The 113,609-nt window shown below is 58.8% G+C and carries 112 protein-coding genes, 6 tRNA genes, 3 rRNA genes and 2 pseudogenes (2 of these 123 running past the window's edge); 34 read left to right on the forward strand and 89 right to left on the reverse strand.

All coding sequences use genetic code 11. The annotated features are described in order from the left end of the window. The 8 genes from PverR02_RS27990 to PverR02_RS28030 form a co-directional block, all read left to right on the forward strand. Nucleotides 1-974: the 3' portion of an ethanolamine ammonia-lyase subunit EutB gene (locus PverR02_RS27990; protein ID WP_017848363.1), read on the forward strand. Its footprint begins 421 nt before the window's first position; only the last 974 of its 1,395 coding nucleotides appear in the window; the start codon falls outside the window, past its left edge; the stop codon is at nucleotides 972-974. Further along, a complete protein-coding gene (eutC, locus tag PverR02_RS27995; protein ID WP_079444783.1) occupies nucleotides 971-1,804 on the forward strand; it encodes an ethanolamine ammonia-lyase subunit EutC in 834 nt (277 codons plus the stop codon). The genes PverR02_RS27990 and eutC overlap by 4 nt, the downstream gene beginning before the upstream one ends. Before the next feature lie 92 nt (nucleotides 1,805-1,896). Then, on the forward strand, nucleotides 1,897-2,355 hold the full coding sequence (locus PverR02_RS28000; RefSeq protein ID WP_017848365.1) for a GNAT family N-acetyltransferase: 459 nt from the start codon (nucleotides 1,897-1,899) through the stop codon (nucleotides 2,353-2,355). A 309-nt stretch (nucleotides 2,356-2,664) separates the two neighbouring features. After that, complete coding sequence (locus tag PverR02_RS28005) at nucleotides 2,665-3,321, forward strand: DedA family protein (RefSeq protein WP_079444784.1); 657 nt, start codon at nucleotides 2,665-2,667, stop codon at nucleotides 3,319-3,321. Between the two features lie 6 nt (nucleotides 3,322-3,327). After that, the gene (locus PverR02_RS28010; RefSeq protein ID WP_079444785.1) at nucleotides 3,328-4,143 is read left to right on the forward strand and encodes a M90 family metallopeptidase; all 816 of its coding nucleotides are present in this window, start codon (nucleotides 3,328-3,330) and stop codon (nucleotides 4,141-4,143) included. Between the two features lie 107 nt (nucleotides 4,144-4,250). Further along, nucleotides 4,251-4,778 (forward strand): inorganic diphosphatase, encoded by a 528-nt coding sequence (gene ppa / locus PverR02_RS28015; RefSeq protein WP_003176323.1) that lies wholly within the window; start codon nucleotides 4,251-4,253, stop codon nucleotides 4,776-4,778. Between the two features lie 214 nt (nucleotides 4,779-4,992). Beyond that, complete coding sequence (locus PverR02_RS28020) at nucleotides 4,993-5,766, forward strand: LexA family transcriptional regulator (RefSeq protein WP_079444786.1); 774 nt, start codon at nucleotides 4,993-4,995, stop codon at nucleotides 5,764-5,766. A gap of 359 nt (nucleotides 5,767-6,125) precedes the next feature. Then, entirely contained in the window at nucleotides 6,126-7,367 is a 1,242-nt protein-coding gene (locus tag PverR02_RS28030; protein WP_079445046.1) for a tyrosine-type recombinase/integrase, read from the forward strand. Nucleotides 7,368-8,607: 1,240 nt separating this feature from the next. On the opposite strand, the gene PverR02_RS28045 is transcribed toward PverR02_RS28030, so the two are convergent. The 11 genes and pseudogenes from PverR02_RS28045 to PverR02_RS28095 form a co-directional block, all read right to left on the reverse strand. Then, the gene (locus PverR02_RS28045; RefSeq protein WP_079444788.1) at nucleotides 8,608-10,962 is read right to left on the reverse strand and encodes a TonB-dependent siderophore receptor; all 2,355 of its coding nucleotides are present in this window, start codon (nucleotides 10,960-10,962) and stop codon (nucleotides 8,608-8,610) included. A 101-nt stretch (nucleotides 10,963-11,063) separates the two neighbouring features. After that, nucleotides 11,064-12,002, reverse strand: a complete 939-nt coding sequence (locus PverR02_RS28050) for a FecR domain-containing protein (protein WP_227778746.1) — start codon at nucleotides 12,000-12,002, stop codon at nucleotides 11,064-11,066. Continuing rightward, nucleotides 12,002-12,466 carry a sigma factor-like helix-turn-helix DNA-binding protein gene (locus PverR02_RS28055; protein ID WP_261753767.1) on the reverse strand — a complete coding sequence of 155 codons (465 nt, stop codon included), beginning with the start codon at nucleotides 12,464-12,466 and terminating at the stop codon, nucleotides 12,002-12,004. Before PverR02_RS28055 ends, PverR02_RS28050 begins: the two co-directional genes overlap by 1 nt. Nucleotides 12,467-12,849: 383 nt before the next feature. Continuing rightward, nucleotides 12,850-13,231, reverse strand: a pseudogene (locus PverR02_RS28060) (transposase); the annotation flags it as partial. Between the two features lie 367 nt (nucleotides 13,232-13,598). Beyond that, complete coding sequence (locus PverR02_RS28065) at nucleotides 13,599-14,732, reverse strand: ABC transporter permease (RefSeq protein ID WP_079444791.1); 1,134 nt, start codon at nucleotides 14,730-14,732, stop codon at nucleotides 13,599-13,601. A gap of 1 nt (nucleotide 14,733) precedes the next feature. Continuing rightward, complete coding sequence (rbbA, locus tag PverR02_RS28070; protein ID WP_057005493.1) at nucleotides 14,734-17,469, reverse strand: ribosome-associated ATPase/putative transporter RbbA; 2,736 nt, start codon at nucleotides 17,467-17,469, stop codon at nucleotides 14,734-14,736. Next, nucleotides 17,466-18,539, reverse strand: a complete 1,074-nt coding sequence (locus tag PverR02_RS28075; RefSeq protein WP_046381912.1) for an HlyD family secretion protein — start codon at nucleotides 18,537-18,539, stop codon at nucleotides 17,466-17,468. Before PverR02_RS28075 ends, rbbA begins: the two co-directional genes overlap by 4 nt. 7 nt (nucleotides 18,540-18,546) lie before the next feature. Continuing rightward, nucleotides 18,547-20,019, reverse strand: coding sequence for an efflux transporter outer membrane subunit (locus PverR02_RS28080; protein WP_079444792.1), 1,473 nt, complete (start codon nucleotides 20,017-20,019; stop codon nucleotides 18,547-18,549). 342 nt (nucleotides 20,020-20,361) lie between these two features. Further along, entirely contained in the window at nucleotides 20,362-21,213 is an 852-nt protein-coding gene (locus PverR02_RS28085; RefSeq protein ID WP_079444793.1) for a MipA/OmpV family protein, read from the reverse strand. A gap of 147 nt (nucleotides 21,214-21,360) precedes the next feature. Continuing rightward, a complete protein-coding gene (locus PverR02_RS28090; RefSeq protein ID WP_046381910.1) occupies nucleotides 21,361-22,536 on the reverse strand; it encodes a sensor histidine kinase in 1,176 nt (391 codons plus the stop codon). Further along, the gene (locus tag PverR02_RS28095; protein ID WP_046381909.1) at nucleotides 22,533-23,231 is read right to left on the reverse strand and encodes a response regulator; all 699 of its coding nucleotides are present in this window, start codon (nucleotides 23,229-23,231) and stop codon (nucleotides 22,533-22,535) included. Before PverR02_RS28095 ends, PverR02_RS28090 begins: the two co-directional genes overlap by 4 nt. A gap of 202 nt (nucleotides 23,232-23,433) precedes the next feature. On the opposite strand from PverR02_RS28095, the gene PverR02_RS28100 reads away from it, so the two are divergent. From PverR02_RS28100 to ycaC, 4 genes are all read left to right on the forward strand, one after another. Then, complete coding sequence (locus tag PverR02_RS28100) at nucleotides 23,434-24,699, forward strand: aminotransferase class I/II-fold pyridoxal phosphate-dependent enzyme (protein WP_046381908.1); 1,266 nt, start codon at nucleotides 23,434-23,436, stop codon at nucleotides 24,697-24,699. A 15-nt stretch (nucleotides 24,700-24,714) separates the two neighbouring features. Further along, nucleotides 24,715-25,839, forward strand: a complete 1,125-nt coding sequence (locus tag PverR02_RS28105) for a GNAT family N-acetyltransferase (RefSeq protein WP_079444794.1) — start codon at nucleotides 24,715-24,717, stop codon at nucleotides 25,837-25,839. After that, nucleotides 25,836-27,056 (forward strand): MFS transporter, encoded by a 1,221-nt coding sequence (locus tag PverR02_RS28110; RefSeq protein WP_079444795.1) that lies wholly within the window; start codon nucleotides 25,836-25,838, stop codon nucleotides 27,054-27,056. The genes PverR02_RS28105 and PverR02_RS28110 overlap by 4 nt, the downstream gene beginning before the upstream one ends. Before the next feature lie 247 nt (nucleotides 27,057-27,303). After that, nucleotides 27,304-27,936 carry an isochorismate family cysteine hydrolase YcaC gene (gene ycaC, locus PverR02_RS28115; RefSeq protein WP_046381905.1) on the forward strand — a complete coding sequence of 211 codons (633 nt, stop codon included), beginning with the start codon at nucleotides 27,304-27,306 and terminating at the stop codon, nucleotides 27,934-27,936. An 88-nt stretch (nucleotides 27,937-28,024) separates the two neighbouring features. Here the strand turns inward: ycaC and PverR02_RS28120 are convergent, their stop codons facing one another. From PverR02_RS28120 to PverR02_RS28140, 5 genes are all read right to left on the reverse strand, one after another. Further along, nucleotides 28,025-28,612, reverse strand: a complete 588-nt coding sequence (locus PverR02_RS28120; RefSeq protein WP_146181398.1) for a hypothetical protein — start codon at nucleotides 28,610-28,612, stop codon at nucleotides 28,025-28,027. Nucleotides 28,613-28,813: 201 nt separating this feature from the next. Further along, complete coding sequence (locus PverR02_RS28125; protein ID WP_079444796.1) at nucleotides 28,814-29,041, reverse strand: GTPase; 228 nt, start codon at nucleotides 29,039-29,041, stop codon at nucleotides 28,814-28,816. 41 nt (nucleotides 29,042-29,082) lie between these two features. Beyond that, complete coding sequence (locus PverR02_RS28130; RefSeq protein WP_079444797.1) at nucleotides 29,083-30,210, reverse strand: GTPase; 1,128 nt, start codon at nucleotides 30,208-30,210, stop codon at nucleotides 29,083-29,085. A gap of 94 nt (nucleotides 30,211-30,304) precedes the next feature. Next, nucleotides 30,305-31,435, reverse strand: coding sequence for a GTPase (locus PverR02_RS28135; RefSeq protein ID WP_079444798.1), 1,131 nt, complete (start codon nucleotides 31,433-31,435; stop codon nucleotides 30,305-30,307). Nucleotides 31,436-31,642: 207 nt separating this feature from the next. After that, on the reverse strand, nucleotides 31,643-31,903 hold the full coding sequence (locus tag PverR02_RS28140) for a hypothetical protein (RefSeq protein WP_046381900.1): 261 nt from the start codon (nucleotides 31,901-31,903) through the stop codon (nucleotides 31,643-31,645). Nucleotides 31,904-32,022: 119 nt separating this feature from the next. Here PverR02_RS28140 and PverR02_RS28145 point away from each other — a divergent pair. The 9 genes and pseudogenes from PverR02_RS28145 to PverR02_RS28185 all read left to right on the forward strand — a co-directional run. Further along, nucleotides 32,023-32,289: pseudogene (locus tag PverR02_RS28145) on the forward strand (WYL domain-containing protein); the annotation flags it as partial. A gap of 123 nt (nucleotides 32,290-32,412) precedes the next feature. Then, nucleotides 32,413-33,057 carry an NAD(P)H-dependent oxidoreductase gene (locus PverR02_RS28150; protein ID WP_046381898.1) on the forward strand — a complete coding sequence of 215 codons (645 nt, stop codon included), beginning with the start codon at nucleotides 32,413-32,415 and terminating at the stop codon, nucleotides 33,055-33,057. Beyond that, nucleotides 32,996-33,367 (forward strand): MerR family transcriptional regulator, encoded by a 372-nt coding sequence (locus PverR02_RS28155; RefSeq protein WP_079444800.1) that lies wholly within the window; start codon nucleotides 32,996-32,998, stop codon nucleotides 33,365-33,367. Before PverR02_RS28150 ends, PverR02_RS28155 begins: the two co-directional genes overlap by 62 nt. Before the next feature lie 120 nt (nucleotides 33,368-33,487). Then, the gene (locus PverR02_RS28160) at nucleotides 33,488-34,456 is read left to right on the forward strand and encodes a Rossmann-fold NAD(P)-binding domain-containing protein (protein ID WP_017849567.1); all 969 of its coding nucleotides are present in this window, start codon (nucleotides 33,488-33,490) and stop codon (nucleotides 34,454-34,456) included. 58 nt (nucleotides 34,457-34,514) lie between these two features. Then, nucleotides 34,515-35,126, forward strand: coding sequence for a helix-turn-helix transcriptional regulator (locus PverR02_RS28165; protein ID WP_017849568.1), 612 nt, complete (start codon nucleotides 34,515-34,517; stop codon nucleotides 35,124-35,126). A 99-nt stretch (nucleotides 35,127-35,225) separates the two neighbouring features. Then, nucleotides 35,226-35,468: an exodeoxyribonuclease VII small subunit gene (locus tag PverR02_RS28170; RefSeq protein WP_003176346.1), complete on the forward strand. Its 243-nt coding sequence runs from the start codon at nucleotides 35,226-35,228 to the stop codon at nucleotides 35,466-35,468. After that, entirely contained in the window at nucleotides 35,465-36,352 is an 888-nt protein-coding gene (gene ispA, locus PverR02_RS28175; protein WP_017849569.1) for a (2E,6E)-farnesyl diphosphate synthase, read from the forward strand. Before PverR02_RS28170 ends, ispA begins: the two co-directional genes overlap by 4 nt. Nucleotides 36,353-36,462: 110 nt before the next feature. Continuing rightward, nucleotides 36,463-38,361, forward strand: coding sequence for a 1-deoxy-D-xylulose-5-phosphate synthase (gene dxs / locus PverR02_RS28180; protein WP_017849570.1), 1,899 nt, complete (start codon nucleotides 36,463-36,465; stop codon nucleotides 38,359-38,361). Nucleotides 38,362-38,494: 133 nt separating this feature from the next. Continuing rightward, entirely contained in the window at nucleotides 38,495-40,387 is a 1,893-nt protein-coding gene (locus PverR02_RS28185) for a TonB-dependent receptor domain-containing protein (protein WP_079444801.1), read from the forward strand. A 28-nt stretch (nucleotides 40,388-40,415) separates the two neighbouring features. Here the strand turns inward: PverR02_RS28185 and PverR02_RS28190 are convergent, their stop codons facing one another. From PverR02_RS28190 to nrdR, 10 genes are all read right to left on the reverse strand, one after another. Next, nucleotides 40,416-41,216, reverse strand: a complete 801-nt coding sequence (locus tag PverR02_RS28190; RefSeq protein ID WP_046381894.1) for a cobalamin-binding protein — start codon at nucleotides 41,214-41,216, stop codon at nucleotides 40,416-40,418. Continuing rightward, on the reverse strand, nucleotides 41,213-41,632 hold the full coding sequence (locus tag PverR02_RS28195) for a nuclear fragile X mental retardation-interacting protein 1 (protein ID WP_026140360.1): 420 nt from the start codon (nucleotides 41,630-41,632) through the stop codon (nucleotides 41,213-41,215). The genes PverR02_RS28190 and PverR02_RS28195 overlap by 4 nt, the downstream gene beginning before the upstream one ends. After that, on the reverse strand, nucleotides 41,629-42,246 hold the full coding sequence (ribA, locus tag PverR02_RS28200; RefSeq protein ID WP_017849574.1) for a GTP cyclohydrolase II: 618 nt from the start codon (nucleotides 42,244-42,246) through the stop codon (nucleotides 41,629-41,631). The genes PverR02_RS28195 and ribA overlap by 4 nt, the downstream gene beginning before the upstream one ends. 142 nt (nucleotides 42,247-42,388) lie before the next feature. After that, nucleotides 42,389-43,354, reverse strand: coding sequence for a thiamine-phosphate kinase (thiL, locus tag PverR02_RS28205; protein WP_079444802.1), 966 nt, complete (start codon nucleotides 43,352-43,354; stop codon nucleotides 42,389-42,391). Between the two features lie 18 nt (nucleotides 43,355-43,372). Beyond that, the gene (nusB, locus tag PverR02_RS28210) at nucleotides 43,373-43,873 is read right to left on the reverse strand and encodes a transcription antitermination factor NusB (protein WP_017849576.1); all 501 of its coding nucleotides are present in this window, start codon (nucleotides 43,871-43,873) and stop codon (nucleotides 43,373-43,375) included. Next, nucleotides 43,870-44,346, reverse strand: a complete 477-nt coding sequence (gene ribH, locus PverR02_RS28215) for a 6,7-dimethyl-8-ribityllumazine synthase (RefSeq protein WP_017849577.1) — start codon at nucleotides 44,344-44,346, stop codon at nucleotides 43,870-43,872. Before ribH ends, nusB begins: the two co-directional genes overlap by 4 nt. A gap of 88 nt (nucleotides 44,347-44,434) precedes the next feature. Further along, the gene (ribBA, locus tag PverR02_RS28220; RefSeq protein ID WP_046381892.1) at nucleotides 44,435-45,526 is read right to left on the reverse strand and encodes a bifunctional 3,4-dihydroxy-2-butanone-4-phosphate synthase/GTP cyclohydrolase II; all 1,092 of its coding nucleotides are present in this window, start codon (nucleotides 45,524-45,526) and stop codon (nucleotides 44,435-44,437) included. A gap of 15 nt (nucleotides 45,527-45,541) precedes the next feature. After that, complete coding sequence (locus PverR02_RS28225) at nucleotides 45,542-46,219, reverse strand: riboflavin synthase (RefSeq protein ID WP_017849579.1); 678 nt, start codon at nucleotides 46,217-46,219, stop codon at nucleotides 45,542-45,544. A 47-nt stretch (nucleotides 46,220-46,266) separates the two neighbouring features. Further along, entirely contained in the window at nucleotides 46,267-47,403 is a 1,137-nt protein-coding gene (gene ribD / locus PverR02_RS28230; RefSeq protein ID WP_046381891.1) for a bifunctional diaminohydroxyphosphoribosylaminopyrimidine deaminase/5-amino-6-(5-phosphoribosylamino)uracil reductase RibD, read from the reverse strand. After that, nucleotides 47,400-47,864, reverse strand: coding sequence for a transcriptional regulator NrdR (gene nrdR, locus PverR02_RS28235; protein WP_026140361.1), 465 nt, complete (start codon nucleotides 47,862-47,864; stop codon nucleotides 47,400-47,402). The genes ribD and nrdR overlap by 4 nt, the downstream gene beginning before the upstream one ends. Before the next feature lie 139 nt (nucleotides 47,865-48,003). Between nrdR and PverR02_RS28240 the strand changes: the two genes are divergently transcribed. The 3 genes from PverR02_RS28240 to trxA are packed head-to-tail and all read left to right on the forward strand — an operon-like array spanning nucleotide 48,004 to nucleotide 50,023. Next, entirely contained in the window at nucleotides 48,004-48,459 is a 456-nt protein-coding gene (locus PverR02_RS28240) for a YbaY family lipoprotein (RefSeq protein ID WP_017849582.1), read from the forward strand. Next, nucleotides 48,456-49,118 (forward strand): class I SAM-dependent methyltransferase, encoded by a 663-nt coding sequence (locus PverR02_RS28245; RefSeq protein ID WP_079444803.1) that lies wholly within the window; start codon nucleotides 48,456-48,458, stop codon nucleotides 49,116-49,118. The genes PverR02_RS28240 and PverR02_RS28245 overlap by 4 nt, the downstream gene beginning before the upstream one ends. A 32-nt stretch (nucleotides 49,119-49,150) precedes the next feature. Further along, nucleotides 49,151-50,023, forward strand: coding sequence for a thioredoxin (gene trxA, locus PverR02_RS28250; protein WP_057005478.1), 873 nt, complete (start codon nucleotides 49,151-49,153; stop codon nucleotides 50,021-50,023). Between the two features lie 101 nt (nucleotides 50,024-50,124). On the opposite strand, the gene PverR02_RS28255 is transcribed toward trxA, so the two are convergent. Further along, entirely contained in the window at nucleotides 50,125-50,475 is a 351-nt protein-coding gene (locus PverR02_RS28255) for a hypothetical protein (protein ID WP_017849585.1), read from the reverse strand. A gap of 132 nt (nucleotides 50,476-50,607) precedes the next feature. Here PverR02_RS28255 and PverR02_RS28260 point away from each other — a divergent pair, with 132 nt between their 5' ends. The 5 genes from PverR02_RS28260 to PverR02_RS28280 all read left to right on the forward strand — a co-directional run bounded on the left by PverR02_RS28260 (nucleotide 50,608) and on the right by PverR02_RS28280 (nucleotide 54,526). Further along, the gene (locus tag PverR02_RS28260) at nucleotides 50,608-51,213 is read left to right on the forward strand and encodes a DUF2796 domain-containing protein (RefSeq protein ID WP_079444804.1); all 606 of its coding nucleotides are present in this window, start codon (nucleotides 50,608-50,610) and stop codon (nucleotides 51,211-51,213) included. 6 nt (nucleotides 51,214-51,219) lie between these two features. Continuing rightward, nucleotides 51,220-51,930: an ABC transporter ATP-binding protein gene (locus PverR02_RS28265; protein ID WP_046381886.1), complete on the forward strand. Its 711-nt coding sequence runs from the start codon at nucleotides 51,220-51,222 to the stop codon at nucleotides 51,928-51,930. A gap of 1 nt (nucleotide 51,931) precedes the next feature. Then, on the forward strand, nucleotides 51,932-53,197 hold the full coding sequence (locus PverR02_RS28270; RefSeq protein ID WP_026140362.1) for an ABC transporter permease: 1,266 nt from the start codon (nucleotides 51,932-51,934) through the stop codon (nucleotides 53,195-53,197). Nucleotides 53,198-53,208: 11 nt separating this feature from the next. Next, nucleotides 53,209-53,730, forward strand: coding sequence for a DUF3299 domain-containing protein (locus PverR02_RS28275; RefSeq protein ID WP_046482555.1), 522 nt, complete (start codon nucleotides 53,209-53,211; stop codon nucleotides 53,728-53,730). 94 nt (nucleotides 53,731-53,824) lie between these two features. Next, the gene (locus PverR02_RS28280) at nucleotides 53,825-54,526 is read left to right on the forward strand and encodes an OmpW/AlkL family protein (protein ID WP_079444805.1); all 702 of its coding nucleotides are present in this window, start codon (nucleotides 53,825-53,827) and stop codon (nucleotides 54,524-54,526) included. Nucleotides 54,527-54,662: 136 nt separating this feature from the next. Here the strand turns inward: PverR02_RS28280 and PverR02_RS28285 are convergent, their stop codons facing one another. After that, nucleotides 54,663-55,547 carry a sugar nucleotide-binding protein gene (locus PverR02_RS28285; RefSeq protein ID WP_026140363.1) on the reverse strand — a complete coding sequence of 295 codons (885 nt, stop codon included), beginning with the start codon at nucleotides 55,545-55,547 and terminating at the stop codon, nucleotides 54,663-54,665. Nucleotides 55,548-55,713: 166 nt separating this feature from the next. Here PverR02_RS28285 and PverR02_RS28290 point away from each other — a divergent pair, with 166 nt between their 5' ends. Beyond that, entirely contained in the window at nucleotides 55,714-59,961 is a 4,248-nt protein-coding gene (locus PverR02_RS28290; protein WP_079444806.1) for a DEAD/DEAH box helicase, read from the forward strand. A 78-nt stretch (nucleotides 59,962-60,039) separates the two neighbouring features. Here PverR02_RS28290 and PverR02_RS28295 read toward each other — a convergent pair whose 3' ends face one another. Beyond that, nucleotides 60,040-61,011 (reverse strand): GlxA family transcriptional regulator, encoded by a 972-nt coding sequence (locus tag PverR02_RS28295; RefSeq protein ID WP_046482562.1) that lies wholly within the window; start codon nucleotides 61,009-61,011, stop codon nucleotides 60,040-60,042. A gap of 97 nt (nucleotides 61,012-61,108) precedes the next feature. Between PverR02_RS28295 and PverR02_RS28300 the strand changes: the two genes are divergently transcribed. Next, on the forward strand, nucleotides 61,109-61,672 hold the full coding sequence (locus tag PverR02_RS28300) for a cysteine hydrolase family protein (RefSeq protein ID WP_079444807.1): 564 nt from the start codon (nucleotides 61,109-61,111) through the stop codon (nucleotides 61,670-61,672). A 21-nt stretch (nucleotides 61,673-61,693) separates the two neighbouring features. On the opposite strand, the gene tam is transcribed toward PverR02_RS28300, so the two are convergent. The 3 genes from tam to PverR02_RS28315 all read right to left on the reverse strand — a co-directional run bounded on the left by tam (nucleotide 61,694) and on the right by PverR02_RS28315 (nucleotide 64,549). Further along, on the reverse strand, nucleotides 61,694-62,455 hold the full coding sequence (gene tam, locus PverR02_RS28305; protein WP_046381880.1) for a trans-aconitate 2-methyltransferase: 762 nt from the start codon (nucleotides 62,453-62,455) through the stop codon (nucleotides 61,694-61,696). Nucleotides 62,456-62,629: 174 nt separating this feature from the next. After that, a complete protein-coding gene (locus PverR02_RS28310; protein WP_017849542.1) occupies nucleotides 62,630-63,145 on the reverse strand; it encodes a single-stranded DNA-binding protein in 516 nt (171 codons plus the stop codon). 9 nt (nucleotides 63,146-63,154) lie between these two features. Then, nucleotides 63,155-64,549 carry an MFS transporter gene (locus PverR02_RS28315; protein WP_017849543.1) on the reverse strand — a complete coding sequence of 465 codons (1,395 nt, stop codon included), beginning with the start codon at nucleotides 64,547-64,549 and terminating at the stop codon, nucleotides 63,155-63,157. Between the two features lie 178 nt (nucleotides 64,550-64,727). On the opposite strand from PverR02_RS28315, the gene uvrA reads away from it, so the two are divergent. After that, on the forward strand, nucleotides 64,728-67,562 hold the full coding sequence (uvrA, locus tag PverR02_RS28320; RefSeq protein WP_046381878.1) for an excinuclease ABC subunit UvrA: 2,835 nt from the start codon (nucleotides 64,728-64,730) through the stop codon (nucleotides 67,560-67,562). 66 nt (nucleotides 67,563-67,628) lie between these two features. Here uvrA and bfr read toward each other — a convergent pair whose 3' ends face one another. The 55 genes from bfr to tyrS form a co-directional block, all read right to left on the reverse strand. Continuing rightward, entirely contained in the window at nucleotides 67,629-68,093 is a 465-nt protein-coding gene (gene bfr, locus PverR02_RS28325; RefSeq protein WP_017848805.1) for a bacterioferritin, read from the reverse strand. 155 nt (nucleotides 68,094-68,248) lie between these two features. Next, nucleotides 68,249-69,697 (reverse strand): catalase, encoded by a 1,449-nt coding sequence (locus tag PverR02_RS28330; RefSeq protein ID WP_079444808.1) that lies wholly within the window; start codon nucleotides 69,695-69,697, stop codon nucleotides 68,249-68,251. 239 nt (nucleotides 69,698-69,936) lie between these two features. After that, nucleotides 69,937-70,323, reverse strand: coding sequence for a 50S ribosomal protein L17 (gene rplQ / locus PverR02_RS28335; RefSeq protein ID WP_003176402.1), 387 nt, complete (start codon nucleotides 70,321-70,323; stop codon nucleotides 69,937-69,939). A gap of 41 nt (nucleotides 70,324-70,364) precedes the next feature. Next, nucleotides 70,365-71,366: a DNA-directed RNA polymerase subunit alpha gene (locus tag PverR02_RS28340; RefSeq protein ID WP_003176403.1), complete on the reverse strand. Its 1,002-nt coding sequence runs from the start codon at nucleotides 71,364-71,366 to the stop codon at nucleotides 70,365-70,367. A 22-nt stretch (nucleotides 71,367-71,388) separates the two neighbouring features. Further along, complete coding sequence (gene rpsD / locus PverR02_RS28345) at nucleotides 71,389-72,009, reverse strand: 30S ribosomal protein S4 (RefSeq protein WP_003176404.1); 621 nt, start codon at nucleotides 72,007-72,009, stop codon at nucleotides 71,389-71,391. An 18-nt stretch (nucleotides 72,010-72,027) separates the two neighbouring features. Continuing rightward, nucleotides 72,028-72,417 carry a 30S ribosomal protein S11 gene (gene rpsK, locus PverR02_RS28350; RefSeq protein WP_002555466.1) on the reverse strand — a complete coding sequence of 130 codons (390 nt, stop codon included), beginning with the start codon at nucleotides 72,415-72,417 and terminating at the stop codon, nucleotides 72,028-72,030. A gap of 30 nt (nucleotides 72,418-72,447) precedes the next feature. Next, the gene (gene rpsM, locus PverR02_RS28355) at nucleotides 72,448-72,804 is read right to left on the reverse strand and encodes a 30S ribosomal protein S13 (RefSeq protein ID WP_017848803.1); all 357 of its coding nucleotides are present in this window, start codon (nucleotides 72,802-72,804) and stop codon (nucleotides 72,448-72,450) included. A gap of 129 nt (nucleotides 72,805-72,933) precedes the next feature. After that, the gene (rpmJ, locus tag PverR02_RS28360; protein WP_002555468.1) at nucleotides 72,934-73,050 is read right to left on the reverse strand and encodes a 50S ribosomal protein L36; all 117 of its coding nucleotides are present in this window, start codon (nucleotides 73,048-73,050) and stop codon (nucleotides 72,934-72,936) included. Between the two features lie 27 nt (nucleotides 73,051-73,077). Beyond that, nucleotides 73,078-74,406 carry a preprotein translocase subunit SecY gene (gene secY, locus PverR02_RS28365; RefSeq protein ID WP_003176406.1) on the reverse strand — a complete coding sequence of 443 codons (1,329 nt, stop codon included), beginning with the start codon at nucleotides 74,404-74,406 and terminating at the stop codon, nucleotides 73,078-73,080. Continuing rightward, a complete protein-coding gene (gene rplO / locus PverR02_RS28370; protein ID WP_003176407.1) occupies nucleotides 74,407-74,844 on the reverse strand; it encodes a 50S ribosomal protein L15 in 438 nt (145 codons plus the stop codon). 3 nt (nucleotides 74,845-74,847) lie between these two features. Further along, nucleotides 74,848-75,024: a 50S ribosomal protein L30 gene (gene rpmD, locus PverR02_RS28375; RefSeq protein ID WP_003176408.1), complete on the reverse strand. Its 177-nt coding sequence runs from the start codon at nucleotides 75,022-75,024 to the stop codon at nucleotides 74,848-74,850. A 2-nt stretch (nucleotides 75,025-75,026) separates the two neighbouring features. Continuing rightward, complete coding sequence (gene rpsE, locus PverR02_RS28380; protein WP_003186035.1) at nucleotides 75,027-75,527, reverse strand: 30S ribosomal protein S5; 501 nt, start codon at nucleotides 75,525-75,527, stop codon at nucleotides 75,027-75,029. Between the two features lie 3 nt (nucleotides 75,528-75,530). Further along, nucleotides 75,531-75,881, reverse strand: coding sequence for a 50S ribosomal protein L18 (gene rplR / locus PverR02_RS28385; protein WP_003186037.1), 351 nt, complete (start codon nucleotides 75,879-75,881; stop codon nucleotides 75,531-75,533). A 10-nt stretch (nucleotides 75,882-75,891) separates the two neighbouring features. Then, nucleotides 75,892-76,425 carry a 50S ribosomal protein L6 gene (rplF, locus tag PverR02_RS28390; RefSeq protein WP_003176412.1) on the reverse strand — a complete coding sequence of 178 codons (534 nt, stop codon included), beginning with the start codon at nucleotides 76,423-76,425 and terminating at the stop codon, nucleotides 75,892-75,894. A 12-nt stretch (nucleotides 76,426-76,437) separates the two neighbouring features. Further along, complete coding sequence (gene rpsH, locus PverR02_RS28395; RefSeq protein ID WP_017848802.1) at nucleotides 76,438-76,830, reverse strand: 30S ribosomal protein S8; 393 nt, start codon at nucleotides 76,828-76,830, stop codon at nucleotides 76,438-76,440. A 207-nt stretch (nucleotides 76,831-77,037) separates the two neighbouring features. Continuing rightward, a complete protein-coding gene (rpsN, locus tag PverR02_RS28400; protein WP_003176414.1) occupies nucleotides 77,038-77,343 on the reverse strand; it encodes a 30S ribosomal protein S14 in 306 nt (101 codons plus the stop codon). Nucleotides 77,344-77,356: 13 nt separating this feature from the next. Then, nucleotides 77,357-77,896 carry a 50S ribosomal protein L5 gene (gene rplE, locus PverR02_RS28405; protein WP_003194642.1) on the reverse strand — a complete coding sequence of 180 codons (540 nt, stop codon included), beginning with the start codon at nucleotides 77,894-77,896 and terminating at the stop codon, nucleotides 77,357-77,359. A 22-nt stretch (nucleotides 77,897-77,918) separates the two neighbouring features. Then, on the reverse strand, nucleotides 77,919-78,233 hold the full coding sequence (gene rplX / locus PverR02_RS28410) for a 50S ribosomal protein L24 (RefSeq protein WP_007896770.1): 315 nt from the start codon (nucleotides 78,231-78,233) through the stop codon (nucleotides 77,919-77,921). Nucleotides 78,234-78,244: 11 nt separating this feature from the next. Next, complete coding sequence (gene rplN / locus PverR02_RS28415; protein WP_002555479.1) at nucleotides 78,245-78,613, reverse strand: 50S ribosomal protein L14; 369 nt, start codon at nucleotides 78,611-78,613, stop codon at nucleotides 78,245-78,247. Between the two features lie 23 nt (nucleotides 78,614-78,636). Then, entirely contained in the window at nucleotides 78,637-78,903 is a 267-nt protein-coding gene (gene rpsQ / locus PverR02_RS28420) for a 30S ribosomal protein S17 (protein ID WP_003176419.1), read from the reverse strand. Between the two features lie 2 nt (nucleotides 78,904-78,905). Beyond that, nucleotides 78,906-79,097 carry a 50S ribosomal protein L29 gene (gene rpmC, locus PverR02_RS28425; RefSeq protein ID WP_002555481.1) on the reverse strand — a complete coding sequence of 64 codons (192 nt, stop codon included), beginning with the start codon at nucleotides 79,095-79,097 and terminating at the stop codon, nucleotides 78,906-78,908. Continuing rightward, complete coding sequence (gene rplP / locus PverR02_RS28430) at nucleotides 79,097-79,510, reverse strand: 50S ribosomal protein L16 (RefSeq protein ID WP_003232424.1); 414 nt, start codon at nucleotides 79,508-79,510, stop codon at nucleotides 79,097-79,099. Before rplP ends, rpmC begins: the two co-directional genes overlap by 1 nt. A 12-nt stretch (nucleotides 79,511-79,522) precedes the next feature. Continuing rightward, complete coding sequence (gene rpsC / locus PverR02_RS28435) at nucleotides 79,523-80,209, reverse strand: 30S ribosomal protein S3 (protein ID WP_003176422.1); 687 nt, start codon at nucleotides 80,207-80,209, stop codon at nucleotides 79,523-79,525. 13 nt (nucleotides 80,210-80,222) lie between these two features. Next, nucleotides 80,223-80,555, reverse strand: a complete 333-nt coding sequence (gene rplV, locus PverR02_RS28440) for a 50S ribosomal protein L22 (RefSeq protein WP_003103908.1) — start codon at nucleotides 80,553-80,555, stop codon at nucleotides 80,223-80,225. Between the two features lie 11 nt (nucleotides 80,556-80,566). Continuing rightward, complete coding sequence (gene rpsS, locus PverR02_RS28445) at nucleotides 80,567-80,842, reverse strand: 30S ribosomal protein S19 (protein ID WP_002555486.1); 276 nt, start codon at nucleotides 80,840-80,842, stop codon at nucleotides 80,567-80,569. Nucleotides 80,843-80,858: 16 nt separating this feature from the next. Next, the gene (rplB, locus tag PverR02_RS28450; RefSeq protein WP_003210080.1) at nucleotides 80,859-81,683 is read right to left on the reverse strand and encodes a 50S ribosomal protein L2; all 825 of its coding nucleotides are present in this window, start codon (nucleotides 81,681-81,683) and stop codon (nucleotides 80,859-80,861) included. Between the two features lie 14 nt (nucleotides 81,684-81,697). Then, entirely contained in the window at nucleotides 81,698-81,997 is a 300-nt protein-coding gene (gene rplW / locus PverR02_RS28455) for a 50S ribosomal protein L23 (RefSeq protein WP_002555488.1), read from the reverse strand. After that, complete coding sequence (gene rplD / locus PverR02_RS28460) at nucleotides 81,994-82,596, reverse strand: 50S ribosomal protein L4 (RefSeq protein ID WP_003210082.1); 603 nt, start codon at nucleotides 82,594-82,596, stop codon at nucleotides 81,994-81,996. Before rplD ends, rplW begins: the two co-directional genes overlap by 4 nt. Before the next feature lie 12 nt (nucleotides 82,597-82,608). After that, entirely contained in the window at nucleotides 82,609-83,244 is a 636-nt protein-coding gene (gene rplC / locus PverR02_RS28465; RefSeq protein WP_007253310.1) for a 50S ribosomal protein L3, read from the reverse strand. 81 nt (nucleotides 83,245-83,325) lie between these two features. Then, entirely contained in the window at nucleotides 83,326-83,637 is a 312-nt protein-coding gene (rpsJ, locus tag PverR02_RS28470; protein WP_003186070.1) for a 30S ribosomal protein S10, read from the reverse strand. 158 nt (nucleotides 83,638-83,795) lie between these two features. Next, on the reverse strand, nucleotides 83,796-84,989 hold the full coding sequence (gene tuf / locus PverR02_RS28475; RefSeq protein ID WP_017848801.1) for an elongation factor Tu: 1,194 nt from the start codon (nucleotides 84,987-84,989) through the stop codon (nucleotides 83,796-83,798). Between the two features lie 30 nt (nucleotides 84,990-85,019). After that, complete coding sequence (fusA, locus tag PverR02_RS28480) at nucleotides 85,020-87,125, reverse strand: elongation factor G (protein WP_017848800.1); 2,106 nt, start codon at nucleotides 87,123-87,125, stop codon at nucleotides 85,020-85,022. Between the two features lie 30 nt (nucleotides 87,126-87,155). Continuing rightward, on the reverse strand, nucleotides 87,156-87,626 hold the full coding sequence (gene rpsG / locus PverR02_RS28485) for a 30S ribosomal protein S7 (RefSeq protein WP_002555493.1): 471 nt from the start codon (nucleotides 87,624-87,626) through the stop codon (nucleotides 87,156-87,158). Nucleotides 87,627-87,744: 118 nt separating this feature from the next. After that, nucleotides 87,745-88,116: a 30S ribosomal protein S12 gene (gene rpsL, locus PverR02_RS28490; protein WP_002555494.1), complete on the reverse strand. Its 372-nt coding sequence runs from the start codon at nucleotides 88,114-88,116 to the stop codon at nucleotides 87,745-87,747. Nucleotides 88,117-88,333: 217 nt separating this feature from the next. After that, nucleotides 88,334-92,533 carry a DNA-directed RNA polymerase subunit beta' gene (gene rpoC, locus PverR02_RS28495; protein WP_017848799.1) on the reverse strand — a complete coding sequence of 1,400 codons (4,200 nt, stop codon included), beginning with the start codon at nucleotides 92,531-92,533 and terminating at the stop codon, nucleotides 88,334-88,336. A 64-nt stretch (nucleotides 92,534-92,597) separates the two neighbouring features. Beyond that, a complete protein-coding gene (rpoB, locus tag PverR02_RS28500) occupies nucleotides 92,598-96,671 on the reverse strand; it encodes a DNA-directed RNA polymerase subunit beta (protein WP_017848798.1) in 4,074 nt (1,357 codons plus the stop codon). A gap of 219 nt (nucleotides 96,672-96,890) precedes the next feature. After that, the gene (gene rplL, locus PverR02_RS28505; protein ID WP_017848797.1) at nucleotides 96,891-97,256 is read right to left on the reverse strand and encodes a 50S ribosomal protein L7/L12; all 366 of its coding nucleotides are present in this window, start codon (nucleotides 97,254-97,256) and stop codon (nucleotides 96,891-96,893) included. 78 nt (nucleotides 97,257-97,334) lie between these two features. Continuing rightward, the gene (gene rplJ / locus PverR02_RS28510; RefSeq protein ID WP_016969477.1) at nucleotides 97,335-97,835 is read right to left on the reverse strand and encodes a 50S ribosomal protein L10; all 501 of its coding nucleotides are present in this window, start codon (nucleotides 97,833-97,835) and stop codon (nucleotides 97,335-97,337) included. A 199-nt stretch (nucleotides 97,836-98,034) separates the two neighbouring features. Next, the gene (gene rplA / locus PverR02_RS28515; RefSeq protein ID WP_003232403.1) at nucleotides 98,035-98,730 is read right to left on the reverse strand and encodes a 50S ribosomal protein L1; all 696 of its coding nucleotides are present in this window, start codon (nucleotides 98,728-98,730) and stop codon (nucleotides 98,035-98,037) included. Then, nucleotides 98,730-99,161 (reverse strand): 50S ribosomal protein L11, encoded by a 432-nt coding sequence (gene rplK, locus PverR02_RS28520; protein ID WP_003176435.1) that lies wholly within the window; start codon nucleotides 99,159-99,161, stop codon nucleotides 98,730-98,732. The genes rplA and rplK overlap by 1 nt, the downstream gene beginning before the upstream one ends. Nucleotides 99,162-99,277: 116 nt before the next feature. Further along, nucleotides 99,278-99,811: a transcription termination/antitermination protein NusG gene (gene nusG, locus PverR02_RS28525; protein WP_003176436.1), complete on the reverse strand. Its 534-nt coding sequence runs from the start codon at nucleotides 99,809-99,811 to the stop codon at nucleotides 99,278-99,280. Nucleotides 99,812-99,820: 9 nt separating this feature from the next. Next, nucleotides 99,821-100,189: a preprotein translocase subunit SecE gene (gene secE / locus PverR02_RS28530; RefSeq protein ID WP_003194658.1), complete on the reverse strand. Its 369-nt coding sequence runs from the start codon at nucleotides 100,187-100,189 to the stop codon at nucleotides 99,821-99,823. Nucleotides 100,190-100,234: 45 nt separating this feature from the next. After that, nucleotides 100,235-100,310 (reverse strand) — tRNA-Trp (locus PverR02_RS28535). A 161-nt stretch (nucleotides 100,311-100,471) separates the two neighbouring features. Then, a tRNA-Thr gene (locus PverR02_RS28540) sits at nucleotides 100,472-100,547 on the reverse strand. Nucleotides 100,548-100,573: 26 nt separating this feature from the next. Further along, nucleotides 100,574-100,647 (reverse strand) — tRNA-Gly (locus PverR02_RS28545). A 24-nt stretch (nucleotides 100,648-100,671) separates the two neighbouring features. Beyond that, nucleotides 100,672-100,756: transfer RNA gene (locus PverR02_RS28550), tRNA-Tyr, on the reverse strand. A gap of 142 nt (nucleotides 100,757-100,898) precedes the next feature. Beyond that, entirely contained in the window at nucleotides 100,899-101,345 is a 447-nt protein-coding gene (locus tag PverR02_RS28555; protein ID WP_079444809.1) for a hypothetical protein, read from the reverse strand. A 7-nt stretch (nucleotides 101,346-101,352) separates the two neighbouring features. Next, on the reverse strand, nucleotides 101,353-102,102 hold the full coding sequence (locus tag PverR02_RS28560; protein ID WP_079444810.1) for a pantothenate kinase: 750 nt from the start codon (nucleotides 102,100-102,102) through the stop codon (nucleotides 101,353-101,355). Beyond that, complete coding sequence (gene birA, locus PverR02_RS28565) at nucleotides 102,092-103,051, reverse strand: bifunctional biotin--[acetyl-CoA-carboxylase] ligase/biotin operon repressor BirA (protein WP_017848794.1); 960 nt, start codon at nucleotides 103,049-103,051, stop codon at nucleotides 102,092-102,094. Before birA ends, PverR02_RS28560 begins: the two co-directional genes overlap by 11 nt. Before the next feature lie 168 nt (nucleotides 103,052-103,219). Beyond that, nucleotides 103,220-103,335: ribosomal RNA gene (gene rrf / locus PverR02_RS28570) — 5S ribosomal RNA — on the reverse strand. A 156-nt stretch (nucleotides 103,336-103,491) separates the two neighbouring features. Beyond that, a 23S ribosomal RNA gene (locus PverR02_RS28575) occupies nucleotides 103,492-106,382 on the reverse strand. A 247-nt stretch (nucleotides 106,383-106,629) separates the two neighbouring features. After that, nucleotides 106,630-106,705 (reverse strand) — tRNA-Ala (locus PverR02_RS28580). A gap of 27 nt (nucleotides 106,706-106,732) precedes the next feature. Beyond that, nucleotides 106,733-106,809: transfer RNA gene (locus tag PverR02_RS28585), tRNA-Ile, on the reverse strand. An 82-nt stretch (nucleotides 106,810-106,891) separates the two neighbouring features. Further along, nucleotides 106,892-108,428 (reverse strand): 16S ribosomal RNA (locus PverR02_RS28590). Together the 16S, 23S and 5S rRNA genes with 2 tRNA genes alongside form the textbook arrangement of a ribosomal RNA operon. 552 nt (nucleotides 108,429-108,980) lie before the next feature. Further along, complete coding sequence (gene tyrS, locus PverR02_RS28600; RefSeq protein WP_017847777.1) at nucleotides 108,981-110,180, reverse strand: tyrosine--tRNA ligase; 1,200 nt, start codon at nucleotides 110,178-110,180, stop codon at nucleotides 108,981-108,983. A 209-nt stretch (nucleotides 110,181-110,389) separates the two neighbouring features. Here tyrS and PverR02_RS28605 point away from each other — a divergent pair, with 209 nt between their 5' ends. Both PverR02_RS28605 and PverR02_RS28610 read left to right on the forward strand, forming a co-directional pair. Beyond that, entirely contained in the window at nucleotides 110,390-111,808 is a 1,419-nt protein-coding gene (locus PverR02_RS28605; protein WP_046381874.1) for a peptidoglycan DD-metalloendopeptidase family protein, read from the forward strand. Nucleotides 111,809-111,811: 3 nt separating this feature from the next. After that, entirely contained in the window at nucleotides 111,812-112,903 is a 1,092-nt protein-coding gene (locus tag PverR02_RS28610) for an anhydro-N-acetylmuramic acid kinase (RefSeq protein WP_026140132.1), read from the forward strand. A 78-nt stretch (nucleotides 112,904-112,981) separates the two neighbouring features. Here the strand turns inward: PverR02_RS28610 and erpA are convergent, their stop codons facing one another. Both erpA and argC read right to left on the reverse strand, forming a co-directional pair. Then, complete coding sequence (gene erpA, locus PverR02_RS28615) at nucleotides 112,982-113,332, reverse strand: iron-sulfur cluster insertion protein ErpA (protein ID WP_007906865.1); 351 nt, start codon at nucleotides 113,330-113,332, stop codon at nucleotides 112,982-112,984. Nucleotides 113,333-113,497: 165 nt separating this feature from the next. Next, nucleotides 113,498-113,609, reverse strand: partial view of an N-acetyl-gamma-glutamyl-phosphate reductase gene (argC, locus tag PverR02_RS28620; protein ID WP_017847781.1) — the end only. 923 nt of this gene lie beyond the right edge of the window; 112 of the gene's 1,035 nt are visible here — the last part of the coding sequence; the start codon falls outside the window, past its right edge; it ends in the stop codon at nucleotides 113,498-113,500.

The raw sequence follows: 113,609 nt of genomic DNA on the forward strand, positions 1-113,609 counted from the left end.
AGATCCGCGTGGTCACCCGGTTTCGCGGCACCATGGGCCTGCGCGGCCGCTTGTCGACCCGCCTGCAACCCAACCACCCCACCGACGAACCGGCGGGCATCGCGGCGAGCATTCTCGACGGCCTGTTGTACGGCAACGGCGACGCCATGATCGGCATCAACCCGGCCACCGACAGCATCGCCTCGATCTGCGCCATGCTGGAGATGCTCGACGCGATCATCCAGCGTTACGAAATCCCCACCCAGGCCTGCGTGCTGACCCACGTCACCACCTCCATCGAAGCCATCAACCGTGGCGTGCCGCTGGATCTGGTGTTCCAGTCGATCGCCGGCACCGAGGCGGCCAACGCCAGTTTCGGCATCAGCCTGAGCGTGCTGCAGGAGGGCTACGAAGCAGGCCTGAGCCTGAACCGTGGCACCCTCGGGCAAAACCTGATGTATTTCGAAACCGGCCAGGGCAGCGCCTTGTCGGCCAACGCGCACTTCGGCGTCGACCAGCAAACCTGTGAAACCCGCGCCTACGCCGTGGCTCGGCACTTCAAGCCGTTCCTGGTGAACACCGTGGTCGGTTTTATCGGCCCCGAGTACCTGTACAACGGCAAACAGATCATCCGCGCCGGCCTCGAAGACCACTTCTGCGGCAAGCTGCTGGGGGTGCCGATGGGTTGCGACATCTGCTACACCAACCACGCCGAAGCCGACCAGGACGACATGGACACCCTGCTGACCCTGCTGGGCGTGGCCGGGATCAACTTCATCATGGGCATTCCCGGTTCCGACGACATCATGCTCAACTACCAGACCACCTCGTTCCACGACGCCCTGTACGCCCGCCAGACATTGGGTTTAAAGCCGGCGCCGGAGTTTGAACAGTGGCTGGCGAACATGGGCATTTTCACGCAAGCCGACGGCAAAGTGCGCTTCGGCAACAGCCTGCCACCGGCGTTTCGCCACGCCTTGGCGCAATTGGGATGAAGGAGCCGCCCGTGCAACCAGACTTACCCGAAAACCCGTGGCTGGAACTGCGTCGCCTGACCCCGGCGCGCATCGCCCTGGGCCGTACTGGCACCAGCATCCCCACCAGCGCACAGTTGGACTTCCAATTCGCCCACGCCCAGGCGCGGGACGCGGTCCACCTGCCCTTCGACCACGTCGGCCTCAGCACTCAGCTCGCCGAACGCGGGCGTGACAGCCTGCTACTGCACAGCGCCGCCGTCGACCGCCACAGCTACCTGCAACGCCCGGACCTGGGGCGGCGTCTGAGCGATGAGTCGGCCCAGGCCCTGCGCGACCATGCGGCGGCTAACCCCGGCGGCGTCGACCTGGCCGTGGTGGTGGCCGATGGTCTGTCGGCGTTGGCGGTGCATAAACACACGTTGCCGTTTCTCACGCGCATGGAGGAACAGACCCACGCCGAAGGCTGGTCCTTGTCACCGGTGATCCTGGTGGAACAGGGCCGCGTCGCGGTGGCCGATGAGATTGGCCAGCTACTCGGCGCCAAGATGGTGGTGATCCTCATCGGTGAACGACCGGGGCTCAGTTCGCCGGACAGCCTGGGCCTGTATTTCACCTACAACCCCAAGGTTGGCCTCACCGACGCGTACCGCAACTGCATCTCCAACGTGCGCCTGGAGGGTTTGAGTTATGGCATGGCGGCCCATCGCCTGCTGTACTTGATGCGGGAGGCCTGCCGTCGGCAGTTGTCGGGGGTCAACCTCAAGGATGAGGCGCAGGTTCAGACCATCGAGTCAGATGACCCGGACTTGGTGAAAGGCAATTTCCTGCTCAGCCCGCCCACCGACTGATCCCCGCACGATTGCGCTTTTTCACGTCTTTAGGCAGCATCGAGTCACGGCCGCTCGCGTGGTCATATACCATCTGGAAGTTGAGGCCTGGCATGCGGATCACTCAAGCGACCCTGGAACACCTGGACCTGTTGACCCCGTTATTCGTCAAATACCGCGAGTTCTACGGGGCGCTGCCGTTCCCGGACTCTTCGCGGGCCTTCCTGGAAAAACGCCTGCGCCGCAAGGAATCGGTGATCTACCTGGCCCTGGCCGATGACGACGACAAACGCTTGCTCGGGTTCTGTCAGCTGTACCCGAGCTTTTCTTCGTTGTCGCTCAAACGGGTGTGGATCCTCAACGACATCTACGTCGCCGAAGACGCGCGCCGGCAACTGGTGGCGGACAACCTGATGCGCGCGGCGAAGAAGATGGCCAAGGAAACCCATGCAGTGCGGCTGCGGGTGTCGACCAGCAGCAACAATAACGTGGCGCAGAAGACGTATGAGTCGATGGGTTTTCGCGAAGACAGCGAGTTCAAGAACTACGTGTTGCCGATCAGCGAAGACTGACCCCATCTCCCAAGCCCCCCAAAATTCCTGTGGGAGGAGCTTGCTCCCGATAGCCGTGGACCCGTCAGACTATTTATAACTGACACGCGCCCATCGGGGGCAAGCCCCCTCCCACATTTGGTTCTGTGGTGCTCTGGGAGCCGAGTGCCATGACATCACCCGCTACAAAACCCACACACTCTTTTCACTTCTCAATCCGTATAATGCCGACCTTTCAGGATTGTAAGAAGCGCGACAAATACTTGTAGCCTTATTACCCGAGCCTCCGCACAGGCCTGCTGAGTCGGGCCATTCACACAGGTGCCATCCATGGATTTCAACCCGCTTGACCTTATCCTGCATCTCGACGTCTACCTCGACCTGCTGGTAAAAAATTACGGTCTGTGGATCTACGCCATTCTGTTCCTTGTAATATTTTGCGAAACCGGCCTGGTGGTCATGCCGTTCCTGCCGGGTGATTCATTACTGTTCATTGCCGGCGCGGTGGCGGCGGGTGGCGGCATGGACCCGGTCTTGCTCGCCGGTCTATTGATGTTGGCGGCGATCCTCGGCGACAGCACCAACTACGTGATCGGGCGAACAGCCGGCGAACGCCTGTTCAGCAACCCGAACTCGAAAATCTTCCGCCGCGACTACCTGCAAAAAACCCACGACTTCTACGACAAGCACGGCGGCAAAACCGTGACCCTGGCGCGCTTCCTGCCGATCCTGCGCACCTTTGCGCCGTTCGTCGCCGGTATCGCGAAAATGCCCTACCCGCGCTTCTTCGGCTTCAGCGTGCTGGGCACCGTCTTCTGGGTCGGCGGCCTGGTAACCCTGGGTTACTTCTTCGGCAACGTGCCGTTCATCAAGAAAAACCTCTCGCTGCTGGTGGTGTTCATCATCCTGCTGTCGCTGGTGCCGATGATCATCAGCGTGTTCCGCAGCCGCTTTGGTCGCACGTCTTCCGAAGCCAAGTCGCAGTAACCTGCGATGTGGTCCCTCAGCGCCTGGCGTCGCCGGCGCCTGTTGGCCAGGCACCCGATTGCCGATGACACCTGGCAGCGGGTGCGCGAGCACCTGACCTTCCTCGACGGCATCAGCGCCGAGCAAGACCAGTGGTTGCGCGAAGCCTGCGTGGTGTTTCTCGCCGAAAAACACCTCACCGCCCTGCCCGGCGTCGAGCTGCACCAGGAACAACGCCTGCTGCTCGCCGCCCAGGCGCAACTGCCACTGATGAACCTCGGCGACCTCGACTGGTATCAGGGCTTCCACGAGATCGTGCTGTACCCCGACGACTTCCTTAGCCCGCAACGTCATCGCGACGCCAGTGGCGTCGAGCACGAGTGGGACGGCGAGCACAGCGGCGAAGCCTGGCAACAAGGCCCGGTGATCCTCGCCTGGCCCGGCGTGCTGGCCAGCGGCAACTGGGAAGGCTACAACCTGGTGATCCACGAACTGGCGCACAAGCTCGACATGCTCAACGGCGACGCCAACGGCCTGCCGCCCCTGCACCACGACATGCGCGTGCAAGACTGGGCCCGCGTGATGCAAGGCGCCTACGATGAGCTTAACCGCCAGTTGGACGCCAACCCCGACGCCGAAACCGCCATCGACCCCTACGCCGCCGAAAACCCGGCGGAATTTTTCGCGGTCACCAGCGAATATTTTTTCAGCGCGCCAGATTTATTGGTGGAAAGTTATCCACAGGTGTACGCCCAACTCAGTCATTTTTACCGCCAGGACCCTCTGGCCCGCCTCGCGCAGCTGCAAGCGCACGACCCGCGTTATCAGCCACAAGACGAATGACTGTACGACGTCTGGTGCATGGCATCGGCGTCAGAATATGCCTATAATCGCCGCCACTTTTAGGCCAATCCGGCCATGTACATGGCCAACTACGGGGGCAACGCCCAATGAGCTACAGCAAGATTCCGGCTGGCAAAGACCTGCCGAACGACATCTACGTCGCCATCGAGATTCCGGCCAACCACGCGCCGATCAAATACGAAATCGACAAAGACAGCGACTGCCTGTTCGTTGACCGGTTCATGGCCACCCCGATGTTCTACCCGGCCAACTACGGTTTCATCCCCAACACCCTGGCTGACGACGGCGACCCCCTCGACGTGCTGGTCGTAACCCCTTACCCGGTTACTCCTGGCTCGGTTATCCGCGCGCGTCCAGTCGGCATCCTGAACATGACCGACGACGGCGGCGGCGATGCCAAAGTCATCGCAGTGCCCCACGACAAGCTGTCCCAGCTGTACGTGGACGTGAAGGAATACACCGATCTGCCGCCACTGCTGCTGGAACAGATCAAGCACTTCTTCGAGAACTACAAAGACCTCGAAAAAGGCAAATGGGTGAAGATCGACGGTTGGGGCAACGCAGATGCCGCCCGCGCCGAGATCATGAAGTCGGTCGCCGCCTACAAAGGCTGATACCGGCTCCTCATTGCCCCGGCAATCAAAAAAGCTCCGATCATTCGGGGCTTTTTTTGTGGAAAAATTTAAACACCAAGTTCAATTATTAACACTCTATGTTGAACTAAGCAGCGCCAACGAAAGATCAGGCTACAACTAAGTAAAAACCTACACCGGCAATTGAACGCATAGTTTATTTGATCTATTTTCCCGGCCAGTAAACTCAGCGTTTATGAATACATCAGGTGATCGCTTAAAAGCGCTATTACGGGAAGTTCATCTTTCCGCTTCCGACTTCGCCAAGAACCGCGGCGTCACGCCTCAGCACGTGAACAACTGGTTCAAACGCGGTGTTCCCATGGGCCGACTCAACGAAATCGCAGAACTGCTGTGCGTCTCCAGCCGCTGGCTGCACGCCGGTGTAGGCCCTAAACACCCACCGGCCAACTTCCTGTTGGACGCTCAAGATGCAAGGAAAGCATTGCCCACCCGCGAAGAAAGCGGCAAATACCTCACAGGCCCCGCCCGTTCCCCGGAAACAATCGATGTGGAGATCACCCTCCATCCGTCCTTCACCTCAACCGAACGTATCCGCCTCTCCCGTCACACCCTCGACACCTTAAACGTAAACCCCGACCGCGCCCTCGGCGCCTACATGGTCGATAACAGCATGGTCGACATCATCCAACAAGGCGCCACCCTCGCCATCGACCGCGGCCGCACCCAAATCGTCGACGGCGAAATCTACGCCGTCGAACACGACGACATGCTGCGCATCAAATACCTCTACAACCGCCCCGGCGGCGGCCTGCGCATGCGCAGCCACAACGCCGGCGAACACCCCGACGAATACCTGACCTTCGATCAACGCTTCGAACAGAACTTCCAGATCGTCGGCTGGGTGTTCTGGTGGTCCACCCTCAACAACCGCCGCCCACCCGTGCCGCTGGATGAACACCTGCTGGGCTGGGAAGGCTCTAAATCGGATACGGAGGTGGGCAACTGAGGTGAATGTGGGTATCATGCGCCGCACATTTGGCAGGGGCTGGTTTTAGGCCATTCACCCTGCCAGGCGATGCGGAAAAACTCCCGCGGATGCCCTGACTATTCAGCCAGACGCGATGTTGGCTGAGCGATTTGAAGGCTGGTGAGGTTTGTCAAAAACAAGCTGAGGCGGTCCCCGAGAAGCCGGCCACAAGCCGGCTTTTTAATGTCTTTTTGAAAGCCACCCTCATCTACTGAAAATCGCGAGAGCCTTGCTAAATCAAGGGATTCAGCCTACTTTTATTCCCGTGACTTCCGTTTTCATCCATCGTCTTCCACAGCCAAGTGGGGGATCAAGTGGGGGACCAGAGGGCCGAAAAGATGGGCAAGCTGACCGCAAAGTATGTCGAAAACGTGACCGAGCCAGGCACCTACGAAGACGGTGAAGGGCTGCGCCTTATCGTCAAAGCTACAGGGCGAAAAAACTGGGTGCTACGGTTTCAGCTACACGGCAAACGTCGGGAGATGGGATTAGGTGGCTACCCCCAGCTCGATCTAAAAATGGCCCGCGCGGCCGCATATGAAAACAAAGTCCAGATCTTCAAAGGCACTGACCCACTCGCAAAACGACAGGCTGAACAAGCTGCTCAACGGGAAGCTGAACGCAGAGAACTGGCGCAGCTGATTACCTTTGAGAAATTGGCCACCGACTATCGAGATGCCCATGGTTCGAGCTGGTCGGAGAAATGGCGTAAGGGCTGGCTGCGGAAACTAGAGCTCTATGCTTTCCCTACAATAGGGAAGCTGTCAGCTGACCAGATCGAGACCAAACATCTGATCAAGGCCCTGCAGCCACTCTGGTCAACCAAGACGCGAACGGCTGACGAAGTACGTGGGCAAATCGAGCAGATTCTGGATGCTGCCAGAGCCAGAGGCCTCAGGACCGGAGAGAATCCGGCTCGCTGGCGCGGCCATCTGGAAAACCTGCTCAGCCGGCAAGAGAAAAAGAAAGCTCGCAAACGCCACCATCATCCTGCACTGAAATGGCAGGATCTGCCAAAACTCATGGAAGCCTTACGTAAAGATCCCTGCCACGCTTCTGTCGCGGCTCAGTTACTGATTCTAACCGGCGCACGCTCGCATATGGTCCGATTCGCACGCTGGGATGAGTTTGACTTGGAATCGGGTCGATGGTCTCTACCTGATGAGCGCATGAAAACCCGACAAGCGTTCGCGATCCCCCTGGCCCCAGAGGTGGTTTCACTTCTGAAGGGCCTTCCGAGAACCAACACCAGAAGTCCCTACGTTTTCCCCGGCCACGGCCAAAGCGGCGTGATGCACGCTAATGGCATTCGTAGTTTGCTACATACACTGGGTTATGAACACATCACTCGTCATGGCTTCCGCTCAACCTTCCGGGACTGGGCAGGTGAAAAGACGCCTTTTCCGAGAGATATCTGCGAGCTCGCGCTGGCCCATGATGAGCGAGGGGAAACGGAAAGCGCATACTCTCGATCAGACTTTTTTGATAAGCGACGGGAGCTGATGAACGCGTGGGCCATCTACGCTACATCCACACCTGAATACGCGGATGAGGCTCAACGCGAAACCCCGGAAGAATGATGACGCGGCGACCGCTGAAAGCGTTGGAAAGTGAGGAGCACGCATCAAGACGACAATCCCGCAACCGAGGCACATCAACATCTGTGTAGGGCCACTAGGTCTCTGGTTACCGCCTTTAAAGCCGGGTCCCTTCAAGCAAGGATGCGTAGCCTCCCTGCTTGAAGGGACCTCACTTAAAAAATCTAAAGCCCACGCAACTGTGTGTGGAAAACCACAGATTTCCACCGGTGGATAATTTCATTCACAGCCGCAGAACTCCCGAAAATGCGCGCCTTGACCCGAATTCTCCACAGGAGTAGAAAATGTTGGGCAAAGAGCTGTCGTTGACAGCAACCCAGGTAGCCAGAACCTTTAAGGCTACGCCACGCCATGGTGGTTCTCCCAAAGTGCGATTAGCGTCCGGCGGCTCGCACGGTCACAGCGATGTGATGGATGCCTACTTTTACCAGTATGCCCAATGCGGCAACTAATACCCCTTTATACCTGCCCTGCAGCAACCTATCCCCTTGGCCATTTCCTTGCGCCAACCTGCGCCCGTCTCTTTCTCCCGGAAAGAGACGGGCGCTCCTACCGCTGCTGCAGCCCAACTCGTAGAAGGCTTTGCGGCATTCCCCCTCGTGACAATCGGCGTGACAAACACCGAAGTCACCAGCAACAGCGATGCAGATGATGGTGCCGCAGCCCAAGGAATGGATTGCACCTGACTGACAGTCAGGCATGCCCCGATCATCGTTTCACTGCCTTCACCCGACTCAGGATCTCGCGGCATTGGTCTCGTCAGCCAGTGCAGCCTCTACCCGCCCACCGGTAACGATGTTCAGGAGGCCAGATCATGAGATGCCCAAGCTCCAGGTCGTAAAGAGCCGCCAGTCCCGCGTTAGTGGACAACCCTCACAGGTCGCAGGGGCCTTGATCCCTGATAACACTCAACATTCGTGGCGGGATGACGTGGGGATGGCTTTAAAAGTTTGGCTTCGAGAGGAGTTTGATCCATGGTACTGGTGGCTAGGTGAGAAGGGCGAAATTTTGGCTATAGTGGGCAACTGAACCGGCGCCGTGCGGCGACGCTACTATTAGTATTCGCTGACCGTGCAATTGCTCACTAATCGATTATGGTGTTCGACCGCTAAGCGAGGTGAGAGAGAACGGCCAATCCGCTCAAACACGCCAACAACTTCCGACCGCTTCGCACTCAGCTTTCACTCTGCGTGCGTAGCGCCTCAAACCGCCCTGTGGGCTATCACCACTTATACGTAATCGAACCAATCAAACTACGCTCATCGCCATACCGGCACGTGGTATTGCAGTACAGATATTTCCTATCAAACAGGTTCTGCGCTTTAGCCTGTAGTTGCCAATTGCTGTCAACATCATAACTAACCAGCGCATCTACCAGCGTATAAGCCGGAATCTTCCCATCATAAACACTTGGTGTAGTCCGCGTAGTCCCTGTGTAACGGGCGCCAGCCCCCACGCGCAGGCGCTCCAGGCCGAGGCTCGCCAGCCGGTAGCTGGCCCACAGGCTCGCGGTGTTGTAGGGCACGCCCTCGATGCGTTTACCTACGTTACTCGCGGTCTGGTCTTCCAGTACGTGGGTATCGGTGTAGGCATAGCCTGCACTGAGTTGAAGGTTCTCGGTGAGGTTGCTCTTGGCTTCGAGCTCCAGGCCTTTGGAGCGGGTCTTGCCGTATTGCACATAGGTGTTGGTGAGGCTGTCGAGGCTCAGTGAGTTGTCCTGGTCGAGCAGATAAACGGCGGCGCTGAGCAGGGTGTCGGTGCCGGGGGGCTGGTAGCGCAGGCCGATTTCGTATTGTTCGCCTTCCAGCGGGGCAAAGGCGTTGCCGTAGGCCGGGTTGCTGACGCTGGCCGGCTGGAATGATTGGCTGTAACTGATGTAGGGCGCCAGGCCGTTGTCCGCGAGGTAGACCAGACCTACACGGCCGGTGGCTTTTTTGTCGTTGCGGGTGGCGCGGGCGTCGGTGGCGAAGGTAGTGGTGACGCTCTCGGCCCAGTCCTGGCGGCCGCCGAGCAGCAGTACCCATTTGTCGTCGAAGGTGATCTGGTCTTGTAGGTAGATGCCGACCTGGCTGCTGTGCAGGTCACTGCCGCTGTCGGCGGCGGTGTTGGCACCGACGCCGGTGTATTCCGGGTTGGCCAGGTTCAGCGACGGCGCCAGTTGGGCCAGGGTCGAGCTGATGAAACGGTGCGAATCGTAGGTCTTGTGGTAGTAATCCACGCCCAGCACCAGGTCGTGCTGCCAGCGCCCTCTGTCGAAGGTGAAGTTGAGGTTGTTGTCGCTGGTCCAGCCGGTGGAACGCTCTTCGCGGGTGCTGTACCGGCGCAGCAACTGGCTGCCGCTGACCGATACGGGAATCAGGTAGTCCCAATTGGTATTCGCCTGGAAGTAACGCAGACTGTGGTTGACGGTGAGATTGTCGTTGAAGCGGTGCTCGAAGAGGTAGCCGAGTGTGTCCATGCGGTTGGTGAAGTGGTCGTAGCCGGGTTCGCCGACGAACTGGTTGCGACCAATCTTGTAGCCGGCCGTGTTGCTGTAGCTGCTGAGTGCATAGCTCATCGGCGGCGAGAAGCCAGTATAGGTGTCCTGGTGACTAGCGAGAACGGTCAGCGAGGTATCGTCGTCGGGTTTCCAAGTCACGGCCGGGGCGATGTAGCGGCGATCATCATCGATGTGGTCGACTTGGGTGCCGCTATCGCGCCAGAGGCCGGTCAGGCGGTAGCTGAACTGGCCCTGGTCATCCAGCGGACCGCCTAAGTCGATGGTGTACTGGCGGCGGTCGTAGTTGCCCAGTTCCAGGCCGATTTCGTGCAGCGGCGTATCGGTAGGACGTTTGCTCACGGTATTGATCATGCCGCCAGGCGATAGCTGGCCATACAGCACGGACGAGGCCCCCTTGAGCACCTCGACGCGCTCCAGGCCATAGGCCTCGACACTGCCGTCGTAGGGGTTCGATTGCAATTTCATGCCATCACGCAGGATACCCCCGGTACCGGCGCCGACGTTGAAGCCGCGCAGGGTGTAGTCGTCGGCGGTGCGGCTGAAACTGGCGGGCTGACTGCTGAACCCGGGGGTGTACTTGAGCGCATCGGAGATGTTGTCGCTTTTGCGCGCATTGAGTTCTTCGCGAGTCACTACCGACACGGATTGTGGGATTTTTACTAGTTCCGTGCGTTTTTTTGTGCCGACCGAGGAACGTTGAGCTACATAGCCGGCATCGGATGTTTCCCCGTCCTGGCGGATTGCGTTGATGGTGGTAGCGTCCAGGGTCAGGCCGTCGCCGGTTCGTTGCACGCTCAAGGCACCGCTTGCGGTAACCAGCACACTCAGACCGGTGCCCGCAAGACTCTGGCGTACAGCTTCACTCGCACTCAGGTGCCCGCGCACTGCTAGCGCCTGGCGACCCGCCACATCCGCTGGAATAAACAGCACCTGCTGGCCACTCACCTGGCCAATGCCGATCAGAGTAGTACCAACGGTGCCGGCGGGCAGGTTGAAGTCATAGGCGGTTTCGGCCGCCTGCAGAGTAAAGCTAGCCAAACAGCCGACAAAAAGCGGCAAAAGGAGGTTGGGATGCATGAGCGGGCTCGCAGAAGTACGGAAACGAGTGCGCGGAATACGCGCGTCTATCAGGTATGTGACGCGAGCCCAGGATATTTTCAGGGGTGTCAGGAAAAAATTCAGACACGCTCGATTCGCGTCCACACGCCCAACCAGGTATCGATGCGCAACGGCAGCACATCCTTGAGCGCGGCCAGCGCGCCACGTGTGTCATCCAGCGTGAACACCCCGGAAATCCGCAACGCCGCCGCCGCTGCAGAAACATGCAGCAGCCCCTGGTGGTACGGCGCAAGATGCTCGATCACTTGACCCAGTGACTGGTCATGCACTTCGAGCAGCCCTCTGGTCCAACTGCGCTCGTCAACATACTGCGAAGGGAGTTCCTGCCAGCGGTTGCCATTGAATGCCAGGCCCTGGCCGGCGGCGATGTGCTGACTATGATGGGGCGTGCGCAACTGCAAGGAACCTTCCAGTGCCCACACTTGGGGCTGACTGGCGTGCATCGCCAGCAGGCACCGTCCACTGTCGAGCCAGGCCTCGCCCCAAGGGCACGCCATCACGAATGGCCGTGCCGGATCGCTGCGCACCTGGGCCTGCACCGCGCCGCGCAATAGTTGGACGTGACGCTGCCTAGGGTTGAAATTCAGATCGACAGAACTCTGCGCATTGAGTTGCAAGGTCGAGCCGTCATCAAGGGTGAACGTACGGCGTTGGGCGGTCGACGTGCGCAGGTCGGCGCGCAAACGTGCGTGCAGCGGTCCACCCGGCATGGTCAACAACTGCCCGCCGACAGCCAGGGCACCCAGGCCGAGAGCGCCACGCAGCATGCGTCGACGACTGTACCCGGCGTCGCACAGTGCATGGATGGCGGCATGCTGCTGCAACAATGGCGTCACGCTACGGTTCAACTGCTGCTGCAGGGTCTGCCAGGCGCGCAGATGACTGGCGTCGGCGGCCAGCCACAGCATCAATTGCTGCTGATCCTGCTCAGAAAACACGCCCGAAGCACGCCGCGCATACCACTCGATCGCCTGTGCCGCCGCCGCGGACACCGTCATCACGGCACGCCCCGATAACACGCCGTCAGTCCCTGCACAACATACTGATGTACCCGCGTCACCGACACCCCCAGCTCCTCGGCGATGCACGCGTAAGTCAGCCCATCGATCTGGCTATATAGAAAAGCCGCGCGCGCCTTGGACGACAAGCCATCCAACAACTGATCAACCGCCATCAACGCCTCCATCACCACCCAGTGTTCCTCGGGCGAAGGCACGGTCAGCTCCGGCAAAGAGGCTAGGGCTTCGAGATAGGCACGTTCGACATCATTGCGCCGCCAGCGGGCAAACATCAGCCGCTTGCCAATGAGGCTCAACAACGCCCGAGGCTCTCGAATGGCATGGGGATCAGGCAGCGCCACAATCTGAGCGAAGGTTTCGGCGGCCATATCGGCGGCATCCTCGCGGCAGTGCAGCCGCAGACGCAGACGTTCGAGCAGCCAGCTATGGTGCTCGCCGAACAAGCGATGGAGCGCCTGCTGGCGGGGATCTTGGTTTGCCGGGAGAGTAGGAAACACAGCGGGTGGTGCCCGTACTAATGAAAACTATTCGCAATGGTGGTGTGATTGGAGCCTGATTGCAAGAGTGACCGGGGATTGCCGGTGGAGGAGCGACTAATAATCGATGTTCGGCCTAGGGTCGAGAGTATGGAAAAACTCGCGGCTGAATTGTCGGCGTATGGCGCCAACCGTTACTGGCGGTGTCGCTGGGAGCGTGTTCTGAAGCACCGTGGCTCCGGAAGTGGCGATGGAATACCTCTGGGGCTCAAGTGTTCTCGGTTACTGCATGGAGAACCGAAAGAAACCAGCTGATCAGGAGCTGTCAGATTTTTTGTGTGCGGGCCGAGTAAAGAACTAATGAAATCAGGAGAAACGTCTGCTCCGTACTGCTCGGAAAGAAACGCGCGGTTTTCTCTGACAGTCTTGCCACCGGCATACATAGCGATGATCTTGTCATCGAAAACTGTGTAACGTCGCTCGTGCCTAGTAATCAGAATGGGTGAAAAAATGCCATCCCGGTCTCGGTGATATCCATTCGCAGCGTGCCATCGCCGGTTAAAACCGTCTTGCCTTGCCATTGCGCTGATTGGTTTCATCCTCTGGGCGCTGCGCGCCCGGTGGATAGCCCAGGTGATGGCCGAGTTCTGCAGCGAACTGCTCAGGCAGCTCTTTCGGGATTTTCGGCAGTTCTCGGATCGCTTGGCACGCGGATTTCTTTTTGGTTGGCATACATGCACCTGTTGCTCAGGTTTTGCCCGAACACAAAATCGCTGCCCTCCACCATTCGGGTTCAGTCTCACGAAAAATCCGTAGGCTGAACCATAAAAAAAGCCGGTCAAATGCCGTGCAATAACCACAAAAAAGTGGGGGAACAAATGGGGGACCAGAGCGCTTCTAAAAATACCTAACTTTTTGTTTTTCAAACATATAGATCAATAAAAAGCTAACCACAAGCCGGCTTTTTAATTGTCCGAAATAAGCCTATCCATTCTGAGAAATCAACTGATAGCGTCTCTATTCAGAGGCCATAAGGTATTTCTCTGTCCAATGGGGTTTAACGCCACCTAACCTCATCCGGCGATGTGATGGGCGAGGATCAGCCTCCATCCATCTGCGCAAGCATCCGGCGAAAACGCTGCAACGAAAGTGCGAACAGCACGCTGCCGATGAGTAGTAGCGCAAGAAGTTGAACCCACACCACGTCCAGCCCCGCGCCGCGGTACAGCACGCCTTCTCCCAACTGCACCAAGTGGGTGGTGGGTGCGGCCAGCATCAGGTACTGCACCAGCGTGGGCATGCTTTCGCGCGGAGTGGCGCCGCCGGAGAGCAGGATCAACGGCAACAGCACCAGCATCAGCAACAGGCCGAACTGCGGCATGCTGCGGGCCACGGTGGCCAGATAGATGCCCAGGGCGGTGTTGGCGAACAAGCTCAGCGCGGCGCCGACCAGAAACAGCCAGATCGAGCCTTCGATGGGTACGGCGAGCAACCCGCGTACCACGAACTGCAACGACAACGCCGCCGCCACCAGCACCACCGTGCCCATCGCCAGGACCTTGGCCAGCATGATCTGCGTGGGGGTGACCGGCATCACCAGCAGGTGTTCGATAGTGCCGTGCTCGCGTTCGCGGATCAGCGCGGCTCCGGTCAAAATGATCGCCAGCATGGTGATGTTGTCGATGATCTGCAGCAGGCTGCTGAACCAAGTCTTGTCCAACGCCGGGTTGAAACGTGCGCGCAGCGCCAGTTCCACCGACGGGGCCGAATTGCCGCGATAACGCTGCACGAAGGTCTTGACCTCATCGGTAACGATCTGCTCGACATAGGCGCTGCCGCTGAAGGCTTGATCCATGCGTGTGGCATCGACGTTGAGCTGCACCTGCGCGGGACGACCCGCCAGAACATCGCTCTGCAGGTTGGGCGGCATGTACAGCACGAAGGTATAGCGGCCAGAGTCCAGACCGGCGTCCATCTCGGCAACACTGATGTGCTCTGGTTGCGTGAACTGAGGCGGGTAGAAAGCGGTGGCGATGCGCTGCGACAGGGGCGAATCATCTTCGTCGACGAAGGCGATCGGTGCGTTGTTCAGGGTATCTGGAATGGCCGAGGCGGCCGTGTAGACCATCGCCGTGAAGCTGAAGACGATCAGCAGCAGCATGACCGGATCGCGCCACAGGCTGCGAAGCTCCTTGACGCCCAGTTGCCAGATATTGGAAAAAGTGCGTTTCATCTCAGCGCTCCTGTTTGTGCAGCATCGCAATCGCCAGACCCATCACCAGCGGTAGGGCCACCAACAAGGCAATGAAGGACTGCTGCAGATCAGCCAGCCCCAAAGCCTTCGCGAATACGCCACGGCTGATGAGAAACATGTGGGTGGCCGGGTAGGCTTCGCCGATCAGCTTGCCGATGCCCTCCAACGAGGAAACGGGTGTAGTCAGCCCGGCGAACTGGGTGGCAGGCACCAGCGTGCCGATCAGCGCAGCGAACATCGCGGCGATCTGACTGCGCGTGACGGCCGATGCGACCAGCCCCATGCCGGTGGAGATCACCAGAAACACCAGGGTGGCCAGCGCCAGGGTGGCAAAGCTGCCCTTCATGGGCACGTCCAGTACGGTCACCGCCAGCACGCTCATCAACAGGAAGTTCAGCATTCCCAGCGCCACATAGGGCAGTTGCTTGCCAAGCAGGAACTCGGTGCGGGTGACAGGGGTGACGTAGAAGTTGATGATCGCGCCCAGTTCCTTCTCGCGCACCACGGCTAGCGCGGTCAGCATCGCCGGCAGCATCAACAGCAGCAATGGCACCACCGCCGGGACGATGGCGGGCAGGCTCTTGATGTCCGGGTTGTAGCGAAAGCGCGTCTGCACTTCGACCGGGTTGGTGTAGGTTTTGCCGTTCAATCGCTGGGATTTTTGCGTCAGCCAGAGCAGGTGCATGCCCTGCACATAGCCTTGCACGGTTTCGGCGCGGCTGGGCATGGCGCCGTTGATCCAGGCACCGACCTGGGCGTTGTGCCCCAGCGTCGCGTCGCGGGCAAAGCCGGACGGGATCTCGATGACCAGACTCAGTTCGCCGGTCTGCATGCGTCGGTCCAGCTCTGCGTAACTGTGCAACGGCGGGCGCTCAAGAAAATACGGCGAACCGGAGAGCGCCAGGGTGTAGTCATGGCTCAGGCCGGTCTGATCACGGTCAAGCACGGCGTAGCGCAGGTCATTGACGTCAGTGCTGATGCCATAGCCGATAACAAACATCAGCAGCAGCGATCCCAGTAGCGCCAGTGTGGCGCGTACCGGATCGCGCCGCAGTTCCAGCGACTCGCGCCAGGCGTAGCTGAGTAGACGCTGCAGGCTGAACGACTGAGCCTGTTCGGCTGCTGTTGCGGCCGTGCCGTGCTGTGTGGGAGCGCTCTCATCCGGCACATGCGCGGCATTGTTATCGGCCTCGATCAGATAACCGATAAAGGCCTCTTCCAGGCTGGCGGCACCGCGTTTTTCCACCAACTGCATTGGCGCATCACTGTCGAGCACCTTGCCCGCATGCATCATCGACATGCGGTCGCAGCGCTCGGCCTCGTTCATGAAGTGGGTGGAGATGAAGATGGTCACGTGGTCGCGCCGCGACAGTTGCACCAACAAGCGCCAGAACTTGTCGCGCGCCACCGGATCGACGCCCGAAGTCGGCTCGTCCAGAATAAGCAGTTCGGGCTTGTGAACCATCGCCACGGCCAGCGATAGGCGCTGGCGCATGCCCATGGGGATGCTCGGCGGCAGGCTATCCATGACGTCCAGCAATTCAAAACGCCCGGCCATTTGCTGCACGCGAGCGTCGATCTCTGTGGCGGGCACATGGAATAGTTTGGCATGCAGGACCAGGTTCTGCTTTACCGTCAATTCGTTATAGAGCGAGAACGATTGCGACATGTAGCCTACGCGACTGCGTGTGGCAAGGTCGTGAGAGTCGATCTCCTTGCCGAACAGCCAGGCACGGCCTTCGCTGGCGGGTAGCAGGCCGGTGAGCATTTTCATCGTAGTGCTCTTGCCGCAGCCGTTGGAGCCGAGAAACCCGAAGATTTCTCCGCGACGGATGCGAAAGCTCACGTGATCCACGGCCGTGAAGTCGCCGAAGCGCATTGTCAGCCCCTGGGCTTGGATGGCGATATCATCCGGGTCGGTCTGCAAGGGAGGAATGACCACGGGCTCGTGGTCTTGCTTTTTCTCGTCCGGCAGCAAACTGATGAAGGCCGATTCCAACGAATCACAATGGGTGCGTGCCAGCAGTTCGGCAGGCGTGCCGGTGGCACGCACCCGACCTTCGTCCATGACTGCCAGCCAGTCAAAGCCTTGTGCTTCATCCATGTAGGCGGTGGCGACGATCACGCTCATGCCGACTCGCTGGCGACGGATACGGGCGATCAGTTCCCAGAACTGCGCGCGCGCCAGCGGATCGACACCCGTAGTGGGTTCGTCGAGGATCAGCAGGTCGGGATCATGGATCAGAGCGCAGCACAGGCTCAGTTTCTGCTTCATGCCTCCCGAAAGCTTCCCGGCGGGTCGCGCAAGAAATGGATACATGCCGGTGCTACGGGTCAAATCGTCGATGCGTCGGCGCCGTTCGCTGGCGTTTTGACTGAACAACCGTGCGATGAACTGCAGGTTTTCTTCCACTGACAGTGTGGGGTACAGGTTCTTGCCCAGGCCTTGGGGCATGTAGGCAATACGCGGGCAGATCTGGTCGCGGTGGGCCTTGCTGGCGATGTCGGCGCCCAGCACCTCTACTGTGCCTTGCTGTACCCGACGCGCGCCGGAGAGCAACGACAGCAGACTGGACTTCCCTACGCCATCCGGGCCGATCAGCCCTACCATGCAACCGCCAGGGATGTCCTGGGTGATGCCCGACAGCGCCTGGGTCTTGCCGTAGTGCAGGCTTACGTCCCGCAGGCGAACCACGGGCTCAGCGAGGCTGTTCATGGCAAGTCCCTAAGCTGTAAGGCTTCAGGCCATTGGGCCTGAGGATCGGTCCTGATCCAGGCAACGCCGGGCAGGCCGGACTTTACATAATCCTGGTACTTGCTCAGCAATGCTTTGTCGATCCGAGCCTTGACCCGGAACATCAGCTTCTGCCGCTCATTGGCAGTCTCCACGAATTTGGGGGTGAACTGGGCCTGGCGCGAGACAAAGGTGACCGTGGCGGGTATCGGCAAGTGCGGCGCGGTGTCCAGCACGACGCGCACTTCACTGCCCAGGGCCACTTGCCCGGCGGCTTCGGTGGGCAAGAAGAAGCTCATGTAGACATCTGACAGGTCGATCAGGTTAAGCACCTTGCCGCCATCGCTGAGCATTTCGCCGGGCTGGGCCAGGCGATACTGCACGCGGCCACTGCGCGGGGCCTTGAGAGTGCTGTCGTCCAACTCGGACTGGATGCGCTCGACCGTGGCCTGCGCTGCCGCGACGGTCGATGTTGCGCCGGTGACTTCGGCGTCGCTGGCTTCGATGGCCGATCTGGCGGCGTTAGCCTGCGCGCGCGCGGCATTGAGCGCAGCGCCGGTATTCGCCACTCTGGCGCGGTCATCGTCCAACTCCTGGCCTGTTGTGGCGCCGTCCTTGACCAATACCTCGGTGCGTACCAGTCGACGCTGGGCGGCATTCAGTTCCGTATGGCGCTGAACCACGACAGCCTCGGCGGCGGCCTGCTCGCTGCGGCGCATGCTCACCTGCGCCTGAGTGGCCTTCACGGCATGTTCTGCCCGCTGCAATTGCGCCTGGGCCTCGCGCATCTGGGCCAGCAGCGAATCGATATGCATGTGTGCCAACACCTGCCCAGCCTGCACCTCGTCACCTTCATCGGCCAGGATCTGCGCGACGCGCCCACTAAATTTGGCGGCCACGTCCACCTCCGTGGCTTCAATGCGTCCATTGCTGACCATCAGACCGTCCGGCACAGCGCGTTGATCGAACCAGTCCCAGCCGATCCAGGTCGCACCGGCAATGGCCGCCACGATGGCAACTGCGGTGATTTTCTTCTTGATGGAGGCGCTCATGGCTGGGTTATTCCTCTGCAATATCTGAAAACAGGGTGGATGACGGCTGGTCGAGTAACGGGGCGTTCGGCACATGCCGTGAGCCGCCACCCAGTGCGGCATACAGCGCCACCCGGTTGCGTAGCAGTGCGTGTTGCGCTTGTACCTCTTGTTGCTGGGCCTGCAGACGATCACGTTCGGCGTCAAGCACCTCCAGGAAACTGGAGCGGCCACGGTCATGACTCAGGAGCGCCAGCCGACTGCGTTCCTCCTGGATCTCGACGGCTTGCTGCTGCACTGATAGTTGCTGTTGCAGCCAGTGCTGGTTGGCCAGGGCATCCGCTACGTCGCGAAAGGCGCTCTGGATGGTTTGCTCGTACTCAACGACGGCAAGGTGTTTGCGCACATTCGCCAAATCCAGGTTGGCCTGGTTCAGTCCGCCATCGAAGACCGGCAACGACAGGCTTGGCGCGAAGTTCCAGGCACGGCTGCTTGCGCTGAATAAGTCACTCAGTTCTGCGCTGGCCAGGCCGCCGAAAGCGGTCAAGCTAATGCGCGGGAAGAAGGCCGCGCGGGCCGCGCCGATATGGGCATTGGCGGCACGCAGGCGATGCTCTGCTGCGACGATGTCCGGGCGGTTGATCAGCAGGTCGGATGGCAGGCCGGCATCCAGGGGCTGGACCAGGGTCTGATCGGCGACAGGCCTGTAGTTGGCATCGACGAGGTCAACCTGTCCGACCAGCAGATTCACGGCATTGTGTTGCAGGTCACGTTGCTGTTGCAGTTGCAGCGTCAATGCCTCGGCCTGGGTCAGCAGCGTCTGCACCTGGGTCAGTTCCAGCTTGGTCACTGACCCCATCTCGAACCGACGTGTGAAGATGCGCAGCGATTCGCTCTGGTTGGCCTGAGCGACATTAGCCAGGTGCAGGCGCTTATCCAGCTCGCGAAGGCTAATCCAGGCGTCGGCCACCTGCGCCACCAGGCTGATCGTCACTGCCTGATGCCCGGCCTGGGTCGCCAGGAATTGCTGCAAGGCTTCTTCGTTCAGGCTGGTGATACGTCCCCAGAAGTCGATCTCCCAACTGCTGATACCCACACCTGCCTTGAATTCGTTGCCCGTCGAGGTCTGACCGATTTCCGTCAGATCTGCAGGCGTGCGCGAGCGTTTCGCATCGACTCCCAGGGCAACCGTGGGCGTCAGGGCGCTGCGCTCGATGCGGTAGGCCGCCTGTGCTTGCCGAACCCGCAAAGCGGCACTGCGCAGGTCGTGGTTGTGAAGCAGCGCCTGGCGGATCAAAGCCTGTAGATGAGGATCGGGAAAATAGCTCTGCCAGGTTTTATCGGCCGCCGAGGTTAGTGCGGCATCCTCGGATTTTTTACCGCTCCCTTGCTGGTAATGCGCAGGCAAGGTGCTGTTGTCGGGGGTTGTATACGGCGGTATTAGCGTAGTGCAGCCTGATAGCAGCACCACCACAAATGCTGCATTGCACTGTCGTGACATGGTGTGAAGTTTCCGATCCAGAGGAGGCATGGAGGGAAGTGTGCTCTTCACGCGTCAATCGTCTTTCAAGGTTTAATCAAGATTTCATCAAGTGCGGCCAAATACCGGTCTGCGGAACAGACGCCCACGGCGCAACCTTGCCTTGAGCGTCTGAGATTATTTTGGAGGCTGTAGCGGTGTCGTCAGCACTGAAATGGGCGGCTCGCTCATGAGCAGCCAAGCGCCCGCCACCAATAACAAGACTGCCGCCACGGTGCAGGCCAACCAAATCAGTTTCCGGCACCCTGGCCTCCGCGCCGGGATGAGCTGTCTACGTAAGCGCACGGTGGATGTCTATTCGCCTCAGAATGAATAGTGCAATGAGGCAAAACTGGTGACGCCGGTTTTTTCTTCCACCACAGGACTTTTGTTCGCCTCTTCGCGGAACTCCATGACATTCAACCCGACCAACATCGCCCAATGCTGATTGAATTTATGTTGCCAGTCCGCTGACAACGAGTAGGCATAGACGCCGGAGTCGGCATCGAAACGAGAGAACCGGGAAGCCTGGGCCTGGGCATCGCTCACCCCGAAGTAGGTGCGGTTGTAGCGCTTATCCCCGGCATGCACGTTCATACCAAGGGTAATCACATCACCTGCCGTTTTCAGTACGGTGCTTTCCAGGCCCAACCGGTAACGATTACCACGCTTATAACCAGCAACGCGCAGCTCTGCTTCACCCTTGATCGACAGCCAGGAGGTCAGATCCTGTGCCAGCTGAAACGTGGCAGTGGTCGCGCCTGTGACTTCACCCATCCCCTGGAGTCGCTTGGAGCCAGGGCGCCAAACGCTGTCTTCATCAGTACGGCCAAAGTCGTAGCCGATTGCCACGCTGGAGTAAAACCCGCTCTGAGTCAGGTATTCCGCGCCAAGGCCGCGCATGGAATCAGCAAAGAAAATGCCGCGATAAATACTCAGTGTCGGCACCAGCATGGCTCGCGATTGTTTTGCGCCCAGATAGCGAGGGGTATAGGCGGCACCCAGTCCCACCGTGACCTCGGTTTTTTCGCCAAACAAGCGGGTGGATACGTCAGCGACTTGCTGCTGGGCCTGGCTTTTCAGCGGAATCAGCAAGCAGAGGCTGCCGGTAATGAAAACCGAGACAGCGCTGGTCATGTGTCGCTTGTGTTTGTATCGAGAAACGGGCTTGCTCATGGCGGTTCATCCTTTGAGGTTCAGTACCCCGGTAGTGAGCCGCCTTCGATTCAAGGTCGCGCCAAGAAACGGTGAAGACTTCGTCAAGGACAACGGACCAGGTTTTGCCTGCGCCCGCTTTCAGGCTGGCGCAGCCTTCGCCTTGAGTCAGCCTGGCAACTCGATATGGATGCGACCGCCGCCCTCGGCACGATTATGGACACTCAGCTTGCCACTATGGGCTTGGCAGATAGCGACTGCCACCGACAGCCCCAGCCCGCTGCCGCCTGCATGGCGAGAGCGCGAATGTTCGGCACGCCAGAAACGGTCGCACGAGCGCTCGATATGCTCCGGTGCGAAGCCCGGGCCAGCATCCTCGACGTCGAGCAGCACCCGGTCTTGCCGCTTGCTGGCCCGCAGCGCCAGATACCCCCCGGATGCTGCGTAGCACAGGGCATTGTCGAGCAGGATCGACAGTACCTGGCCTAAGCGGTCGCGATCGGCGATCAACATCAAACCGTCCGGACAGTCGAGGACGATGTTCACCGGTTGCTGTTGCAAGCGTGGTGCCGCCCAAGCCACTCGCTCTTCCATCAGGGACTTGAGTGCGAAGCTTGAGGGCATCAGCTGCAACTGGTCGGCTGTGGCCAGCGACAATAAGTACAGATCATCAATGAGCCGATTGAGCTGATCAAGCTGTCGCATGATCATGACCAACTGTTGCGGCGAGGCCTCGAATACGCCATCGATCAGCCCCTGTAGCCGCCCCTTGGCAGCGGTGAGGGGCGTGCGCAGCTCGTGGGCGATGGCGGCGCTGGATGCCTGTAATTCCCGCTCCTGCCGCTCCAGGCGCTCAGCCATGTGGTTGAAATCGGCCATCAGGCTATACAGCGCTGCGGGGGCATCGCGCACGTTGCCTGCTCGTGACCGGAAGTCTCCGCCAGCGATGTGCATTGCCGAGATCGCAACGGCGCTGAGTTGGCGCGACAGGCGCAACGAGACCCAGATGCCGCCGCCGATAATCAGGGGGAGCGCAATCAGCGCCAGCCCGCTGAACCACAGCAGATCCGCCCGGAGGACCTCTGGCGTGAAGTAATCGCCATAGAGGTATTGCCCATAGATTTCACGCAGGCGCTCGGCATTGGCGGCATGGTCGACTTCCAGGACCTTGAGTTCCTGGCGCACGGCCTCGGGCAGTGCGTTTCGCAGTTTGGTTTCCCACGAGAAGAAGCGTAACCACATGCCAGCCCCCACCACCAGCATGGCCGCCAGTGCCAGGCCGATCATGCGCAGGCTGATCCAGTACCAGAGTTGGCGGGAGAGTCCGTTCTTTGCCGTGCTCATGCCGGATTGCTGAAGCGATACCCCAGCCCCCGCACCGTCAGAACGACATCGTGAATGCCTACTCGCTCCAGCTTGCGTCGCAGGTTGTACAGGTGGGCATCGACCACTCGCTCCATCGCATCACTTTCGGGCAGGCAGTTGGCGAGCAGCTCGGCACGTGTGTACATGCGCGATGGCGCGGCCATCATCATGGACAGTAGATTGAACTCGGTGCGCGTCAACTCCAGGGGTTGATTGGTGCCATTGATTTCAATGGTCGCCAGTGCCGCATTCAAATCAATGACCAAGTGATTATGCCGTAGCAAGGTCGACTGACCCTGGCCACCCCCACGCCAACGCCGCAGCACCGCATGCACGCGAGCAACCACTTCCCCTGGGTTGTAGGGTTTGACCACATAGTCATCAGCACCGTACAGCAGGGAGTTGATGCGGCTGGGTTCGTGCCCAACAGCGGTCACCATAATGACTGGGGTCGCTGAGTGTTGGCGAATAGCAGTCAAAACCTCGTTGCCGCTGAGTCCCGGCAACATGATGTCCAGCAGCACCAGATCCGGCCGCCAACGCGCGTGGTAGTCCAAGGCTTTATGGCCATCTGCTGCATGTCGCGTCTGGAATCCATCCCGGCCAAGATAGGCCTCCAGTACTTCAGCCCCATCGAAATCATCCTCGACGATCAGTACTCGTCCTAAACTCACAGGTCACTCCTTCATGCGATCTTGATGGCTTGTTGATCGTTACTTGATATTTCGGTGCAACGATAATTGCGCTTCTGAATGCGGCCGTAAATCGTTGAGACGACTAAACGCTACCACTTGAAACAAAATCGACAAGCTTATTTTTTGCAATTTGTCAAGTTCTATCAAGTGTTGGCAATCAGGATGAATGGAGGAGGGACATATGGAAATATCACCAAATGTGGATCGCTGGGGTTTTCAGCGCTTCGTTGAGTCGTCGGTGTCAGAAGGGTTTCTGCGCGAGCCGGTCCTGATGGAAGGAATGTCTGGTTCGCGCATCACGCGCAATGGCCTGCCGTATGTGAATTTTTCGGGGATCAACTACCTCGGCTGGCAACAGGACCCGCAAGTGCTCGATGCGTTCTGTGAGTCGGTCAAGCGCTATGGGCTTTCCACCGGTGGGTCGCGGGCGACGCAGGGTGTCTGCGAGCCACATTTCCGATTGGAAACGTTGCTCAGCGAGCATCATGGCAAAGACAAAACACTCACGTTTGCCTCAGGCATGCTGGCCAACCTTGGCTTCATCAATGCCATGACAGCGAAGTTCAATTTCTCCCCCAGCAGCGGCATTGACAACCGCGATGCCGTGCTGATCTTTGACCGTGATTGCCACTGGAGTCTCTGGAAAGCCGCCGCGCACCTTAAGTACGGCGAATCGCTGCTGTCGTTCAAGCATAACGATGTGGCCGACCTTGAACGTGTTCTGCAAAATATCGGAGATCGAAAGGCCATTGTGGTTTTCGAAAGTGTCTACTCCTCCGACGGGAGCGTGGCGCCTATCGGTACGATCCTGGATCTGTGTGAACGATTCAATGCCCTGAGTTATATCGACGACGCCAATGGTTTCATGGTGTATGGCGAGCCGCAGCGCAATTTCTACGAAGAGTTCCAGCACCTTCGCCGCGCCGATTTCATCATGATCTCATTATCGAAATCAGTAGGCCTGGAAGGCGGTGCGATCAGCGCCAACGCGGAGTACATCGACGCCTTTGAAGTACTGAGTGGAACGTCGATCTTCACAGCCGCCATTCAACCGCCAACGGCAGACGCAGCGGCATCCATCATCGAGCGCCTCAAGCGCGACCCTTCCATCATGGATGACTTCCTGCGCAGAAGCCTGGCGTTTCGCCTGCGATTGCTTGACGGTGGACTGCAGCTCAATAGCACACCGTCTTACATCACCTCCGTGTTGATCGGCAAGGACAGCAAGGCCGAGCAAGTTCGGGAGCAGTTGGAGCAACAAGGCTTCTGCGTGCCGATCTTCCGCTATCCGGCGGTCAAGCCCAATCAGGCACTGATACGGCTGATCTTGCACCGGCACCACACCGACGCGGAAATCGAGAGGTTTGCCCAAAGCCTGGAAAATCTGCTCGGTTGCGATGATTCATCCAGTCGATTGGGCGAGAGCCTGCTAGCGGCAGCGAACTAGGTCAGGAAGTCGCATATGACACGCATGGAACAGGTGGTGCGGGTCGGCTTGCCGGCCAGCACAAATGACACCACTTGGGCGGCGGAACATATTGAAATCAAGGACTCGATTGCGACGATTGACCGAACGTCCTGGAATCAACTGTGCAAGCCTCATCAGTTTTGCAGCCATGAGTATATGGCTGCCCTGGAGGCCAGCGGCCTGGAATGCCAGTACCTTTATGCGCTGGCCATTTCAAACGGTGAACTGGTCGGCGCTGCTGTAGCCACCCTATGGCGGATTCATCTGCCATATGGGATGTCATTGCGCGTCACAACCCTGGGAACGCCGGTCAATACGGGGTTGCCGCTGATGTTAGCGGTGACTGCGAATTCCATAAGCCTGCGATATGGTCTGGTGGCTGCGCTGGAGCGGGCGTCAATCAAGCGCGGCGTCCGACTGTTCGTCGGGCGGGATTTTCCGACAGCCGACTACCTCCACAAGCAGGCGCTCGACAAGCTCTACAGCTGCGCGCATTTGGAGCTGCCCTGGACAGACTTTGAGCAGTATCTGGAGCAGCACCCCAAGCGCAAAAGCATACGCCGTGATCTGCGGTCGCTTGAAAAGGCAGGCTACTGTCTCGACATTCGCGAGGGTCAGGCACTGTCGACTGATGAAGCGCAGCGCTTGCACGCCTTATGGTTACAGCTGTATCGCAAACATCACTCGCCTGACCAGATCATGGTCACCGAAGATTTCTTTCTGCAAATGAGCCAGCTCGACCATGCGGTGTGGTTGCTGCTGCGCAAGGAAGGACGCATTGATGCGTTCGACCTCTGTTTTGTTCTGGGCGACCATCTGGAATCCACCTATTGCGGCGTGGATCTGGAGGCAACGAGTCGCCTGTCCATCCACCGCGCCATGGGCTACCACATCGTTCGCCACGCCATCGGCAAAGGACTGCGCAGCATTAACTTTGGTATTTCCAACGAGCAGGGCAAAGTCGAAATGGGCTGTCGCCTGCAAGCCTGTTACGCCTGGATGCAAGCCAATCCCAAGTGGCTCGGACGACTGCTTCGCATGATCCTGCATCGATTTGTGCTCAAGCACGACCAGGACAAGCTCGCGCAGGAAAACCTGACTGTGGAAGACCAGCGGTGAAGCGGCTGCTACACAAACATGGCGCCGGTCTTTTGCTCTTGACCGGTCTGCAATGGGTGATTTCGGTGGCGGATTGGATGCTGATCGTACTGCTGCAGATCGTGGTATTCGATCTGACCCAGTCGGCGTTCAACATCATGTTGCTGGTCATATGCGAGTTGATCCCGATGCTGCTGTTCGGCGCATGGGCCGGTGCAGTGGCCGATCGCACCGATCTCAAACGGGTACTGGTCTGGGCCTGTGTGGCGCGTCTGTTCATCATCCTGGCACTCTTGCTGCCGGCGATGCGTGGGCAGCTTATCCCGATCCTTGCCATTGCTGCCCTGGCGGCGACATGTAACCGGTTCTTCGTGCCGGGTGCCAGTGCCTTGTTACCCAGCCTGGTTTCGGCAGATAGGCTACCCGCTGCCAACGCCATCATCATGGCCGCGCGCATGTCAGGGATGGCCATCGGTACGCTGTTGGCTGGCGTGCTGGCCAGCCACTACGGGCATGGGGTGGCGGTTGTGGTAATTGGCGTGCTGCTGCTCATCGCCAGTGTCTTGTGTGTGTTGTTGCCCTCGTCCCATGTCAAGCGGGAGCAGGCCGATGAAGTAGGTATCTGGCGCGATTTGCGCACGGCGGTTTCACGCTATGGAGCCAGCCTGATACTGCCCATGACGGCCAGTATGCTGGTGATGCTGGCCCTTGGCAGTTTTGAGATTCTTGCGCTTGTCTATGTGGTCCAGGTGCTGGAGCGTCCACCGGCCGATGTCGGGTTGCTGTTCGGCGCCTATGGTGTCGGCATGCTGGCTGGACTTGCTTTGTCGTCATGGCCCCGTGTCGGGCAGCAATATGGCGCATGGATGTTGATCAGTCTGACCCTGATATGTGCCTCTATTTGGGTTGTATCGAAAGTCGACAGCCTCGGTTTGGCATTGCCGTTGGTGGCTGTGACGGGGCTGGCGGAGGGGCTGGTCATTACCCTGAGCCTGTTGCGCATCTATCAGCAGGTTGCTGGGGATTTCTATGCCCGTGTGATTGCATTGCTGGATACCGGCACAGGCGCGGCCTTTCTTGTTTCGGTCATGCTGACAGGCGTCGTGGCTGATAAGGTACCGGCAAACATCTTGCTGCAAGGGCTCGCCATGACGCTCACCGGCTTGCTGCTGTTGGGGGTCATTGTGATGAAGGTGAGTACAGCCTGGCTTCACCTGAAAAAGGTGGAGCTCGAATAGAACACCGTTAATCACGCAGAGCACTGACGCCCGCTCTTTTGAAGAACACCCTCATACCGCTCCTGGAGTTCTCTAGGAAACATCCCGCAAGTGAAAAGGACCGATACTGCGGGTAGCTCAACCAATTGTCCCTTTTAAGTTGACAGTAAGACGCCTCCCAGCCGATTTATCCCCCACGTCCCGCCCATTAATCTGTGCCCATGTTGAACGCAACGCCCAACCCACTTAAACAAAAAAGGATTCAACCATGAGCACGCCAACCTACAACCGCTTGAACAAAGACGACGCCGTAGTCCTGCTGGTCGACCACCAGACCGGCCTGATCTCCCTGGTGCAGGACTTCTCGCCCAACGAGTTCAAGAACAACGTGCTGGCCCTGGCGGACCTGGCCAAGTTCTTCAACCTGCCGACGATCCTCACCACCAGCTTCGAGCAAGGCCCTAACGGCCCGCTGGTGCCGGAGTTGAAGGAGATGTTCCCGGACGCGCCGTACATCGCTCGCCCTGGTCAGATCAATGCGTGGGACAACGAAGACTTCGTCAAGGCGATCAAGGCCACCGGGCGTAAGCAGATCATCATTGCCGGTGTGGTGACGGACGTGTGCGTGGCGTTCCCGACGTTGTCGGCGCTGGCGGAGGGGTTTGATGTATTTGTGGTGACGGATGCGTCGGGCACCTTCAATACCACGGTGCAGCAGGCGGCGTGGAGCCGGATGACGCAGGCCGGTGCGCAGATGATGAACTGGTTTTCGGTGGCGTGTGAGCTGCATCGCGACTGGCGCAACGATATCGAAGGCCTGGGCAATCTGTTGTCCCAGCGTATTCCGAACTATCGCAACTTGATGAATGGTTATGCGGCGCTGACGGCGCAGCAGAAGTAAGAAAACTGCCGTCAACGATAAGCCTGCTTGAAAAAGCAGGCTTGCTTCGTTAGGTGCTGCGATGGACGTTGCGCCGCCCGCACTTTACTCAGTAGAAATAGTTGGACTCGGCTTTTTTATCGAGCCCCACCAAAACACTTTGAGCAATTCGGCAGGCCGTCGGCGCGGCGTTGGGGCCCCAGTGCTGGCAGTAGTAACGACCTTCGTTCACCGATTTACCCTCCTCGGTGAAGACTTCGATCACTGCATTCCAGAGTGACACCCGTGGGGCGTCACTGGTGGGGTCGAGGCACAGCAGGTGGGTGATTTGCAATTCATCGTCATCGTTTGCCTGGTAACCCTGATAGCCGATAACCAGCAGCCAATGCGCCGCCAGGCCGTCGTCCCAATCGACACAGACGATCGGGATTTTGCGGTTGTCGACGGCGTCGGCAATATTGCGGATGGTCGTCTGTCGTCGCGGCGCTGCATCCAGCACTTCGGTCACAACCCCGGCGTGCTTGAACACATCAACCAGCCAGCTCACATCGAAATCGTCGGTGCCTTCCGACACCAGCGCGCCGAAGGCCAGTAGGCTTTCGCGAAAGCGACCCAGTCGGGTTCGGCCATCGTAACTGTCGAGTGATTGAGCCTGCTCGCGGGACATAACGCCCAATGCGATCAAGGTCATCGCCACGCAGTAAGGTCCACAGGCACCATCCATTTCGCCTTGGCGTAAATGAACATAGTCATGTGCGCGGGGGTGAGCACAGGTCACCGGGCCGTTAGGGGATACCGACAACCAAGGGCTTACAAACATTCGATTCATGCCGCGTCATTCCTTTGCAAAAAAAAAGCAGCCGCCCAGCATGAGCGGCGTCACGATAAGAAGACAGGTTCAACTCAAGCGTTCAGGCTCGACGTAGCTCAACACGGTGGTTTCCCGAGCATCCGACACGGCGAACTGCTCGCGCTCCACGAGGGCGTTGAGCAAGGAGCTCTTGCCATGGTTGTATTTGCCGATCACCGAAACCACCGGCAGCCGTGCGTCAGCCAACAAGTACTGCAAGCGGCTTATCTCGGCCGCGTGGTCTGGCAGCACCGCATAAATCGAATCGAAGCCCATGGTTAATGCTCTTCCTTAAATAGCGCTGATGCAGCCCGTGCTTAGAAAATGCCGAACAGTTTGGGCCTGATGAAGACGCGCCCCGTTAGATGACTGGCGAAGAAGTTGTCGTCCTCGGCATATTTGACGAAGAGCCTGTCGAGTTCTGCGTGGACACGACCAAAACCATCATCCAGCCATTCAATCATGGTCGATTTAAGGGTCAGGATGATTTTTGCCGCCTCATAGAGCGCGCCCACCTTGCGCAGGAAGCTATCGGACTCGAACCCGTCTTCGATCTCTTTGAAGCGGCCCTCCATCTCTCGCTGGAAGTCGTCAAACACACGGGTCACTGCGTTTTCCAGCTCATCGCTGGTCTCCCAGTCCCCCATGAAACCAAAGGATGAGAGGTAGTCATCGAAGCCTTTCAGATCGGAAAACACCTCATCAAAATCGGGCAACTCGATTTCCGTATCCAGATCGAGGTCCGCGATTCTAAAGATGCTGAGGTCTGCCTTTTCGATCTTGGCAACGACCGTATCGCGCATTTGGCGAAGCACACCTTTGAAGTTCAAGCAGCTCATCGCAGCCAGACGCTTGCTGAGAAAGGCATGCGACTGTTCCAGGTAGAGCGAAAGCACTTCATCGCGACCAAAGGCTTGCGTCGACTGACCACCACGCCTACGTACCGATACCGAACACAGCGGCGTCACCGATACACCCGGGCATAGTTGGTGAATTTCTCGCTCGAGGGCCTCGACCTTATCGCCCGCAACGTCGGCATTGGTCAGGATGACTTGCAGGGGAATCCTGGCATCCAGTCCAAGCCGTTTGATCAGATTCACATCCACCGGTTCCAGCCGTGCGGAGCTGGCGTTGATCACATAGAAGGCACCATGAATCCAGGTTTCCGGTTCCATCGGGCGCGCACGATGTTGCTGCATGAAACGGTCGAACTGTTGGAGCCATCGCTCATAGTTGTCAGCTTCCAGGCCAACGCTGTCGAACACATTCAACAGGTGCCCCTGGTGCTCGAAGGTGTGCGACTGAAAATTTTTCTCCCAGGAGGTGACGGGCTTGCCACTTCCCGTCTCAAACAAACCCACCTGGTCAAAAAGATAGTTGCAGAAGCTGCTTTTGCCGACGCCGCTTTTACCCAGCACGATGATGTTGATCGCGAACTGATCCATGTCTCTCTAAACCCTGAACCGCTGAAAGGGGATGAAGGCCTGCCTAGAAACAGATCTGTCTCTCGCCACGGCCTTCAGAGTGCGCCAAGTGGCTTCAAGCTTTTTGATTGCCCCATTTCCCCAGCGCAATCTTGAATGCCTGCATGAACTGCTCGTTAGAAAAGAGGCGAGCCCAGTCCGGTGACTTGCCTGTCTTCAGGTAGCCGTCCACGGCGCGTTCATAGACCTCGACCAGGGCCAAGCCCAGCGCTCCGGTGATCGCCCCGGCAACAGCGGCGTTAATGATCTGCCCAAGCACGGGGATCATCTTGGTCAGGCTGGCTGCCAACTGACGCCCCACCAGGCTGAGGATCTGGCCCTTGAGCAGGCTGACGGCCATTTCACCCATCGAGCCAAACCCGTAGAGCTTGGCCAGCGATGCCGCCATCGCCATCTGCTGAGGCACAATGAGTAACGCGTCCGACATCGGCACCGGGTTAAGTCCGGCGCTGGCGGCGGTGGTGCCGCTGTAGGTCATGATGATGGTCATCGCCTCGCTGCGTTTGGCTGGTAGCGACGCGATCTGGGCAGCCACGAAGGACTGGCGTAGCGCATCGTCCTTGAGTGATGCACTCGACCAGGCGATTAACTTTTCGAGGTCCAGTTTCAGCTCTGGATCGTGGCTGGGGTTATTTGCACAGGTCTCGAAAACCTCACAATGAATACCGTGCTCGCTTAGCACGTTGCGAAACGCCCGGGAAGTCTCACCGTTGCCGTCATCGTCAATGGGTTCGGCATCGCACTGGGTGAGTACCACAGCCACCGGAATATCCAGTTCACCGGTAATCAATCGCAAGTTGTCCAGGTCAAAATCAGTAACCCGGTGGTTGGCTACGCTGAGGCAGTACCAAATGAGATGGATCTGTTCATCCAGCGCCTTGAACTTGCGCTGTTTGATCTCCGGGATGATTTTTTCCCGAAAGTTGCCTGTCGAGGGTTTGCCTTCCGTCACCTCATAACCTTCGGTATCAAAGATGACCAAAGGGATGTTGGCGTCTTCGTAGCGATGACAACCCCGAGTGACAGGCTGCCCGGTACCGACCTTGGCAATCGTTTTGCCGAAGATATGATTGATCAGGCTGCTCTTTCCAACACCGGTGCCGCCAACAATCATCAGGTTCGGGCGTTTGACCGACGCCATTTCCTTATCGAACTGCTCTTCCAGTTGAGCTTCCATACTTGCCATTGTTCTATTCTCCGTCGCTACGCGGCGCTCAAAAGAGGGCGCGCTAAAAAAAAGGTTATCGCCCCGGACCCAAAATCCTAAAGCCTCAATCGCACTTTGCCACTATCCCTGTCAAGCGCAGCGGTTGGGAGGATAGGCTCCAACGGGTATTGTTTTTGACGCTCCTGCTCTCGTCTGAAAAGTGATCAGCGAGACATCCTTCTCTACCTATTCCTCCTGCGCAGTCACCCCCCCTTGCAAAAGCCCGACTTTCCTCTGCAACTGCTTGATATGCGCCTTCTCAGCGCGCAGCGCAGAACGCAACTCCCGGTTCTCAGCCTCATAGATCCGCCCCCAGCGCGCGTTCCGGCGGCAGGTAAGCGCCATTTTCCAGAGTTCACGCAGCCTCAAGTATTGCAGCAGGAGCACCAGCAGGATGCTCCCCAACACTACCAATGCCCCTGTCGACACTGCTTCTGCCATAGTCATGCGTACTTCCTTGCGTGTACTCGATTTGTTTAAACGACAGCCACACGATATGTAGCAATAGACGACAGGTCTAGAATGTAGACTTATACAGGTAAAGTATTCGCACACGTCACGAGGGGATGGAACGCATGCATTCCATTGAACAGGTTTGCTGGGACCTGGCACTTCGCCACTGCTTGATCGAGATTGTCCTCCGGCAGGAGGGCCGGCAGACCACGGGGCACGTGATCCAGAGCGTTGGTAGCAAACGCCGGCAGGCCGCCAACGACATCAATATGCACATCACCGAACATGCGCCTCAAAACCTTACACATGACAAAAAAATAACCGGCTACGTGCCAAGCAAAACGTTCCAGCCGCTGTTCATCGGTGACGAATCTCAAGCACTTGAGACCGGGGTTTTATGAGTAACGGGGCAAAACGTGGGGCAAGCCGCATCGCGCTATTCCCCTTGACTCTCCCCTATACGGCAGCCCCTACCCTGCAACCCCGTTTCAGGACTCATCCCCATGGCTCAGCGCATTCTGGTCATCCTCGGCCATCCCTCCAGCACCAGTTTCTGTTCGGCACTGGCGGACACCTACATCCAATCGGCCAAAAACGCCGACCATGAAGTACGCGTCCTACGGCTGGGCACGCTGGCTTTCGACCCGGTGCTGCATCACGGTTACACCGACATTCAAGCCCTGGAAGCCGATTTGCTCGGTGCCCAGGCAGATATCCTGTGGGCCACCCATTTGGCGTTTGTCTTGCCGATTTGGTGGGGTGGTATTCCGGCGTTGATGAAGGGCTTTATCGATAGAGTTTTCCTACCCGGCTTCGCCTTCAAGTACCGTGCAGGCAAGGCATTTCCTGACAAGCTGCTGCATGGCCGAACCGCGCACTTGCTGGTGACGCTCGATACGCCGCCATGGTATTACCGCTGGTTCTACCGCATGCCGGGCATTCATCAGATGCGCAAGACGACGCTGGCGTTTTGCGGCATAACGGTGACCAAGACCTTGTTGCTCGGGCCGGTGCTGGGTTCCACGCCCGCGCAACGCGCTCGTTGGCTGACGCGGGCCGGCGGATTATTTGGAAAAGGGCGTTTTCATGTTCATCGGCAAAGCGGCGCAACTGTCGGGCACGACCATCAAGGCGATTCGTCACTATGAAGCGATCGGCCTGCTTCCCAGCCCGCAGAGAGCGGGGCGGTATCGGGTCTATTCGGCGCAGAGTATCGAGCTGCTGATGTTGATCAAGTGTGCTCAACAACTGGGTTTCAAGCTCAAGGAGCTACAGGCCATTTTGCACGGGCACCAGGGCGACGCGCTGCCCTGGGCGCGCGCGAGCCAGGCGATTGCCCGCAAGCAGGAGGAGCTGGCGCTGCAGATGGCGGCACTGCAGAAGATGCAGGCCGGGCTGGTCGAGTTTGACGCGATGCTTAAACACTCAAACCAGAATTGTACGATAAGTACAAATTAGACAATAAATATAAATCAGGTTAGTGTCGCGCTTTCGTCCCGTTGATATTCAGGAGCGCGCCATGACCACACTCTCGGACTTCAAGCTTAAAACCTGCGTTCCCCCGCAGGAGCGTGCGTGATGAGCGCGGTGCCACTGGCGGTTTACGAACTCAGTGCATTGCGCGCCACGTTGTCGCGCCAAGACATGCTGCACGCGGTGGAACAGGCATTGATCAGTCACGCCGACGGCCGCATCGTGGCCCCGCCGCCGGGGGTGTTGTTGTTTGAAAACCCGCCGGGGGACTGTCATATCAAGTCCGGCTACGCGAAAGACGGTTCGGTGTTTGTGGTCAAGCTGGCCATGGGCTTTTATGAGAATCCTTCCCGCGGCCTGGAGACCAATAATGGCCTGGTGCTGGTGTTCGATTCTCACACCGGCAAGACCCGCGCCATCCTCAACGACGAAGGCTGGCTGACCAGTTGCCGCACTGCCGCCGCCGGTGCCTTGGCCGCACGGGCCGGGGCGCCCGCACGGGTGAGCGCGCTAGGCATTCTCGGCAGCGGGCATCAGGCGCAACTGCAGGCGCGCTGGACCTGCGAACTGCTCGGAATCGAGCGTGTGGTGATCTGGGGACGCGCTCCCGAGCGGGCACAACACCTCGCCAACGCACTGCAGCAAGCTGGGTTGAAAGCCCAAGCAGCCGACAGCGTTGAGGCTGTTTTCGCACAGTGCAATCTGGTGATTACCTGCACGCCGTCGACCCAGGCAATCGTACCGGCCGACGTGGTGCGTACAGGCACTCATATTGTCGCCCTGGGCGCAGACAGCCCAGGCAAACAGGAGCTGGACCCGTTGCTGCTGCAAAGGGCACGGGTGCTCATGACCGATGACCGGGCCCAATGCCTGGACCATGGCGAAATGAGCCACGCAGTACGGGCCCATTTGATCAGCGACCAGGCCGACGTTTCCCTCGGCCATGTGCTGGCCGGTAAGGCACGCGGGCGTTTCCGCGACGATGACCTGACCATCGCCGACCTGACCGGCCTGGCCGCTCAGGACATCGCACTGGCGACCCTCGCGGTGCAGCGCATGCAGGCCGTGGACTGACAACTGTTCGGACGCCTGCGTACAATCACCGCTCCTTTTTCCAGTGCCCGGTTAACCCATGGTCGATATCGCATTCATCAAGGCAACCGCCGACGGCATCGCCGCCCTGCTCTATCCGGACCTGGAAGCCGTGGTACACGACCTGCACACCGGGCGTATTGCCCACATCGCCAATGGCTTTTCCCGACGTCAGGTCGGGGATGAATCGCTGATCACTGACCTGGCTGAGTTGGCTGCCGGACCCGACACCGTCGGGCCGTATGAAAAGACCGGGATCAACAGCCGTCAGTTGCGTTCGATCTCCCTCGTCGCCCGTGCCGCCAACGGTGAACCCTGCGCCTTGCTGTGCCTGAACTTCGATGTGACCGCCCTGGCCCAAGTGCAGAAACTGATCAGCGGCTTTGCCGTAGGCCAGCAGTCCCAGGGGCGCCCAGAATCGCTGTTCAGCGGCGATTGGCGGGAAAAACTCAATGAGATCATCGAAACCCTCGCCGCCGAAAATCATTTGAAACCCGCCGATTTCGGCCGTAGCGAAATCATCCAGGTGCTGGTGCAGGCGCGGGAGCACGGCCTGCTGGATGTGCGTAACTTTGTCGACTACGTCGGCGACTACTTCAAGATTTCCCGGGCCAGTGTGTATAACTATTTGCGCGCCGCGGCGGCGCAGTAACAGGCGACCGCGCAATCGGCTCAGTCGCCCCGTTCATTTGCCCCCATCCCCCATGTCTGCTAGTGTCGCGCCGGTTTACCGTCTACCGGAATAGCCGCCATGGCCCGCAAAAAAGTTGCACTCGATTTCGAACAATCCCTCGCCGACCTGCAAACCCTGGTCGAGCGTCTGGAGAACGGCGAGTTGTCGCTGGAAGACTCGCTGACGGCGTTTGAACAAGGCATCGGCCTGACCCGCGACTGCCAGAGCGCGTTGGCGCAGGCAGAGCAGAAGGTCCAGGTGTTGCTCGAACGCGACGGGGAGTTGGCCGAAGAACCTTTCGATGCGGAACAACCCGAATGATCGACGCGTATCAGGCCAGTAGCCAAGCCCGGGTCAATGCGGCGCTGGAGCCCTTGTTTGTTGCGCCAAGCCCGGAAATGAAACGGCTCTACGAGGCCATGCGCTACAGCGTGATGAATGGCGGCAAGCGGGTGCGCCCGTTGCTGGCCTATGCGGCCTGCGAAGCCCTCGGCGCGCCTGCCGAACAGGCCAACGGCGCGGCCTGCGCGGTGGAGTTGATTCACGCCTATTCCCTGGTGCATGACGATTTGCCGGCGATGGACGACGATGACCTGCGTCGCGGCCAGCCGACCACCCATAAAGCCTTTGACGAAGCCTGCGCGATCCTCGCCGGCGATGGCCTGCAAAGCCTGGCGTTCAGCGCATTGCTCGACCCGAGTTTGAGCAGCGTGAATGCCGAGATCCGCTTGCGCATGGTCACCACCCTGGCGGTCGCCGCAGGCCCCGCCGGGATGGTCGGTGGCCAGGCCATCGATCTCGGCTCGGTGGGCCAGAAGCTCGATCAACAGGCCCTCGAACACATGCATCGGCACAAGACCGGCGCCCTGATCGAAGCCGCCGTCCACCTGGGCGCCCTGGCCAGTGGGCGTGCCGAAGCCGCGCAATTGGCGGCCTTGCAGGTCTATTCCGGAGCCATCGGCCTGGCGTTCCAGGTGCAGGACGACATTCTCGACGTAGAAAGTGACACCGCCACCCTGGGCAAACGCCAGGGTGCCGATATCGCACGGGACAAACCGACTTATCCTGCGCTGCTCGGGCTGGATGCCGCCAAGGCCTATGCCCTGGAACTGCGCGACCAGGCCCTGGCCGCCCTGCGACCTTTCGACGCAGCGGCCGAGCCCCTGCGAGACCTGGCGCGGTACATCGTCGAACGTCGTCACTGATAACCGCGGCCATTACAGCCACATATCGGTCAAGTTCGGTGCTCTGCGTGGGCAGTTTGCGATGCTTGAGGTAAACTGCCGCCTCTTCTATACCTATAACGATTCGCCTGATGCCCACGACGTTTCAAGAGATTCCCCGCAAACGCCCGTCCACGCCTCTGCTCGACCGTGCTGTCACGCCGGACGGCCTGCGTCGTCTGGGTGAAGCCGAGCTGGTAACCCTGGCCGATGAATTGCGCCTGGAATTGCTCTACACGGTCGGCCAGACCGGTGGGCATTTCGGTGCCGGCCTGGGCGTCATCGAGCTGACCATCGCGCTGCATTACGTGTTCGACACCCCGGACGACCGGCTGGTGTGGGACGTAGGCCATCAGGCGTATCCGCATAAAATCCTCACCGGCCGTCGCGAGCGCATGAGCACCCTGCGCCAGAAGGACGGCATCGCCGCCTTCCCGCGTCGCTCGGAGAGCGAGTACGACACCTTTGGCGTCGGCCACTCCAGCACCTCGATCAGCGCCGCGCTGGGCATGGCGATCGCCTCGCGTCTGCAGGGCAGCGATCGCAAGGCGATTGCGGTGATCGGTGACGGCGCGCTGACCGCCGGCATGGCCTTCGAGGCGCTGAACCATGCGCCGGAAGTGGACGCCAACATGCTGGTGATCCTCAACGACAACGACATGTCGATCTCGCGCAATGTCGGCGGCCTGTCCAACTACCTGGCGAAGATCCTTTCCAGCCGGACCTACGCCAGCATGCGCGAAGGCAGTAAGAAAGTGCTGTCGCGCTTGCCCGGCGCGTGGGAAATTGCCCGCCGCACCGAAGAATATGCCAAAGGCATGCTGGTGCCCGGCACGCTGTTCGAAGAGCTGGGCTGGAACTACATCGGCCCCATCGACGGCCACGACCTGCCGACCCTGATCGCCACGCTGCGCAACATGCGTGACCTCAAAGGCCCGCAGTTCCTGCACATCGTCACCAAGAAAGGCAAAGGCTTCGCCCCGGCGGAAGTCGACCCGATCGGTTACCACGCGATCACCAAGCTCGACCCCCTGGACGCCCCCGCCGCCGCGCCGAAAAAAGCCAGCGGGCCAAAGTACTCCGGTGTGTTCGGCGAATGGCTGTGCGACATGGCCGCCGCCGACCCGCGCCTGGTGGGAATTACCCCGGCGATGAAGGAAGGTTCCGACCTGGTGGCGTTCAGCGAGCGTTTCCCGCTGCGCTACTTCGACGTCGCCATCGCTGAGCAGCACGCGGTGACATTCGCCGCAGGCATGGCCTGCGAAGGCGCCAAGCCGGTGGTGGCGATCTACTCCACCTTCTTGCAGCGCGCTTATGACCAGTTGGTGCATGACGTCGCGGTGCAGCACCTCGACGTACTGTTCGCCATCGACCGCGCCGGACTGGTCGGCGAAGACGGCCCGACCCACGCCGGCAGCTTCGACCTGTCCTACCTGCGTTGCATCCCCGGCATGCTGGTGATGACGCCGAGCGACGAAAACGAACTGCGCAAGATGCTCAGCACCGGCCACCTCTACAACGGCCCGGCCGCCGTGCGCTACCCGCGCGGCACCGGCCCGAACGCGGTGATCGAAAAAGACCTGGCGCCGATCGAAATCGGCAAGGGCGTTGTGCGACGCCAAGGCAGCAAGACCGCGTTCCTGGTGTTCGGCGTGCAACTGGCCGAAGCGCTGAAAGTCGCCGAGAAGATCGACGCCACCGTGGTCGACATGCGTTTCGTCAAACCGCTGGATGAAGCACTGGTGCGCGAGATCGCCGCCGGCCATGAACTGCTGGTGACGGTCGAAGAAAACGCCATCATGGGCGGTGCCGGTGCGGCGGTCAGCGAGTTCCTGGCGCGCGAGAACATCCTCAAGTCGGTGCTGCACCTGGGCTTGCCGGATGTGTACGTCGAACACGCCAAGCCGGCGCAGATGCTCGCCGAGTGCGGGCTCGACGAGGCGGGTATCGAGGCGTCGGTCCGCGAACGCATGACACTCCTGGGTTTATAACCCCCCGAGACTTCTGCAGGAGCGAGCTTGCTCGCGAAAAACGTCAACGATGACGCGTGCACTCTGTATGCACGCGGCGTCCTCAGGTTTTTCGCGAGCAAGCTCGCTCCTACAAAAAGCTATGGACCGCTCTATGAATCACCTGCGCCTTGCCCTGCCCTTGCTGCTTCTGCCAGCCCCCGACCTGCTCGCCGACACCCGCGACGCCGCGCTGAAACTCCCCGACGTGGTCATCAGCGCCAACCGCCAGGTCCAGGCGCGCAACGACAGCAGCGCCGCCAACACCGTCTTCACCCGCGACGACATCGACCGCCTGCAACCGACCAGCCTGACCGACCTGCTCAGCCGCGTGCCCGGCGTGCAAGTGGCGCCCACCGGCGGCCGTGGCAGTTTGCCGGGCATCTACCTGCGCGGCACCAAGTCCGCGCAAAGCCTGGTGCTGGTGGACGGCCAGCGCATCGCCAACGCCACCTCCGGCGACAGCGGCCTGCAATACCTGAATGTGGACCAGATCGAGCGCGTCGAAGTGCTGCGCGGCTCGCGCTCGGTGATCTACGGCAGCGATGCGATTGGCGGGGTGATCCAGGTGTTTACCCGGCGCAACGCCGAACAGGGCCTGCAACCGCGCCTGCGGTTGGGCTTCGGCAGCCACCAGAGCTGGGAGCGTAGCCTCGGGCTGTCCGGCGGCGACGAACACACGCGCTTCAACCTGGGCGCGAGCCTGGATGAAAGCGCCGGCATCAACTCGACACACACCTCGTTTCCCAGCGATGGCGACCATGATGCCTACCGCAACCAGTCCGTCAGCCTGAACCTCAGCCACAGTTTCAGTGACGCGTTGGAAGCCGGTTTCAACCTGTTGGATAGCCGCGGCAAGTCGGAGTACGACAACAGCTTCGGCCGCTACGACGTCGCCACCGGCCAGAGCGTCGGCCAGAAACCCTACACCGACTACGCCGTGAGCAGCGCCAGCGGCTATGCCGACGCCCGCCTCAGCGAACGCTGGCAATCGCGCCTGGAACTGGGCCACAGCGAGAACCGCGACACCAAGCGCGATACCCTCAGCGATGACTTCAGCGTGTTCAACACCTACCGCGACTCGGTCAACTGGCAGAACGACCTGACCCTGAATGAGCGCAACAGCCTGATCCTCGGCGGCGACTGGTACGAAGACCGCTTCCACGGCTCCACCACCTTCACCGAAAACAGCCGCTGGAACCGCGCCGCGTTTGTGCAGCATCGTTTCCGCAGCGAGTGGTTTTCCACCGAACTGGGCCTGCGCCATGACCAGAACCAACAGTTTGGCAGCCAGAACAGCTGGAGCGGCACCCTCACCGTGCCGATCAACCCCGACAACGATGTGCTGCTCAGCTACAGCGAAGGCTTCCGCGCGCCGACCTTCAATGACCTCTATTACCCGGACACGCAGTACAGCAACCCGAATCTTCAGCCCGAGACGTCGAAGAGTTACGAACTGCAATGGCGCAGCCAGCTCGGCGACCACACGCGCCTGGAAACCTCGCTGTACCGCACCGACTTGAGCGACGCGATCATTCTCGACGGCGGCAAACCGCAGAACGTCGCAGCGGCGCGGATCAATGGTTTTGAAGCCGCGCTCAAGCACGAGCTGTTCGGCTGGCAGGGCAACCTGGGCGTTTCGCTGATCGACCCGCGCGACCGCGACAGCGGCCACACCCTCGCCCGCCGTGCGCGGCGCACCCTGAACCTGGACCTGGATCGGCAATTCGATCAACTCGGCGTCGGTGCGAGCTGGCAGGCGATCAGCAGCAGCTACGACGACGAAGCCAATCGCAATCGCCTGGGCGGTTATGCCTTGCTCGGGCTGCGCAGCAGTTGGGCGCTCAGCCGGGAAGTGGCGCTGTCGCTGAAAGTCGATAACGTGCTGGACAAGACTTACGCTCGGGCACGTTACAGCTATGACGATCCGGCGTTCCTGAACAATCAGGACTATCGGGAAGAAGGTCGGGTGTGGAGGGTTGGCGTGACCTGGACGCCGACGCTCTGATAGAAACGTCGGCGTGCCTGCGATTGCGTCAGCGGTTCGGCGCAATCACCTGACACAACCGCGCCAAGGCTTCCAACATCTGCCCGCTCGGCCGTTCCAGGCCTTTGTCCGGCACCAACAGCAAACGCCCCTGCGCCACCGCCGCCAGCTGCGGCCAGGCTTTCCAGGCATCCAACTGCGGTTGATCCGCCGCCAGAATCACCTCGGGGTTGCGCTGCAGCACCGACTCGACGCTGACCTGCGGCGCAGGCAGCGTGAGGTCGTCGAACACATTGCGCGCGCCGCACACACTCAGCGCATCGCTGATGATCTGCCCACCGCCCACGGTGTACAAAGGCGGGCTCCACACTTGGTAAAACACCCGCAAGGGTTCGGCACGCTGATAGCGCTGGCGCAACCCGGCCAGGCGTTGGCGCAACTGCGCAGACAATTGCCGGCCGGCGTCGGCGCGCCCCAGTTGCTCGGCGATGGCCTGGACCTGCTGGGTCAGTTGTTCGAGGTTATGGGGTTCGGCGACGTAGACCGGGATATTCAGGCGCTGCAACTGTTCACGCTGGGCCGGGCCGATGCTGCCGGGCCAGAGCAGGATCAGGTCGGGCTTGAGGCTGAGCAAGCGCTCGATGTTCAATTGCCCATAGCGCCCGACCGACGCGACCTTCGCCAGCGCCGCTGGCCGCTCGCCGCCATCGAGCACGCCCACCAACAGGTCGGCAGCGCCCAGTTCAACCACGATTTCCGACAGCGACGGCGCCAGGCTGACCACCCGCTCGACCGCCAGGGCCTGGGCAGCGAACGCCAGCAGCAGGAGCGCCAGCCAGCGAGGCTTCATCCCAATTGACGCGGGATGCGGTAGAGGTAAAACAACACCAGGGTCGACAACGCCAGCAGGAACAACGGCACCGCTTCCAGGCCGACGAATACCGCCAGCGCACCGATCCAGGCGGGCACGGAGGCAATCAGCAACGCCGTGCGCCGACGGGCGGCGAGGGTGATCCAGGCCGCCGGCTCTTCTGCGGTATCGAGGGCTTTAGAGGTGGCGATCAACGCATGTTTATAGCCATGAAAATAGCGCAGGCTGAGAAACATCGAGGCCACGCCCGCAATGAAGAACGGCATGGCCAGCACCGGCAACAGCGGTTCGGCCTGAGCGAACACCAGGTTGATCACGAACAATGGCAGCAACGCCAGCGCCAGGTACTGCCACCAATTGAAGGACAGTCGCCGTTTCACCTGGCCTCGAGTCACGCGCGGTCGACCTCGCCCTGGTGTTCGTTGCCCATCATGTGGTCGAGCTTGCTGGCTTTGGTCGCCAGGTAGAGCTTGTTGTGCGGGTTGTGCCCGGTGTGCAGCGGCACGCGCTCGGCGACGGTGATGCCCATCTCGGTCAAGGCTTTGACCTTGCGTGGGTTGTTGGTCATCAAGCGCAGGGATTTCACGCCCAGGTGCTCCAGCATCGGCAGGCAGATGCCGTAATCACGCTGGTCGGCGGCAAAGCCCAGGCGCTCGTTGGCTTCAACGGTGTCGGCGCCGCCGTCCTGCAACTCGTAGGCGCGGATTTTGTTCAGCAGGCCAATGCCACGACCTTCCTGGCGCAAGTACAGCAAGATGCCGCGGCCTTCATGGGCAATGGCGCGCATCGCCGCTTCCAGTTGCGAACCACAGTCGCAGCGCTGGCTGAACAGCGCGTCGCCGGTCAGGCACTCGGAGTGGATGCGGCCCAGTACCGGCGCGCCATCGGCGATATCGCCCAGGCTGAGCACGACGTGCTCGCGCCCATTGGCTTCTTCGAGGAAGCCATGCATGGTGAACATGGCAAAAGGGGTAGGCAGCTTGGAAGCAGCGACGAAAACGACGGGCACCGTGTGCTCCTGATTTCAGATTTCACAGAGGCGGGCATTGTAACAGCACGTTCCTACAGACGCTTAAGCTGAATTATCGTTGATAAAGATCAATCGGCTCGATTGGCCTTCGTCTCGGTTCTATGCAGGTCTGAATGCTGACTCAGGGCGTCTCGCGAAAATGTTGATAACCGCGAACGGCCGGGGTGATGTCGCGCCCGTTCGCGTCGAGCAGCGTCACGCCCTGCCCCGCCTCGACCCGGCCGATCACATGCACCGGCCAGCCGCCCGCCAGCAATGGTGCCAGCGCGGCCGGTGGCAGGGTGAACACCAACACATAGTCGTCGCCGCCACTCAAGGCCGCCACCCGCGCCGCGTCATCGCCGACAAACGCGAGCAAGGCCTTGGATAACGGCAGTCGCTGGCGCTCGACCAGCAGGCTGACAGCCGATGCCTTGGCGATATGCCCACAATCGGCCAGGAGCCCGTCGGAAATATCCATTGCAGACGTCGCCTTGCCCCGAAGGGCAACGCCCAGGGCCAACTGCGGTTGCGGCGACCAGTAATGCGCCAGCAGCGGGTCGGCGATGCCGGCCTCGGCGCTGCGCTGGCCCAGCACCAACGGCAGCGCTCCCGCTGCGTTGCCCAATTCCCCGCCCACACACAGCAAGTCACCCGGCCGCGCACCGCTGCGGGTCAACGCTTGCCCGGCCGGCACACGGCCGAACACGGTCATGGTCAGGCTCAGCGGCCCGCGCGTGGTGTCGCCGCCGACCAGGCCCACGCGGCAGCTCTGCGCCATGGCGTTCAAACCCTGGGCATAGCGTTGCAGCCAATCGGCATCGACGGTGGGTGTTGTGAGGGCCAGGGTAAACGCGATGGGGTCGGCGCCCATGGCGGCCAGATCGCTCACCGCCACGGCCAGCGAGCGCTGGCCGAGCAGGAACGGATCACAGGGGTCGGCGAAATGCACGCCAGCCACCAAGGTATCGGTGGAGATTGCCAACTGCTCCCCGGCGGGGAGCGCCAGCAAGGCGCAGTCATCGCCGATCCCCAGGGCAATGCCCTCGCCGCCCTGCGCACAAGGCGCGGCGGCGAAGTATTTGCGGATCAGCTCAAACTCGCCCATCGGGAACTCAAGCGCGGATCAGCGCTTGTGTTCCTTCACTTCGGCTTCGCGCAGGCGCGGGGCCAGCTTGTCGAGCACGCCGTTGACGAACTTGTGACCGTCGGTCGAACCGTAGACTTTCGCCAGTTCGATACCTTCGTTGATCACCACGCGGTACGGCACGTCGACGCGCTTGAGCAGTTCCCAGGTGGACAGGCGCAGTACGGCCAGTTCAACCGGGTCCAGCTCGTCGAGGGTCAGGTCCAGGCACGGTGCCAGCGCGATGTCGATCTCGGTCTTATTGGCCGGGACGCCGTGCAGGATGTCGTGGAAGTAGCTGGCATCGACGTCGCTGAAATCGTTGTCGACGCGAAATTGCGCTTCGATTTCGTTCAGCGAGGTTTTCGCCATGTGCCACTGATACAGCGCCTGGGTCGCAAGCTGACGCGCTTCGCGACGCTTGACGCTCTTGGACGGCTTGCCGGCGTCGGCTGGGCGTGGGTCGCGCGGGTTGAAACGATCGCTCTCGTCGGAAATCACTTGGCCTCCAACTGCGCCAGCAGGCTGACCATTTCCAGGGCGGACAGGGCAGCTTCAGCACCTTTGTTACCGGCCTTGGTGCCGGAACGTTCGATGGCTTGTTCGATCGAATCCACGGTCAGCACGCCGAATGCAACCGGTACGCCGAACTCCATGGACACCTGGGCCAGGCCCTTGGTGCATTCGCCAGCCACGTATTCGAAGTGCGGCGTACCGCCACGAATGACCGCGCCCAGGGCGACGATCGCCGCGTATTCACCCCGTTGCGCAACTTTTTGCGCAACCAGTGGAATTTCGAAGGCGCCAGGGGCACGGATGATGGTGATGTCGCTCTCGCTCACACCGTGGCGAACCAGGGCGTCCACGGCACCGCTTACCAGGCTTTCAACCACGAAGCTGTTGAAGCGGCCAACCACCAGGGCGTAGCGGCCTTTGGGGGCGATGAAGGTACCTTCGATGGTCTTCAGGGTCATTCGACAAATCTCTTAAAGAGCCGGGACGCGAAAAGTGCGTCCCTCAGTGATGATTTAACCGCGAACAAGGGGCGAAAATCGCCAGCCTTTATTCGGAGGGCACGTATTCTACAACTTCCAGGTCGAAACCGGATATCGCATTAAATTTCATCGGTGCGCTCATCAGGCGCATTTTGCGCACGCCGAGGTCGCGCAGGATCTGCGAACCGGCGCCGACGATGCTGTAGGTGGTCGGCGTTTTGACCTGGGTTTGCTCGGCGGACTCACGAATATGCGCGAGCAAGACGTCGCCATCCACCGGGTTGCCCAACAGCAACACCACCCCGCTGCCGGCCTCGGACACCGCGGCCATCGCGGCGCGCAGGCTCCAGCGCCCGGGTTGCTTGACCATCAACAGGTCGCGCAGCGGGTCCATGTTATGCACGCGCACCAGGGTCGGTTCGTCGGCGCAGATGGTGCCCAGGGTCAGCGCCATGTGAACGTCGCCTTCCACCGAATCACGGTAGGTCACCAGGTTGAATTGGCCCAGTTCGCTGTCCAGCGGCTGCTCGGCAATCCGCTGAACGGTACGTTCGTGGATCATCCGGTAGTGAATCAGGTCGGCAATCGTGCCGATCTTGAGGTTGTGTTGGGCGGCAAAGGTTTCGAGTTCGCTACGACGGGCCATGGTGCCGTCGTCGTTCATCACTTCGCAGATCACCCCGCTCGGCTCGAAACCGGCCATGCGCGCCAGGTCGCAGGCGGCTTCGGTGTGGCCGGCGCGGGCCAGGGTGCCGCCCGGCTGGGCCATCAGCGGGAAGATGTGGCCCGGGCTGACGATGTCTTCGGCCTTGGCGTCTTTCGCGGCGGCCGCTTGCACGGTGCGCGCACGGTCGGCGGCGGAGATCCCGGTGGTCACGCCGGTGGTGGCCTCGATCGATACGGTGAACTTGGTGCCGAACCCGGAACCGTTGCGCGGCGCCATCAGCGGCAGCTTGAGCAACTCGCAGCGTTCGCGGCTCATGGGCATGCAGATCAACCCACGGGCATGCTTGGCCATGAAGTTGATGTGCTCCGGCTTGCACGCCTCGGCGGCCATGATGATGTCGCCTTCGTTCTCACGGTCTTCGTCATCCATCAGGATGACCATCTTGCCTTGGCGGATATCTTCAACCAGTTCTTCGATGCTATTGAGCGCCACAGGGCACCCCCTTGGTCAGGATTTCAGGTAGCCGTTAGCGGCCAGAAAACTTTCGGTGATGTTACTGGCAGGCTTTTGTCGAGAGTCAGACTCTGCGGCCTTATCGCCCATAAGCAGGCGCTCCAGGTAACGGGCAAGCAAGTCGACTTCCAGGTTCACCCGGCGACCTGGCTGGTACGACGCCATGATGGTTTCGCTCAGGGTGTGGGGAATGATGGTCAGTGCGAATTCGGCGCCATCCACGGCGTTCACGGTCAGGCTGGTGCCATCGACGGTGATCGAGCCTTTGTGGGCGATGTATTTGGCCAACTCCTTGGGCGCGCGGATGCGGAACTCCACGGCGCGGGCGTTTTCGCTGCGCGCCACTACTTCGCCGACGCCGTCGACATGGCCGCTGACCAGATGACCGCCCAGGCGCGTGGTCGGGGTCAGGGCTTTTTCCAGGTTGACCGGGCTGCCGGCCTTGAGGTCGCTCATCGCCGTGCAGTCCAGGGTTTCCCGGCTGACATCGGCGGCAAAGCCGTTGCCCGGCAAGTCGACGACGGTCAGGCACACGCCGCTGACGGCGATGCTGTCGCCCAGCTTGACGTCGCCCAGGTCGAGCTTGCCGGTGTCAACCAGCAGGCGCACGTCGCCGCCCTTGGGGGTCATGGCACGGATGCTGCCGATGGATTCGATAATGCCGGTGAACATGGCCTTCTCCTGGAAAACGGTGCGGGCGTTTGAGCGCCCGGTCAGAATTATACGCTCGCTGCTGGCACAGGGATGGCAGTGACTCGCCAGTCATCGCCCACAGCGCGCATTTCAGTGATCTTGAGTTGGGGCGCGTCGGCCAGTTTCTCAAGCGGCCAGTCCAGCAAAGGCCGGGCTGCGGAGCCGAGGAACTTGCCGGCGACGAAAATCACGTATTCGTCCACCAGGCCCTGCTGGGCGAACGCGCCCGCCAGGCTTGGCCCGGCTTCCACCAGCACGTCGTTGACGCCACGGGCCGCCAACGCCACCAGCGCCGAGCGCAGGTCGACCTGGCCATCGACACCGGGCACCACCAGGCACTCGGGGCCACGGGGGAACTGGTTTTCCGCAGTGACACAGGTGATGACCAGCGCCGGGCCGGCCTTGAAGAACGGCGCATTGAGCGGCACCCGCAGGCGGCCGTCGATCAATACGCGCAGCGGCGGACGCGACATGGCCAGCGCGGTGGTTTCTGCGTCCAGGCCGAGTTCGGCGGCGCGCACGGTCAGGCGCGCACCATCGGCCAGCACGGTGTCGGCGCCGGTCAGCACTACGCTGGCCTCGGCGCGCAGGCGCTGCACGGCGGCGCGGGCGGCGGGGCCGGTGATCCATTGGCTCTCGCCGCTGGCCATCGCGGTGCGGCCGTCCAGGCTCATCGCCAGCTTGACCCGCACAAACGGCAGGCCGTGTTCCATGCGCTTGAGGAAACCTTTATTGAGCGCCCGCGCTTCCACTTCGAGCACACCGCTGCGCACTTCGATGCCGGCCTGGGCCAAGCGCTGCATACCGCGCCCGGCGACGTCCGGGTTGGGGTCCTGCATCGCCGCGACCACCCGCGCCACCCCGGCACTCACCAGCGCATCGGCGCACGGCGGGGTATGGCCGTAATGGCTGCAGGGTTCCAGGGTGACGTAGGCCGTGGCGCCACGGGCTTTGTCAGCGGCCGCGCGCAAGGCATGCACTTCTGCATGGGGCTCGCCGGTACGTACATGCCAACCTTCGCCGACGATCTGCCCATCGCGCACAATCACGCAACCCACACGCGGGTTGGGATGGGTGGTGTACAGGCCGTTGCGCGCCAGTTCGAGGGCGCGGGCCATGTAATGGGCGTCGAGGATGGCCTGTTCAGCAGACGGTGGGTTCATTTTTTGATCGGCTCACGGGCCAGGCGGTCGATCTCTTCGCGGAACTCATTGAGGTCCTGGAAACGTCGATACACCGAAGCGAAACGGATATAGGCGACTTCGTCGAGCTTTTGCAGCTCGCCCATCACCAGCTCTCCAACCACCAGGGACTTGACCTCGCGCTCGCCGGTCGCGCGCAACTTGTGCTTGATATGCGCCAGCGCCGCCTCCAGCCGCTCGACACTCACCGGGCGTTTTTCCAGGGCGCGCTGCATACCGGCGCGCAATTTGTCTTCGTCGAAAGGCTGGCGGCTGCCGTCGGATTTGATCAGGCGCGGCAATACCAGTTCGGCGGTTTCGAAGGTGGTGAAACGTTCACCGCAGGCCAGGCATTCGCGCCGGCGACGCACTTGATCGCCCTCGGCGACCAGACGCGAGTCAATGACCTTGGTGTCGTTGGCACCGCAGAAGGGACAGTGCATGGTGGCAGGCAACAAAAAAAGGGAGGGCCATGGTAGCGCATCCCCGTGGCAAGACAAGCCATAGCCTTTACGGTATATAGGCTGACGATTATGTTTCCTGTTTTTTAAGCCACGGATTTTGTCCTTTCTGGAGCCGTACATGCAGTTACGACCACTCGTTTTACTCACCTTGTTCGGTTTTCTGGTCGCCTGCAGCAGCGAAGCCCCAAAACCTTCGACGCCGCAGCCTCAGCCGGCGCAAGAGAAAAAAGTCCCCGGCATCGAAGACCTCGGCCCGCTGCCGGCCTACCAGCGTGAGATCAACGGCAGCCTGACCAACGTGCCCGCCGGCGCCGAAGTCGAAATGGCGCTGTTGGTGATCGACGACCGCAGCCGCCCGCAACAACTGCTCGCCAGCAGCGTGCTGAGCGGCAACGGCAAGCCCCTGGCCTTCCGCCTGCGCTTCAGCCCCGACGCGTTCCCGGCCGGTGCGCGGGTCGAACTGCGCGGGCGCGCCAGCCAGTCCGGCCAACTGATCCTGCACCTGCCCGCGGTACGCATCACCCAGGCCATCACCCAGACCACCGGCCCCCTGCAACTCGTCAAGGCACCATGACGCCACCGCTCGACCTGCAACGGGCGCTGAGCGCCCTGATCGGCGACGCACAGCTGGTGCCCTGCCCGTTGCCGGGCACCGACCTGGCGTTGTGGCTGCTCGACGCCGACAACATGGACCGCGCCTTCAGCCCCGAAGAAACCCGGCGCATCCTGCATGAGCCGCCCTACTGGAGTTTTTGCTGGGCCAGCGGCCTGGCACTCGCACGCTACCTGGCGGCGAACCCGGAATGGGTCGCGGGCAAGCGCGTGCTGGATTTCGGCGCCGGCTCCGGCGTCGCCGGGATTGCCGCCGCCAAGGTCGGCGCGCTGGAAGTGGTGGCCTGCGACCTGGACCCACTGGCATTGGCGTCCTGCCGTGCGAATGCCGAACTCAACGGGGTTGAACTGGGCTATTCGGCGGATTTTTTCGCCGAGGCCGACCGCTTCGACCTGATCCTGGTGGCCGACGTGCTCTACGACCGCGCCAACCTGCCGCTGCTCGACCAATTCCTCACGCGCGGGCGTGAAGCACTGGTGGCGGACTCGCGGGTGCGGGACTTTCAGCATCCGGATTATCAGCGCCTGGCGATACTCGATGCCCTGACATTGCCGGACTTGGCCGAGCCTTGGGAGTTTCGCAAAGTGAGCCTGTACCATTCGCGGCGCCAGCCCTTATAGTTGCCCCATTCCCGCTTTATTCGAGACGCCCCATGAGTGAGCCCACGCCGTATATCTTCGACGCCACCACCGCCACGTTCGACCAGGCGGTGATCCAGAACTCCTTCGAAAAGCCCGTACTCGTGGACTTCTGGGCCGAGTGGTGCGCGCCGTGCAAGGCGTTGATGCCGATGCTGGCGAAGATCGCCGAGAGTTATCAGGGCCAATTGCTGCTGGCCAAGGTCGATTGCGAGGCCGAGCAGGACATCGTTGCGCGCTTTGGTATTCGCAACCTGCCGACGGTGGTGCTGTTCAAGGACGGCCAACCGGTGGACGGGTTTGCCGGGGCGCAGCCGGAGTCGGCGGTACGGGCGATGCTCGAACCTCACGTGCAGATGCCGCCGCCGGCTGCGGCGGACCCGCTGGAGCAGGCTCAGGCGCTGTTTGCCGAGGGCCGTATCAGTGAAGCCGAAGCCGTGCTGGTCGCGCTGCTGGGCGAAGACAACAGCAACGCCGGCGCGCTGATTCTGTACGCGCGCTGCCTGGCCGAACGCGGTGAATTGGGCGAAGCCCAGGCCGTTCTCGACGCCGTCAAGAGCGACGAGCACAAGGCCGCCCTCGCTGGCGCCAAGGCGCAAATCACCTTCCTGCGCCAGGCCGCCGACCTGCCCGACCCCGCCGACCTGAAAAGCCGCCTGGCGCAAAACCCGCAGGACGACGAAGCGGCCTATCAGTTGGCCATTCAGCAACTGGCGCGCCAGCAGTACGATGCCGCGCTGGAAGGCTTGCTCAAACTGTTCATCCGCAACCGCAGCTACAGCGAAGGCTTGCCGCACAAGACCTTGCTGCAGGTGTTCGAACTGCTGGGCAACGATCACCCGCTGGTGACCGCGTACCGCCGCAAGCTGTTCGCCGCGCTGTACTAATCGCCCTGTAGGAGCGAGCTTGCTCGCGAAAAACTCAAGGACACCGCATTCATTCAGGATGGGCGCGTTGTGGTTGACGCTCTTCGCAAGCAAGCTCGCTCCTACAACGGGTCAATCCAGGTATAGAGCGGCGTATCACCGCCGCTGCTGACCTTGACCTGGCCGCTATGGCGCAGGCGCACCAGCAGGCGCTTGCCCGCTGCGGCGTCGCCGGCCAGTCCTTCCAGTTGATCGAGCAATTCCAGCCCGTTGAGCTGGCCGGCGGCGCGCAACAGGTCCTGGGCGTTCTGCCACAGGTCATCGTTCTGCTTGACCGCAACGGCCGGCGCAGCGGTGGCGCTGGCCACCGGCGTCGTCTGCAACTGCGCGCGCAGGCGTGCCCAATCAGCGTCATCCAGCTCCAGGGTCAAGTCCACCGGCAGGTCGCCGACAGTTCCACGAATCCGCAACATCGTCCCTACTCCTGCATTTTTTCCGACGGGCATGCTCCCATGCGGCTTGCGCAACGCCAAGCGGACGGTCAAACTCTCGACACTATTGTTATAAGATCACATAACATAAATTTCATGTTCTGGAGCTTCCCCATGCGCCGTCTGCTGCTTGCTTTGCCGTTTGCCCTGCTGCCACTGGCTATCGCCCACGCCGCTGACGAGCATGATCATGAGCATGCCAGCCTGGGAGCCCATGAACACGGGGTCGGCCGTCTCAACGCGGTGCTCGACGGCCAGGCCCTGGAGCTTGAGCTGGACAGCCCGGCGATGAACCTGGTGGGGTTCGAACACCCGGCCACCAGCGCCACCGACAAAGCCAAGGTCGCCGCCGTGCGCAAACAGCTGGAAAACCCAGCCGCCCTGTTCAACCTGCCCAAGGCCGCCGGTTGCGTGGTCAGCACCCAGGAACTCAACAGCCCGCTGTTCGGCGACAAGCCCGAAGCCGAGCATGATGACGACGATGACGACCACGCCACCGCCGACAAAGACGCGGCCGCCCACGAGCACCATCACGACCACAGCGAAATCCACGCCCACTACCAGTTCACCTGCGCCACGCCGACGGCCTTGAGCAACCTCGACCTGAGCCAGGTGTTCAAGACCTTCCCCGCCACCCAGAAAATTCAGGTACAACTGATCGGCCCGAGCGGCCAGCAAGGTGTGGAAGCGACGGTCACAGCAGCCACCCTGAAGTTCTGAGTAGCCATGAGCCACGCATTGATCGAACTGTCCGACCTGGGCTTCAACTGGCCCGGACACCCGCCGTTGCTGGACATCCCCGCGTTCCGCCTGGAACCGGGGGAGACCCTGTTTCTCAAGGGCCCCAGCGGCAGTGGCAAGACCACCCTGCTCGGCCTGCTGGGCGGCGTGCAGACACCCGGCCGGGGTAGCATCCGTCTGCTCGGCCAGGAACTGACCGAACTCTCGGCCAGTGCCCGCGACCGTTTTCGCGTCGACCACACCGGCTACATCTTCCAGCAGTTCAACCTGCTGCCGTTCCTGTCGGTGCGCGAAAACGTCGAGTTGCCGTGCCACTTTTCCAAGCTGCGCGCGCAGCGGGCCAAGCAGCGCCACGGCAGTGTCGACCAGGCCGCCGCGGCGTTGCTGGCGCACCTGGGGTTGAAGGACAGCGCCCTGCTGGAGCGCCGCGCCGACTCGCTGTCGATCGGCCAGCAACAACGGGTGGCCGCCGCCCGTGCGCTGATCGGCCAGCCGGAGCTGGTGATCGCCGACGAGCCCACCTCGGCGCTGGACTACGACGCCCGCGAAGCCTTCCTGCAACTGTTGTTCGCCGAATGCCGCGAGGCCGGCGCCAGCCTGTTGTTTGTCAGCCATGACCAGAGCCTGGCCCCGCTGTTCGACCGTCACCTGTCGCTGGCCGAACTCAATCGCGCCGCCACGCCCGCAGAGGTTTGAGATGTATCTGTTCCGTCTAGCCATGGCCAGCCTGGCTAACCGCCGCTTTACCGCGATCCTCACCGCCTTCGCCATCGCCCTCTCGGTGTGCCTGCTGCTGGCGGTGGAGCGGGTGCGCGTTGAAGCGCGCAACAGTTTCGCCAGCACCATCAGCGGCACCGACCTGATCGTCGGCGCGCGCTCCGGCTCGGTCAACCTGCTGCTGTATTCGGTGTTCCGCATCGGCAACGCCACCAACAATATCCGTTGGGACAGCTACGAACACTTCGCCGCCAACCCGCAAGTGAAATGGGCGATTCCGATCTCCCTCGGCGACTCCCATCGCGGCTACCGGGTGATGGGCACCAACGAATCCTATTTCGAGCACTACCAGTACGGCCGCAAGCAACACCTCGAACTGGCCAGCGGCCGCGCCTTCGCCACCGATCCGTTCGAAGTGGTACTCGGCGCCGAAGTGGCCGAAGCGCTGCACTACAAGCTCGGCGACCAGTTGGTGCTGGCCCATGGCGTGGCGGTGGTGAGCCTGGTCAAGCACGATGACAAACCGTTCACCGTGGTCGGCATCCTCAAGCGCACCGGCACCCCGGTGGACCGCACACTGCATATCAGCCTCGGCGGCATGGAAGCGATCCATATCGACTGGCACAACGGCGTACCGGCCCAGGGCAAAGGCCGCATCAGTGCCGATCAGGCGCGCAACATGGACCTGACCCCGCAGGCGATCACCGCCTTCATGCTCGGCTTGAACAACAAGATCTCCACCTTCGCCCTGCAACGCGAGATCAATGAGTTCCGTGGCGAACCAATGCTGGCGATCCTGCCCGGCGTGGCGCTGCAAGAGCTGTGGAGCATGATGGGCACCGCGGAAAAAGCGCTGTTCGTGATCTCGCTGTTCGTGGTGCTGACCGGTTTGATCGGCATGCTCACCGCGATCCTCACCAGCCTCAACGAGCGCCGTCGCGAAATGGCGATCCTGCGTTCGGTGGGCGCGCGGCCGTGGCATATCGCGACGTTGCTGATCTTCGAAGCCTTCGCCCTGGCGCTGTCCGGTGTGATCGCCGGCGTGGGTCTGCTGTACGTGTGCATCGCCGCTTCACGCGGGTACCTGCAGGCCAACTACGGCCTGGACCTGCCGATGGCCTGGCCCAGCGAGTATGAATGGAGCTTGCTCGCCGGCATCCTCGCGGCGGCGCTGCTGATGGGCAGCGTGCCGGCGTGGCGGGCCTATCGACAATCCTTGGCCGATGGCCTGTCCATACGTTTATGAGGAAGGCTTCGATGCGTCGTGCCCTGTTTGCCCTGTTGTTGCTGCTGGCTGCGCCCGCCTGGGCGGAGGATCAGCCCAAGGATTTGTCCTGGCAGGAAATGATCCCGGCGGACGCGCCGCCGGAAATCCCCAATATGAAACCGCTGCACGACCTGTCGAAAATGGCCGATGCGTTGTCGGTGGAAGCCGCGCCAGCGGCCAAGCAGGACTTGCCCAACGCACCGGTGGTGCCAAGCCTCGACGGCCGGCATATCCGCCTGCCGGGCTATATCGTGCCGCTGGAAGTCAGTGAAGAAGGCCGTACCACCGAGTTCCTGTTGGTGCCGTATTTCGGCGCGTGCATTCACGTACCGCCACCGCCGTCGAACCAGATCGTGCATGTGAAAAGCGAAGTCGGCGTGAAACTCGACGAGCTGTATCAGCCGTATTGGATCGAGGGCGTGATGCAGGTCAAACCGTCCTCCAGTGAGCTGGCCGACGCCGGCTATCAGATGGATGCCGAGAAGATTTACGTCTACGAATTGCCGGAATAGCGCTTATCACCCATTCATTGAGCTGCGTCAAAAGACCGAACGGAACGATCTTTACCATTGGATGTACAACCTTTAAACGTCCTCTGGAGCTCCCATGAACAATAAGTCTCTGCTCGGCGCGTCACTCTTCGCGCTCGCCCTCGCCGCCCCCGTTGCCCACGCTTACGAGGCCGGTGACATCCTGATTCGTGCCGGTGCGATTACCGTGAACCCGAACACAGACAGCGGTAACGTCAAAGTTGACCAGGGCCCATCGACCGGCGCCAACCTGGGCGGCAAGGCGACCTTGAGCAGCGACACGCAACTGGGTCTGAACTTCGCCTACATGTTCAGCAGCCACTGGGGTATCGAACTGCTGGCGGCCACCCCGTTCTCGCATGACGTGAAACTCAAGGGCACTTCCGTAAACGCAGCCAACGGTAAGCTCGGCTCCCTGAAACAACTGCCGCCAACCCTGAGCGTCGTGTACTACCCGCTGGACAGCGCCTCGAAGTTCCAACCGTATGTGGGTGCCGGTATCAACTACACCTGGATCTATGACGAGAGCCTCAGCGGCAGCGCGAAACAAAGCGGTTTCAGCAACTTCAAGGCCGACAACTCCTGGGGCTGGGCCGCACAGATCGGTGCTGACTACATGATCACCGACAAGTGGATGATCAACGGCCAGGTCCGTTATATCGACATCAGCACCACGGCCACCGTGGAAAACAACGGTCTGGGCCCAGGCACTCGCGCCAAGGTCAATGTTGACGTTGATCCATTCGTTTACATGGTTGGTATCGGCTACAAGTTCTAAGCGATATTTCACAAACACCGCAAAACCAATGTGGGAGGGGGCTTGCCCCCGATATCGCGGCGTCAGTCAACAGATTCATTGACTGAGCCACCGCTATCGGGGGCAAGCACCCTCCCACATTTTGCTTTGGGGTGTTTCAGCTACGGCGGTAGAACCGATCCAGCAACGCCGGCAACCCTGCTCGCCACGCCCGCGGCTTGATGCCGAAGGTGTGGAGAATTTTCTTGCAGGCCAGCACCGCGTGTTGCGGTTCTTCACCGGCATCCGGCCGAGCCGCATGGGCCTGGGCGGTGGGGGCTTCGATCACCAGCGCACGGAAACTGCGCGCTTCGGTGAGGATCGCCTGGCCCAGCGCCAACGGCGTGGTCGCCTCGTGACCGGCGTAGTGATAAGTGCCCCACAGCGGCGCCGCGCAATCGAGTTGCTTGAGTACGGAGATGATCACCCGTGCCGCATCGTCCACCGGCGTCGGATTGCCGCGACGGTCGTCTGCCATCAGCAATTCTTCAGTCTGCTCGGCCCGCGCCAGGAAACGCCCGAGGGTGCCGTCGACACTGTCATCCAGCAGCCAGCCAAAGCGCAGCAACACATGCTGCGGGCAGGTGGCGCGCACGCTCTGTTCGATACGCCACAACGCCTGGCCGCGCAGGCCCAGGGGCACCGGCTCGTCCTTTTCGCTGTAGGCAGTGGCGCGGGAGCCATCGAACACGCGGTAGCTGGACGGTTGCAGCAAGGTGATGCTGTGGTGCTGACACAGTTCGGCCAGGCGTTCGATCGCCGACTCCTGGGCGGCCAGACGGCTTTCGCTGACCGTTTCGGCCTGGAACCAATCGAAATAGTAGGCGAGGTTGATCAACGCATCGGGACGGGTGTCGTCGAGCAATTGGGTAAGGCTCGCGGCATCCCAGCCGTCTTGGGGCGGTTTGGGGGCGAGGAAACCGATGTCTTCCTCTGCACCGAGGCGAATCAGCGCCTGCCCGAGGGCATTCCCGCCGCCCAACAACATAAGGCGCATTCGCATAGATTGAGCTGGCCCGGTCTGTTTGGAACGATGGCTAGTATCGACAGGCGTTTGAGCCTTGCCGTGGGTATTTGCCAGAATCGTTGCATTTTGCGGGTTTGTAGCGCAACCGTCACGGACAAAGTGCGGGCTTGCAACTTGGCCCGGGCGGTTGCATATAGGGATCATGAACCTTCCTGAAACAACCGATACGGTCTTGAACGGCTTTCACCCCGCCGTCAGCGCCTGGTTCCGCAGCACCTTCCCCTCGGTGACCCACGCCCAGGCCCAGGCGTGGCCGCTGATCCGCCAGCGCCGCTCGACGCTGATCGCCGCGCCCACCGGCTCCGGCAAGACGCTGACGGCCTTCCTCGCAGTGCTCGATGACCTGGTTCATCAAGGCCTGGCCAACGGCGGGCAACTGCCGGATGAAACCCAGGTGGTGTATGTGTCGCCGCTCAAGGCGCTGTCCAACGACATCCAGATCAACCTGCAAACCCCGCTGACCGGGATCACCGCGCATTTACAGCAACTGGGCCTGCCACCGCTGGCGATCCGCACCGCCGTGCGTACCGGCGACACGCCGCAAAAAGACCGCGTGCTGATGCGCAAGCGTGCGCCGCATATTCTGGTGACCACGCCGGAATCGCTCTACGTGCTGCTGGGCTCGGACTCCGGCCGGCAGATGCTCGCCAGCACGCGCACGGTGATCGTCGATGAGATCCATGCGATCGCGGCGAGCAAACGCGGCAGTCACCTGGCCCTGAGCCTCGAACGCCTGCAAGGCTTGTGCGCCGAGCCGTTGATACGCATCGGTCTGTCGGCCACGCAAAAACCCATCGAGGCGGTGTCGCGTTTTCTGGTGGGCACGGCACGTCCGTGCGCAATCGTCGACATCGGCCATGCGCGCCCGCGTGACCTGGATATCGAAGTGCCGCCGGTGCCGCTGTCAGCGGTAATGGCCAACGACGTGTGGGAATTGGTCTACGACCGCCTCGCCGCCCTCGCCCGCGAACACCGCACCACGCTGATTTTCGTCAACACCCGGCGCCTGGCCGAACGCCTGGCGCGGCATTTGAGCGAGCGCCTGGGCAAGTCCGCCGTGGCCGCGCACCACGGCAGCCTGGCCAAGGAGTTGCGCCTGGACGCCGAACAACGGCTCAAGGCTGGCGCGCTGCAGGTGCTGATCGCCACCGCATCCCTGGAGTTGGGGATCGATATCGGCGAGGTCGACCTGGTGTGCCAGATCGGCTCGCCCGGTTCCATCAATGGGTTTCTGCAAAGAGTCGGTCGCTCCGGGCACCAGGTCGGCGGCACGCCCAAGGGGCGCCTGTTCGCTACCACCCGCGATGACCTGATCGAATGCGCCGCCCTGCTCGACTGCGTGCGCCGGGGCGAGTTGGACACCTTGCACATCCCGGTCGCGCCGCTGGACGTGCTGGCCCAGCAAATCGTCGCCGAAGTCAGCGCGCGGGAATGGCCGGAACAGGCACTGCTCGAACTTATCCACCGCGCCGCGCCCTATGCCGAGCTGGATGAACGCCATTACCAGGCGCTGGTGCAGATGCTCTGCGACGGCTACAACGGCCGCCAGGGCATCCGCAGCGCCTACCTGCACCGCGACGCCGTGACCGGCACCCTGCGCGGCCGTCGGGGCGCCAGGCTGACCGCCGTGACCAGCGGCGGCACCATCCCCGACAACGCCGACTACAGCGTGTTGCTCGAGCCTCAGGGCCTGAACATCGGCAGCGTCAACGAAGACTTCGCGGTGGAAAGCATCGCCGGGGATGTCTTCCAGCTCGGTAATACGTCCTACCGGATCTTGCGGGTCGAAGCCGGCAAGGTGCGGGTCGAGGACGCCCATGGCCAGCCGCCGACCATCCCGTTCTGGCTCGGCGAGGCGCCGGGGCGCAGCCGCGAATTGTCGGCGGCGGTCGCGCGTTTGCAGGGCCAGTTGGACGAACTGCTCGGCGCCACGCCCGGCGATCTGCAACCCACCCTCGCCTGGCTCACCGACACCCTGGGCCTGAACCGCGCCAGCGCCGAGCAGATCGTGGATTACCTGGCCCGCGCGCGCCTGGCGCTCAGCGCGTTGCCGTCCCAGGACACGCTGATCATGGAGCGGTTTTTCGACGAGTCCGGCGGCACCCAACTGATCATCCACACGCCGTTCGGCAGCCGCATCAACCGCGCCTGGGGCCTGGCGCTGCGCAAGCGCTTCTGCCGCACCTTCAACTTCGAACTGCAAGCGGCGGCCAGCGAGAATGCGATCGTGCTGTCGCTGTCCACCAGCCACAGTTTCGCGCTGGATGAGGTGTGGCGGTATCTCAACAGCCAGACCGCCGAGCACCTGCTGATCCAGGCCGTGCTCGACGCGCCGTTGTTCGGCGTGCGCTGGCGCTGGAACGCCGGGGTGGCCCTGGCGTTGCCGCGTTTTACCGGCGGGCGCAAGGTGGCGCCGCAGATCCAGCGGATGAAAAGCGAAGACCTGATCGCCAGCGTGTTTCCCGACCAGATCGCGTGCCTGGAAAACCTCGCCGGCGAGCGCGAAGTACCCGACCACCCGCTGGTCGAACAAACCCTGGATGACTGCCTGCACGAAGCGATGGACAGCGACGCCTGGCTGGCCCTGTTGCGGCGCATCGAGCGCGGCGAGGTACGCCTGATCAGCCGCGACCTGCCGGCGCCCTCGCCCATGGCCGCGGAAATTCTCAGCGCGCGGCCCTACACCTTTCTCGACGACGCGCCGCTGGAAGAACGCCGCACCCAGGCCGTGCTCAACCGGCGCTGGAGCGACCCGCAGAGCACCGACGACCTTGGCGCGCTGGACGCCGACGCCATCGCCGGCGTGCGCGAAGAGGCCTGGCCGGCGCCCCATGGCCTGGATGAAATGCATGAGGCGTTGATGAGCCTGGCGTGCATCGTCGACAGCGAGGTTACGCCGCAATGGCAGCAGTGGTTGCAAACGCTGGCCAAGGGCGGACGCGCCTGTCATCTGCCCCAAAGCCAGTGGGTGGCGGTGGAACGCCTGAGTTGCTTGCGGGCGATTTACCCCAACGACTTGCCGCTGTTGCCCGGCTTCGATGAGCCCTGGACCTTCGATGACGCGCTGGTGGAAGTGCTGCGCGCGCGCCTCGGGGGGTTCGGCCCGCTGAGCCTGATCGAAATCGCCGCGCCCCTTGGGCTGCCGGTGACCGACATCGCCCAGGCCCTGGCCCGCCTGGAGCAGGAAGGCTATGTGTTGCGCGGGCGTTTCAGCCCCGGCGCCCGCGAGGAACAATGGTGCGAACGGCACCTGCTGGCGCGGATTCATCGCTACACGGTCAAGCGCCTGCGCCGGGAAATCGAGCCGGTGGCGTTGCAGGACTTCATGCGCTTTCTGTTCGATTGGCAGCACCTGTCCGACGGTACGCGTGGCCAGGGCAGCGCGATGTTGCCGCAGATCGTCGCCCAGTTCGAAGGCTACGCGGCGGCCACCTCGGCCTGGGACAGTGACTTGCTCAGCGCGCGGCTCAAGGATTACACATCAACCTGGCTCGACGACCTGTGCCGCAGCGGCAAGCTGGTGTGGACACGCCTGAGCAACAAGCCCGGCGCCACCGCCCTGCGCAGCACGCCCGTGGTGCTGCTGCCGCGCAGCCAGGTGCCGCTGTGGAGCGGGCTGACCGAACAGACCGACAGCACGACGTTGTCGCCCAAGGCGCAGAAAGTCCACCAGACCTTGCGCGAACACGGCGCGTTGTTTTTCGATGAGCTGGCCCACGAAGCCCATCTGCTGCGCAGCGAGCTGGAAACGGCGCTGCAGGAGCTGGTCGGTGCCGGCCTGGTGAACGCCGACAGTTTCGCCGGGCTGCGTGCACTGACCACGCCCGCGAGTAAACGCCAGGCGCGCAGCAGCCGGCGCGGGCGCGGTGCATTTGTCGGCGGCATGGACGATGCCGGGCGCTGGGCGCTGATCCGGCGCCCGTCGACCGCCGCCGGCCCGCACTCGGCCGAAACCCTGGAGCATGTGGCGATGACCTTGCTGCGCCGCTACGGCGTGGTGTTCTGGCGACTGCTGGAGCGCGAGGCGGATTGGCTGCCAAGCTGGCGCGAACTGTTGCGCACCTTTCACCGCCTGGAGGCACGCGGGGAGATTCGCGGCGGGCGGTTCGTCAGCGGGTTGGCGGGCGAACAGTTCGCCTTGCCGGAAGCGATCCCGCTGCTGCGTGAGGTGCGGCGGCGGGCCCATGATGGAAGCCTGATCGCGGTGTGCGGGGCTGATCCGCTGAACCTGGTGGGCACGCTATTGCCGGGCAGCAAAGTGCCGGCGGTGAGTGGTAATCGGATTGTGTATCGCGATGGGTTGCCGGCGGCGGTGATGGTCGGCGGCAAACAGCAACTGTTGGTGGAGGGGGATCAGCGGGCGGTGTTGGAGAAGTTGATCAGGCATTGAGCCGGGTGACTTTGAAGGCCTCATCGGGCCTATAGGAAGCTGACGAGGCGAGCGAGGGCGGTGACGACGAAACATTCTTCACACACCAAACCGGCTGCGATACTCGCTGGGCGCCAGGCCGGTGATTTTCTTGAAGGTGGCGCGAAACGCGCTGGGGTCCTGATAGCCCACGGTCCAGGCGATATGGTCGATGGTGCCGTTGGTGAACTCGAGCATTTGCCGGGCTTTGCCCACTCGCAGGTGTTGGCAGTATTCGGTGGGTTTCAAACCCGTCGCGCCGCGAAAGCGCCGCAGGAACGTGCGTTCTTCGAGGCCGGCCTCCTGCGCCATCGCCGCCACCGAGACATCCACCGCGCCACTGGCTTGCAACCAGTGCTGCACTTTCAGGATCGCGCCGTCGCCATGCCCGAGAATCGGCGCAAAGTTGCTGCCGCACTGGCTGGCGCTGTCGCTGTGCTCTATCACCAGAAAGCGCGCCGTGTCCGCCGCAACGCTCGGCCCCATGAGGCGGTCGACCAGACGCAGGCCCAGTTCGGACCACGCCATCAGCCCGGCGGTGGTGATCAGGTCGCCGTCATCGACGATCGGTTTATCCGCTTCCAGACGCACTGCAGGGTAATGCTCTGCGAACGTACTGGCGGAAGACCAATGGGTGGTGGCGCTGCGCCCGTCCAGCAAACCACTGCGCGCCAGCATGATCGAGCCGATGCACACGCCACCGAGCACGGTGCCCGCCGCGTGTTGTTGGCGTAGCCATTGCAACAACGCGGGTGGCGTCTGTTGCTCGGTGAATTCGCCAATCGACGGTGGCACCAGCACGGCCATCAGCGGTTGGCCGGGGCCGGGATGGCTGGCGAATACGCGCGCGGGCGTACCATCTGCCGCCACCTGCCAATGGCTGACCCGCAGCAGCGGCAATTGCGCGGATTGGTGCGCGGCGGCGATCCGGTTGGCCACCCCGAACAGATCGGTCAGGCCATGCACCGCCGCCAGTTGCGCGCCCTGATAGATCAACACACCCAACTCGATGATCGAGCGTTCCACGGCCATTGTCAGTTTTCCCCCTGCTATTGTCGGTGCAGCCAATCCCCGGTCGGTGCGCCAGCTACGATACTGGCGCCCATCAACCCATCACGAGGCAACACACATGGCCAAGCAAGCGCTCATCCTAATCGATATCCAGAATGACTACTTCCCCCACGGCAAGTGGCCACTCGACGGCGTGGAAGCCGCGGCAGACAAGGCCGCGCAGGCGCTGCAGGCATTTCGCCAGGCGGGCGATGCGGTGATTCATGTGCGCCATGAGTTCACCTCGGAAGATGCACCGTTCTTCACCCCAGGCTCCGAAGGCGCGCATCTGCACCCCAAGGTGCTGAACGAAGGCAGTGAGCCGGTGGTGCTTAAACATTTCGTGAATGCGTTTCGCGAAACCCAACTGCGCACGGCGCTGGAACAACGCAGCATCACGGACCTGGTGGTGGTCGGCAGCATGAGCCATATGTGCATCGACGCCGTGGTACGGGCGGCGGCGGACCTCGGTTACAAGGTCACCGTGCTCCATGACGCCTGCGCCACGCGGGATCAGGAGTTCAACGGGCAAGTGATTCCGGCGGCGCAGGTGCATGGGGCGTATATGGCATCGCTGGCATTTGGGTATGCGAGCGTGGTGTCGACGCAGGAATACTTGCAGGCGCAAGCGGCGGCGGCCTGACCGCCACGTGCGGGCGTGGGGCTAGCGGGTTGCGATGATGAACAGGCGCGGGAAAGGCAGCAGCACGGTGCCATCAGCCAGGGCCGGATAAGCCTGGGTAATTCGCGCCTGATAGTCCTGTAGGAAGGCGGCTTTTTCGTCGTCACTCAACGGTGCGAGGAACGGCCGCAATGCCGAGGCCTTGAACCACTCCACCACAGCCGCGTGATCCGCCAGCGGGTGCAGGTAGGTGGTGCGCCACACATCGACAGCGCTGCAGTGTTTGCTCAGCAGTTCGTAGTAATAGCTCGCCGTGTGCCGTTCATTGTGTTTGACCGCGCCGATCCTGGCGGACCATGGGCCATCGGCGGCGACTTCACGCGCCAGCCGATGGGCGGGCTCGTCGAGGTTGTCCGGGGTTTGCACCGCCAGGGTTCCGCCGGAGGTCAACTGGCTGACCAGGTGCGGGTAAAGCGTGGCGTGGTCCGGCAGCCATTGCAGGGAAGCATTCGCCAGGATCACATCGAACGGTTGCGCCGGGCTCCAGGCGCCGATATCCGCCCGTTCGAAGTTCAGCGTCGGCAGGCGCTTGCGGGCGTCGGCCAGCATGTCGTCGGAGCTGTCCATGCCGGTGACGCGAGCCTGCGGAAAACGCTCGGCCAACACTTGCGTGGAATTACCGGGGCCGCAGCCCAGGTCGACGGCGGTTTGCACCGCGGTATTGGGAATGGCCGCGACCAGATCACGGACGGGGCGTGTGCGCTGTTGTTCGAACAGCGTGTATTGCTTGGCGGACCAGGTCATCGCGGCGTTCCTTGTGTTTAAAGGTTGATCACAGCCTAAATGTTGTGAGCCGTGGGAACAAATGTCGGGGCTGGCAATGTGAGCTTCGACGGAGGCCTGATCAACGGACATAAAAAAACCCCGCGGCCTACGCCAGCGGGGGTTCTTGTGTATTGCTCGTTTTGGGTCTTGGACCTAGAACGGAATATCGTCATCAAAGCTGTCGAAATCTGCAGCCGGTTGCGGAGCAGCCTGTTGTGGCGCTGGACGCGACTCACGCTGTGGCTGCTGGCTTGGCTGCGGACGCGACTGCTGTGGACGCGGTGCCGAGTTGGACATGCCGCCCTGGCCCTGTTGGTCGCCCTGTGGACGGCCGCCGAGCAGTTGCATGGTGCCTTGCATGTCGACCACGATTTCAGTGGTGTAACGCTTGATGCCGTCTTTTTCCCACTCGCGGGTCTGCAGTTTGCCTTCGATGTAGACCTGCGAACCTTTGCGCAGGTATTCACCGGCGATCTCTGCCACTTTGCCGAACATCGACACACGGTGCCATTCGGTTTTCTCGACCTTCTGGCCGGTCTGCTTGTCGGTCCACTGTTCGCTGGTCGCCAGACTCAGGTTGGTCACGGCGTTACCGTTAGGCAAGTAGCGAACTTCGGGATCCTGGCCGCATGTACCGACCAATATGACTTTGTTAACCCCACGGGCCATAACGTTCTCCTAAGCTGGGCGCGCTGTCGGCACTGGGTTGACCAGTTGCTCGAGCGTCGCGCGATCCAATAATTCGGTGTCCAATTTGATGTAGATGGCGGCTTCTTCAGCAATAACCACAGCATCGGTAACCCCTGTAACGGCCTTAAGGCGCTCGGCCAAGCCAGCTTCGCGTATCGCTTCAGGCGATAACGGCAAGCGCAGACTCGTCACATAGGGAGGTTCGCGCATGGTAACAGCAAAGGCTAGCCAGAGGGCAGCCAGACCTGCGCATCCGAGGAACACAACCGACAAACCGCCGTGCTGAAACATCCAGCCACCCATGATGCCGCCCAGTGCAGAGCCCAGGAACTGGCTGGTGGAATACACCCCCATCGCCGTGCCCTTGCCGCCGGCCGGTGAAACTTTACTGATCAGCGAAGGCAGCGAAGCCTCCAGCAGGTTGAACGCGGTGAAGAACACCACCGTACCGATTACCAGCGCCCGCAGGCTGTCGCCGAACTGCCAGAAGAATAGCTCAGTGAGCATCAGCGTCACGACGGCGCCGAGTAAAACTCGTTTCATTTTGCGTTTCTTCTCGCCATAGATGATGAACGGGATCATGGCGAAGAATGAAATCAGCAGCGCGGTCAGATAGACCCACCAGTGCTGTTCCTTGGGCAGCCCGGCTTTTTCCACCAGGGCCAGGGGCAAGGCCACGAAGCTGCTCATCAGCATCGCGTGCAATACAAAGATACCTAAATCCAGGCGCAGCAGGTCCGGGTGCTTGAGGGTAGGCAGCAGCGCCTGGCGCGCGACGCCGGATTCACGGTGCTGCAGAGTGCCGGTGGAACGCGGCACCATGAAGGCCACGATCACGATACCGAACAACGCCATGCCGCCGGTGGCCAGGAACAGCCCGTGCAAACCGAAGGCACGGGTCAGCAACGGGCCGACCACCATCGCGACGGCGAACGACAGGCCGATGGTCATGCCGATCATGGCCATGGCCTTGGTGCGGTGTTGTTCGCGGGTAAGGTCCGACAGCAAGGCCATGACCGCTGCGGAAATCGCGCCAGCGCCCTGTAGGACACGCCCGGCGATCACGCCCCAGATCGAATCGGACTGGGCCGCGAGTACGCTGCCGAGGGCAAACACGATCAACCCGAGGTAGATCACCGGGCGGCGGCCGATGCGGTCGGAAATGATCCCGAACGGAATCTGGAAAATCGCCTGGGTCAGGCCATAAGCGCCAATGGCCAGGCCGATCAGGGCGGGGGTCGCGCCTGCGAGATCCATCCCGTAGGTCGCCAGCACCGGCAACACCATGAACATGCCAAGCATACGGAAGGCGAACACCAGGGCCAGACCGCTTGCTGCTCGGGTCTCGCCGCTACTCATGCGTTCGCTGTGGGGATCGTGCATGGAAAAACCTCGTGTGAACCGGCGGCGATTCTACCAGTCCCATCGATTGAGAGGGTATATGCGGCGGTTTGCCGCGCAGGTTTCATGTAAGGCTGCACCTGGCACCTTGACAGTGTATATTCATCCAGTCTTTAGCCGTATACTCCGGCATTATTTACGCCCGCCGTGCGAGGCCATCTTGGACAAGATCCTGATTCGTGGGGCTAGAACCCACAACCTGAAGAACATCGACCTGACCCTGCCCCGGGACAAACTGATCGTCATCACCGGTTTGTCCGGGTCCGGCAAATCGTCGCTGGCGTTCGACACGCTGTACGCCGAAGGCCAGCGGCGCTATGTCGAGTCGCTGTCGGCCTATGCCCGCCAGTTTCTGTCGATGATGGAAAAGCCCGACGTCGACACCATCGAAGGCCTGTCGCCGGCAATTTCCATCGAGCAGAAGTCGACTTCCCACAACCCGCGCTCCACCGTGGGCACCATCACCGAGATCTACGACTACCTGCGCCTGCTGTATGCGCGCGTCGGTATCCCGCGCTGCCCGGACCACGACATCCCGCTGGAAGCCCAGACCGTCAGCCAGATGGTCGACCTGGTGCTGGCCCAGCCGGAAGGCGCCAAGCTGATGCTGCTGGCGCCGGTGATTCGCGAGCGCAAGGGTGAACACCTTTCAGTGTTTGAAGAACTGCGCGCGCAAGGTTTCGTGCGTGCGCGGATCAACGGCAAGCTGTACGAGCTGGACGAAGCGCCGAAGCTCGACAAGCAGAAGAAGCACTCGATCGATGTCGTGGTCGACCGCTTCAAAGTCCGCGCCGATTTGCAGCAGCGTCTGGCGGAGTCCTTCGAGACAGCCCTGAAGCTGGCGGACGGTATCGCCCTGGTCGCGCCGATGGACGACGAACCGGGCGAAGAGATCATCTTCTCCGCACGCTTTGCCTGCCCGATCTGTGGCCACGCCATCAGCGAGCTGGAACCCAAGCTGTTTTCCTTCAACAACCCGGCCGGCGCCTGCCCGACCTGCGATGGCCTGGGCGTGAAGCAGTTTTTCGACATCAAGCGCCTGGTCAATGGCGAGCTGACGCTGGCGGAAGGTGCGATACGCGGCTGGGACAGGCGTAATGTCTATTACTTCCAGATGCTCGGCTCATTGGCCTCGCACTATAAGTTCAGCCTGGAAGTACCGTTCAACCAACTGCCGGCGGATCAGCAGAAGGTCATTCTCAACGGCAGCGGCTCGCAGAACGTCGACTTCAAATACCTCAACGACCGTGGCGATATCGTCAAGCGCTCGCATCCGTTCGAAGGCATCGTGCCCAACCTCGAACGCCGCTACCGCGAGACCGAGTCGGCGAGCGTGCGGGAAGAACTGGCCAAGTTCCTCAGCACCCAGCCCTGCCCGGATTGCCGTGGCACCCGCCTGCGCCGTGAGGCGCGGCACGTATGGGTTGGCGAGAAGACCCTGCCGGCGGTGACCAACCTGCCGATCGGCGACGCCTGTGAATATTTCGGCGTACTCACGCTGACCGGACGCCGTGGGGAGATTGCCGACAAGATCCTCAAGGAGATTCGCGAGCGCCTGCAGTTCCTGGTCAACGTCGGCCTGGATTACCTGTCGCTGGACCGCAGCGCCGATACCTTGTCGGGCGGTGAAGCCCAGCGCATCCGCCTGGCCAGCCAGATCGGCGCCGGCCTGGTGGGCGTGTTGTATATCCTCGATGAGCCGTCGATTGGCTTGCACCAGCGCGATAACGATCGCCTCCTGGGCACGCTGAAACACCTGCGGGACATCGGCAACACGGTGATCGTGGTCGAGCACGACGAAGACGCGATTCGCCTGGCCGATTATGTGGTCGATATCGGCCCGGGCGCTGGCGTGCATGGTGGGCATATCGTCGCCCAAGGCACGCCTGCCGAGGTGATGGCTCATCCAGACTCGCTGACCGGCAAGTACCTGTCCGGGCGCGTGAGGATTGAAGTGCCGTCCAAGCGCACGCCACGCAACAAGAAGATGGCGTTGCACCTCAAGGGCGCGCGCGGCAACAACCTGCGCAATGTCGACCTGGAAATTCCGCTGGGTCTGCTGACCTGCGTGACGGGTGTTTCCGGCTCGGGCAAGTCGACGCTGATCAACAACACGTTGTTCCCGTTGAGCGCCACCGCCCTGAACGGCGCGACCACGCTGGAAGCGGCTGCACATGACAGCATCAAGGGCCTGGAGCTCCTCGACAAAGTGGTCGATATCGACCAGAGCCCGATTGGCCGTACCCCCCGCTCCAACCCGGCGACCTATACCGGGCTGTTCACGCCCATTCGCGAGTTGTTCGCCGGCGTGCCGGAATCCCGCTCGCGGGGCTACGGGCCGGGCCGGTTCTCGTTCAACGTCAAGGGCGGGCGCTGCGAAGCGTGCCAGGGCGATGGCTTGATCAAGGTAGAGATGCACTTCCTGCCGGACATCTACGTGCCGTGCGATGTGTGCAAGAGCAAGCGCTACAACCGCGAAACCCTTGAGATCAAATACAAGGGCAAGAACATCCACGAAACCCTGGAGATGACCATCGAGGAAGCGCGGGTGTTCTTCGACGCGGTTCCGGCGTTGGCGCGCAAGCTGCAGACGCTGATGGATGTGGGCTTGTCGTACATCAAGCTGGGGCAATCGGCGACCACGCTGTCCGGTGGTGAAGCGCAACGGGTCAAGCTGTCCCGTGAGCTGTCCAAGCGCGATACCGGTAAAACCCTGTATATCCTCGATGAGCCGACCACGGGCCTGCACTTCGCGGACATTCAGCAATTACTGGATGTGTTGCACCGCCTGCGTGACCACGGCAACACCGTGGTGGTGATCGAGCACAACCTGGATGTGATCAAGACCGCCGACTGGCTGGTCGACCTCGGGCCGGAAGGCGGTTCCAAGGGCGGTCAGATCATCGCGGTAGGTACGCCGGAGCAGGTCTCCGAGATGCCGCAATCGCACACGGGTTACTACTTGAAACCGTTGCTCGCGCGCGACCGGGCCTGATTTATCCGGCCCAATAAAAAGCCCCTGTCACTTCAACGGTGACAGGGGCTTTTTTACAGCCGGGAATCAGAACTGCGATTGCAGGTAATTCTCCAGGCCGACCAGCTTGATCAGGCCCAGCTGCTTTTCCAGCCAGTAGGTGTGATCTTCTTCGGTGTCGGCCAACTGCACGCGCAGAATTTCACGGGTGACATAGTCGTTGTGCTGCTCGCACAGCTCGATGCCCTTGCACAGCGCGGCACGGACCTTGTTCTCGAGGCGCAGGTCAGCGGCGAGCATCTCAGGCACCGTTGTGCCTACGTCCAAGTCGTCGGGACGCATGCGTGGCGTGCCTTCGAGCATCAGGATACGGCGCATCAGTGCGTCGGCGTGCTGGGTCTCTTCTTCCATCTCGTGGTTGATACGCTCGTAGAGCTCGGTAAAGCCCCAGTCTTCGTACATACGCGAATGGATGAAATATTGGTCACGAGCCGCGAGTTCGCCCGTCAGCAACGTGTTGAGGTAATCGATTACGTCGGGGTGACCTTGCATCGCCCTACATCTCCCTGCTTGAAAGTCTTTAGTTTGAACCATGCTGACCCATAGGTCACGGAGCCAACGGCTGAAAAGTGAAGATTTCCTGAGAAAAACAGCTGATTTAACGCAAAAACCGCCCAAATGAGGGCGGTTCTGCTTATCGTTTAGAGTCAGTTAATCGATACACCCAGCGCCTTTGCGATTGCTTCTCCATAAGCCGGATCGGCTTTGAAGAAGTGCTGCAACTGCCGCTGGACCACATCACTGGAAACCCCCGCCATGGCGCCGGCGATGTTGCCGGTGAGCAAGGCTTTCTGCTCATCGTTCATCAGGCGGAACAGCGCACCGGCGTGGCTGTAATAGTCGGTGTCTTCGCGGTGATCGTAACGATCCGCGGCACCACTCAGGGCCAATGCGGGCTCGGCGTACTGTGGCGCTTGTTTCGGCGCGTCGGCGTAGCTGTTTGGCTCATAGTTGGGCGCCGCACCACCGTTGCTGCCGAAGGCCATCGAGCCATCACGCTGGTAGCTGTTGACCGGGCTACGTGGGGCATTCACCGGCAATTGCTGGTGGTTGGTGCCGATACGGTAGCGGTGGGCATCTGCGTAAGCGAAGACGCGACCTTGCAGCATGCGGTCCGGCGACAGGCCAACACCCGGAACCATGTTGCTCGGGCCGAACGCCGCTTGTTCCACTTCGGCGAAGTAGTTCTGCGGATTACGGTTGAGCTCCAGTTCACCGACTTCGATCAGCGGGAACTCCTTCTGCGACCAGGTTTTGGTCACGTCAAAGGGGTTCTCGTAATGTGCGTTGGCCTGGGCCTCGGTCATGATCTGAATGCAGACGCGCCATTTCGGGAAATCCCCGCGCTCGATCGCACCAAACAGATCGCGCTGTGCGTAATCAGGGTCGGTACCGGCCAAACGTGCCGCCTCGGCCGGTGCCAGGTTCTTGATGCCTTGCTTGGTCTTGTAGTGCCACTTCACCCAGTGCCGCTCGCCCTTGGCGTTGATCAAGCTGTAGGTGTGGCTACCGAAGCCGTGCATGTGGCGGTAACCGTCAGGGATACCACGGTCCGAAAACAGGATGGTGACCTGGTGCAGCGCCTCCGGGGAGTGCGACCAGAAATCCCACATCATCTGCGCGCTTTTCAGATTGCTTTGCGGCAGGCGTTTTTGAGTGTGGATGAAATCAGGGAACTTGAGTGGGTCGCGGATGAAGAACACCGGGGTGTTGTTACCGACGATGTCCCAGTTGCCTTCTTCGGTGTAGAACTTCAAGGCAAAGCCACGAGGGTCGCGCTCGGTATCCGCCGAACCACGTTCGCCACCAACCGTGGAGAAACGCAGAAAGGTCGGCGTTTGTTTACCAACGGCCTCGAACAGCTTGGCGCTGGTGTACTGAGTAATGTCCCGGGTGACGGTGAACGTGCCGTAAGCACCCGAACCTTTGGCGTGTACGCGACGCTCAGGGATGTTTTCGCGGTTGAAGTGAGCGAGCTTCTCGATCAGGTGAAAATCATCGAGCAACAACGGGCCACGCGGGCCGGCGGAACGGGAGTTCTGGTTATCCGCCACGGGAGCGCCGCTGGCGGTGGTAAGAATTTTGTTCTGGCTCATGTTCAATCTTCCTCAGGTCGGACTTGGAACTGCCGGCTAATCGGCTTGCAGTGAGTATTGATCATCAACATGACGTCTACAAATTCATTAAATTGTGGACATCAATAGAAAATTACTACCAATACACCCGACGCCCATAATGCCGCGGCCAGATCGATGCACGCTTGTATCCATGGCGCTTTTCTTACGCGCACAAAAAACCGGGCGCTAGGCCCGGTTCTTCGTTACAGACTGTCGTCTTACTCGGCGCTTACAGCTTCGCCGGCAGTAGCACGATCAACCAACTCGACATACGCCATAGGCGCGTTGTCGCCAGCGCGGAAACCGCACTTGAGGATGCGCAGGTAGCCACCCTCACGGGTAGCGTAACGCTTGCCCAGGTCGTTGAAGAGCTTACCAACGATAGCTTTCGAACGAGTACGGTCGAAGGCCAGACGGCGGTTAGCCAGGCTGTCTGTCTTAGCCAAAGTGATCAGCGGCTCAGCAACGCGACGCAGTTCTTTAGCTTTCGGCAGTGTAGTTTTGATCAGCTCGTGCTCGAACAGCGACACCGCCATGTTTTGGAACATGGCCTTACGGTGCGAGCTGGTACGGCTCAGGTGACGTCCACTTTTACGATGACGCATGGTTCATTCCTTACCAAACTCACGTTCGGTGATTACGACGATCAGGCAGTCGCCTTGTCGTCCTTCTTAAGACTTGCAGGCGGCCAGTTGTCGAGGCGCATGCCGAGGGACAGACCGCGGGAGGCCAGAACGTCCTTGATTTCAGTCAAGGATTTCTTGCCCAGGTTCGGAGTCTTCAACAGTTCTACTTCGGTACGCTGAATCAGGTCGCCGATGTAGTAAATGTTTTCCGCCTTAAGGCAGTTAGCCGAACGTACAGTCAGTTCCAGATCGTCAACCGGGCGAAGCAGGATCGGATCGATCTCGTCTTCCTGCTCGATTACCACTGGCTCGCTGTCGCCTTTGAGGTCGACGAACGCAGCCAACTGCTGTTGCAGAATGGTTGCAGCGCGACGGATAGCCTCTTCAGGGTCCAGAGTACCGTTGGTTTCCAGATCAATAACCAGCTTGTCCAGGTTAGTACGCTGCTCGACACGGGCGTTTTCCACCACGTATGCGATGCGGCGAACCGGGCTGAACGAAGAGTCAAGCTGCAAGCGACCAATGCTGCGGCTTTCGTCTTCATCGCTCTGACGCGAGTCGGCCGGTTCATAACCACGACCACGAGCTACAGTGAGCTTCATGTTCAGGGCGCCGTTAGACGCCAGGTTAGCGATTACGTGATCGGGGTTAACGATCTCGACATCATGATCCAGCTGAATATCGGCAGCGGTAACCACCCCCGAACCCTTCTTCGACAAGGTCAGCGTAACTTCGTCACGGCCGTGCAGCTTGATAGCCAGACCTTTAAGGTTCAACAGGATTTCAATTACGTCTTCCTGTACACCTTCGATGGCGCTGTACTCGTGGAGCACACCGTCAATCTCGGCCTCGACTACTGCACAGCCGGGCATTGAGGACAACAGGATGCGGCGCAGCGCGTTGCCCAGGGTGTGGCCAAAACCACGCTCGAGAGGCTCGAGTGTGATTTTGGCGCGGGTTGGACTGACAACCTGCACATCAATGTGGCGGGGTGTCAGGAACTCATTTACCGAAATCTGCATGGATGCACCTATTTTCTAGCCCTTACTTGGAGTAGAGCTCGACAATCAGGCTTTCGTTGATGTCGGCGGACAGATCACTGCGAGCTGGAACGTTCTTGAAAACGCCCGACTTCTTCTCAGTGTCTACTTCTACCCATTCTACGCGGCCACGTTGGGCACACAGATCGAGAGCTTGGACAATGCGAAGTTGGTTTTTTGCTTTCTCGCGAACAGCGACCACGTCACCAGCACGAACCTGGTAGGACGGAACGTTTACGGTCTGGCCGTTAACGCTGATCGACTTGTGCGATACCAGCTGACGGGATTCGGCACGAGTAGAACCAAAGCCCATACGGTATACAACGTTGTCCAGACGGCATTCGAGCAGTTGCAGCAGGTTTTCACCGGTTGCACCTTTCTTGCCAGCAGCTTCTTTGTAGTAGCCGCTGAACTGACGCTCGAGAACGCCGTAGATACGACGGACCTTCTGCTTTTCACGCAGTTGGGTGCCGTAATCGGACTGGCGACCGCGGCGTTGGCCGTGGATACCAGGTGCTGCTTCAATGTTGCACTTCGATTCGATCGCGCGCACGCCGCTCTTCAGGAAGAGATCGGTGCCTTCGCGACGAGCGAGTTTGCATTTTGGACCAATGTAACGAGCCATTCTTTACAATCTCCTGGATTACACGCGGCGCTTCTTCGGCGGACGGCACCCGTTGTGCGGGATTGGCGTCACGTCGGTGATGCTGGCGATCTTATAGCCACAGCCGTTCAAAGCACGGACAGCGGACTCACGACCTGGACCTGGACCTTTGACGTTAACGTCGAGGTTTTTCAGGCCGTATTCCAGCGCAGCTTGACCAGCACGTTCAGCAGCTACTTGAGCAGCAAACGGGGTGGACTTGCGGGAACCGCGGAAACCCGAACCACCGGAGGTAGCCCAAGAAAGCGCGTTACCTTGACGGTCGGTGATGGTCACGATGGTGTTGTTAAAAGAAGCATGGATGTGGGCGATGCCATCAACCACTGTCTTTTTAACTTTTTTACGAGGACGAGCAGCAGGTTTTGCCATGATAATTTTCCTGTCGATTCGCGGGGGCGATTACTTGCGGATCGGCTTACGCGGACCTTTACGGGTACGCGCGTTAGTCTTGGTACGCTGACCGCGTACTGGAAGACCACGACGATGACGCAGACCGCGATAGCAACCGAGGTCCATCAAACGCTTGATTTTCATGTTGATTTCGCGACGCAGGTCACCTTCAGTGGTGAACTTCGCCACTTCGCCACGCAGCAATTCAACCTGCTCGTCGCTCAGATCCTTGATCTTAGCGGCTGGGTTTACCCCAGCGACCGCGCAAATTTTCTGCGCAGTAGTGCGACCAACACCATAGATGTAGGTCAGCGAGATAACAGTGTGCTTGTTATCTGGAATGTTAACGCCTGCAATACGGGCCATTCAGTGGGACTCCAATTGACAGCTACCTACGCCCCGGAAGCCAAGAAATAGGGCGCGAGATAATATCGCTGTAATAACAAATAATCAACCCGGCAGCGCACTAGCTGCCGGGCTTCAAGCGGATCACACTCAGCCTTGGCGCTGTTTGTGACGCGGTTCCGCGCTGCAAATTACTCGAACAACACCTTCGCGGCGAATAATCTTGCAGTTACGGCACAGCTTTTTCACCGATGCACGAACTTTCATCACCAACTCCTCGAACCTTATGGGTACTCAGCGCAACATGCCGCTGCCGTAACCCTTCAGGTTGGCTTTCTTCATCAGGGATTCGTACTGGTGCGAAACGAGGTGCGATTGTACTTGGGACATGAAGTCCATCACAACCACGACCACGATCAGCAACGAGGTCCCGCCAAGGTAGAACGGAACGTTTGCTGCAACCACCAGGAACTGGGGCAACAAGCACACGGCCGTCATATATAGAGCACCGAACAGGGTCAAACGAGTCAGAACGCCATCAATGTAGCGTGCAGACTGCTCACCTGGACGGATGCCCGGAATAAAGGCACCGGACTTCTTCAGGTTTTCCGCTACGTCTTTCGGATTGAACATCAACGCCGTATAGAAGAAGCAGAAGAAAATAATCCCTGCACTAAACAGCAGAATATTCAACGGCTGACCAGGAGCGATCGACTGAGAGAGGTCCTGCAGCCAGCCCATGTTTTCAGACTGACCAAACCAGGTACCCAACGAAGCCGGAAACAGCAAGATGCTGCTCGCGAAAATCGCCGGAATAACACCGGCCATATTCACTTTCAGCGGCAAGTGGCTGGTCTGCGCGGCAAAGACCTTGCGGCCCTGCTGACGCTTGGCGTAGTGAACAGCAATACGACGCTGGCCACGCTCAATGAACACCACAAAACCGATAATCGCTACTGCCAGCAAACCGATGGCAACCAGGGCGAAAATGTTGATATCACCCTGACGTGCAGACTCGAAAGACTGCCCGATCGCTCTCGGAAGACCGGCGACGATACCTGCGAAAATCAACATCGAGATACCGTTACCAACACCACGCTCAGTAATCTGCTCACCCAGCCACATCATGAACATCGCACCAGCCACAAACGTGGATACCGCGACGAAATGGAAGCCAAAGTCACCAGTGAACGCAACACCCTGCCCCGCCAGGCCAACGGACATGCCGATAGCTTGAACCAGGGCGAGGATGACAGTGCCGTAGCGGGTGTACTGGCTAATCTTGCGACGGCCAGCTTCACCTTCCTTCTTCAACTGCTCCAGCTGCGGGCTGACGGCGGTCATCAGTTGCATGATGATCGATGCCGAAATGTACGGCATGATCCCCAGTGCAAAGATGCTCATCCGTTCCAGCGCGCCGCCGGAAAACATGTTGAACAAGCTAAGAATGGTCCCCTCATTCTGTCGAAACAGGTCTGCGAGTCGGTCCGGGTTGATACCTGGAACCGGGATGTGTGCGCCTATTCGGTAGACGATAATCGCCAGGAACAGAAAACGCAGACGAGCCCAAAGTTCAGACATACCGCCTTTGCCGAGCGCTGAGAGAGCACCTTGCTTAGCCATTTATTCCTCGAACTTGCCGCCAGCTGCTTCGATAGCCGAACGCGCACCTTTGGTGGCGCCGATTCCCTTGCCGATAGTGACAGCGCGAGTCACTTCACCGGACAGCATGATTTTCACACGCTGTACGTTGACGTTGATCACGTTGGCATCTTTCAGGGTCTGCACAGTAACGATGTCGCCTTCCACTTTAGCCAGCTCGGACAGACGCACTTCTGCGCGGTCCATGGCTTTCAGGGATACGAAACCGAACTTAGGCAGGCGACGATGCAGCGGCTGTTGACCGCCTTCAAAGCCTGGAGCAATGGTGCCACCGGAGCGGGAGGTTTGACCTTTGTGGCCACGGCCACCAGTCTTACCCAAACCGCTACCGATACCACGGCCCGGACGATGCTTTTCGCGACGGGAACCCGGCGCTGGACTCAGATCATTGAGTTTCATCGATTAACCCTCGACACGCAGCATGTAGTAAGCCTTGTTGATCATCCCGCGATTCTCGGGAGTATCCTGGACTTCTACAGTGTGACCGATGCGACGCAGACCCAAACCCTTAACGCACAATTTGTGGTTAGGGATGCGGCCGGTCATGCTTTTGATCAGCGTTACTTTAACGGTAGCCATGATCAGAAGATCTCCTTGACGCTTTTGCCACGCTTGGCGGCAATGGATTCAGGAGACTGCATTGCTTTCAAACCCTTGAAAGTGGCGTGAACCACGTTTACTGGGTTAGTCGAGCCGTAGCACTTGGCCAGAACGTTCTGAACGCCAGCAACTTCGAGGACAGCACGCATAGCGCCGCCAGCGATGATACCGGTACCTTCAGAAGCAGGCTGCATGTACACCTTCGAAGCGCCATGGGCGGACTTCATTGCGTACTGCAGAGTGGTGCCGTTCAGATCAACTTGGATCATGTTGCGACGAGCAGCTTCCATTGCCTTCTGGATCGCAGCAGGCACTTCACGTGACTTGCCACGGCCGAAGCCAACGCGCCCTTTACCATCACCCACCACGGTCAACGCGGTGAAAGTGAAGATACGGCCGCCTTTAACGGTTTTGGCTACGCGGTTAACTTGAACCAGCTTCTCAATGTAGCCTTCGTCGCGCTTTTGGTCGTTATTTGACATAACTTAGAACTCCAGCCCAGCTTCACGAGCAGCATCAGCCAGCGCCTTGACGCGACCGTGATACTTGAAGCCAGAGCGGTCGAAAGCCACCTGCGAGACGCCAGCGGCTTTAGCACGCGTAGCGACCAGCTGGCCAACCTTAGTGGCCGCGTCGATGTTGCCGGTGGCACCATCACGCAGTTCTTTATCCAAAGTCGAGGCGCTTGCCAGGACTTTGTTGCCGTCGGCCGAGATGACCTGGGCGTAGATGTGCTGCGACGAGCGGAACACGCAGAGACGCACGACTTCGAGTTCGTGCATTTTCAGGCGTGCTTTGCGAGCGCGACGCAGTCGAGTAACTTTTTTGTCGGTCATTTGCTATGCCCTACTTCTTCTTGGCTTCTTTACGACGGACGACTTCGTCCGCGTAGCGCACACCTTTGCCTTTGTACGGCTCTGGTGGACGGAAGTCGCGGATCTCAGCGGCCACCTGACCTACCAGCTGCTTATCGATGCCCTTGATCAGGATATCGGTTTGGCTAGGGGTCTCAGCGGTGATGCCTTCCGGCAGTTCGTAATCCACTGGGTGCGAGAAGCCAAGGGCCAGGTTCAAAACCGTGCCTTTTGCTTGCGCTTTGTAACCAACACCGACCAGCTGGAGCTTACGCTCGAAGCCTTGGCTTACGCCTTGGACCATGTTGTTTACCAACGCACGCGTGGTACCGGCCATTGCGCGAGTTTGTTGATCGCCATTGCGAGCAGCGAAACGCAGCTCACCAGCTTCTTCAACGATCTCAACGGACGAATGGATGTTCAGTTCAAGAGTACCCTTGGCACCCTTCACCGAAAGCTGTTGGCCTGCGAATTTTACTTCGACACCGGCTGGCAGCTTAACGGGGTTCTTAGCGACGCGAGACATGCTTATCCCCCCTTAGAACACAGTGCAAAGAACTTCGCCGCCGACACCGGCAGCGCGCGCAGCACGATCCGTCATCACACCTTTGTTGGTGGAGACGATAGACACGCCAAGACCGCCACGAACTTTCGGCAGATCTTCAACGGACTTGTACTGACGCAGGCCTGGACGGCTAACGCGCTTCACTTCCTCGATGACCGGACGGCCTTCGAAGTACTTCAGCTCGATGGACAGCAGTGGTTTGATTTCGCTGCTGATCTGATAACCCGCAATGTAGCCTTCGTCTTTCAGGACTTTGGCAACAGCTACCTTCAACGTGGAAGATGGCATGCTTACGACGGACTTTTCAGCCATCTGGGCATTACGGATACGAGTTAGCATGTCCGCTAACGGGTCCTGCATACTCATGGGCTAGACGCTCCTAATACAAAAAAATTAGCCTTGCGGCTACATATGTCGCTGAGTATCTCCGGGCATAGAAAACACGGGCTCAGGCGAGCCGGGTATTCTAGACACACTCCGGAAATGAAACAAGCCCCAAAAGGGGCTTGTTCCAGATTCAAGGTACCGGCGGTCAGTATCTTGCGATTCAGACCGCCCGGACTTTGAAAGTACTTACCAGCTGGCTTTAACCAGACCTGGTACGTCACCACGCATTGCCGCTTCACGCAGTTTGTTACGGCCGAGGCCGAACTTGCGGTAAACGCCGTGTGGACGACCGGTCAGGCGGCAGCGGTTACGCATGCGCGAGGCGCTTGCGTCACGTGGCTGCTTCTGCAGAGCTACTGTGGCTTCCCAACGTGCTTCTGGACTTGCGTTCAGATCAACGATGATTGCTTTCAGTGCTGCACGCTTCTTGGCGTACTTGGCAACCGTGAGCTGACGTTTCAGCTCGCGGTTTTTCATGCTCATCTTGGCCATGGTCCTACTCCAATCAGTTGCGGAACGGGAATTTGAAAGCACGCAACAGGGCGCGACCTTCATCATCGTTCTTGGCAGTGGTGGTCAGGGTGATGTCCAGACCGCGGAGAGCATCGATCTTGTCGTAGTCGATTTCCGGGAAGATGATCTGCTCTTTCACGCCCATGCTGTAGTTACCACGACCATCGAAGGACTTGGCATTCAGGCCGCGGAAGTCGCGGACCCGAGGCAGGGAGATCGACAGCAGACGATCCAGGAATTCGTACATACGCTCACGGCGCAGAGTCACTTTGACGCCGATCGGCCAACCTTCACGGACTTTAAAGCCAGCGATGGATTTCCGAGCGTAAGTCACAACGACTTTTTGACCGGTGATCTTTTCCAGGTCAGCAACAGCGTGCTCGATGACTTTTTTGTCGCCGATCGCTTCGCCCAGACCCATGTTCAGGGTGATTTTGGTAACGCGCGGAACTTCCATCACGTTCCCGAGCTTAAGTTCTTCCTTAAGCTTGGGGGCGATTTCCTTCCGGTAAATCTCTTGTAGTCGTGCCATGGTCTTATCTACCTAGCAGTGTTCAAGCATCAACCGCTTTTTGGGTCGACTTGAAGACACGAATTTTCTTACCGTCTTCTACTTTGAAACCAACGCGGTCAGCCTTGTTGGTTTCGCCGTTGAAGATGGCGACGTTAGAAGCGTGCAGTGGCGCTTCTTTCTCGACGATACCGCCTTGTACGCCCGACATAGGGTTAGGCTTGGTATGACGCTTGACCAGGTTCAGACCACCGACGACCAGACGGTCGTCAGCGAGAACCTTCAGCACCTTACCGCGCTTACCTTTGTCTTTGCCGGCGATCACGATGATCTCGTCGTCACGACGAATCTTTTGCATGTCGGATCTCCTTACAGCACTTCTGGGGCGAGCGAGACGATCTTCATGAACTTCTCAGTACGAAGTTCACGGGTCACTGGCCCAAAGATACGGGTGCCGATCGGCTCTTGCTTGTTGTTCAGAAGAACAGCAGCGTTGCCATCAAAGCGGATAATGGAGCCATCTGCACGGCGAACGCCGTGACGAGTGCGGACTACAACAGCAGTCATCACTTGGCCTTTTTTCACTTTACCGCGAGGAATTGCTTCCTTCACGGTAACTTTGATGATGTCACCGATACCAGCGTAACGACGATGGGAGCCACCCAGCACCTTGATGCACATAACACGGCGAGCGCCGCTGTTATCGGCCACATCGAGCATGGATTGAGTCTGAATCATATAATTTCTCCGACCCCTAGTCCTTAGACTTCCACAGCGCGTTCGAGAACATCAACCAGTGCCCAAGACTTGGTCTTGGCCAGCGGACGAGTTTCACGAATAGTGACTTTGTCGCCGATGTGGCACTGGTTGGTTTCGTCGTGCGCGTGCAGCTTAGTCGAACGCTTAACATATTTACCGTAGATCGGGTGCTTAACGCGACGCTCGATCAAAACGGTGATGGTTTTGTCCATCTTGTCGCTGACAACACGGCCAGTCAGCGTACGGACAGTCTTTTCGGCTTCAGCCATGATCACTTACCTGCCTGCTGGTTGAGCACAGTCTTCACGCGAGCGATGTCACGCTTAACTTGCGAGAGCAGATGAGACTGCCCCAACTGGCCAGTTGCTTTCTGCATGCGCAGATTGAACTGGTCGCGCAGCAGGCCGAGCAGTTGCTCGTTCAGCTGCTGTGCGGATTTTTCACGAAGTTCATTCGCTTTCATCACATCACCGTCCGTTTAACAAAGGCGGTGGCGAGCGGCAGCTTTGCAGCAGCCAGGGCAAAAGCCTCACGCGCCAGCTCTTCAGTTACACCCTCGATTTCATACAGGACTTTGCCTGGCTGAATCTGGGCTACCCAGTATTCCACGTTACCCTTACCTTTACCCATCCGAACTTCGAGGGGCTTTTTGGAGATCGGCTTGTCCGGGAATACACGGATCCAGATCTTGCCGCCACGTTTTACGTGACGGGTCAGAGCACGACGCGCTGACTCGATCTGACGAGCGGTGAGACGACCACGAGCTACAGACTTCAGCGCGAATTCGCCGAAGCTGACTTTGCTACCGCGCTGAGCCAGACCACGGTTGTGGCCTGTCATCTGCTTGCGGAACTTCGTACGCTTTGGTTGCAACATTTGGCGTACCCCTTACTTAGCAGCTTTTTTACGAGGCGCTGGTGCTTGTGGTTTCAGTTCTTCTTGGCGACCACCAATTACTTCGCCTTTGAAGATCCAAACCTTTACACCGATCACACCATAAGTGGTGTGAGCTTCGTAGTTGGCATAGTCGATGTCGGCACGCAGGGTGTGCAGTGGCACACGACCTTCGCGATACCATTCAGTACGTGCGATTTCAGCACCGCCGAGACGACCGCTCACTTGGATTTTGATGCCTTTGGCACCAATACGCATGGCGTTCTGTACGGCGCGCTTCATAGCGCGACGGAACATGACGCGACGCTCCAGCTGCTGAGCTACGCTCTGCGCAACCAGCATACCGTCGAGCTCCGGCTTGCGGATCTCTTCGATATTGATGTGCACAGGCACACCCATTTGCTTGGTCAGGTCCTGACGCAGTTTCTCAACATCTTCACCTTTCTTCCCGATAACGATACCTGGACGAGCGGTGTGGATGGTGATACGTGCAGTTTGTGCCGGACGATGGATATCGATACGGCTTACGGACGCGCTTTTTAGTTTGTCTTGGAGATACTCACGCACCTTCAGATCAGCGAACAAATAGTCCGCATAAGTCCGACCGTCTGCGTACCAGACGGAGGTGTGCTCCTTGACGATTCCCAGGCGAATGCCAATGGGATGTACTTTCTGACCCATCTCTTCGACTCCGTTACTTGTCAGCAACCTTGACAGTGATATGGCAAGACCGCTTGACGATGCGATCAGCACGGCCTTTGGCACGCGGCATGATACGCTTCAGCGAACGCCCTTCGTTGACGAAAACGGTGCTGACCTTCAGGTCATCAACGTCTGCGCCTTCGTTATGCTCGGCGTTGGCTACGGCCGACTCCAGCACTTTCTTCATGATCTCGGCGGCTTTCTTACTGCTGAAAGCCAACAGGTTGAGCGCTTCGCCCACCTTCTTCCCGCGGATCTGGTCGGCGACCAAGCGGGCTTTCTGGGCGGAGATTCGAGCGCCCGACAACTTAGCGGCTACTTCCATTTCCTTACCCCTTAACGCTTGGCTTTCTTGTCTGCCACGTGCCCACGATAAGTGCGGGTACCGGCAAACTCGCCTAGTTTGTGGCCGACCATGTCTTCGTTAACGAGAACTGGGACGTGTTGACGACCGTTGTGTACTGCGATGGTCAGACCGACCATTTGTGGCAGGATCATCGAACGACGCGACCAGGTCTTAACTGGTTTGCGATCGTTCTTTTCCGCCGCCACTTCGATCTTCTTCAGTAGGTGAAGATCAATAAAAGGACCTTTTTTCAGAGAACGTGGCACTGTCGTATCCCTCTATTTACTTGCGACGACGGACGATCATTTTGTCGGTACGCTTATTACCACGAGTCTTCGCGCCCTTAGTCGGGAAGCCCCATGGCGATACCGGATGACGACCACCAGAGGTACGACCTTCACCACCACCGTGTGGGTGGTCAACCGGGTTCATGGCAACACCACGAACGGTTGGGCGAACGCCACGCCAGCGTTTGGCACCAGCTTTACCCAGCGAACGCAGGCTGTGCTCGGAGTTCGAGACTTCACCCAGGGTCGCGCGGCATTCAGCCAGCACTTTACGCATCTCACCAGAACGCAGACGCAGGGTCACGTAGACACCTTCACGAGCGATCAGCTGAGCCGAAGCACCAGCGGAACGAGCGATTTGCGCGCCTTTACCTGGCTTCAATTCGATGCCGTGTACGGTGCTACCAACTGGAATGTTACGCAGTTGCAGAGCGTTGCCCGGCTTGATCGGTGCCAGAGCACCTGCGATCAGCTGGTCACCAGCACTCACGCCTTTAGGGGCGATGATGTAGCGACGCTCGCCATCTGCGTACAGCAGCAGAGCGATGTGAGCAGTACGGTTTGGATCGTATTCGATACGCTCGACAGTGGCAGCGATGCCATCTTTGTCGTTGCGACGGAAGTCGACCAGACGATAATGCTGTTTATGGCCACCACCGATGTGACGAGTGGTAATGCGACCATTGTTGTTACGACCACCAGTCTTCGATTTCTTCTCGAGCAGCGGTGCGTGAGGAGCGCCTTTATGCAGCTCCTGGTTGACCACCTTGACCACAAAACGGCGGCCAGGGGAAGTCGGTTTGCATTTAACGATTGCCATGATGCACCCCTTCCTTACTCAGCACTGCTGCTGAAATCGAGATCTTGGCCTGGCTGAAGGGAGATAACTGCCTTCTTCCAGTCATTACGCTTGCCCAGACCGCGAGCAGTGCGCTTGCTCTTACCCAGAACATTCAGGGTAGTAACACGCTCTACTTTCACGCTGAACAGGCTTTCGACGGCCTTCTTGATTTCCAGCTTGGTTGCGTCAGTTGCAACCTTGAAAACGAACTGGCCTTTCTTGTCAGCCAGAACCGTAGCCTTTTCGGAAACGTGCGGGCCAAGCAGAACTTTAAATACGCGTTCCTGGTTCATCCCAGCAGCTCCTCGAATTTCTTCACGGCCGACACGGTGATCAACACCTTGTCGTATGCGATCAGACTAACTGGATCGGAACCTTGCACGTCACGTACATCAACGTGTGGCAGGTTGCGAGCAGCCAGGTACAGGTTCTGATCAACAGCTTCAGACACGATCAAGACGTCAGTCAGGCCCATGCCGTTCAGCTTGTTCAGCAGATCTTTGGTTTTCGGTGCTTCAACAGCGAAGTCCTGAACCACGACCAGACGATCAGTACGCACGAGTTCAGCAAGGATGGAGCGCAGTGCTGCGCGGTACATCTTCTTGTTGAGCTTCTGAGTGTGATCCTGCGGACGAGCTGCGAAAGTGGTACCGCCGCCGCGCCAGATTGGGCTACGGATAGTACCGGCACGAGCACGGCCAGTACCTTTCTGACGCCAAGGGCGCTTACCGCCACCACGAACGTCGGAACGGGTCTTTTGCTGCTTGCTACCTTGACGGCCGCCGGCCATGTAGGCCACGACTGCTTGGTGAACGAGCGTCTCGTTGAATTCGCCGCCAAATGTCAGTTCGGAAACTTCGATCGCTTGAGCGTCATTTACATTTAATTGCATGTCAGCTTCCCCTTAACCGCGAGCCTTGGCCGCTGGACGTACAACCAGGTTGCCGCCAGTAGCGCCAGGAACAGCACCCTTGACCAACAACAGATTGCGTTCAGCGTCGACGCGCACTACTTCGAGGGACTGCACGGTCACGCGCTCAGCGCCCATATGACCGGACATTTTTTTGCCCTTGAATACACGACCAGGAGTCTGGCACTGGCCAATAGAGCCCGGGACGCGGTGGGAAACGGAGTTACCGTGAGTGTTGTCTTGGCCACGGAAATTCCAACGCTTGATCGTACCCTGGAAGCCTTTACCCTTGGACTGACCGGTTACATCAACCAGTTGACCAGCGGCGAAGATTTCAGCGTTGATCAGATCGCCAGCCTGGTAGTCGCCTTCTTCAAGACGGAACTCCATAACAGTGCGACCAGCTGCAACGTTTGCTTTAGCGAAGTGACCTGCTTGAGCAGCAGTCACGCGCGAAGCACGACGCTCGCCGACAGTGACTTGCACTGCACGATAGCCATCGGTTTCTTCAGTTTTGAACTGGGTGACGCGATTCGGTTCGATCTCAATGACCGTGACCGGAATGGAGACACCTTCTTCGGTGAAAATACGGGTCATACCGCATTTACGACCGACTACACCAATAGTCATGTTGTAAACCTCATGAGTGTACGGGGCTTTCACCCGCTATGGCCGCCCATTTCAGAGCGTTACACGACTAAGACCCAAGTCTTAGCCGAGGCTGATCTGTACTTCCACACCGGCCGCCAGATCAAGCTTCATAAGTGCATCAACGGTTTTATCCGTTGGCTGGACGATGTCCAGTACGCGCTTATGAGTACGGATCTCGTACTGGTCACGCGCGTCTTTGTTGACGTGCGGGGAGACCAGAACGGTGAACCGCTCTTTACGGGTAGGCAGTGGAATTGGACCACGCACTTGAGCACCAGTACGTTTCGCGGTTTCCACGATTTCCTGGGTGGATTGGTCGATCAGGCGATGGTCAAAAGCCTTCAACCTGATACGGATTTGCTGATTTTGCATTGGATTTCAGACTCCGGCTGCTATTCCCAGCGAGCGCAATACGCCCGTTAAAAGGAGGCGCAATTCTATAGACGCCCCAGATAGGTGTCAACCCAATAAAAAAAGCCCCCGCTGAGCGGGGGCTTTTTCAAAACCTCGAAGCTAACTCAAAAAAGAGCTTACTCGATGATTTTAGCTACAACGCCAGCACCAACGGTACGGCCGCCTTCACGGATAGCGAAGCGCAGACCGTCTTCCATTGCGATGGTTTTGATCAGGGTAACAGTCATTTGAATGTTATCGCCTGGCATTACCATTTCAACGCCTTCTGGCAATTCGCAGTTACCAGTCACGTCAGTAGTACGGAAGTAGAACTGTGGACGGTAGCCTTTGAAGAACGGAGTGTGACGACCGCCTTCTTCCTTGCTCAGAACGTAAACTTCTGCGGTGAACTTGGTGTGCGGCTTAACGGTACCTGGCTTAACCAGAACCTGACCACGTTCAACGTCATCACGCTTGGTGCCGCGCAGCAGTACGCCGCAGTTCTCGCCAGCACGACCTTCGTCGAGCAGCTTGCGGAACATTTCAACACCGGTGCAAGTGGTAACGGTGGTGTCACGCAGACCAACGATTTCCAGTGGGTCTTGAACGCGAACGATACCACGCTCGATACGACCAGTCACAACAGTACCGCGACCCGAGATCGAGAATACGTCTTCGATTGGCATCAGGAATGGCTTGTCGGTCAGACGAACTGGTTCTGGGATGTAGCTGTCCAGAGTTTCAACCAGTTTACGAACGGCAGTGGTGCCCATTTCGTTGTCGTCTTTGCCTTCCAGCGCCATACGAGCAGAACCGATGATGATCGGAGTGTCGTCGCCTGGGAAGTCGTAAGTGCTCAGCAGATCGCGCACTTCCATCTCAACCAGTTCCAGCAGCTCAGCGTCGTCTACCAGGTCAGCCTTGTTCAGGAAAACCACGATGTACGGAACGCCTACCTGACGGGACAGCAGGATGTGCTCACGGGTTTGTGGCATCGGACCATCAGCGGCCGAGCAAACCAGGATCGCGCCGTCCATCTGGGCAGCACCAGTGATCATGTTCTTCACATAGTCAGCGTGACCTGGGCAGTCAACGTGAGCGTAGTGACGAATCTTCGAGTTGTACTCGACGTGCGCGGTGTTGATGGTGATACCACGAGCTTTTTCTTCTGGTGCGCTGTCGATTTTATCGAAATCAACGATTGCGGAACCGAATACTTCGGAGCAAACGCGAGTCAGAGCAGCAGTCAGAGTGGTTTTACCGTGGTCAACGTGACCGATGGTGCCAACGTTGACGTGCGGTAGGGAACGATCAAATTTTTCTTTAGCCACGACAATTAACTCCTTGCCTAAAGGACTGAATCAGCCTTGTTTTTTGGATACAGTTTCAGCGATGTGCGCCGGAGCTGTGTTGTATTTTTTGAATTCCATAGAGTAGCTTGCGCGACCCTGGGACATGGAGCGAACGTCGGTCGCATAACCGAACATCTCACCCAACGGAACCTCGGCGCGAATCACTTTGCCGGAAACCGTGTCTTCCATACCCAAGATCATGCCGCGACGACGGTTAAGGTCGCCCATGACATCACCCATATAGTCTTCAGGTGTAACAACTTCTACCGCCATGATTGGCTCAAGCAACTCACCACCGCCCTTCTGGGCCAGTTGCTTGGTTGCCATGGAAGCAGCCACCTTGAACGCCATCTCGTTGGAGTCGACGTCGTGGTAAGAACCGTCAAAAACGGTTGCTTTCAGGCCGATCAGCGGATAGCCGGCGACAACACCGTTCTTCATCTGCTCTTCGATACCCTTCTGGATAGCAGGGATGTATTCCTTAGGAACAACACCACCTACTACTTCGTTCACGAATTGCAGACCTTCCTGACCTTCGTCAGCAGGAGCAAAACGGATCCAGCAGTGACCGAACTGACCACGACCGCCGGACTGACGAACGAACTTGCCTTCGATTTCACAGTTCTTCGTGATGCGCTCACGATAGGAAACCTGAGGCTTACCGATGTTGGCTTCGACGTTGAACTCACGGCGCATCCGGTCAACCAGGATGTCCAGGTGCAACTCGCCCATGCCGGAGATGATCGTTTGACCAGTCTCTTCATCAGTCTTGACGCGGAAAGATGGATCTTCCTGAGCAAGTTTGCCCAGAGCGATACCCATTTTTTCCTGGTCATCCTTGGTCTTAGGCTCTACGGCAACCGAAATAACCGGCTCCGGGAAGTCCATACGAACCAGGATGATTGGCTTAGCAGCGTCGCACAAAGTTTCACCAGTGGTGACGTCCTTCATGCCGATCAGGGCCGCGATGTCACCAGCGCGCACTTCCTTGATCTCTTCACGGGCGTTTGCGTGCATTTGCACCATACGACCCACGCGCTCTTTCTTACCTTTAACCGAGTTGATCACGCCGTCGCCGGAGGCCAACACGCCCGAGTAAACGCGGACGAAAGTCAAGGTACCCACGAATGGGTCGGTTGCGATCTTGAACGCCAGAGCCGAGAACGGCTCGCTGTCATCGGCGTGACGCTCCATCTCTTCTTCCTCGTTATCAGGGTTGGTACCCTTGATAGCAGGAATGTCGGTTGGAGCAGGCAGGTAGTCGATAACGGCGTCGAGAACCAGGGGAACACCCTTGTTCTTGAAGGAAGAACCACAAACAGCCAAGACGATCTCACCAGCGATAGTACGCTGACGCAGAGCGGCCTTGATTTCCGCGTTGGTGAGCTCTTCACCTTCGAGGTACTTGTTCATCAGCTCTTCGCTGGCTTCGGCAGCAGCCTCAACCATGTTGTTACGCCACTCGTCAGCCAGCTCCTGCAGTTCAGCAGGGATAGGCTTACGAACAGGAACCATACCTTTGTCAGCGTCATTCCAGTAGACGGCTTCCATGGCGATCAGATCGATCTGGCCCTGGAAGTTATCTTCGGAACCGATTGCCAATTGAATTGGCACCGGAGTGTGACCCAGACGCTGCTTGATCTGACCGATCACGCGCAGGAAGTTGGCACCAGCACGGTCCATCTTGTTTACGTAAACAAGACGTGGAACGCCGTATTTGTTGGCTTGACGCCATACGGTTTCCGACTGAGGCTCAACACCCGAGGTACCGCAGAACACAACGACAGCGCCGTCGAGTACACGCAGGGAACGTTCAACTTCAATAGTGAAGTCTACGTGGCCCGGGGTATCGATAACGTTGAAGCGGTGCTCGTCTTTGTACTGCTTCTCGGAACCTTTCCAGAAGGCGGTAATAGCAGCAGAAGTAATGGTAATACCACGCTCCTGCTCCTGAACCATCCAGTCTGTGGTCGCGGCGCCGTCATGCACCTCGCCCATCTTGTGACTTTTGCCGGTGTAAAAAAGGACGCGCTCGGTGGTGGTGGTTTTACCAGCATCCACGTGAGCAACGATACCAATGTTACGGTAGCGATTAATCGGTGTAGTACGAGCCATAAAGCCCTCGCAAATTGAGTGACGCTGGATTTAGAAGCGGTAGTGCGAGAAAGCCTTGTTAGCTTCAGCCATACGGTGCACGTCTTCACGCTTCTTAACAGCAGCGCCTTTACCTTCAGCAGCGTCCAACAGTTCGCCAGCCAAACGCAGAGCCATAGACTTCTCGCCACGCTTACGGGCGAAGTCTACCAACCAGCGCATTGCCAGGGCGTTACGACGGGACGGACGAACTTCAACCGGAACCTGGTAAGTAGCACCGCCTACACGGCGCGACTTCACTTCGACCAGCGGAGCGATGGCGTCGAGAGCTTTCTCGAAGATTTCCAGGGGGTCGCTGTTCTTGCGTTCTTTAACCTTTTCCAGCGCGCCATAAACGATACGCTCGGCAACGGCTTTCTTGCCGCTTTCCATCACGTGGTTCATGAACTTGGCCAGGATTTGGCTTCCGTATTTTGGATCGTCAAGCACTTCGCGCTTGGCTGCTACGCGTCTTCTTGGCATGGATAAGCCCTCAAACGGTCTTCAGGTTCGCTCGGAATCGGTGCCCTTTCGGGACGCCTCCGACCTTACTCTTATCGACTCAGAAAATAAGATGATTCAGTTTTACAAAAAGCCGCTACTACTTAGGCTTCTTGGTACCGTACTTCGAACGACCCTGGTTACGACCTTTAACGCCGGAAGTATCCAAGGAGCCGCGTACGGTGTGGTAACGAACACCTGGCAAGTCTTTTACACGACCGCCGCGGATCAGTACCACGCTGTGCTCTTGCAGGTTGTGGCCTTCACCGCCGATGTACGAGGAAACCTCGAAACCGTTGGTCAGACGCACACGGCATACTTTACGCAGTGCCGAGTTAGGTTTTTTCGGCGTAGTGGTATACACGCGAGTGCATACGCCACGACGTTGCGGGCAGTTCTGCAGCGCAGGTACGTCGGATTTCTCGACGATACGCTTACGCGGCTGACGTACCAGCTGGTTGATAGTTGCCATCTACTAGCTCCACTGTTGTCTTGCGACGCTATTGTCTTGCAAGAAAAGCAAAATGGCAGGAACGAATTCCCGCCAAATTTAGGGGTACAAGAGTCTAAAGAGGATCTTGCCCCCAGTCAAGGCAAGGCCCCGACCTCCCCTCTCAACGAACCGGGGCAAAACTGCCTCGATCCGACGAATGGGGGCTGCCAGGGCCCAGACTTATTTATCGCAGAACTCAGTTACCGCTTGAGTTCAGCGCTTCGGTCAGTGCAGCTTCCACTTCACTGGCGCTTACGCGCAACGGCTTGTCAGCATCACGGCGGCGCTTGCGCTCGCTGTGGTAAGCCAAACCGGTACCGGCTGGGATCAGACGACCCACAACCACGTTTTCTTTCAGGCCGCGCAGGTAATCGCGCTTGCCGGTTACCGCTGCTTCGGTCAGTACGCGAGTGGTCTCCTGGAAGGAGGCCGCCGAGATGAACGACTCAGTGGACAACGACGCCTTGGTGATACCCAGCAGTACACGAGTAAATTTGGAAACAAATTTCTCGTCGGCTGCCAGACGTTCGTTTTCTACCAGTACGTGAGTCAGTTCCATCTGGTCGCCCTTGATGAAACTGGAATCGCCGGATTCAGCGATTTCAACTTTACGCAGCATCTGACGCAGGATGGTCTCGATGTGCTTATCGTTGATCTTCACGCCTTGCAGACGGTAAACGTCCTGGATCTCGTTAACGATGTACTTGGCCAGCGCACTCACACCCAGCAGACGCAGGATGTCGTGTGGATCGCTCGGACCGTCGGAGATAACTTCGCCGCGGTTTACCTGTTCGCCTTCGAACACGTTCAGGTGACGCCACTTCGGAATCAGCTCTTCATACGGATCGCTACCGTCGTTCGGGGTAATGACCAGACGGCGCTTGCCCTTGGTCTCTTTACCGAACGCGATGGTGCCGCTGACTTCAGCCAGAATCGACGCTTCTTTCGGACGACGAGCTTCGAACAAGTCGGCAACACGCGGCAGACCACCGGTGATGTCACGGGTCTTCGAAGTCTCTTGCGGGATACGCGCGATAACGTCACCGATCGCGATCTTCGCACCATCCGCTACACCGACCAGGGCGTTGGCTGGCAGGAAGTACTGAGCGATTACGTCAGTGCCTGGCAGCAACAGATCCTTGCCGTTGTCATCGACCATCTTCACGGCAGGACGGATGTCTTTACCGGCAGCTGGACGATCTTTCGCGTCGAGGACTTCAATGTTGGTCATACCGGTCAATTCGTCAGTCTGACGCTTGATCGTGATGCCTTCTTCCATGCCCACGTAGGTCACGGTACCTTTCATTTCGGTAACGATTGGGTGAGTGTGCGGATCCCACTTGGCCACGATTGCGCCAGCGTCGACCTTGTCACCTTCTTTAACCGAAATCACAGCACCATACGGCAGCTTGTAGCGCTCACGCTCACGACCGTAGTCATCAGCGATTGCCAGCTCACCGGAACGGGACACCGCAACCAGGCAACCATCCACTCGCTCAACGTGCTTGAGGTTGTGCAGGCGGACGGTACCGCCATTCTTCACCTGAACGCTGTCGGCTGCGGAGGTCCGGCTTGCCGCACCACCGATGTGGAATGTACGCATGGTCAGCTGGGTACCCGGCTCACCGATGGACTGGGCAGCGATAACGCCGACCGCTTCACCGATGTTCACCTGGTGACCACGAGCCAAGTCACGGCCATAGCACTTGGCGCAAATGCCGAAGCGGGTTTCGCAGCTGATCGGCGAGCGAACGATCACTTCGTCGATGCTGTTGAGTTCGATGAACTCGACCCACTTCTCGTCAACCAGGGTGCCGGCAGGAACGATAATTTCCTCGGTACCTGGCTTGAATACGTCACGGGCAATAACACGACCCAATACGCGCTCACCCAGCGGCTCTACAACGTCACCGCCTTCAATGTGCGGTGTCATCAGCAGGCCGTGTTCGGTGCCGCAATCGATCTCGGTTACAACCAGATCTTGTGCAACGTCTACCAGACGACGAGTCAGGTAACCGGAGTTAGCGGTTTTCAACGCGGTATCCGCCAGACCTTTACGAGCACCGTGAGTAGAGATGAAGTACTGAAGTACGCTCAAACCTTCACGGAAGTTCGCAGTAATCGGCGTTTCGATGATGGAACCGTCCGGCTTGGCCATCAGGCCACGCATACCGGCGAGCTGACGGATCTGCGCAGCAGAACCCCGTGCGCCCGAGTCGGCCATCATGTACATCGAGTTGAAAGACTCTTGATCGACTTCTACGCCATGACGGTCGATAACCTTCTCTTTCGAGAGGTTAGCCATCATCGCCTTCGACACTTCGTCGTTGGCCTTGGACCAAAGGTCGATCACTTTGTTGTACTTCTCGCCCTGGGTTACCAGGCCGGAGGCGTACTGGCTTTCGATCTCTTTCACTTCATCGGTGGCAGCACTGATGATGCGGGCTTTTTCATCCGGGATAACGAAGTCGTTAACACCGATGGAAACGCCGGAAATGGTCGAATAGGCAAAACCGGTGTACATCAACTGGTCAGCGAAGATCACGGTCTCTTTCAGACCAACCACGCGGTAGCACTGGTTGATCAGCTTGGAGATCGCCTTTTTCTTCATCGGCAGGTTGACGACGTCGTAAGACAAACCTTTTGGCACAACCTGGTACAACAGCGCACGGCCGACAGTGGTGTCGACGATACGGACATTGCTCACGCTGCCGCCGTCACGGTCGTTCACGGTTTCGTGAATCCGCACTTTGACCTTGGCGTGCAGTGCGGCTTCGCCGGCACGGAACACACGGTCAACTTCCTGCAGGTCAGCGAACACACGACCTTCGCCCTTGGCGTTGATCGCTTCACGGGTCATGTAGTACAGACCCAGTACAACGTCCTGCGACGGAACGATGATTGGCTCACCGTTGGCTGGCGACAGGATGTTGTTGGTCGACATCATCAACGCACGCGCTTCCAACTGGGCTTCCAGTGTCAGCGGTACGTGCACGGCCATTTGGTCGCCGTCGAAGTCGGCGTTGTACGCAGCACAGACCAGAGGGTGCAGCTGGATAGCCTTACCTTCGATCAGTACCGGTTCAAACGCCTGGATACCCAGACGGTGAAGGGTCGGTGCACGGTTGAGGAGAACCGGGTGTTCGCGGATCACTTCAGCGAGAACGTCCCAAACCTCTGGCAGTTCGCGCTCGACCATTTTCTTGGCCGCTTTGATCGTGGTCGCGAGACCGCGCATTTCCAGCTTGCCGAAGATGAACGGCTTGAACAGCTCAAGGGCCATCTTCTTAGGCAGACCGCACTGGTGCAGACGCAGGGTCGGGCCTACGGTAATTACCGAACGACCGGAGTAGTCAACACGCTTACCGAGCAAGTTCTGACGGAAACGACCTTGCTTACCCTTGATCATGTCAGCCAGGGATTTCAGAGGACGCTTGTTCGAACCGGTGATAGCGCGGCCACGACGACCGTTGTCGAGCAGGGCATCGACGGCTTCTTGCAACATACGCTTTTCGTTGCGCACGATGATGTCCGGAGCGGACAGATCGAGCAGGCGCTTCAAGCGGTTGTTACGGTTGATCACGCGGCGGTACAGGTCGTTGAGGTCGGACGTCGCGAAACGACCACCGTCCAACGGTACCAGCGGACGCAGGTCTGGCGGCAGAACCGGCAGAACGGTCAGCACCATCCACTCTGGCAAGTTGCCGGAACCCTGGAAGGCTTCCATCAACTTCAGACGCTTGGACAGCTTCTTGATTTTGGTTTCGGAGTTGGTTTGCGGAATTTCTTCACGCAGACGGCCAATCTCGTGTTCCAGGTCGATAGCGTGCAGCAGTTCGCGGACAGCTTCGGCACCCATGCGGGCATCGAAATCGTCGCCGAACTCTTCCAGCGCTTCGAAGTACTGCTCGTCGTTCAGCAGCTGACCTTTTTCAAGGGTGGTCATGCCTGGATCGATAACGACATAGCTCTCGAAGTAGAGAACGCGTTCGATATCACGCAGGGTCATGTCCATCAGCAAGCCGATACGGGACGGCAGCGATTTCAGGAACCAGATGTGGGCAACCGGCGAAGCCAGTTCGATGTGCGCCATGCGCTCACGACGAACCTTGGCCAGTGCAACTTCAACGCCGCACTTCTCGCAGATCACACCACGGTGCTTCAAGCGCTTGTACTTACCGCACAGGCACTCGTAATCCTTTACCGGGCCAAAGATCTTGGCGCAGAACAGGCCGTCACGCTCGGGTTTGAACGTACGGTAGTTGATGGTTTCCGGCTTTTTAACTTCACCGAACGACCACGAACGGATCATCTCAGGCGATGCCAGTCCAATACGGATGGCGTCGAACTCTTCGACTTGACCCTGGTTTTTCAGCAAATTCAGTAGGTCTTTCAAGGCCTTTCCTCCTGGCGGAGCAGAGAGCGGGCCAAATAGCCCCGCTCTCGATTCGCGTCACGTGTTATTCGGTTTCCAGATCGATATCGATGCCGAGGGAACGAATTTCTTTGATCAACACGTTGAAGGACTCGGGCATGCCCGGCTCCATACGGTGATCGCCGTCCACGATGTTTTTGTACATCTTGGTCCGACCGTTCACATCGTCCGACTTCACTGTGAGCATTTCTTGCAGAGTGTAAGCAGCACCGTATGCTTCCAGTGCCCAGACCTCCATCTCCCCGAAACGCTGACCACCGAACTGAGCCTTACCACCCAGCGGCTGCTGGGTAACCAGGCTGTACGAACCGGTAGAACGAGCGTGCATCTTGTCGTCTACCAAGTGGTTCAGCTTCAGCATGTACATGTAGCCAACAGTAACCGGGCGCTCGAACTTGTTGCCGGTGCGGCCGTCGAACAGCTGCATCTGGCCGCTTTCGGGCAGGTCTGCCAGTTTCAGCATGGCCTTGATTTCGCTTTCCTTGGCACCGTCGAACACCGGGGTAGCCATTGGAACGCCGCCGCGCAGGTTCTTCGCCAGATCCAGGATTTCCTGGTCGGAGAAGGTATCCAGCTCTTCTTTGCGGCCGCCGATCTCGTTGTAGATCTCGTGCAGGAACTTGCGCAGGTCAGCAACCTTGCGCTGCTCTTCGATCATACGGTTGATCTTCTCGCCCAGACCTTTGGCCGCGAGGCCCAGGTGGGTTTCGAGGATCTGACCAACGTTCATACGCGAAGGTACGCCCAACGGGTTGAGGACGACGTCGACCGGGGTGCCATTGGCATCGTGCGGCATGTCTTCAACCGGCATGATCACGGAGACCACACCCTTGTTACCGTGACGACCGGCCATCTTGTCGCCCGGTTGGATGCGGCGACGGATTGCCAGGTAAACCTTGACGATTTTCAGCACGCCTGGAGCCAGGTCATCGCCCTGCTGCAGTTTGCGCTTCTTGTCTTCGAACTTGTCGTCCAGCAGACGGCGGCGATCGACGATGTAGGCCTGGGCCTTCTCGAGCTGCTCGTTCAGAGCGTCTTCAGCCATGCGCAGTTTGAACCACTGGCCGTGCTCAAGACCGTCGAGGACTTCGTCGGTGATGTCCTGACCTTTCTTCAGGCCCGCGCCGCCTTCGGCCTTGTGGCCTACCAGAGCGGAACGCAGACGTTCGAAGGTCGCGCCTTCAACGATACGGAACTCTTCGTTCAGGTCCTTGCGGATCTCGTCGAGCTGGGTCTTCTCGATGGACAGTGCACGAGCATCACGCTCAACGCCGTCGCGGGTGAAGACCTGTACGTCGATGACAGTACCTTTAGTACCGGTCGGTACGCGCAGGGAGGTGTCTTTAACGTCGCTGGCTTTTTCACCGAAGATGGCACGCAACAGCTTCTCTTCCGGAGTCAGTTGGGTCTCGCCTTTCGGAGTGACCTTACCGACCAGGATGTCGCCTGCGCCAACTTCAGCACCTACATAAACGATACCGGCTTCGTCCAGCTTGTTCAGTGCAGCTTCACCCACGTTCGGGATGTCTGCAGTGATTTCCTCTGGCCCAAGCTTGGTATCACGCGCCACACAGGTCAGTTCCTGGATGTGGATCGTGGTGAAGCGGTCTTCTTGAACCACACGCTCGGACAGGCAGATGGAGTCTTCGAAGTTGAAGCCGTTCCACGCCATGAACGCGATACGCATGTTCTGGCCCAGCGCCAGTTCACCCATGTCGGTGGACGGGCCGTCAGCCATGATGTCGCTGCGCTGAACGCGATCACCCTTACGCACCAGCGGACGCTGGTTGATGCAGGTGTTCTGGTTCGAGCGGGTGTATTTGGTCAGGTTGTAGATGTCGACACCGGCTTCGCCAGTTTCAACTTCGTCATCGGCAACACGCACCACGATACGGCTGGCATCAACGGAGTCGATCACGCCGCCACGACGAGCCACGACGCAAACGCCGGAGTCACGGGCTACGTTACGCTCCATGCCGGTACCTACCAGCGGCTTGTCAGCACGCAGAGTCGGTACAGCTTGACGCTGCATGTTGGAACCCATCAACGCACGGTTGGCGTCATCGTGCTCCAGGAACGGGATCAGCGACGCGGCGACCGAAACTACCTGCTTGGGCGATACGTCCATCAAGGTGACGTCTTCCGGCGCCTTGACGGTGAACTCGTTCAAGTGACGAACAGCTACCAGCTCGTCGACCAGGACCTTCTTCTCGTTCATCGTGGCCGAAGCCTGAGCGATCACGTGATCGGCTTCTTCGATGGCGGACAGGAATACGATCTCGTCGGTGACCAGAGCGTCTTTCACCACACGGTACGGGCTCTCAAGGAAGCCGTACTGGTTGGTGCGCGCATAGGCGGCCAGGGAGTTGATCAGACCGATGTTCGGACCTTCCGGCGTTTCGATCGGGCAAACACGACCGTAGTGCGTCGGGTGTACGTCACGGACTTCGAAGCCAGCACGCTCACGGGTCAGACCGCCCGGGCCCAGTGCAGATACACGGCGCTTGTGGGTGATCTCGGAGAGCGGGTTGTTCTGGTCCATGAACTGCGAGAGCTGGCTGGAACCGAAGAACTCTTTCACCGCCGCAGCCACTGGCTTGGCGTTGATCAGGTCTTGCGGCATCAGGCCTTCGCTTTCAGCCATCGACAGACGCTCTTTGACCGCACGCTCAACACGTACCAGGCCAACGCGGAACTGGTTCTCGGCCATTTCGCCTACGCAGCGAACACGACGGTTACCCAGGTGGTCGATGTCATCGACGATGCCTTTGCCGTTACGGATGTCGACCAGGGTCTTCAGGACCGCAACGATGTCTTCCTTGCACAGCACGCCCGAACCTTCGATCTCGGTACGACCGATACGACGGTTGAACTTCATCCGGCCGACCGCAGACAGGTCATAGCGCTCAGGGCTGAAGAACAGGTTGTTGAACAGGGTTTCGGCAGCGTCTTTGGTCGGTGGCTCGCCAGGACGCATCATGCGATAGATCTCGACCAGCGCTTCCAATTGGTTGCTGGTGGAGTCGATCTTCAAGGTGTCGGAGACGAACGGACCGCAGTCGATATCGTTGGTGTACAAGGTCTCGATGCGAACAACCTGGGCCTTGGCGATTTTTGCCAGGATCTCGGTGTTCAGCTCGGTGTTGCACTCAGCCAGGATTTCGCCTGTGGCCGGGTGAACGATGACCTTGGCGGTCGTGCGACCCAGGACGTAGTCCAGAGGCACTTCCAGCGACTTGATACCGGCTTTTTCGATCTGGTTGATGTGGCGCGCAGTGATACGGCGGCCGGCTTCAACGATGACCTTGCCATTTTCGTCCTGGATATCCAGGACAGCAATTTCACCACGCAGACGCGAAGCGATCAGTTCCAGGCTGAGGGTTTCGTCCTTCAGGCTGAACACGTTGGTGGTGTAGAAAGCATCAAGCACTTGCTCAGTGGTATAGCCGAGCGCGCGCAGCAGTACCGAGGCCGGCAGCTTGCGACGACGGTCGATACGCACGAACACGCAGTCTTTCGGGTCGAACTCGAAGTCCAACCACGAACCACGGTACGGAATGATCCGCGCGGAGTACAGGAGCTTACCGGAGCTGTGCGTCTTGCCGCGGTCGTGGTCGAAGAACACGCCCGGGGAACGGTGCAGCTGGGAAACGATAACACGCTCGGTACCGTTGATAACGAAGGTACCGTTTTCAGTCATCAGTGGGATTTCGCCCATGTAGACTTCTTGCTCTTTGATGTCCTTGATCGCTTTGTTCGACGATTCTTTGTCGAAAATGATCAGACGGACTTTTACCCGCAAAGGTACGGCGTACGTAACACCGCGCAACACGCATTCTTTGACATCAAATGCCGGTTCGCCCAGGCGATAACCGACGTACTCCAGCGCAGCATTGCCGGAGTAGCTGATGATCGGGAAAACGGATTTGAAGGCCGCATGCAGGCCCACGTCGCGGAACTGATCTTTGGTCGCTCCCGCCTGCAAGAATTCACGATACGAATCCAGCTGGATAGCCAGAAGGTACGGGACATCCATGACGTCCGGCAACTTGCTAAAGTCCTTGCGGATACGTTTTTTCTCAGTATATGAGTAAGCCATCAGCGTTCCCCAGCTTGGTCACCTGCTTGTTTGGCCCTCCCGACGGGAGCAGCCAGAAAATCTTGCAAACCCCTTGGTTTGCACCACCGCACCGGGTGGCTACAGCACGTTAATGGCGGCGACCGAGTCGACAGCCAAGAACGGAAAAAGGCCGGTGGCAAGAGCCACCAGCCATCAGCCTTCAGCTTAACGCTTGGGCTGGAGACGCAAGGTCGATGCTTACTTCAGCTCGACTTTAGCGCCTGCTTCTTCCAGAGTTGCTTTGGCTTTGTCAGCTGCGTCTTTGGCAACAGCTTCCAGAACCATGGCAGGAGCGCCGTCAACTACAGCCTTGGCTTCTTTCAGGCCCAGACCGGTCAGTTCACGAACTGCCTTGATCACGTTTACTTTCTTCTCGCCAGCTTCCAGCAGCATGACGTTGAATTCGGTTTGCTCTTCAGCAACAGCAGCAACAGCGGCTGGGCCAGCGGAAGCAGCGGCAGCAGAAACGCCGAATTTTTCTTCGAAAGCTTTGATCAGCTCAACAACCTGCAGAACCGACATTTCAGCTACGGCGTTGAGGATATCTTCTTGGGAGATAGACATTACTGTATTTCCTGAATTGGGGGACGGCCTACGCGGCCATCGAAATAAACAAAAATACGCGAGAGAAAATGCTCAGCCTTAGGCTGCGGCAGCTTCTTTTTGCTCGCGAACTGCAGCCAGAGTACGAGCCAGCTTGCTGGTAGCGCCTTGAATCACGCTCATCAGTTGCGAAATAGCTTCGTCACGGGTCGGCAGTGTTGCCAGTACGTCGATTTGGTTAGCTGCGAGGAACTTGCCCTCGAACGCAGCTGCCTTGATCTCGAACTTGTCCTGACTCTTGGCGAACTCTTTGAACAAACGGGCAGCAGCGCCTGGATGTTCTTTGGAGAACGCGATCAGAGTCGGGCCGGTGAACACGTCGTTGAGGACACTGTATTCAGTGTCAGCAACAGCGCGCTTGAGCAGGGTGTTACGTACAACACGTACGTATACGCCAGCTTCACGAGCCTCTTTACGGAGTCCGGTCATAGCGCCTACTGTCACACCACGGGCATCAGCCACGACAGCGGACAGAGCAGCTTTGGCAGCCTCGTTGACTTCAGCGACGATGGCCTTCTTGTCTTCGAGATTAATTGCCACGGGTTTAACTCCTGCTTGTTACCGTTTCATCTGGCCGAAGCCGGATGTCGTTTTGGTGTCTGATTCGGTAAGGAACCGGGAGCACCATCTGCGTAGGCTTGAGGTTTAAGACTTGCGTCGCCTACGGTCTTGGATAGCCCCCGCCAGGCAGGGACCCCAATTTTTTCAATTGGCGCGATCGCTCACGCCAACTTGTGTCTTATACGTCCAGCGAGCCTTGGTCGATGACCAGACCTGGGCCCATAGTGGTGCTCAGGGTAACGCGCTTGACGTAGATGCCTTTCGAGGAAGCTGGTTTGATACGCTTCAGATCAGCGATCAGGGCTTCAACGTTTTCCTTCAGCTTGACGGCATCGAAGCCGACTTTGCCAACGGAAGTGTGAATGATGCCGTTTTTGTCGGTGCGATAACGAACCTGACCAGCCTTGGCGTTTTTAACCGCGGTAGCGACGTCTGGGGTTACGGTGCCGACTTTTGGGTTAGGCATCAGGCCACGTGGACCAAGGATCTGACCCAACTGACCTACAACGCGCATTGCATCCGGGGAAGCAATAACGACGTCATAGTTCAGGTCGCCGCCTTTCATTTCGGCAGCCAGGTCGTCCATGCCAACGCGATCGGCGCCGGCGGCCAGAGCAGCTTCAGCTGCTGGACCTTGGGTGAAGACAGCAACACGTACAGTCTTGCCAGTACCGTGTGGCAGCACAGTAGCGCTACGAACGACCTGGTCGGATTTACGTGGGTCAACACCCAGGTTCACAGCAACGTCAACCGACTCGCTGAACTTGACAGTCGACAGCTCGGTCAGCAGGGCAGCAGCGTCTACAAAGTTGTAGGCCTTGCCTGCTTCGATTTTGCCGGCGATAGCCTTTTGGCGCTTGGTCAGCTTAGCCATTACACACCCTCCACGTTAAGGCCCATGCTACGAGCAGAACCGGCGATGGTACGCACGGCTGCATCCATATCAGCTGCAGTCAGATCCGCGTTTTTGGTTTTCGCGATTTCTTCCAGCTGAGCACGAGTCACGGTGCCAACCTTAACGGTGTTAGGACGAGCGGAACCGCTAGTCAGACCAGCAGCTTTCTTCAACAGAACCGAAGCCGGGGTCGACTTGGTTTCGAAGGTGAAGCTACGGTCGCTGTATACAGTGATGATCACTGGAGTCGGCAGACCCGGCTCAAGACCCTGAGTACGGGCGTTGAAGGCCTTGCAGAATTCCATGATGTTCACGCCGTGCTGACCCAGAGCTGGACCGACGGGTGGGCTAGGGTTGGCCTGAGCGGCCTTCACTTGCAGCTTGATGTAAGCGGTAATCTTCTTGGCCATGAGGCACTCCAATTACGGGTTCGAACGCCTCGAAAGGCTCCCCGGTTACTTGCGCGTTTATCCCAGTGACGACAAAACCCCACAGCCTAGGCTGCGGGGTTGGGATGCTTGCTCAGTTAGACCTTTTCGACCTGACTGAACTCCAACTCTACCGGAGTAGAGCGTCCGAAAATGAGCACTGCCACTTGGATCCGGCTCTTTTCGTAGTTAACTTCTTCGACGGTGCCGTTGAAATCAGCAAACGGACCATCGGTGACACGAACAACCTCACCTGGCTCGAACAACGTCTTCGGCTTAGGCTTGTCGCTACCGTCAGCAACACGACGCAGAATCGCTTCTGCTTCTTTGTCGGTGATCGGAGCAGGCTTATCGGCAGTACCGCCAATGAAGCCCATGACACGAGGGGTATCCTTGACCAAGTGCCAAGTACCTTCATTCATGTCCATCTGAACCAGCACGTAGCCTGGGAAGAACTTGCGTTCACTCTTGCGCTTCTGCCCATTCCGCATTTCAACCACTTCTTCAGTGGGAACCAGAATTTCGCCGAAGCCATCTTCCATGCCTGCCAGCTTTACGCGCTCTAGCAAAGAGCGCATAACATGCTTCTCGTAACCCGAGTAAGCATGCACAACGTACCAACGCTTAGCCACGGGACACCCTTAGCCAACAATCAAGGAAACAAGCCAGCCGAGCAGGGAATCAAGCCCCCACAACAGCAACGCCATAACCAGAACAACAGCCACAACAATCAACGTGGTCTGCGTGGTTTCTTGGCGAGTCGGCCAAACGACTTTACGAATCTCGGTGCGAGCTTCCTTTACCAGGACCGCGAAAGACTTGCCTTTGGCAGTCTGCAGGCCTACAAAGGCAGCTACAGCAGCGAGGGCGAGCAAAGCGAGTACGCGGTACAGGATCGGCGAAGCAGAATAGTACTGATTGCCAACAACGCCTACGACCACCAATGCGACTACAGCGAGCCACTTGACCAGATCGAAACGAGAGCTTTGAGCTTCAGCCTTAGGAGTCATCTATGAAGATCCTGTGAAAAGAAAGCCAGACACACCACGTGAATCTGGCAGGTCAGGAGGGAATCGAACCCCCAACCTACGGTTTTGGAGACCGTCGCTCTGCCAATTGAGCTACTGACCTAAAACAAAATCAGGCCGACCATTATGCAGGCCTGAAAAAGACTTTACAACAGCCAACCCCTAGAGACTTGAAACCAACCGGCGAAAACGCCCGTTACAACAGAATCAAGCCGAGATAGCCGTTAAAACAAAGGCAGATATTTTCATATCTGCCTTGTTATATGGAGCTCTTGAGCGGATTTGAACCGCTGACCTCACCCTTACCAAGGGTGTGCTCTACCAACTGAGCTACAAGAGCAAAACACGCTGCACAACCTGCAAACTTGGAGCGGGTAGCGGGAATCGAACCCGCATCATCAGCTTGGAAGGCTGAGGTTCTACCACTAAACTATACCCGCGGAGCTTGCAGCTCACGCTAAAAATGGTGGAGGGGGAAGGATTCGAACCTTCGAAGTCGTAGACGTCAGATTTACAGTCTGATCCCTTTGGCCGCTCGGGAACCCCTCCTAAGCGAGCCGGCATTCTACATCATGCCAGCCTTCTGTCAAGCATTTTCTCATTAAAAATATGAGGTTAGCTGCGTTGACCTTCGCTTCACACTGTAGGCCTTAAAGGTCTTCACTGCGAAGCGGGCGCCATTCTATGCAAACTATTCGAGAGTTGCAATGCCTTCGCACAGCATTATTTTATGTTTTAACTCATTGAATTCCTTAGCAAGGTTTTCAAACGGCAGATCCTCAGCCAGACGCCGGCTTTCAGGGGCCACACGAAGCCAGTAACCAGACGCCTCAGATGTGCTCAACAGTTGAACCTTGAGCTTTATATCCAGGCTTGTGAGGCGCTGCTCAAGCGACTGCGCCTGGCGCTGGTCGGCAAAGCCGCCGATGTATAAGCAGGTATTCTGCGCCTCGGGCGCTTTTGCTCGGTCACGCCGGGACACCGAGTCCGAGGACTCGCTTAGCAGCCGAATATCCTGCTGAGGGCCACGATACAGACTCAGGGGCGTGACATCCTTGGCGCGCAACGGCGCCTCTTGCTGATGCCAAACGTAATAGAAGGCATTAAGAACGAGTAAAAGTAAAAACAGCCAACGCATAAACACCTCAGGACAATGGACACGCCATGGCCAGACCAACGAAAACCAGGTCCGGGACCAACCGCGCCTGCGGCACGGCGTCCGAGACCAGATCAGCATCCCCACCCGTCAGGAATACGGTGAAATCATCACCCCAGTAGCTGCGGGCCAACTCGAGCTGGGTCAACACGAAGCCCCTGAGCATCAGCGTACAACCACGCTCGACAGCCTCCGCGGTCGTGCGCCCGGGGGAGAGCCGCTCCAGGGCACGTTCAGCCGCCGCGTCGTCGTAGCGTATCTTGCGGGTGTGCGTGCGCAACTGGTTGCGCATCAACGGCATGCCGGGGCAAATGAAGCCGCCCAGGTGCTGGCCGTCTGCCGCGATGAAATCGGCGGTGGCTGCGGTACCAAAATCGAGTACCAGGCACGCGCCCGAAGCCAACTTGAAGCCACCCAGCATCGCCAGCCAGCGATCAAGACCAAGGCGTTCGAAGTCTTGGTAGCCATTGCGCACGCCAGCCATCTCACGCGCGGGGACAGCACAGGAGACGACAACACCGAAAGCCCCCCGCAAAGCCTCGACCAGCTTATTGGTCTCTTCTGAAGCCCGAACACTCACCAATCGGCAACGCGCCAACGACAGGCCTGGTAGCGCTGCCAGGCTTTCGATCAATGCGAGGTCCGACCCCACAACACCTCCGGCGCAAGCTTTCGCCTGATCCGATTCAAGTACGCGCCATTTGATAAAGCTATTCCCACAGTCGAGCTCAAGAATCATCACGCAACCTCAGGCTTAGCTCACCACCGCTGTATATTTTTTCAACACCATCGACGCTCAAACGCAACGCACCCTGGCGGTCGACCCCCAGAACCACCCCGTCAACCTGATTGACTCCAGCAATGAGGGACACCGCCCTGCCCTGCCACAAGTGATTCTGCTCCCACTCCTCCTGAAGCGCCGCAAAGCCGGAGGCCGCGTGTCGCTCCAAGTAACGTTGCAACTGCAGCCCCAGCCGCGCCACCAGTAGATTGCGATCTACGGGAGAGCCCGTTTCAAGCTGCACCGACGTCCACTGCTGATCGATTGCCGCGACTTTCTGCATATTTACGTTGATGCCGATCCCGAGCACAACGTGGCAGATATCAGCAGGATCGCCGACCAACTCCAGCAGGATACCGGCAATTTTCTTCTGCCCCACCAAGACATCGTTTGGCCATTTCAAGGCGGCTCCTTGCACGCCCGACTCGCGCAAGGCCTGCATGACCGCAAGCCCCACAACCAGGCTCAGCCCCTCTAGCTGCCGCAGACCACCCTCGATGCGCAGCACGAGGCTGTAATACACATTCTGAGCGAACGGGCTGACCCACTTGCGCCCCCGTCGACCTCGCCCGGCGCTCTGCTGCTCGGCGAGCACCAGGAATGGTGCCGCGCAACCCGCATCGACAAGGCGCAAGGCTTCAGCATTGGTGGAGTCAATGGAATCGGATATGTGGACGGGCCACGCCAGAGAAGGCGCCTTCAGCGCGATGTCTTCGGCATTCAAGAACACCAGCGGCGATGCCAATTGGTACCCCCTGCCACGCACTTTGTGGATGGGCAGGTTTAACTCAGCCTCAAGATGCTGAAGCTGCTTCCATACAGCACTGCGACTGACGCCCAAGGCAGCGCCCAGCGCTTCCCCGGAGTGGAATCGACCATCTTTCAGAAGTTTTAACAACGTCAGCATGCAAGTATCGCCTCACAATGAGGCACGCATGATAGCCATGCGCAGGGTCATTGCATAGAAAGGCCGGGCCTTAGCACTGACGTCCGTCGCAATGAGCCACTTGACCCTTTCCGACCGCCCAAAACAAAACCCCTGTCTGCGTGAGCAAACAGGGGTTCTGGAATTTAATCTTGACGATGACCTACTCTCACATGGGGAAACCCCACACTACCATCGGCGATGCATCGTTTCACTGCTGAGTTCGGGATGGGATCAGGTGGTTCCAATGCTCTATGGTCGTCAAGAAATTCGGGTACTGAGTCGTGGCCAGCTGGCCTCGCTTCAGCAAATTGGGTATGTGATAGCTTTCGGTGTTTTGTAAGAGTCGAACTTTCGGTTCGTTTCGTCTTCACACACCGCAATCTGGTCTCTTTCGAGTTCGCAAATTGCTTGGGTGTTATATGGTCAAGCCTCACGGGCAATTAGTATTGGTTAGCTCAACGCCTCACAGCGCTTACACACCCAACCTATCAACGTCGTAGTCTTCGACGGCCCTTCAGGGGACTCAAGGTCCCAGTGAGATCTCATCTTGAGGCTAGTTTCCCGCTTAGATGCTTTCAGCGGTTATCTATTCCGAACATAGCTACCCGGCAATGCCACTGGCGTGACAACCGGAACACCAGAGGTTCGTCCACTCCGGTCCTCTCGTACTAGGAGCAGCCCCTCTCAAATCTCAAACGTCCACGGCAGATAGGGACCGAACTGTCTCACGACGTTCTAAACCCAGCTCGCGTACCACTTTAAATGGCGAACAGCCATACCCTTGGGACCGGCTTCAGCCCCAGGATGTGATGAGCCGACATCGAGGTGCCAAACACCGCCGTCGATATGAACTCTTGGGCGGTATCAGCCTGTTATCCCCGGAGTACCTTTTATCCGTTGAGCGATGGCCCTTCCATACAGAACCACCGGATCACTAAGACCTACTTTCGTACCTGCTCGACGTGTCTGTCTCGCAGTCAAGCGCGCTTTTGCCTTTATACTCTACGACCGATTTCCGACCGGTCTGAGCGCACCTTCGTACTCCTCCGTTACTCTTTAGGAGGAGACCGCCCCAGTCAAACTACCCACCATACACTGTCCTCGATCCGGATAACGGACCTGAGTTAGAACCTCAAAGTTGCCAGGGTGGTATTTCAAGGTTGGCTCCACGCGAACTGGCGTCCACGCTTCAAAGCCTCCCACCTATCCTACACAAGCAAATTCAAAGTCCAGTGCAAAGCTATAGTAAAGGTTCACGGGGTCTTTCCGTCTAGCCGCGGATACACTGCATCTTCACAGCGATTTCAATTTCACTGAGTCTCGGGTGGAGACAGCGCCGCCATCGTTACGCCATTCGTGCAGGTCGGAACTTACCCGACAAGGAATTTCGCTACCTTAGGACCGTTATAGTTACGGCCGCCGTTTACCGGGGCTTCGATCAAGAGCTTCGCGTTAGCTAACCCCATCAATTAACCTTCCGGCACCGGGCAGGCGTCACACCCTATACGTCCACTTTCGTGTTTGCAGAGTGCTGTGTTTTTAATAAACAGTCGCAGCGGCCTGGTATCTTCGACCGGCATGAGCTTACGGAGCAAGTCCTTCACCCTCACCGGCGCACCTTCTCCCGAAGTTACGGTGCCATTTTGCCTAGTTCCTTCACCCGAGTTCTCTCAAGCGCCTTGGTATTCTCTACCCAACCACCTGTGTCGGTTTGGGGTACGGTTCCTGGTTACCTGAAGCTTAGAAGCTTTTCTTGGAAGCATGGCATCAACCACTTCGTCATCTAAAAGATAACTCGTCATCAGCTCTCGGCCTTAGAATCCCGGATTTACCTAAGATTCCAGCCTACCACCTTAAACTTGGACAACCAACGCCAAGCTGGCCTAGCCTTCTCCGTCCCTCCATCGCAATAACCAGAAGTACAGGAATATTAACCTGTTTTCCATCGACTACGCTTTTCAGCCTCGCCTTAGGGACCGACTAACCCTGCGTCGATTAACGTTGCGCAGGAAACCTTGGTCTTTCGGCGTGGGTGTTTTTCACACCCATTATCGTTACTCATGTCAGCATTCGCACTTCTGATACCTCCAGCAAGCTTCTCAACTCACCTTCACAGGCTTACAGAACGCTCCTCTACCGCATCACTTACGTGATACCCGTAGCTTCGGTGTATGGTTTGAGCCCCGTTACATCTTCCGCGCAGGCCGACTCGACTAGTGAGCTATTACGCTTTCTTTAAAGGGTGGCTGCTTCTAAGCCAACCTCCTAGCTGTCTAAGCCTTCCCACATCGTTTCCCACTTAACCATAACTTTGGGACCTTAGCTGACGGTCTGGGTTGTTTCCCTTTTCACGACGGACGTTAGCACCCGCCGTGTGTCTCCCATGCTCGGCACTTGTAGGTATTCGGAGTTTGCATCGGTTTGGTAAGTCGGGATGACCCCCTAGCCGAAACAGTGCTCTACCCCCTACAGTGATACATGAGGCGCTACCTAAATAGCTTTCGAGGAGAACCAGCTATCTCCGAGCTTGATTAGCCTTTCACTCCGATCCACAGGTCATCCGCTAACTTTTCAACGGTAGTCGGTTCGGTCCTCCAGTTAGTGTTACCCAACCTTCAACCTGCCCATGGATAGATCGCCCGGTTTCGGGTCTATTCCCAGCGACTAGACGCCCTATTAAGACTCGCTTTCGCTACGCCTCCCCTATTCGGTTAAGCTCGCCACTGAAAATAAGTCGCTGACCCATTATACAAAAGGTACGCAGTCACCTAACAAGTAGGCTCCCACTGCTTGTACGCATACGGTTTCAGGATCTATTTCACTCCCCTCTCCGGGGTTCTTTTCGCCTTTCCCTCACGGTACTAGTTCACTATCGGTCAGTCAGTAGTATTTAGCCTTGGAGGATGGTCCCCCCATATTCAGACAAAGTTTCTCGTGCTCCGTCCTACTCGATTTCATGACTAAGAGATTTTCGCGTACAGGGCTATCACCCACTATGGCCGCACTTTCCAGAGCGTTCCGCTAATCTCAAAGCCACTTAAGGGCTAGTCCCCGTTCGCTCGCCACTACTAAGGGAATCTCGGTTGATTTCTTTTCCTCAGGGTACTTAGATGTTTCAGTTCCCCTGGTTCGCCCCTTACACCTATGTATTCAGTGTAAGGTAACCATCTTATGATGGCTGGGTTCCCCCATTCAGACATCTCCGGATCAAAGTCTGTTTGCCGACTCCCCGAAGCTTTTCGCAGGCTACCACGTCTTTCATCGCCTCTGACTGCCAAGGCATCCACCGTATGCGCTTCTTCACTTGACCATATAACCCCAAGCAATCTGGTTATACTGTGAAGACGACATTCGCCGAAAATTCGAATTTCTCAATTAAGAGAACTCACAAATTTTACCTTAGCCTGATCCGTTACCAGTGAAAGTAACGTTCAGTCTATCTTTCTATCACATACCCAAATTTTTAAAGAACGATCTAATCAAAGACTAGAAATCAACATTCACCATCATCACGATGGAATGCTCATTTCTAAGCTTTCAACTTCTAGAAGCAGTAGTGGTGGAGCCAAACGGGATCGAACCGTTGACCTCCTGCGTGCAAGGCAGGCGCTCTCCCAGCTGAGCTATGGCCCCGTATTTCTACAGGTTCCCACACAAAATTGGTGGGTCTGGGCAGATTCGAACTGCCGACCTCACCCTTATCAGGGGTGCGCTCTAACCAACTGAGCTACAGACCCAATTTCGGGCTGCTTCTTATCGTCTTCTTCAATGAATCAAGCAATTCGTGTGGGAACTTATGGAGCAGCTGATGTCGTCGATTAAGGAGGTGATCCAGCCGCAGGTTCCCCTACGGCTACCTTGTTACGACTTCACCCCAGTCATGAATCACACCGTGGTAACCGTCCCCCCGAAGGTTAGACTAGCTACTTCTGGTGCAACCCACTCCCATGGTGTGACGGGCGGTGTGTACAAGGCCCGGGAACGTATTCACCGCGACATTCTGATTCGCGATTACTAGCGATTCCGACTTCACGCAGTCGAGTTGCAGACTGCGATCCGGACTACGATCGGTTTTCTGGGATTAGCTCCACCTCGCGGCTTGGCAACCCTCTGTACCGACCATTGTAGCACGTGTGTAGCCCAGGCCGTAAGGGCCATGATGACTTGACGTCATCCCCACCTTCCTCCGGTTTGTCACCGGCAGTCTCCTTAGAGTGCCCACCATTACGTGCTGGTAACTAAGGACAAGGGTTGCGCTCGTTACGGGACTTAACCCAACATCTCACGACACGAGCTGACGACAGCCATGCAGCACCTGTCTCAATGCTCCCGAAGGCACCAATCCATCTCTGGAAAGTTCATTGGATGTCAAGGCCTGGTAAGGTTCTTCGCGTTGCTTCGAATTAAACCACATGCTCCACCGCTTGTGCGGGCCCCCGTCAATTCATTTGAGTTTTAACCTTGCGGCCGTACTCCCCAGGCGGTCAACTTAATGCGTTAGCTGCGCCACTAAGAGCTCAAGGCTCCCAACGGCTAGTTGACATCGTTTACGGCGTGGACTACCAGGGTATCTAATCCTGTTTGCTCCCCACGCTTTCGCACCTCAGTGTCAGTATCAGTCCAGGTGGTCGCCTTCGCCACTGGTGTTCCTTCCTATATCTACGCATTTCACCGCTACACAGGAAATTCCACCACCCTCTACCATACTCTAGTCAGTCAGTTTTGAATGCAGTTCCCAGGTTGAGCCCGGGGATTTCACATCCAACTTAACTAACCACCTACGCGCGCTTTACGCCCAGTAATTCCGATTAACGCTTGCACCCTCTGTATTACCGCGGCTGCTGGCACAGAGTTAGCCGGTGCTTATTCTGTCGGTAACGTCAAAACAATCACGTATTAGGTAACTGCCCTTCCTCCCAACTTAAAGTGCTTTACAATCCGAAGACCTTCTTCACACACGCGGCATGGCTGGATCAGGCTTTCGCCCATTGTCCAATATTCCCCACTGCTGCCTCCCGTAGGAGTCTGGACCGTGTCTCAGTTCCAGTGTGACTGATCATCCTCTCAGACCAGTTACGGATCGTCGCCTTGGTGAGCCATTACCTCACCAACTAGCTAATCCGACCTAGGCTCATCTGATAGCGCAAGGCCCGAAGGTCCCCTGCTTTCTCCCGTAGGACGTATGCGGTATTAGCGTCCGTTTCCGAACGTTATCCCCCACTACCAGGCAGATTCCTAGGCATTACTCACCCGTCCGCCGCTCTCAAGAGAAGCAAGCTTCTCTCTACCGCTCGACTTGCATGTGTTAGGCCTGCCGCCAGCGTTCAATCTGAGCCATGATCAAACTCTTCAGTTCAAACATCTTTGGGTTTTTAAGAAACCCTAAACTTGGCTCAGCAATCGTTGGTTACATCTTTGATTTCTCGCGGAGTAACTTGTGACGCTGATAATCTTGTTGACTATCAGTCTGACTCCACAAGCACCCACACGAATTGCTTGATTCAGTTGTTAAAGAGCGGTTGGTTAAGATCTTTCGTCTCAACCGAGGCGCGCATTCTACAGCAGCCTCATTTGCTGTCAAGTGATTATTTTAAGAAGTTTTCAAAGTTTCCTTTGTAACTTCAACCACTTGCGCTTCCGATCTCTCGTTAGCGGGAGGCGAATTCTACAGCGTTACACGCTACTGTCAACACCTCTTTTTCTCCGCTTTCGACCGAGAAGATCGAAACGTTAATAGAGCCAAACAACCCTGCTCTACCAACTCCTTCCAGGCTTCGATGAACTGAAGCAGGCCGCTGTCGAATCTTGCGTAACTCTTTGTTTACCAAGGAGTTTTCCGTTTCGACTGCGCCGGAAGTGGGGCGAATTATAGACAGATATAAATCGCCGTCAACAGTTAATTTCAGACTTATTCGGATTTGAGCGTAATACGCGCAAATGCCTTCTTCCCAGCCTGGCAAACATGGGTCGCACCCAGCGCGTATATAAAGGTGCGATCAACCACTTCACCATCGATACGCACACCACCGGAACCCAAGAGGTCACGCGCGACCGCCGAGTTCTTCACCAGGCCTGCCTTATTAAGGACGGCCGCGATCGGCATTGCCTCGGCAGCAGTCAGCTCGATCTCCGGCAGATCATCCGGCAGCTCACCATCCTTCATCCGGTTGCCCGCCGCACGGTGAGCACTGGCCGCAGCTTCCTCGCCATGGAAACGCGCAACAATTTCTTCAGCCAGCTTGATCTTCACGTCGCGAGGATTGGCACCCGCCTCGACATCCGCACGCAGCGCATTGATCTCATCCATCGAGCGGAAGCTCAACAGCTCGAAGTAACGCCACATCAGCGCATCCGGAATCGAAACCAGCTTGCCGTACATCACGCCCGGCGCTTCCTGGATACCGACATAGTTGCCCAGGGACTTGGACATCTTCTTGACGCCGTCCAACCCCTCCAGCAACGGCATGGTCAGAATGCACTGAGCCTCTTGCCCATACGCACGCTGCAGCTCACGCCCCATCAGAAGGTTGAACTTCTGATCGGTGCCACCCAACTCAACGTCGGCGCGCAACGCCACCGAGTCATAGCCCTGGACCAGCGGGTACAGGAACTCATGAATCGCGATCGGCTGGTTGGTCGAATAGCGCTTGTCGAAGTCATCGCGCTCAAGCATGCGCGCCACGGTGTACTGGGATGTCAGACGAATGAAGTCCGCCGGCCCCATCTTGTCCATCCAGGTGGAGTTGAACGCCACCTCGGTCTTGGCCGGATCGAGAATCTTGAACACCTGGGTCTTGTAGGTCTCGGCATTCTCGAGAACCTGTTCACGGGTCAGCGGCGGACGCGTGGCGCTCTTGCCGCTTGGATCACCGATCATCCCGGTGAAATCCCCTATAAGGAAGATCACCTGATGCCCCAGGTCCTGGAACTGGCGCAGCTTATTGATAAGCACGGTATGGCCCAGGTGCAGATCCGGCGCAGTCGGATCAAAGCCGGCCTTGATACGCAGGGGCTGGCCACGCTTGAGCTTTTCGATCAGCTCCGCCTCGACCAACAGTTCTTCCGCACCACGTTTTATCAGCGCTAGCTGCTCTTCAACCGACTTCATAACAGACCCGCAAGGCTCAGATTCAAAAGGGAACCAACCATACAAGATCAGGGACTAATTACAAGTTTTGCCCTGCGCACGGACACCGTTCGACAAGCCCGGCGTTCGCGAGCTTGCGTCACAGATGATTTGGTTATATTTTATACAGTTATTTCATCTTCATCATGTCAGTCATCTTTTCCATTTCATCTTCAAAGTCAAAATTACCTATGACCACAGAACCGTCTAAAGCGCCGCCGCTTTACCCAAAGACCCACCTGCTCGCTGCAAGTGGTATCGCCGCCCTTCTGAGCCTGGCACTCCTGGTATTCCCTTCCAGTGACGTAGAAGCCAAACGAACATCCCTGAGCCTTGACCTGGAAAGTCCCGCAGAACAACTGACACAAGATCAAGACGCTTCCGACGCGCAACAAGCCACAAATGCACCCGTCGATTCGCCGTTTGCCCAGATCGAAAGCGCCCCGGACGAAACCGACAAAACCGCCCAGCAGCAGGCTGCACCTGCCGTAGCGCAGGCCAAGAGCCCTCAGCATCGCGAGGTGCTCGTCGGCAAGGGCGACACGCTTTCCACCCTGTTCGAGAAGGTCGGCCTACCTGCCACTACGGTTAATGAGGTCTTGGCCAGCGATAAACAAGCCAAGCAATTCACCCAGCTCAAACGCGGTCAAAAACTCGAATTCGAACTGACCCCAGATGGCCAGCTGAACACCCTGCACAGCAACCTCAGCGACCTGGAAAGCATCACCCTGACCAAGGGTGCCAAGGGTTTCGCGTTCAATCGCATCACCACCAAGCCAGTGATGCGCTCCGCCTACGTACATGGCGTCATCAACAGCTCGCTGTCGCAATCGGCCGCCCGTGCCGGCTTGTCCCACAGCATGACCATGGACATGGCCAGCGTGTTTGGCTACGACATCGACTTCGCTCAGGACATCCGCCAGGGTGACGAATTCGACGTGATCTACGAACAGAAAGTCGCCAACGGCAAAGTGGTCGGTACCGGCAATATCCTCTCCGCGCGCTTTACCAACCGCGGCAAGACCTACACCGCCGTGCGCTACACCAACAAACAAGGCAACAGCAGTTACTACACCGCTGATGGCAACAGCATGCGCAAGGCCTTTATCCGCACACCTGTGGATTTCGCCCGCATCAGCTCGCGCTTCTCCATGGGACGCAAGCACCCCATCCTGAACAAAATCCGCGCCCACAAAGGCGTCGACTATGCAGCGCCGCGCGGCACGCCCATCAAGGCCGCAGGTGACGGCAAGGTACTGTTGGCCGGACGTCGCGGCGGTTACGGCAACACCGTGATCATCCAGCACGGCAACACCTACCGCACGCTGTATGGCCACATGCAAGGCTTCGCCAAGGGCGTACAGACCGGCGGCAACGTGAAGCAGGGCCAGGTGATCGGCTATATCGGCACGACCGGCTTGTCCACCGGCCCACACTTGCACTATGAATTCCAGGTCAATGGCGTACACGTCGACCCGCTGGGCCAGAAACTGCCGATGGCCGACCCGATCGCCAAGGCCGAACGCGCGCGTTTCATGCAACAAAGCCAACCGCTGATGGCACGCATGGATCAGGAGCGCTCCACCCTGCTGGCTTCGGCGAAGCGCTAAGGTATGCCGCTCTATATAGGCGTGATGTCAGGGACCAGCCTCGATGGCCTGGATATCGCCCTGATCGAACAAGAGGCGGCGATCAAGCTGATCGCCACTCACTACATCCCCATGCCAGACAGCCTGCGCGCGGAGCTGCTTGGCCTGTGCGCCAGCGGCCCGGATGAGATCGCCCGCTCGGCAATGGCCCAGCAGCACTGGGTGACACTCGCCGCCCAGGGCATCCATGCCCTGCTCGACCAGCACAACCTCAAGCCCCAGGACATTCGCGCGATCGGCAGCCATGGGCAGACTATCCGCCATGAACCGGCACGCGGCTTCACCGTACAGATCGGCAACCCTGCCTTGCTCACCGAATTGACCGGCATCACCGTGGTCAGCGACTTCCGCAGCCGCGACGTTGCTGCAGGTGGTCAGGGTGCGCCATTGGTACCGGCCTTTCATGAAGCACTGTTTGACGAACGCAGCGGGAATCGTGCGGTTTTGAACGTCGGAGGTTTCAGCAACCTCAGCCTGATCGAGACCGGCAAACCCGTAGCCGGCTTCGACTGCGGCCCAGGCAATGTCTTGCTGGATGCCTGGATTCATCAACAGCGCGGCGAACACTTTGATCGCGAGGGTCAATGGGCCGCCAGCGGCAAAGTCGAACCTCAGTTGCTCAACGCGCTGCTCAGTGACCCTTTTTTCTTGACCAAAGGCCCGAAAAGCACCGGGCGCGAAGTGTTCAACCTGGGATGGCTGCAACAGCACCTGGCGCGCTTGCCCGCCTTCGCCCCCCAGGACATCCAGGCCACGCTGCTGGAACTGACGGCCCTGACCATCGTCGAGGCCCTGCAAACCGCCCAACCCCAGACAAACACCCTGCTTGTCTGCGGCGGCGGCGCGCATAACCGCACGCTGATGAAGCGCCTGGCCACGCTATTGCCATCGACCCAGGTCAGCAGCACCGCCACCTGCGGCGTAGACCCCGACTGGGTCGAAGCCATGGCCTTTGCGTGGCTGGCCCATTGCTGCCTCGAAGGCATCGCCGCCAACCGCCCCAGCGTCACTGGCGCACGCGGGCTACGGGTGCTGGGCGCGATCTACCCCGCCTGACTGCCCGCCAGAATCCGCAGACAGCAAAACGCCGCTTGGCCGATCAAAGCCAAGCGGCGTTTTTGTATCCGCTACCGATCAGATCGAGAACGAAGACCCGCAACCACACGTAGTCGTGGCATTAGGGTTCTTGATCACGAAACGCGAACCCTCCAGACCTTCCTGGTAATCCACCTCGGCGCCTGCCAGGTATTGGAAACTCATGGGGTCCACAACCAGGCTCACGCCCTCGCGCTCGACGATGGTGTCGTCATCGGCCACTTCTTCATCGAAGGTAAAACCGTACTGAAACCCTGAACAACCGCCGCCCGTAACAAATACGCGCAGCTTCAAGCGATCATTACCCTCTTCATCGACCAGGCTCTTCACCTTGTGCGCAGCACCGTGGGTGAATTGCAAAGCCGTGGGGGTGAAGGACTCAACGCTCATGCTGATAATCTCCCGGCGTACCGCCGCCATATGCGTAATGGTCGGTATTATCCGCTTCTCCTAGAAAAGCGGTCAACTATTGTTACGGTATATCAATCTGCGCAGCCGCCATTAAAAACACAAAAGGCCCGATCGACGGGCCTTCTGCTTGGCGACCTGACAGCCTTACGGCAGCATGCCTGCGTGGGACAAGCCCAGCTTCTCATCCAGGCCGAACAGGATGTTCATGTTCTGCACCGCCTGGCCCGAAGCGCCCTTGACCAGATTGTCGATCACC

Source organism: Pseudomonas veronii (genome assembly GCF_002028325.1).
GTDB lineage: Bacteria > Pseudomonadota > Gammaproteobacteria > Pseudomonadales > Pseudomonadaceae > Aquipseudomonas > Aquipseudomonas veronii.

Bases quoted from the DNA above. Each gene is read 5' to 3' on its own strand.
- eutC (WP_079444783.1), top strand. From the start codon at position 971: ATGAAGGAGCCGCCCGTGCAACCAGACTTACCCGAAAACCCGTGGCTG.
- PverR02_RS28000 (WP_017848365.1), top strand. From the start codon at position 1,897: ATGCGGATCACTCAAGCGACCCTGGAACACCTGGACCTGTTGACCCCG.
- PverR02_RS28005 (WP_079444784.1), top strand. From the start codon at position 2,665: ATGGATTTCAACCCGCTTGACCTTATCCTGCATCTCGACGTCTACCTC.
- PverR02_RS28010 (WP_079444785.1), top strand. From the start codon at position 3,328: ATGTGGTCCCTCAGCGCCTGGCGTCGCCGGCGCCTGTTGGCCAGGCAC.
- ppa (WP_003176323.1), top strand. From the start codon at position 4,251: ATGAGCTACAGCAAGATTCCGGCTGGCAAAGACCTGCCGAACGACATC.
- PverR02_RS28020 (WP_079444786.1), top strand. From the start codon at position 4,993: ATGAATACATCAGGTGATCGCTTAAAAGCGCTATTACGGGAAGTTCAT.
- PverR02_RS28030 (WP_079445046.1), top strand. From the start codon at position 6,126: ATGGGCAAGCTGACCGCAAAGTATGTCGAAAACGTGACCGAGCCAGGC.
- PverR02_RS28045 (WP_079444788.1), bottom strand. From the start codon at position 10,962: ATGCATCCCAACCTCCTTTTGCCGCTTTTTGTCGGCTGTTTGGCTAGC.
- PverR02_RS28050 (WP_227778746.1), bottom strand. From the start codon at position 12,002: ATGACGGTGTCCGCGGCGGCGGCACAGGCGATCGAGTGGTATGCGCGG.
- PverR02_RS28065 (WP_079444791.1), bottom strand. From the start codon at position 14,732: ATGAAACGCACTTTTTCCAATATCTGGCAACTGGGCGTCAAGGAGCTT.
- rbbA (WP_057005493.1), bottom strand. From the start codon at position 17,469: ATGAACAGCCTCGCTGAGCCCGTGGTTCGCCTGCGGGACGTAAGCCTG.
- PverR02_RS28075 (WP_046381912.1), bottom strand. From the start codon at position 18,539: ATGAGCGCCTCCATCAAGAAGAAAATCACCGCAGTTGCCATCGTGGCG.
- PverR02_RS28080 (WP_079444792.1), bottom strand. From the start codon at position 20,019: ATGTCACGACAGTGCAATGCAGCATTTGTGGTGGTGCTGCTATCAGGC.
- PverR02_RS28085 (WP_079444793.1), bottom strand. From the start codon at position 21,213: ATGAGCAAGCCCGTTTCTCGATACAAACACAAGCGACACATGACCAGC.
- PverR02_RS28090 (WP_046381910.1), bottom strand. From the start codon at position 22,536: ATGAGCACGGCAAAGAACGGACTCTCCCGCCAACTCTGGTACTGGATC.
- PverR02_RS28100 (WP_046381908.1), top strand. From the start codon at position 23,434: ATGGAAATATCACCAAATGTGGATCGCTGGGGTTTTCAGCGCTTCGTT.
- PverR02_RS28105 (WP_079444794.1), top strand. From the start codon at position 24,715: ATGACACGCATGGAACAGGTGGTGCGGGTCGGCTTGCCGGCCAGCACA.
- ycaC (WP_046381905.1), top strand. From the start codon at position 27,304: ATGAGCACGCCAACCTACAACCGCTTGAACAAAGACGACGCCGTAGTC.
- PverR02_RS28125 (WP_079444796.1), bottom strand. From the start codon at position 29,041: ATGGGCTTCGATTCGATTTATGCGGTGCTGCCAGACCACGCGGCCGAG.
- PverR02_RS28130 (WP_079444797.1), bottom strand. From the start codon at position 30,210: ATGGATCAGTTCGCGATCAACATCATCGTGCTGGGTAAAAGCGGCGTC.
- PverR02_RS28135 (WP_079444798.1), bottom strand. From the start codon at position 31,435: ATGGCAAGTATGGAAGCTCAACTGGAAGAGCAGTTCGATAAGGAAATG.
- PverR02_RS28140 (WP_046381900.1), bottom strand. From the start codon at position 31,903: ATGACTATGGCAGAAGCAGTGTCGACAGGGGCATTGGTAGTGTTGGGG.
- PverR02_RS28150 (WP_046381898.1), top strand. From the start codon at position 32,413: ATGGCTCAGCGCATTCTGGTCATCCTCGGCCATCCCTCCAGCACCAGT.
- PverR02_RS28155 (WP_079444800.1), top strand. From the start codon at position 32,996: ATGTTCATCGGCAAAGCGGCGCAACTGTCGGGCACGACCATCAAGGCG.
- PverR02_RS28160 (WP_017849567.1), top strand. From the start codon at position 33,488: ATGAGCGCGGTGCCACTGGCGGTTTACGAACTCAGTGCATTGCGCGCC.
- PverR02_RS28165 (WP_017849568.1), top strand. From the start codon at position 34,515: ATGGTCGATATCGCATTCATCAAGGCAACCGCCGACGGCATCGCCGCC.
- PverR02_RS28170 (WP_003176346.1), top strand. From the start codon at position 35,226: ATGGCCCGCAAAAAAGTTGCACTCGATTTCGAACAATCCCTCGCCGAC.
- ispA (WP_017849569.1), top strand. From the start codon at position 35,465: ATGATCGACGCGTATCAGGCCAGTAGCCAAGCCCGGGTCAATGCGGCG.
- dxs (WP_017849570.1), top strand. From the start codon at position 36,463: ATGCCCACGACGTTTCAAGAGATTCCCCGCAAACGCCCGTCCACGCCT.
- PverR02_RS28185 (WP_079444801.1), top strand. From the start codon at position 38,495: ATGAATCACCTGCGCCTTGCCCTGCCCTTGCTGCTTCTGCCAGCCCCC.
- PverR02_RS28190 (WP_046381894.1), bottom strand. From the start codon at position 41,216: ATGAAGCCTCGCTGGCTGGCGCTCCTGCTGCTGGCGTTCGCTGCCCAG.
- thiL (WP_079444802.1), bottom strand. From the start codon at position 43,354: ATGGGCGAGTTTGAGCTGATCCGCAAATACTTCGCCGCCGCGCCTTGT.
- ribH (WP_017849577.1), bottom strand. From the start codon at position 44,346: ATGACCCTGAAGACCATCGAAGGTACCTTCATCGCCCCCAAAGGCCGC.
- PverR02_RS28225 (WP_017849579.1), bottom strand. From the start codon at position 46,219: ATGTTCACCGGCATTATCGAATCCATCGGCAGCATCCGTGCCATGACC.
- ribD (WP_046381891.1), bottom strand. From the start codon at position 47,403: ATGAACCCACCGTCTGCTGAACAGGCCATCCTCGACGCCCATTACATG.
- nrdR (WP_026140361.1), bottom strand. From the start codon at position 47,864: ATGCACTGTCCCTTCTGCGGTGCCAACGACACCAAGGTCATTGACTCG.
- PverR02_RS28240 (WP_017849582.1), top strand. From the start codon at position 48,004: ATGCAGTTACGACCACTCGTTTTACTCACCTTGTTCGGTTTTCTGGTC.
- PverR02_RS28245 (WP_079444803.1), top strand. From the start codon at position 48,456: ATGACGCCACCGCTCGACCTGCAACGGGCGCTGAGCGCCCTGATCGGC.
- trxA (WP_057005478.1), top strand. From the start codon at position 49,151: ATGAGTGAGCCCACGCCGTATATCTTCGACGCCACCACCGCCACGTTC.
- PverR02_RS28255 (WP_017849585.1), bottom strand. From the start codon at position 50,475: ATGTTGCGGATTCGTGGAACTGTCGGCGACCTGCCGGTGGACTTGACC.
- PverR02_RS28260 (WP_079444804.1), top strand. From the start codon at position 50,608: ATGCGCCGTCTGCTGCTTGCTTTGCCGTTTGCCCTGCTGCCACTGGCT.
- PverR02_RS28265 (WP_046381886.1), top strand. From the start codon at position 51,220: ATGAGCCACGCATTGATCGAACTGTCCGACCTGGGCTTCAACTGGCCC.
- PverR02_RS28270 (WP_026140362.1), top strand. From the start codon at position 51,932: ATGTATCTGTTCCGTCTAGCCATGGCCAGCCTGGCTAACCGCCGCTTT.
- PverR02_RS28275 (WP_046482555.1), top strand. From the start codon at position 53,209: ATGCGTCGTGCCCTGTTTGCCCTGTTGTTGCTGCTGGCTGCGCCCGCC.
- PverR02_RS28280 (WP_079444805.1), top strand. From the start codon at position 53,825: ATGAACAATAAGTCTCTGCTCGGCGCGTCACTCTTCGCGCTCGCCCTC.
- PverR02_RS28285 (WP_026140363.1), bottom strand. From the start codon at position 55,547: ATGCGAATGCGCCTTATGTTGTTGGGCGGCGGGAATGCCCTCGGGCAG.
- PverR02_RS28290 (WP_079444806.1), top strand. From the start codon at position 55,714: ATGAACCTTCCTGAAACAACCGATACGGTCTTGAACGGCTTTCACCCC.
- PverR02_RS28295 (WP_046482562.1), bottom strand. From the start codon at position 61,011: ATGGCCGTGGAACGCTCGATCATCGAGTTGGGTGTGTTGATCTATCAG.
- PverR02_RS28300 (WP_079444807.1), top strand. From the start codon at position 61,109: ATGGCCAAGCAAGCGCTCATCCTAATCGATATCCAGAATGACTACTTC.
- tam (WP_046381880.1), bottom strand. From the start codon at position 62,455: ATGACCTGGTCCGCCAAGCAATACACGCTGTTCGAACAACAGCGCACA.
- PverR02_RS28310 (WP_017849542.1), bottom strand. From the start codon at position 63,145: ATGGCCCGTGGGGTTAACAAAGTCATATTGGTCGGTACATGCGGCCAG.
- PverR02_RS28315 (WP_017849543.1), bottom strand. From the start codon at position 64,549: ATGCACGATCCCCACAGCGAACGCATGAGTAGCGGCGAGACCCGAGCA.
- bfr (WP_017848805.1), bottom strand. From the start codon at position 68,093: ATGCAAGGTCACCCCGACGTAATCGATTACCTCAACACGTTGCTGACG.
- PverR02_RS28330 (WP_079444808.1), bottom strand. From the start codon at position 69,697: ATGAGCCAGAACAAAATTCTTACCACCGCCAGCGGCGCTCCCGTGGCG.
- rplQ (WP_003176402.1), bottom strand. From the start codon at position 70,323: ATGCGTCATCGTAAAAGTGGACGTCACCTGAGCCGTACCAGCTCGCAC.
- PverR02_RS28340 (WP_003176403.1), bottom strand. From the start codon at position 71,366: ATGCAGATTTCGGTAAATGAGTTCCTGACACCCCGCCACATTGATGTG.
- rpsD (WP_003176404.1), bottom strand. From the start codon at position 72,009: ATGGCTCGTTACATTGGTCCAAAATGCAAACTCGCTCGTCGCGAAGGC.
- rpsK (WP_002555466.1), bottom strand. From the start codon at position 72,417: ATGGCAAAACCTGCTGCTCGTCCTCGTAAAAAAGTTAAAAAGACAGTG.
- rpsM (WP_017848803.1), bottom strand. From the start codon at position 72,804: ATGGCCCGTATTGCAGGCGTTAACATTCCAGATAACAAGCACACTGTT.
- rpmJ (WP_002555468.1), bottom strand. From the start codon at position 73,050: ATGAAAGTTCGTGCATCGGTGAAAAAGCTGTGCCGTAACTGCAAGATT.
- secY (WP_003176406.1), bottom strand. From the start codon at position 74,406: ATGGCTAAGCAAGGTGCTCTCTCAGCGCTCGGCAAAGGCGGTATGTCT.
- rplO (WP_003176407.1), bottom strand. From the start codon at position 74,844: ATGAAACTCAATGATCTGAGTCCAGCGCCGGGTTCCCGTCGCGAAAAG.
- rpmD (WP_003176408.1), bottom strand. From the start codon at position 75,024: ATGGCTACCGTTAAAGTAACGCTGATCAAAAGCATGACCGGCCGCATC.
- rpsE (WP_003186035.1), bottom strand. From the start codon at position 75,527: ATGTCAAATAACGACCAAAAGCGCGACGAAGGCTACATTGAGAAGCTG.
- rplR (WP_003186037.1), bottom strand. From the start codon at position 75,881: ATGACCGACAAAAAAGTTACTCGACTGCGTCGCGCTCGCAAAGCACGC.
- rplF (WP_003176412.1), bottom strand. From the start codon at position 76,425: ATGTCTCGCGTCGCTAAGAACCCCGTTAAGCTGCCAGCCGGTGTCGAA.
- rpsH (WP_017848802.1), bottom strand. From the start codon at position 76,830: ATGAGTATGCAGGACCCGTTAGCGGACATGCTAACTCGTATCCGTAAT.
- rpsN (WP_003176414.1), bottom strand. From the start codon at position 77,343: ATGGCCAAGATGAGCATGAAAAACCGCGAGCTGAAACGTCAGCTCACG.
- rplE (WP_003194642.1), bottom strand. From the start codon at position 77,896: ATGGCACGACTACAAGAGATTTACCGGAAGGAAATCGCCCCCAAGCTT.
- rplX (WP_007896770.1), bottom strand. From the start codon at position 78,233: ATGCAAAAGATTCGTCGTGACGACGAGATCATCGTGATCGCCGGCAAA.
- rplN (WP_002555479.1), bottom strand. From the start codon at position 78,613: ATGATTCAGACTCAATCCATGCTCGATGTGGCCGATAACAGCGGCGCT.
- rpsQ (WP_003176419.1), bottom strand. From the start codon at position 78,903: ATGGCTGAAGCCGAAAAGACTGTCCGTACGCTGACTGGCCGTGTTGTC.
- rpmC (WP_002555481.1), bottom strand. From the start codon at position 79,097: ATGAAAGCGAATGAACTTCGTGAAAAATCCGCACAGCAGCTGAACGAG.
- rplP (WP_003232424.1), bottom strand. From the start codon at position 79,510: ATGTTGCAACCAAAGCGTACGAAGTTCCGCAAGCAGATGACAGGCCAC.
- rpsC (WP_003176422.1), bottom strand. From the start codon at position 80,209: ATGGGTCAGAAAGTACATCCCATTGGCATTCGCCTGGGAATCGTCAAG.
- rplV (WP_003103908.1), bottom strand. From the start codon at position 80,555: ATGGAAGTAGCCGCTAAGTTGTCGGGCGCTCGAATCTCCGCCCAGAAA.
- rplB (WP_003210080.1), bottom strand. From the start codon at position 81,683: ATGGCAATCGTTAAATGCAAACCGACTTCCCCTGGCCGCCGTTTTGTG.
- rplW (WP_002555488.1), bottom strand. From the start codon at position 81,997: ATGAACCAGGAACGCGTATTTAAAGTTCTGCTTGGCCCGCACGTTTCC.
- rplD (WP_003210082.1), bottom strand. From the start codon at position 82,596: ATGCAATTAAATGTAAATGACGCTCAAGCGATCGAAGTTTCCGAACTG.
- rplC (WP_007253310.1), bottom strand. From the start codon at position 83,244: ATGACTATTGGTGTAGTCGGTCGTAAATGCGGTATGACCCGTATTTTC.
- rpsJ (WP_003186070.1), bottom strand. From the start codon at position 83,637: ATGCAAAATCAGCAAATCCGTATCAGGTTGAAGGCTTTTGACCATCGC.
- fusA (WP_017848800.1), bottom strand. From the start codon at position 87,125: ATGGCTCGTACTACACCGATTAATCGCTACCGTAACATTGGTATCGTT.
- rpsG (WP_002555493.1), bottom strand. From the start codon at position 87,626: ATGCCAAGAAGACGCGTAGCAGCCAAGCGCGAAGTGCTTGACGATCCA.
- rpsL (WP_002555494.1), bottom strand. From the start codon at position 88,116: ATGGCAACTATCAACCAGCTGGTACGTCAGCCGCGTAAGCGTATCGTC.
- rpoB (WP_017848798.1), bottom strand. From the start codon at position 96,671: ATGGCTTACTCATATACTGAGAAAAAACGTATCCGCAAGGACTTTAGC.
- rplL (WP_017848797.1), bottom strand. From the start codon at position 97,256: ATGTCTATCTCCCAAGAAGATATCCTCAACGCCGTAGCTGAAATGTCG.
- rplA (WP_003232403.1), bottom strand. From the start codon at position 98,730: ATGGCTAAGCTGACCAAGCGCCAAAAGGCTATCGCCGGCAAAATCGAA.
- rplK (WP_003176435.1), bottom strand. From the start codon at position 99,161: ATGGCCAAGAAGATTACCGCTTACATCAAGCTGCAAGTGAAGGCCGCT.
- secE (WP_003194658.1), bottom strand. From the start codon at position 100,189: ATGACTCCTAAGGCTGAAGCTCAAAGCTCTCGTTTCGATCTGGTCAAG.
- PverR02_RS28555 (WP_079444809.1), bottom strand. From the start codon at position 101,345: ATGCGTTGGCTGTTTTTACTTTTACTCGTTCTTAATGCCTTCTATTAC.
- PverR02_RS28560 (WP_079444810.1), bottom strand. From the start codon at position 102,102: ATGATTCTTGAGCTCGACTGTGGGAATAGCTTTATCAAATGGCGCGTA.
- birA (WP_017848794.1), bottom strand. From the start codon at position 103,051: ATGCTGACGTTGTTAAAACTTCTGAAAGATGGTCGATTCCACTCCGGG.
- tyrS (WP_017847777.1), bottom strand. From the start codon at position 110,180: ATGAAGTCGGTTGAAGAGCAGCTAGCGCTGATAAAACGTGGTGCGGAA.
- PverR02_RS28605 (WP_046381874.1), top strand. From the start codon at position 110,390: ATGACCACAGAACCGTCTAAAGCGCCGCCGCTTTACCCAAAGACCCAC.
- PverR02_RS28610 (WP_026140132.1), top strand. From the start codon at position 111,812: ATGCCGCTCTATATAGGCGTGATGTCAGGGACCAGCCTCGATGGCCTG.
- erpA (WP_007906865.1), bottom strand. From the start codon at position 113,332: ATGAGCGTTGAGTCCTTCACCCCCACGGCTTTGCAATTCACCCACGGT.